The sequence below is a fragment of the Desulfopila sp. IMCC35006 genome, assembly GCF_005116645.1.
Classification (GTDB): domain Bacteria; phylum Desulfobacterota; class Desulfobulbia; order Desulfobulbales; family Desulfocapsaceae; genus Desulforhopalus_A.
Map to the genome: position 1 here is coordinate 1 of NZ_SWCM01000002.1, position 115,343 is coordinate 115,343.

At 48.6% G+C, this 115,343-nt stretch carries 100 protein-coding genes, 1 tRNA gene and 1 rRNA gene (1 of these 102 running past the window's edge); 56 read left to right on the forward strand and 46 right to left on the reverse strand.

The genetic code is table 11. The features are described from left to right. Positions 1-118 (reverse strand): 16S ribosomal RNA (locus FCL47_RS03930); the annotation flags it as partial. Between the two features lie 696 nt (positions 119-814). On the opposite strand from FCL47_RS03930, the gene FCL47_RS03935 reads away from it, so the two are divergent. Genes FCL47_RS03935 through FCL47_RS03945 form a run of 3 tightly spaced genes read left to right on the forward strand, consistent with a single transcriptional unit; the run spans position 815 to position 4,394 of the window. Continuing rightward, the gene (locus tag FCL47_RS03935) at positions 815-2,158 is read left to right on the forward strand and encodes a UDP-glucose/GDP-mannose dehydrogenase family protein (protein WP_136812179.1); all 1,344 of its coding nucleotides are present in this window, start codon (positions 815-817) and stop codon (positions 2,156-2,158) included. 34 nt (positions 2,159-2,192) lie between these two features. After that, positions 2,193-3,314 carry a GDP-mannose 4,6-dehydratase gene (gene gmd, locus FCL47_RS03940; protein ID WP_136812180.1) on the forward strand — a complete coding sequence of 374 codons (1,122 nt, stop codon included), beginning with the start codon at positions 2,193-2,195 and terminating at the stop codon, positions 3,312-3,314. A 12-nt stretch (positions 3,315-3,326) separates the two neighbouring features. Next, positions 3,327-4,394, forward strand: coding sequence for a GDP-L-fucose synthase (locus FCL47_RS03945; RefSeq protein WP_136812181.1), 1,068 nt, complete (start codon positions 3,327-3,329; stop codon positions 4,392-4,394). Positions 4,395-4,440: 46 nt separating this feature from the next. Here the strand turns inward: FCL47_RS03945 and FCL47_RS03950 are convergent, their stop codons facing one another. Further along, a complete protein-coding gene (locus FCL47_RS03950) occupies positions 4,441-5,751 on the reverse strand; it encodes a hypothetical protein (protein ID WP_136812182.1) in 1,311 nt (436 codons plus the stop codon). Positions 5,752-6,070: 319 nt separating this feature from the next. On the opposite strand from FCL47_RS03950, the gene FCL47_RS03955 reads away from it, so the two are divergent. Genes FCL47_RS03955 through mutY form a run of 4 tightly spaced genes read left to right on the forward strand, consistent with a single transcriptional unit; the run spans position 6,071 to position 9,269 of the window. After that, a complete protein-coding gene (locus FCL47_RS03955; RefSeq protein ID WP_136812183.1) occupies positions 6,071-7,138 on the forward strand; it encodes an iron-containing alcohol dehydrogenase family protein in 1,068 nt (355 codons plus the stop codon). Next, entirely contained in the window at positions 7,138-7,830 is a 693-nt protein-coding gene (locus FCL47_RS03960; protein WP_136812184.1) for an AzlC family ABC transporter permease, read from the forward strand. Before FCL47_RS03955 ends, FCL47_RS03960 begins: the two co-directional genes overlap by 1 nt. Continuing rightward, complete coding sequence (locus FCL47_RS03965) at positions 7,815-8,147, forward strand: AzlD domain-containing protein (RefSeq protein WP_205747220.1); 333 nt, start codon at positions 7,815-7,817, stop codon at positions 8,145-8,147. Before FCL47_RS03960 ends, FCL47_RS03965 begins: the two co-directional genes overlap by 16 nt. A gap of 6 nt (positions 8,148-8,153) precedes the next feature. Further along, positions 8,154-9,269 carry an A/G-specific adenine glycosylase gene (gene mutY, locus FCL47_RS03970; protein WP_136812186.1) on the forward strand — a complete coding sequence of 372 codons (1,116 nt, stop codon included), beginning with the start codon at positions 8,154-8,156 and terminating at the stop codon, positions 9,267-9,269. Between the two features lie 34 nt (positions 9,270-9,303). On the opposite strand, the gene FCL47_RS03975 is transcribed toward mutY, so the two are convergent. From FCL47_RS03975 to FCL47_RS03985, 3 genes are read right to left on the reverse strand one after another with little or no spacing between them, the layout of a single operon-like run. Then, positions 9,304-10,749 carry an exodeoxyribonuclease III gene (locus tag FCL47_RS03975; RefSeq protein WP_136812187.1) on the reverse strand — a complete coding sequence of 482 codons (1,446 nt, stop codon included), beginning with the start codon at positions 10,747-10,749 and terminating at the stop codon, positions 9,304-9,306. Next, a complete protein-coding gene (locus tag FCL47_RS03980) occupies positions 10,746-12,011 on the reverse strand; it encodes a diaminopimelate decarboxylase (RefSeq protein ID WP_136812188.1) in 1,266 nt (421 codons plus the stop codon). Before FCL47_RS03980 ends, FCL47_RS03975 begins: the two co-directional genes overlap by 4 nt. Positions 12,012-12,030: 19 nt before the next feature. Then, positions 12,031-12,489 carry an Lrp/AsnC family transcriptional regulator gene (locus tag FCL47_RS03985; RefSeq protein WP_136812189.1) on the reverse strand — a complete coding sequence of 153 codons (459 nt, stop codon included), beginning with the start codon at positions 12,487-12,489 and terminating at the stop codon, positions 12,031-12,033. A gap of 358 nt (positions 12,490-12,847) precedes the next feature. Here FCL47_RS03985 and FCL47_RS03990 point away from each other — a divergent pair, with 358 nt between their 5' ends. Continuing rightward, positions 12,848-13,558 carry a polyprenol monophosphomannose synthase gene (locus tag FCL47_RS03990; RefSeq protein WP_167496354.1) on the forward strand — a complete coding sequence of 237 codons (711 nt, stop codon included), beginning with the start codon at positions 12,848-12,850 and terminating at the stop codon, positions 13,556-13,558. A gap of 26 nt (positions 13,559-13,584) precedes the next feature. Here FCL47_RS03990 and FCL47_RS03995 read toward each other — a convergent pair whose 3' ends face one another. After that, positions 13,585-14,970 carry a lyase family protein gene (locus FCL47_RS03995; RefSeq protein ID WP_136812191.1) on the reverse strand — a complete coding sequence of 462 codons (1,386 nt, stop codon included), beginning with the start codon at positions 14,968-14,970 and terminating at the stop codon, positions 13,585-13,587. Positions 14,971-15,140: 170 nt separating this feature from the next. After that, positions 15,141-15,515: a desulfoferrodoxin gene (locus tag FCL47_RS04000; protein ID WP_136812192.1), complete on the reverse strand. Its 375-nt coding sequence runs from the start codon at positions 15,513-15,515 to the stop codon at positions 15,141-15,143. 470 nt (positions 15,516-15,985) lie between these two features. Between FCL47_RS04000 and FCL47_RS04005 the strand changes: the two genes are divergently transcribed. The 8 genes from FCL47_RS04005 to FCL47_RS04040 all read left to right on the forward strand — a co-directional run bounded on the left by FCL47_RS04005 (position 15,986) and on the right by FCL47_RS04040 (position 21,892). After that, positions 15,986-16,537, forward strand: coding sequence for a DOMON domain-containing protein (locus FCL47_RS04005; RefSeq protein ID WP_167496355.1), 552 nt, complete (start codon positions 15,986-15,988; stop codon positions 16,535-16,537). 4 nt (positions 16,538-16,541) lie between these two features. After that, positions 16,542-17,408 carry an SCO family protein gene (locus FCL47_RS04010; RefSeq protein WP_136812194.1) on the forward strand — a complete coding sequence of 289 codons (867 nt, stop codon included), beginning with the start codon at positions 16,542-16,544 and terminating at the stop codon, positions 17,406-17,408. 25 nt (positions 17,409-17,433) lie between these two features. After that, positions 17,434-19,080, forward strand: a complete 1,647-nt coding sequence (locus FCL47_RS04015) for a cbb3-type cytochrome c oxidase subunit I (protein ID WP_136812195.1) — start codon at positions 17,434-17,436, stop codon at positions 19,078-19,080. Continuing rightward, a complete protein-coding gene (locus FCL47_RS04020; protein ID WP_136812196.1) occupies positions 19,077-19,673 on the forward strand; it encodes a cytochrome c oxidase subunit 3 family protein in 597 nt (198 codons plus the stop codon). Before FCL47_RS04015 ends, FCL47_RS04020 begins: the two co-directional genes overlap by 4 nt. 30 nt (positions 19,674-19,703) lie before the next feature. Beyond that, positions 19,704-19,991 (forward strand): cytochrome C oxidase subunit IV family protein, encoded by a 288-nt coding sequence (locus tag FCL47_RS04025; RefSeq protein WP_136812197.1) that lies wholly within the window; start codon positions 19,704-19,706, stop codon positions 19,989-19,991. A 15-nt stretch (positions 19,992-20,006) separates the two neighbouring features. After that, positions 20,007-20,603, forward strand: coding sequence for a cytochrome c oxidase subunit II (gene coxB / locus FCL47_RS04030; RefSeq protein ID WP_136812198.1), 597 nt, complete (start codon positions 20,007-20,009; stop codon positions 20,601-20,603). An 8-nt stretch (positions 20,604-20,611) separates the two neighbouring features. Then, positions 20,612-21,511, forward strand: coding sequence for a UbiA family prenyltransferase (locus FCL47_RS04035; RefSeq protein ID WP_136812199.1), 900 nt, complete (start codon positions 20,612-20,614; stop codon positions 21,509-21,511). A 141-nt stretch (positions 21,512-21,652) separates the two neighbouring features. Further along, positions 21,653-21,892, forward strand: coding sequence for a hypothetical protein (locus FCL47_RS04040; RefSeq protein WP_136812200.1), 240 nt, complete (start codon positions 21,653-21,655; stop codon positions 21,890-21,892). Between the two features lie 87 nt (positions 21,893-21,979). Here the strand turns inward: FCL47_RS04040 and FCL47_RS04045 are convergent, their stop codons facing one another. The 7 genes from FCL47_RS04045 to mnmA all read right to left on the reverse strand — a co-directional run bounded on the left by FCL47_RS04045 (position 21,980) and on the right by mnmA (position 29,515). Then, entirely contained in the window at positions 21,980-22,570 is a 591-nt protein-coding gene (locus FCL47_RS04045) for a peroxiredoxin (RefSeq protein ID WP_205747221.1), read from the reverse strand. A 185-nt stretch (positions 22,571-22,755) separates the two neighbouring features. Beyond that, positions 22,756-22,914: a rubredoxin gene (locus FCL47_RS04050; protein ID WP_136812202.1), complete on the reverse strand. Its 159-nt coding sequence runs from the start codon at positions 22,912-22,914 to the stop codon at positions 22,756-22,758. 117 nt (positions 22,915-23,031) lie between these two features. After that, positions 23,032-24,438 carry an NAD(P)/FAD-dependent oxidoreductase gene (locus FCL47_RS04055; RefSeq protein ID WP_136812203.1) on the reverse strand — a complete coding sequence of 469 codons (1,407 nt, stop codon included), beginning with the start codon at positions 24,436-24,438 and terminating at the stop codon, positions 23,032-23,034. 222 nt (positions 24,439-24,660) lie between these two features. Then, positions 24,661-25,725 (reverse strand): recombinase RecA, encoded by a 1,065-nt coding sequence (gene recA / locus FCL47_RS04060; RefSeq protein ID WP_136812204.1) that lies wholly within the window; start codon positions 25,723-25,725, stop codon positions 24,661-24,663. Between the two features lie 177 nt (positions 25,726-25,902). Then, positions 25,903-27,150 (reverse strand): CinA family nicotinamide mononucleotide deamidase-related protein, encoded by a 1,248-nt coding sequence (locus FCL47_RS04065; RefSeq protein ID WP_136812205.1) that lies wholly within the window; start codon positions 27,148-27,150, stop codon positions 25,903-25,905. Further along, positions 27,140-28,465 carry a tRNA (N(6)-L-threonylcarbamoyladenosine(37)-C(2))-methylthiotransferase MtaB gene (gene mtaB, locus FCL47_RS04070; RefSeq protein ID WP_136812206.1) on the reverse strand — a complete coding sequence of 442 codons (1,326 nt, stop codon included), beginning with the start codon at positions 28,463-28,465 and terminating at the stop codon, positions 27,140-27,142. The genes FCL47_RS04065 and mtaB overlap by 11 nt, the downstream gene beginning before the upstream one ends. 12 nt (positions 28,466-28,477) lie before the next feature. Next, the gene (gene mnmA, locus FCL47_RS04075; protein ID WP_167496356.1) at positions 28,478-29,515 is read right to left on the reverse strand and encodes a tRNA 2-thiouridine(34) synthase MnmA; all 1,038 of its coding nucleotides are present in this window, start codon (positions 29,513-29,515) and stop codon (positions 28,478-28,480) included. A 182-nt stretch (positions 29,516-29,697) separates the two neighbouring features. Between mnmA and FCL47_RS04080 the strand changes: the two genes are divergently transcribed. Next, positions 29,698-30,993: a U32 family peptidase C-terminal domain-containing protein gene (locus FCL47_RS04080; RefSeq protein WP_136812208.1), complete on the forward strand. Its 1,296-nt coding sequence runs from the start codon at positions 29,698-29,700 to the stop codon at positions 30,991-30,993. Here FCL47_RS04080 and FCL47_RS04085 read toward each other — a convergent pair. From FCL47_RS04085 to FCL47_RS04095, 3 genes are all read right to left on the reverse strand, one after another. Next, the gene (locus tag FCL47_RS04085; RefSeq protein ID WP_136812209.1) at positions 30,986-31,339 is read right to left on the reverse strand and encodes a hypothetical protein; all 354 of its coding nucleotides are present in this window, start codon (positions 31,337-31,339) and stop codon (positions 30,986-30,988) included. The genes FCL47_RS04080 and FCL47_RS04085 overlap by 8 nt on opposite strands. 233 nt (positions 31,340-31,572) lie before the next feature. Further along, positions 31,573-31,860 carry a hypothetical protein gene (locus tag FCL47_RS04090; RefSeq protein WP_136812210.1) on the reverse strand — a complete coding sequence of 96 codons (288 nt, stop codon included), beginning with the start codon at positions 31,858-31,860 and terminating at the stop codon, positions 31,573-31,575. A 245-nt stretch (positions 31,861-32,105) separates the two neighbouring features. Beyond that, positions 32,106-32,309 (reverse strand): hypothetical protein, encoded by a 204-nt coding sequence (locus FCL47_RS04095; protein ID WP_136812211.1) that lies wholly within the window; start codon positions 32,307-32,309, stop codon positions 32,106-32,108. Positions 32,310-32,547: 238 nt separating this feature from the next. On the opposite strand from FCL47_RS04095, the gene coaBC reads away from it, so the two are divergent. After that, entirely contained in the window at positions 32,548-33,753 is a 1,206-nt protein-coding gene (gene coaBC, locus FCL47_RS04100; RefSeq protein ID WP_136812212.1) for a bifunctional phosphopantothenoylcysteine decarboxylase/phosphopantothenate--cysteine ligase CoaBC, read from the forward strand. Between the two features lie 6 nt (positions 33,754-33,759). Here coaBC and FCL47_RS04105 read toward each other — a convergent pair whose 3' ends face one another. Then, positions 33,760-34,230, reverse strand: a complete 471-nt coding sequence (locus tag FCL47_RS04105) for a YchJ family protein (RefSeq protein ID WP_136812213.1) — start codon at positions 34,228-34,230, stop codon at positions 33,760-33,762. A 134-nt stretch (positions 34,231-34,364) separates the two neighbouring features. On the opposite strand from FCL47_RS04105, the gene FCL47_RS04110 reads away from it, so the two are divergent. Beyond that, positions 34,365-35,450 (forward strand): DUF3524 domain-containing protein, encoded by a 1,086-nt coding sequence (locus tag FCL47_RS04110; RefSeq protein WP_136812214.1) that lies wholly within the window; start codon positions 34,365-34,367, stop codon positions 35,448-35,450. A gap of 18 nt (positions 35,451-35,468) precedes the next feature. Here the strand turns inward: FCL47_RS04110 and nadA are convergent, their stop codons facing one another. The 4 genes from nadA to tsaD all read right to left on the reverse strand — a co-directional run bounded on the left by nadA (position 35,469) and on the right by tsaD (position 39,074). Then, positions 35,469-36,527, reverse strand: a complete 1,059-nt coding sequence (gene nadA / locus FCL47_RS04115; protein WP_136812215.1) for a quinolinate synthase NadA — start codon at positions 36,525-36,527, stop codon at positions 35,469-35,471. Between the two features lie 98 nt (positions 36,528-36,625). Beyond that, the gene (rsmA, locus tag FCL47_RS04120; protein WP_136812216.1) at positions 36,626-37,525 is read right to left on the reverse strand and encodes a 16S rRNA (adenine(1518)-N(6)/adenine(1519)-N(6))-dimethyltransferase RsmA; all 900 of its coding nucleotides are present in this window, start codon (positions 37,523-37,525) and stop codon (positions 36,626-36,628) included. A 35-nt stretch (positions 37,526-37,560) separates the two neighbouring features. After that, entirely contained in the window at positions 37,561-38,070 is a 510-nt protein-coding gene (locus FCL47_RS04125; RefSeq protein ID WP_136812217.1) for a DUF2062 domain-containing protein, read from the reverse strand. A gap of 2 nt (positions 38,071-38,072) precedes the next feature. After that, entirely contained in the window at positions 38,073-39,074 is a 1,002-nt protein-coding gene (gene tsaD, locus FCL47_RS04130) for a tRNA (adenosine(37)-N6)-threonylcarbamoyltransferase complex transferase subunit TsaD (protein ID WP_136812218.1), read from the reverse strand. Positions 39,075-39,213: 139 nt separating this feature from the next. On the opposite strand from tsaD, the gene moaA reads away from it, so the two are divergent. Beyond that, the gene (gene moaA, locus FCL47_RS04135) at positions 39,214-40,278 is read left to right on the forward strand and encodes a GTP 3',8-cyclase MoaA (RefSeq protein WP_240744129.1); all 1,065 of its coding nucleotides are present in this window, start codon (positions 39,214-39,216) and stop codon (positions 40,276-40,278) included. Here moaA and pheA read toward each other — a convergent pair. After that, positions 40,261-41,361: a prephenate dehydratase gene (gene pheA, locus FCL47_RS04140; RefSeq protein ID WP_240744130.1), complete on the reverse strand. Its 1,101-nt coding sequence runs from the start codon at positions 41,359-41,361 to the stop codon at positions 40,261-40,263. The genes moaA and pheA overlap by 18 nt on opposite strands. Before the next feature lie 290 nt (positions 41,362-41,651). On the opposite strand from pheA, the gene FCL47_RS04145 reads away from it, so the two are divergent. The 10 genes from FCL47_RS04145 (at position 41,652) to ispH (ending at position 54,238) form a co-directional block, all read left to right on the forward strand. Continuing rightward, positions 41,652-42,827 carry a homocysteine biosynthesis protein gene (locus FCL47_RS04145; RefSeq protein ID WP_136812219.1) on the forward strand — a complete coding sequence of 392 codons (1,176 nt, stop codon included), beginning with the start codon at positions 41,652-41,654 and terminating at the stop codon, positions 42,825-42,827. 421 nt (positions 42,828-43,248) lie between these two features. Then, positions 43,249-43,560, forward strand: coding sequence for an HU family DNA-binding protein (locus FCL47_RS04150; protein WP_255580646.1), 312 nt, complete (start codon positions 43,249-43,251; stop codon positions 43,558-43,560). A gap of 464 nt (positions 43,561-44,024) precedes the next feature. Beyond that, complete coding sequence (locus FCL47_RS04155) at positions 44,025-44,612, forward strand: FmdE family protein (RefSeq protein WP_136812221.1); 588 nt, start codon at positions 44,025-44,027, stop codon at positions 44,610-44,612. 28 nt (positions 44,613-44,640) lie between these two features. Next, positions 44,641-46,236, forward strand: a complete 1,596-nt coding sequence (gene hisF, locus FCL47_RS04160) for an imidazole glycerol phosphate synthase subunit HisF (protein ID WP_136812222.1) — start codon at positions 44,641-44,643, stop codon at positions 46,234-46,236. 38 nt (positions 46,237-46,274) lie between these two features. Then, positions 46,275-48,140, forward strand: a complete 1,866-nt coding sequence (locus FCL47_RS04165) for an ATP-binding protein (protein ID WP_136812223.1) — start codon at positions 46,275-46,277, stop codon at positions 48,138-48,140. Next, the gene (locus FCL47_RS04170) at positions 48,137-49,492 is read left to right on the forward strand and encodes a sigma-54 dependent transcriptional regulator (RefSeq protein WP_136812224.1); all 1,356 of its coding nucleotides are present in this window, start codon (positions 48,137-48,139) and stop codon (positions 49,490-49,492) included. The genes FCL47_RS04165 and FCL47_RS04170 overlap by 4 nt, the downstream gene beginning before the upstream one ends. 617 nt (positions 49,493-50,109) lie before the next feature. Then, a complete protein-coding gene (locus FCL47_RS04175; protein ID WP_136812225.1) occupies positions 50,110-51,105 on the forward strand; it encodes a TRAP transporter substrate-binding protein in 996 nt (331 codons plus the stop codon). A gap of 65 nt (positions 51,106-51,170) precedes the next feature. Next, positions 51,171-51,713 (forward strand): TRAP transporter small permease, encoded by a 543-nt coding sequence (locus tag FCL47_RS04180; RefSeq protein ID WP_136812226.1) that lies wholly within the window; start codon positions 51,171-51,173, stop codon positions 51,711-51,713. Continuing rightward, positions 51,713-53,110, forward strand: coding sequence for a TRAP transporter large permease (locus tag FCL47_RS04185; protein ID WP_136812227.1), 1,398 nt, complete (start codon positions 51,713-51,715; stop codon positions 53,108-53,110). The genes FCL47_RS04180 and FCL47_RS04185 overlap by 1 nt, the downstream gene beginning before the upstream one ends. 171 nt (positions 53,111-53,281) lie before the next feature. Continuing rightward, positions 53,282-54,238, forward strand: a complete 957-nt coding sequence (gene ispH, locus FCL47_RS04190) for a 4-hydroxy-3-methylbut-2-enyl diphosphate reductase (RefSeq protein WP_240744131.1) — start codon at positions 53,282-53,284, stop codon at positions 54,236-54,238. Between the two features lie 100 nt (positions 54,239-54,338). Here the strand turns inward: ispH and FCL47_RS04195 are convergent, their stop codons facing one another. Further along, positions 54,339-55,565: an LL-diaminopimelate aminotransferase gene (locus FCL47_RS04195; RefSeq protein WP_136812228.1), complete on the reverse strand. Its 1,227-nt coding sequence runs from the start codon at positions 55,563-55,565 to the stop codon at positions 54,339-54,341. 302 nt (positions 55,566-55,867) lie between these two features. Between FCL47_RS04195 and pepN the strand changes: the two genes are divergently transcribed. Further along, positions 55,868-58,495, forward strand: coding sequence for an aminopeptidase N (gene pepN, locus FCL47_RS04200; protein WP_240744132.1), 2,628 nt, complete (start codon positions 55,868-55,870; stop codon positions 58,493-58,495). A gap of 333 nt (positions 58,496-58,828) precedes the next feature. Here pepN and FCL47_RS04210 read toward each other — a convergent pair whose 3' ends face one another. The 4 genes from FCL47_RS04210 to FCL47_RS04225 all read right to left on the reverse strand — a co-directional run bounded on the left by FCL47_RS04210 (position 58,829) and on the right by FCL47_RS04225 (position 63,575). Beyond that, positions 58,829-59,860, reverse strand: coding sequence for an NAD(P)/FAD-dependent oxidoreductase (locus FCL47_RS04210; protein WP_167496357.1), 1,032 nt, complete (start codon positions 59,858-59,860; stop codon positions 58,829-58,831). 239 nt (positions 59,861-60,099) lie between these two features. Beyond that, complete coding sequence (locus tag FCL47_RS04215) at positions 60,100-60,855, reverse strand: succinate dehydrogenase/fumarate reductase iron-sulfur subunit (RefSeq protein ID WP_136812231.1); 756 nt, start codon at positions 60,853-60,855, stop codon at positions 60,100-60,102. Between the two features lie 52 nt (positions 60,856-60,907). Beyond that, complete coding sequence (locus tag FCL47_RS04220) at positions 60,908-62,836, reverse strand: fumarate reductase/succinate dehydrogenase flavoprotein subunit (protein WP_136812232.1); 1,929 nt, start codon at positions 62,834-62,836, stop codon at positions 60,908-60,910. Positions 62,837-62,927: 91 nt separating this feature from the next. Beyond that, positions 62,928-63,575, reverse strand: coding sequence for a succinate dehydrogenase cytochrome b subunit (locus FCL47_RS04225; protein WP_136812233.1), 648 nt, complete (start codon positions 63,573-63,575; stop codon positions 62,928-62,930). Between the two features lie 189 nt (positions 63,576-63,764). On the opposite strand from FCL47_RS04225, the gene FCL47_RS04230 reads away from it, so the two are divergent. The 5 genes from FCL47_RS04230 to FCL47_RS04250 all read left to right on the forward strand — a co-directional run bounded on the left by FCL47_RS04230 (position 63,765) and on the right by FCL47_RS04250 (position 71,265). Beyond that, positions 63,765-64,424 (forward strand): HAD family hydrolase, encoded by a 660-nt coding sequence (locus tag FCL47_RS04230; protein WP_136812234.1) that lies wholly within the window; start codon positions 63,765-63,767, stop codon positions 64,422-64,424. After that, positions 64,405-66,018, forward strand: coding sequence for a DUF445 family protein (locus FCL47_RS04235; RefSeq protein ID WP_136812235.1), 1,614 nt, complete (start codon positions 64,405-64,407; stop codon positions 66,016-66,018). Before FCL47_RS04230 ends, FCL47_RS04235 begins: the two co-directional genes overlap by 20 nt. Positions 66,019-66,072: 54 nt before the next feature. Further along, positions 66,073-68,244, forward strand: a complete 2,172-nt coding sequence (locus tag FCL47_RS04240; protein ID WP_136812236.1) for a sigma-54-dependent Fis family transcriptional regulator — start codon at positions 66,073-66,075, stop codon at positions 68,242-68,244. A gap of 261 nt (positions 68,245-68,505) precedes the next feature. Continuing rightward, positions 68,506-70,164: a fatty acid--CoA ligase gene (locus tag FCL47_RS04245; protein ID WP_136812237.1), complete on the forward strand. Its 1,659-nt coding sequence runs from the start codon at positions 68,506-68,508 to the stop codon at positions 70,162-70,164. 150 nt (positions 70,165-70,314) lie between these two features. Further along, positions 70,315-71,265, forward strand: a complete 951-nt coding sequence (locus FCL47_RS04250) for an ABC transporter substrate-binding protein (RefSeq protein ID WP_136812238.1) — start codon at positions 70,315-70,317, stop codon at positions 71,263-71,265. A gap of 95 nt (positions 71,266-71,360) precedes the next feature. Here the strand turns inward: FCL47_RS04250 and FCL47_RS04255 are convergent, their stop codons facing one another. The 5 genes from FCL47_RS04255 to FCL47_RS04275 all read right to left on the reverse strand — a co-directional run bounded on the left by FCL47_RS04255 (position 71,361) and on the right by FCL47_RS04275 (position 76,668). Further along, positions 71,361-72,710, reverse strand: coding sequence for a sodium-dependent transporter (locus FCL47_RS04255; RefSeq protein ID WP_136812239.1), 1,350 nt, complete (start codon positions 72,708-72,710; stop codon positions 71,361-71,363). 240 nt (positions 72,711-72,950) lie between these two features. Beyond that, positions 72,951-74,015 carry a 23S rRNA (adenine(2503)-C(2))-methyltransferase RlmN gene (gene rlmN / locus FCL47_RS04260; RefSeq protein ID WP_136812240.1) on the reverse strand — a complete coding sequence of 355 codons (1,065 nt, stop codon included), beginning with the start codon at positions 74,013-74,015 and terminating at the stop codon, positions 72,951-72,953. Beyond that, positions 74,012-74,881: a radical SAM protein gene (locus FCL47_RS04265; protein ID WP_136812241.1), complete on the reverse strand. Its 870-nt coding sequence runs from the start codon at positions 74,879-74,881 to the stop codon at positions 74,012-74,014. Before FCL47_RS04265 ends, rlmN begins: the two co-directional genes overlap by 4 nt. A 22-nt stretch (positions 74,882-74,903) precedes the next feature. Further along, a complete protein-coding gene (gene serC, locus FCL47_RS04270) occupies positions 74,904-75,992 on the reverse strand; it encodes a 3-phosphoserine/phosphohydroxythreonine transaminase (RefSeq protein WP_136812242.1) in 1,089 nt (362 codons plus the stop codon). Between the two features lie 205 nt (positions 75,993-76,197). Continuing rightward, positions 76,198-76,668, reverse strand: a complete 471-nt coding sequence (locus FCL47_RS04275; RefSeq protein ID WP_136812243.1) for a tRNA (cytidine(34)-2'-O)-methyltransferase — start codon at positions 76,666-76,668, stop codon at positions 76,198-76,200. Positions 76,669-76,848: 180 nt separating this feature from the next. On the opposite strand from FCL47_RS04275, the gene FCL47_RS04280 reads away from it, so the two are divergent. From FCL47_RS04280 to miaB, 6 genes are all read left to right on the forward strand, one after another. Further along, positions 76,849-77,301: a helix-hairpin-helix domain-containing protein gene (locus FCL47_RS04280; protein WP_205747223.1), complete on the forward strand. Its 453-nt coding sequence runs from the start codon at positions 76,849-76,851 to the stop codon at positions 77,299-77,301. Beyond that, a complete protein-coding gene (miaA, locus tag FCL47_RS04285) occupies positions 77,298-78,242 on the forward strand; it encodes a tRNA (adenosine(37)-N6)-dimethylallyltransferase MiaA (protein WP_240744133.1) in 945 nt (314 codons plus the stop codon). Before FCL47_RS04280 ends, miaA begins: the two co-directional genes overlap by 4 nt. A 12-nt stretch (positions 78,243-78,254) precedes the next feature. Continuing rightward, positions 78,255-79,976, forward strand: a complete 1,722-nt coding sequence (gene recJ / locus FCL47_RS04290; protein ID WP_136812245.1) for a single-stranded-DNA-specific exonuclease RecJ — start codon at positions 78,255-78,257, stop codon at positions 79,974-79,976. Between the two features lie 509 nt (positions 79,977-80,485). Further along, the gene (purB, locus tag FCL47_RS04295; protein ID WP_136812246.1) at positions 80,486-81,931 is read left to right on the forward strand and encodes an adenylosuccinate lyase; all 1,446 of its coding nucleotides are present in this window, start codon (positions 80,486-80,488) and stop codon (positions 81,929-81,931) included. 129 nt (positions 81,932-82,060) lie between these two features. Continuing rightward, entirely contained in the window at positions 82,061-82,288 is a 228-nt protein-coding gene (locus FCL47_RS25560; protein WP_136812247.1) for a DUF4911 domain-containing protein, read from the forward strand. Positions 82,289-82,300: 12 nt separating this feature from the next. Next, positions 82,301-83,674: a tRNA (N6-isopentenyl adenosine(37)-C2)-methylthiotransferase MiaB gene (gene miaB, locus FCL47_RS04305; RefSeq protein WP_136812248.1), complete on the forward strand. Its 1,374-nt coding sequence runs from the start codon at positions 82,301-82,303 to the stop codon at positions 83,672-83,674. Positions 83,675-83,714: 40 nt separating this feature from the next. Here miaB and FCL47_RS04310 read toward each other — a convergent pair whose 3' ends face one another. The 3 genes from FCL47_RS04310 to cutA all read right to left on the reverse strand — a co-directional run bounded on the left by FCL47_RS04310 (position 83,715) and on the right by cutA (position 88,298). Next, positions 83,715-85,763: a DNA topoisomerase IV subunit A gene (locus tag FCL47_RS04310; RefSeq protein ID WP_136812249.1), complete on the reverse strand. Its 2,049-nt coding sequence runs from the start codon at positions 85,761-85,763 to the stop codon at positions 83,715-83,717. A 59-nt stretch (positions 85,764-85,822) separates the two neighbouring features. Beyond that, positions 85,823-87,658, reverse strand: a complete 1,836-nt coding sequence (locus tag FCL47_RS04315; RefSeq protein WP_136812250.1) for a DNA topoisomerase IV subunit B — start codon at positions 87,656-87,658, stop codon at positions 85,823-85,825. Between the two features lie 319 nt (positions 87,659-87,977). Beyond that, positions 87,978-88,298 carry a divalent-cation tolerance protein CutA gene (cutA, locus tag FCL47_RS04325; protein WP_167496358.1) on the reverse strand — a complete coding sequence of 107 codons (321 nt, stop codon included), beginning with the start codon at positions 88,296-88,298 and terminating at the stop codon, positions 87,978-87,980. A 274-nt stretch (positions 88,299-88,572) separates the two neighbouring features. On the opposite strand from cutA, the gene FCL47_RS04330 reads away from it, so the two are divergent. The 3 genes from FCL47_RS04330 to FCL47_RS04340 all read left to right on the forward strand — a co-directional run bounded on the left by FCL47_RS04330 (position 88,573) and on the right by FCL47_RS04340 (position 90,989). Then, positions 88,573-89,373, forward strand: a complete 801-nt coding sequence (locus tag FCL47_RS04330) for a type III pantothenate kinase (protein WP_136812253.1) — start codon at positions 88,573-88,575, stop codon at positions 89,371-89,373. Continuing rightward, positions 89,370-90,293: an LD-carboxypeptidase gene (locus FCL47_RS04335; protein WP_136812254.1), complete on the forward strand. Its 924-nt coding sequence runs from the start codon at positions 89,370-89,372 to the stop codon at positions 90,291-90,293. The genes FCL47_RS04330 and FCL47_RS04335 overlap by 4 nt, the downstream gene beginning before the upstream one ends. Positions 90,294-90,527: 234 nt before the next feature. Beyond that, the gene (locus FCL47_RS04340) at positions 90,528-90,989 is read left to right on the forward strand and encodes an SH3 domain-containing protein (protein ID WP_136812255.1); all 462 of its coding nucleotides are present in this window, start codon (positions 90,528-90,530) and stop codon (positions 90,987-90,989) included. 5 nt (positions 90,990-90,994) lie between these two features. On the opposite strand, the gene FCL47_RS04345 is transcribed toward FCL47_RS04340, so the two are convergent. Further along, complete coding sequence (locus tag FCL47_RS04345) at positions 90,995-93,976, reverse strand: DEAD/DEAH box helicase (RefSeq protein WP_136812256.1); 2,982 nt, start codon at positions 93,974-93,976, stop codon at positions 90,995-90,997. A 118-nt stretch (positions 93,977-94,094) separates the two neighbouring features. Here FCL47_RS04345 and FCL47_RS04350 point away from each other — a divergent pair, with 118 nt between their 5' ends. From FCL47_RS04350 to FCL47_RS04370, 5 genes are all read left to right on the forward strand, one after another. After that, positions 94,095-95,858 (forward strand): prephenate dehydratase domain-containing protein, encoded by a 1,764-nt coding sequence (locus FCL47_RS04350; protein WP_240744134.1) that lies wholly within the window; start codon positions 94,095-94,097, stop codon positions 95,856-95,858. Between the two features lie 121 nt (positions 95,859-95,979). Next, positions 95,980-96,627, forward strand: coding sequence for a zinc ribbon domain-containing protein (locus tag FCL47_RS04355; RefSeq protein ID WP_136812257.1), 648 nt, complete (start codon positions 95,980-95,982; stop codon positions 96,625-96,627). Positions 96,628-96,698: 71 nt separating this feature from the next. Continuing rightward, positions 96,699-96,775: transfer RNA gene (locus FCL47_RS04360), tRNA-His, on the forward strand. A 69-nt stretch (positions 96,776-96,844) separates the two neighbouring features. Further along, positions 96,845-97,672, forward strand: coding sequence for an alpha/beta hydrolase (locus FCL47_RS04365; protein WP_167496359.1), 828 nt, complete (start codon positions 96,845-96,847; stop codon positions 97,670-97,672). Positions 97,673-97,685: 13 nt separating this feature from the next. After that, complete coding sequence (locus FCL47_RS04370; protein WP_136812259.1) at positions 97,686-98,183, forward strand: dCMP deaminase family protein; 498 nt, start codon at positions 97,686-97,688, stop codon at positions 98,181-98,183. Positions 98,184-98,281: 98 nt separating this feature from the next. Here the strand turns inward: FCL47_RS04370 and FCL47_RS04375 are convergent, their stop codons facing one another. From FCL47_RS04375 to FCL47_RS04390, 4 genes are all read right to left on the reverse strand, one after another. Beyond that, the gene (locus FCL47_RS04375) at positions 98,282-98,650 is read right to left on the reverse strand and encodes a hypothetical protein (RefSeq protein ID WP_240744135.1); all 369 of its coding nucleotides are present in this window, start codon (positions 98,648-98,650) and stop codon (positions 98,282-98,284) included. Continuing rightward, a complete protein-coding gene (locus FCL47_RS04380) occupies positions 98,647-100,392 on the reverse strand; it encodes a DUF3352 domain-containing protein (protein WP_136812260.1) in 1,746 nt (581 codons plus the stop codon). The genes FCL47_RS04375 and FCL47_RS04380 overlap by 4 nt, the downstream gene beginning before the upstream one ends. A gap of 175 nt (positions 100,393-100,567) precedes the next feature. Beyond that, positions 100,568-102,100: a YifB family Mg chelatase-like AAA ATPase gene (locus tag FCL47_RS04385; protein ID WP_136812261.1), complete on the reverse strand. Its 1,533-nt coding sequence runs from the start codon at positions 102,098-102,100 to the stop codon at positions 100,568-100,570. Between the two features lie 15 nt (positions 102,101-102,115). Continuing rightward, complete coding sequence (locus FCL47_RS04390) at positions 102,116-102,910, reverse strand: tRNA1(Val) (adenine(37)-N6)-methyltransferase (protein WP_167496360.1); 795 nt, start codon at positions 102,908-102,910, stop codon at positions 102,116-102,118. Positions 102,911-103,352: 442 nt separating this feature from the next. Between FCL47_RS04390 and queD the strand changes: the two genes are divergently transcribed. The 4 genes from queD to FCL47_RS04410 all read left to right on the forward strand — a co-directional run bounded on the left by queD (position 103,353) and on the right by FCL47_RS04410 (position 106,716). Beyond that, entirely contained in the window at positions 103,353-103,748 is a 396-nt protein-coding gene (gene queD / locus FCL47_RS04395) for a 6-carboxytetrahydropterin synthase QueD (protein ID WP_136812263.1), read from the forward strand. Then, positions 103,748-105,025: a nucleotide sugar dehydrogenase gene (locus tag FCL47_RS04400; RefSeq protein WP_136812264.1), complete on the forward strand. Its 1,278-nt coding sequence runs from the start codon at positions 103,748-103,750 to the stop codon at positions 105,023-105,025. Before queD ends, FCL47_RS04400 begins: the two co-directional genes overlap by 1 nt. A 72-nt stretch (positions 105,026-105,097) precedes the next feature. Then, entirely contained in the window at positions 105,098-106,123 is a 1,026-nt protein-coding gene (locus FCL47_RS04405) for a molybdopterin-binding protein (protein ID WP_136812265.1), read from the forward strand. A gap of 140 nt (positions 106,124-106,263) precedes the next feature. Further along, positions 106,264-106,716 (forward strand): hypothetical protein, encoded by a 453-nt coding sequence (locus tag FCL47_RS04410; protein WP_205747224.1) that lies wholly within the window; start codon positions 106,264-106,266, stop codon positions 106,714-106,716. Between the two features lie 22 nt (positions 106,717-106,738). On the opposite strand, the gene FCL47_RS04415 is transcribed toward FCL47_RS04410, so the two are convergent. From FCL47_RS04415 to FCL47_RS04425, 3 genes are read right to left on the reverse strand one after another with little or no spacing between them, the layout of a single operon-like run. Beyond that, complete coding sequence (locus tag FCL47_RS04415; RefSeq protein ID WP_136812266.1) at positions 106,739-109,441, reverse strand: cation-transporting P-type ATPase; 2,703 nt, start codon at positions 109,439-109,441, stop codon at positions 106,739-106,741. Further along, complete coding sequence (locus tag FCL47_RS04420; protein WP_136812267.1) at positions 109,438-110,283, reverse strand: universal stress protein; 846 nt, start codon at positions 110,281-110,283, stop codon at positions 109,438-109,440. The genes FCL47_RS04415 and FCL47_RS04420 overlap by 4 nt, the downstream gene beginning before the upstream one ends. Positions 110,284-110,315: 32 nt before the next feature. Then, a complete protein-coding gene (locus FCL47_RS04425) occupies positions 110,316-111,095 on the reverse strand; it encodes a Mut7-C RNAse domain-containing protein (RefSeq protein WP_136812268.1) in 780 nt (259 codons plus the stop codon). 416 nt (positions 111,096-111,511) lie between these two features. On the opposite strand from FCL47_RS04425, the gene FCL47_RS04430 reads away from it, so the two are divergent. After that, entirely contained in the window at positions 111,512-112,192 is a 681-nt protein-coding gene (locus FCL47_RS04430) for a protein-L-isoaspartate(D-aspartate) O-methyltransferase (protein WP_136812269.1), read from the forward strand. A 106-nt stretch (positions 112,193-112,298) separates the two neighbouring features. Here FCL47_RS04430 and FCL47_RS04435 read toward each other — a convergent pair whose 3' ends face one another. Then, positions 112,299-113,399 carry a response regulator gene (locus FCL47_RS04435; protein WP_136812270.1) on the reverse strand — a complete coding sequence of 367 codons (1,101 nt, stop codon included), beginning with the start codon at positions 113,397-113,399 and terminating at the stop codon, positions 112,299-112,301. Positions 113,400-113,920: 521 nt separating this feature from the next. Here FCL47_RS04435 and amrS point away from each other — a divergent pair. Next, positions 113,921-114,934, forward strand: coding sequence for an AmmeMemoRadiSam system radical SAM enzyme (gene amrS / locus FCL47_RS04440; protein ID WP_136812271.1), 1,014 nt, complete (start codon positions 113,921-113,923; stop codon positions 114,932-114,934). 42 nt (positions 114,935-114,976) lie between these two features. Here the strand turns inward: amrS and FCL47_RS04445 are convergent, their stop codons facing one another. Continuing rightward, positions 114,977-115,343, reverse strand: the 3' portion of a protein-coding gene (locus FCL47_RS04445) for a zinc-dependent alcohol dehydrogenase family protein (RefSeq protein ID WP_136812272.1). The gene runs 662 nt beyond the window's last position; the window shows 367 of its 1,029 coding nt (coding positions 663-1,029); the start codon falls outside the window, past its right edge; the stop codon is at positions 114,977-114,979.

The following is a 115,343-nucleotide window of genomic DNA, read 5'->3' on the forward strand; positions in this document are numbered from 1 at the left end:
GCGTTACTCACCCGTGCGCCACTCTACTCGTCTTCCGAAGAAAACTTTCGCGTTCGACTTGCATGTGTTAAGCACGCCGCCAGCGTTCGTTCTGAGCCAGGATCAAACTCTCCAGTTTGATATCCTACACTACCCGAAGGTAGTTTCTTATATAATGCTATGTTACATAAGAGCTCAACTTTGAATTACAAAGTTTGCCCTGTGTCTCCCTTAGAAAGGGGTACACTTTGGGCCCGTTTGCATAATTGTTGTTATTCAGTTTTCAAGGATCGTGCTCAGGCTCTCCAGACAACAGAAACCCCCGCGGTACGAATGCCGCGATGAGCAGGCTAATGTAACATAACCGAAACTGCCGGTCAATGTTTTTCTTTACTCTTTTTTGTTTTTGTTTCCCGCTGCAATGCGGTGCTGACCGTTCAGGTCGATGCCGCATTCCCTGTTCCTCAAAGACCGCGGCAAACTACTTGATTGCCTGGGTGCCGTCAAGGGGAAAATGAGCGAAGTGTTTTTTTTCCCAGCGCGTGACATATATAATTAAAACTACGGGGCTGCATCACAATGTATTTGTGTACAAACGAAGGTCAAATTATAATTTGCTGCCTTTTCAGGCCGTAATGGTGTATCGAGTGAAACTCCATAGCAGATGGTCTGGAGTAAGTATTGGTTACTGTAATTTTACGGATGGCGACAGGAGTGATGGTTATTATTGTCCGATGACATAGAGGTCGGGGTTGATTAGTTTTGATTTCATGATAGTATGTTGACCGTTTATCAAAAGGATAAACGGTGGTTAATATAATAAGCTGAGGAAGGTATGAATGTAACCGTTTTTGGAGTCGGGTATGTCGGTTTGGTGCAGGCGGTGGTGCTGGCTGATGTAGGACATAATGTCTGTTGTGTGGATGTGGATGAAAAAAAAATCGAAGCTCTTAAAAGAGGCGAACTCCCTATTTTTGAGCCGGGTCTGTCAGAGCTGGTTCTCAGTAATCACGGGAGAAAAAGAATTGAATTCACCACAGATGCAGTACGGGGCACCAATCATGCTGAACTCCTTTTTATCGCCGTTGGAACTCCTCCCGATGATGATGGAAGCGCTGACCTGAAGTATGTACTGGCGGTTGCTGGAACGATTGCCAGTCATATGTCCGAAGAGAAAATTATCATTGATAAGTCGACTGTTCCGGTCGGCACCGCCGATAAGGTCAAGGCCCATATTTCGTCTATTCTCAAAAAAAGAAAGCTTGATATTCGCTTTCACGTGGCGTCTAATCCCGAATTTTTGAAAGAAGGATCCGCTCTAGAGGATTGTATGCGACCCGAGCGGATTATTGTCGGAACTGATAGCGATATCGTAGAAGAGAAAATGCGTGAACTGTATGAGCCGTTTAGCCGTAATCGCGATAAGATTATGATTATGGATGTGCGCAGTGCCGAGTTTACCAAATACGCGGCCAACTGCATGCTGGCAACGAAGATTTCCTTTATGAATGAGATGTCCAATCTGGCGGAAAGGCTGGGGGTGGACATTGAGCAGGTTAGACGGGGAATCGGTTCGGACTCCCGAATTGGGTATCAGTTTATTTATCCGGGGTGCGGGTATGGTGGTTCATGCTTTCCCAAGGATGTGCAGGCACTTGAACGTTCAGCCAGAGAAATAGGTTACGAGGCCCAGATTCTCCGGGCCGTTGAAAGTGTTAATTATAAACAGAAAGAAAAGCTTTTTGAACATCTTTCGTCCTTTTATGGCAATGATATCAGTGGCAAAACAATAGCAGTCTGGGGACTTTCCTTTAAACCGAATACCGATGATATGCGCGAAGCGTCCAGCCGGGTCCTCATTGAGGCATTGTGGCGGGCTGGCGCAAAAATCCAGGCATATGACCCGGAGGCGATGGAAGAAGCGCAGCGGATTTATGGCACCAGAGACGACTTTACGCTGATGGGCACGAAAGAAGCGGCTCTGCATGGCGCCGATGCCCTGGTTATAGTTACCGAATGGAAGAGCTTTCGGGTTCCCGATTTTCCCAAAATGCTCGAAGAACTGCGTGACAAGGTAATTTTCGATGGTCGGAATCTTTATGATCCTGTCCGAATCGAAGCCATGGGACTTGCCTATTACGGGATTGGTCGAGGTCGCTCAGTTAAAAAATTTGTTTAAGCTAATAATAGAGAAACGCAAAGTGTGGGAGAATATGACTAAAAAAGCATTAATTACCGGGATAACAGGGCAGGACGGAGCATATCTGGCCGAGTTTCTTCTTGAAAAAGGCTACGAAGTGCACGGCATTAAAAGACGCGCGTCACTTTTTAATACAGATCGTATCGATCATCTTTATCAGGATCCGCATGTTGGCGATCGAAAATTTATTCTCCATCATGGTGATCTGACCGATTCCTCAAGTTTGATCCATATCATTGGCAAGGTGATGCCGGATGAAATCTATAATCTCGCCGCCCAATCCCACGTTGCTGTCTCTTTTGAAGAACCGGAATACACCGCCAATTCGGATGCCCTGGGTACCCTCAGGGTGCTTGAGGCTATTCGGATCCTCGGGTTGACCGGGACGACCAGATTTTATCAGGCCTCAACCTCTGAGTTGTTTGGCAAGGTACAGGAAATTCCGCAAACTGAAACAACCCCATTCTATCCGCGCTCTCCCTATGCCGTGGCCAAGATGTATGCCTATTGGATTGTTGTCAACTACCGGGAAGCGTATAACATGTATGCCTGCAACGGGATCCTTTTCAACCACGAATCCCCGCTCAGAGGGGAGACCTTTGTTACCCGCAAGATAACCAGGGCGTTAGCCAGAATTTATCTGGGTTTGCAGGATTGTCTCCATCTCGGTAACCTTGATGCAAAACGTGACTGGGGGCATGCTCGGGACTATGTGCAGATGCAGTGGCTGATGCTGCAGCAGGCTGAACCTGAAGATTATGTTATTGCAACAGGAGAGCAGCACTCTGTACGGGATTTCGTCGATGCTGCGGCGAAAGAAATCGGTATAGGCTTACGCTGGGAGGGCAAGGGCATTGACGAGATCGGCATTATCGATCAGATCGCCGCAGCAACTGATATGCAGTCAATGAAGGTTGGTGATATCATCGTCCGGGTTGACCCGCGATATTTCCGGCCAACCGAGGTTGAAACGCTCCTTGGCGATCCGACAAAGGCCAGGGAAAAACTGGGCTGGGTACCCAAAACAACCTTCTCTTCGCTCGTCATTGAGATGATGCGTTCTGATCTCGTGGAAGCGAGAAGAGATGAACTCTGTAAGAGTGAAGGTTTTACCGTCCTCAACCATCACGAATAAATCTCAGAATACATGAATTCTCACGAGAAAATCTTTGTTGCCGGACATCGCGGCATGGTCGGTTCTGCCATTGTTCGGCGGTTGCATGGGATTGGCTGCGACAATATTGTCACCCGGTCCCATGCTGAACTTGATCTGACCGATCAAGCAGCAGTCCGTCTTTTTTTCCAGACGGAGAAGATTGACAGGGTGGTGCTGGCCGCGGCTAAAGTGGGAGGGATACACGCCAATAATGTGTATCGGGCCGAGTTTATCTATGTCAATCTGATGATTCAGGCCAATGTGATTCATCAGGCGTTTCAGGCCGGGGTGCAAAATCTGCTCTTTCTCGGCAGTTCCTGTATCTATCCGCAATTGGCGCCACAACCGATTCAAGAGGATTACCTGTTAACCGGGCCTCTGGAGCCAACCAACGAGCCCTACGCTATTGCCAAAATTGCCGGTATTAAGATGTGTGAATCCTACAACCGACAGTACGGCACCTGCTATCGCTCGGTCATGCCGACCAATCTCTTTGGGCCGGAGGATAATTATCATCTGGAAAACAGTCATGTTATCCCGGCTATGTTGCGCAAGTATCATCTGGCGAAGCTGGCTATGGACGGAAATGTTGCTGCGATCATTGCCGACGAAAAACATTACGGCCCCATTCCCCAGGATATCCGCCAGGCGCTTGGTTTTCGTTCCGACACAAAGTGTCTGGATAAAGATCATCAACCAAGGGTCATTCTCTGGGGAACGGGCTCTCCGCGTCGGGAATTTATGCATGTCGATGATATGGCTGCAGCCTGCCTCCATGTGATGAATCTGGACCAGGCGCATTTCACAGGTGATAATCCCTCTTTTCTCAATGTTGGTACCGGTGAAGATATTACGATTCGGCAGACGGCGGAACTCATTGCCGAGCTGGTCGGTTTCACCGGTAAAACCGAGTATAATGTCGCGCAGCCGGACGGGACACCCCGTAAGTTGCTTGATACTACAAGGATCAACACGCTTGGGTGGCAACCCCGCTTCACTCTGCGTGAAGGACTGGGTGATGCCTATGCGTCATACCTGCGGGCAACAGCCACGAGCTGATCCCTGCTGTTTGCTGTTTTTCCGAAAAGCCAGTGGTGGTTATATTTTATTCCTCGATGTTTCTCCGGAATCTCCGGAGCATATCGTTGCGGATGATCTGGTGGTCCAGTTTGAAAATATCCTTAGGGAATAGAAGTTCCATTACTCCCGAATCAAAAATCCGTTTCACCTCATATTCATCGTGCGCAACATCTCTCTTATACATGTAGTTAAGCCATGAACGGTTGGTGTGGATGATAAATTCCACCCGCATTCCGCCCAGCCGGGCAAAAAATTTCATCATCTCTGTTTTTGGACTGGAACCGGTTGCCGTGACTCTGTAGGCAGTGGAACCGGTCAAGGTGTCGGAGATATCCTCTAGTACCATGAAACTATCGGCTTTTGATGCGGATCGCGTCAGGTGGTTCTGGAATGTTTTGATGTCGGCCACGGAATCGAGAACGGCCATCAGGCCGAGCTCGTCATCGACGGCTACTGCAGGGTTTTTCTCATTTTTACGTAACAACTTGAGCACCTTGGCCTCCGGTGGTTTCTTGCGGATCGAGACATAGATGGGAATGTCTCGAGTTCCGGCGGTAAATCGACGACGCTTGAGTAGGGTGAGTTTTGAACCTTTGGCCGGTTGGACCTGTTGCCCCTGTTCGCTATTGAGAACCTTGACACTGGTACAGCAAAACGTATCTTCTGAGTGCTGCGAGTAAAGATAAACGATATCATGTTCACCTATCTTCAGATTTTTGCTCCATACGTAGTCGTTGAGAAAATGTAAAAAGGTGGAAAACTTTTCTTCAATTCCTGTTTCTCTTTCCCGCTGATCAATGCTGCCGGCCAGATTCATCAGTACCAGTTTGCGACGTGCTTCAAACCGGGCTTTCTTGTGATATCTATCATTGAACATGATAAGCAGCAGGGTAACCGGGTCGTTGGCTACTTCGATTTCGTTGGTCGTGTCGACAAAGGAGGCATAGGGCTTGAGTATCTTTGCCTTGAGTGAATTCACCACTGCATCGGCGGTGCGGGCATAATCACTTACCCTGGCTTCGATTTCTCTGGGCGACCCGTTCAGGCCAAACATATTACCGAGCAGTAAACAGGCACGTTTACTGCGGTGCGCCTGCTCTTCCGGATGTTTGAGAAGTTCATCGAGCTGAGAAAAACTGGAAATCTCCAGAAATTCGAAGACCTGGCTGCGCAGAGCTCGATATTTGGTGCTGTTGGTTCGGTCCCGGCAGAGATTTTTGACCCACTGTCGGGTGTGCGGGGAGAACGGTTTAGTCACATAGACACTGTCCTCAACCGCCAGCGGCCCATGCTGCTGCAGTGAGGTAAATACGCTGTCTTCACTTATAACGGACATGTAATCTTCCTGTTTGATTCATGATGGCATTGTCCCACTGTATGGAGTTTTTTTGCGCCATCTTGTACTTATGTTTTTAAAGGCTTTATTAACCTTGAAACTGTCGACTTTCTTCTTACAATTTGTCGGGCATTCTACCGGCTATTGAAAATATAAGCAGGTGAAAAATTGTCTGGAGCACGGAATTACCAGACAAAAAGGTGAAGACAAATCATACTTGAGTTATAATCGGTTTTTTGTTACGTGAAGGTAAGACATTTGTCCGCACTGCCAGGCAGCTGCGGTTTTTATTTTTTCAACTCTATAAGTGGAAAGAAGCATGTATAGAAATTTCAGTATTGTACCACATATAATGTTTGGCAGAGGTTCGTTCAGTCAGCTGGGCGATATTATCGCGCCGCACCGGTTGCATCCCGAATCGTATTTCGTGTTTGTTCTGGACGACGTTTTTAAGGGTAAGCCGCTGGAAGGCAGGTTGCCCGTACAGGGCGATGATTTGAAACTCTTGGTAAATGTCGATGATGAGCCGAAAACGAGTTATATCGACGCCCTTGTCCAGCAGATTCGAGATTACAAGGACAGTAAACCTGACGGTATTGTCGGTATCGGCGGCGGGGCGGCGATGGATATTGCCAAGGCTATTTCCCTCATGTTGAATAATCCAGGATCATCAGCAGATTACCAGGGGTGGGATTTGATTAAAAATCCGTCCGTCTACCATGTTGCCGTACCCACCCTGGCCGGAACCGGGGCGGAAATTTCCCGTACCGCTATTCTGACCGGACCGGTGAAAAAACTTGGCATTAATTCCGATTATACGGTCTACAACCAGATTGTTTTCGATCCCGAACTGCTTGCCGGAGTGCCCAAAGACCAGTGGTTTTATACCGGGATGGATTGTTATATTCACGACGTTGAATCTTTGCAGGGTACCTTTATCAATGAGTTCAGCAGGGCCTACGGCGAGAAGTCCATTGATCTGTGTCGTCAGGTGTTTCTTGAGGATCATCACGATAAAGATGATAAGCTGATGATGGCTTCCTATTTTGGCGGCATGAGCATTGCCTATTCCCAAGTTGGCGCCTGCCATGCTCTGTCATACGGGCTTTCCTATGTCCTTGGCATCCATCATGGTATCGGCTGCTGCATCGCCTTTGACTACCTCGATGAAATCTATCCTGAAGGGGTGCGGGAATTCAGGCAGATGATGGAAAAACACCAGATAACGCTGCCCCGAAATCTCACTGCCAATATGGACAGGGAAGCCCTCGACCTGATGGTGACAACCGCCCTTAACCTGGTGCCCTTGTGGGAAAACTGTCTGGGACCGGATTGGCAGAAGAAAATGACCCGTGAACGGTGTCTGGCGCTCTATAAGCGGATGTAATGTTGGCTGATTCATTAACTGCTTGCTGCCGAGGAGCCAGACGGGCCCTGCCGATTGTGCTCGGTTATGTGCCTATTGGGTTTGCCTACGGGGTGCTGGCCGGGAAAAGCGGTTTGTCCGAGGCCAATACCCTGTTGATGTCATTCATTGTTTTTGCCGGCTCCGCTCAATTCATCGCCGTCGGTCTGTTCGCGTCCGGAACCGGGCCTGCGGCGGTGATCCTCACCACCTTTGTCGTTAATCTGCGCCATATGTTGATGGCCGCGTCGCTTGCTCCCTACCTTTCCGGATGGAAAAAGCGTTATCTGGCCTTCTTTTCCTTTGAACTGACCGATGAAACGTTTGCCCTCCACTCATCGGCTGCTGGAAAATTAAACGAGTGCAGGCTGGAGGCGCTGTCGCTTAACGTGACCGCCCAGTTTTCCTGGGTGACTGGAACCGCGCTCGGCCTTATTGCTTCCGGCCTCATTGGCGATATTAAACCGCTCGGCCTGGATTATGCTTTGGCGGCAATGTTTATTGGACTTCTCGTTGGCCAGTGTCAATCGCCGGTACGGATTATTACGGCTATTTTATCCGGTATTATCGCCACTCTGTTGTATCTGGCCGGATGGCATCAGTTTCATATTATTGTTGCAACAATAGCCGGGGCTACTTTGGGGCTGGGGGTAGAGCTGTGGATCAAACGCTGATCTTCTGGACTGTCGTGGGGATGGCGGTTGTTACCTATCTGCCGAGGCTGCTGCCGACGCTCTTTTTAAGCGGCAGGAATTTGCAACCCCTTATCTCGTCCTGGTTGCGCCTGGTACCTCCTGCCGTTCTGGCGGCAATGCTGGTTCCTTCTCTTCTTGTCCGGGAAGAGAGTGTTACCCTTGGGTTTGATAATCTTTTTTTCTGGGCCGCACTCGTTGCTTTTCCTGTGGCGTGGAAATGGAACAGTCTTTTTGCGACAGTAATTGTCGGGATGGGACTGGTCGCTCTTGGCCGCTCCCTTGGGCTGGGCATGTAATTTGTCATGAACGGGGGATTTAGCAAATCGGAACAGCTGCGTATTGCCCAGCCATTGCTGGACTGGTTTCGCAGAACCAGGCGTGATCTTCCCTGGCGTCGCACCTATGATCCTTATCATGTCTGGATATCAGAGATTATGCTCCAGCAGACTCAGATGGATCGTGGCGTTGCCTATTTTTTGCGTTGGATCGAGCGGTTTGCCGATGTTCGGGCGGTGGCGGCAGCAGAAGAACAGGAGATCCTTAAATATTGGGAAGGGCTTGGTTATTATGCCAGGGCAAGAAATCTGCACAAAGCCGCCAAGGTCATGGTCCTTGAGTATGGCGGGAAGGTTCCCTGCGAGTATGAACAACTGCTGCGCTTGCCGGGAATTGGGCCCTACACCGCAGCTGCCGTCGCCAGTGTGGCCGGAAATTATGATGTGCCGGTGATCGACGCCAACGTTACCCGGGTCTATGCCCGGTTGTTTGATATTGGTGAGCCGGTCAAGGAACGCCCGGTGCAGAAGCGTCTTGCCGAGATTGCGGAAAACCTCCTGCCCCGTGGGCAGGCGAGGGCCTATAATCAGGCGCTGATGGATTTAGGCGGTCTGGTCTGTACGCCGAAAAACCCAAGCTGTTCGCAGTGCCCGATTGCCGCCGCGTGTGCCGCCCTCGCTCTAGGAACGGTTACAGAGCGACCGGTTATCGGACCTGGGAAAAGGAGTATCACTATCCATAAAGTGGCTGGAATCATCGGCTTTAACAAGAAAATCTACATTCAACAGCGTCAGGCAGATGATGTCTGGGGTGGACTTTGGGAATTTCCCGGCGGGCAGGTGGAAGAAGGTAAGGCGGATGACAGGCTTGCTGCTGCTATTTTACAGGATACCGGTCTGGTTGTGGTTCCGGTTGAGTTTATCACCAGGGTGATGCATCAATATACCCATCATAAAATAATTCTCGACTGTTTCTGGTGCAGGCTGACGGGGGATAATTGCCAGCCTGTACTCCATTCGGCCTGCGATTATCGGTGGATTGATCCACTTGAGCTTGGCCGGTTCGCCTTTCCGGCAGGCCCGCGAAAACTTCTTAAGTTCCTGACCACCAGGCAGCCTGCATTGTTTGATGGTCACTTCTAGGGCGTATTTATAGATCGATTACCAGGCCCAGTGCTTAACCTGGCTGATAGACAAGTTCAACAGGGCAATGGTCAGAGCCTAAAATGTCGTGGAGAATGGCGGCACTCTTGACTCTTTTTCTAGCCGCTTCATTGACACAAAAATAATCAATACGCCACCCGATATTTTTGGCCCGGGCACTGAAACGATAGGACCACCAGGTGTATTGTTCTGGTTCCTGGTTGAATATTCGAAACGTATCGACATAGCCTGCCGCGACAAAGCTGTCCATCCAGGCTCTTTCTTCCGGGGTGAAGCCGGCATTCTTCACGTTGTTTTTCGGATTTTTCAGGTCGATCTCTTTATGGGCAACATTGAAGTCTCCGCAGAGTATCACCGCCTTTTTCTTCTCCAGTTCCTGGGCAAATTGTATCATTTTTTCATTGAAACGGAGCTTGTAATCCAGGCGGACGAGTTTCTCGCCGCTATTGGGAAAATAGATATTGATCAGATAATAGCTCGCAAATTCCAGAGTCAGCACTCTGCCTTCGCAATCAAATTCAGGATCGCCAATGCCGTAATGTACCGTCACCGGCTCTATTCGAGTGTAAAAAGCAACGCCGGAATAGCCTTTTCGTTCAGCGCTGTGCCAATAGGATGTGTAACCGGGGATATTTCGCAGCTCTTCGGAAAGTTGATCCGGCTGTGCTTTGGTTTCCTGCAGGCAGACGACATCGGCATCAAAATCCGGCAGCATATTGATAAAACCTTTCTTTTCTACGGCACGGATGCCGTTGACATTCCAGGAAACGAATTTCAGCGTGCTGTTGTTATCCATTTGAACTCCGGGTCTTTTGCGGGGACGAACCCCTTGCTGGGGACATTTTTTCTCTAAAGGGCATATATCACAGTGGGGAGCAACTGGCCGGCAGATCGACTGACCGAAGGCTACCAGAATTGAATTTACCCCAATCCAGTGTTTGGCCGGCAGCTTGGCCCGCAGGGCCATTTCGGTTTTCAGCGGTGTGTCTGTTTCGACATACCGCCATATATTCATAATCCGGTGCACATGGGTGTCAACACAGATAGCAGGTTTCTGAAAGGCCACGCTGACCACCAGATTGGCAGTCTTTCTCCCGACACCCGGCAAAGTGATGAGTTCCTCGATTGTTTCCGGTACCCTGCCGCCGAACCGGTTGAGGCCTTCCGGCAATCTGGTCAGATGTTTCGCCTTGGTTTTGTAGAAGCCGACCGGATAAATAAGAGCAGCGATTTTTTCTTCTGACAGCAGTGCCAGTGAAGCAGCGTCCGGTGCGTGTCGAAAGAGCCGGGTTGATGCCTGGGCGGTGGTTTCATCTTTGGTCCTGGCTGACAGGATAGTGGCAACCAGAACTTTAAAGGGATCTCTGGTCTGCACTGCAATAAGATCGACAACCGGCACCTGTTTGTCGGCTATGGCCGATGCTACAGTGTTGAGAAAAAAATCAATGTCGATGGTCATGCCGCGGGTTCCAGCAGGTCCTGCTCGAAACAGAGGGTGGCAAAATAGTCCTCCACCTGTTCTGCCCGGCGGATGAGTTCAACTTTCCCGTCGGCGGTCAGCAGCAGTTCCTTGGGACGAAGGTTGCCGTTATAGTTGAACCCCATGGCACTCCCGTGGGCACCGGTGTCGTGGATAACGAGGATATCGCCGTCATCTATTTTCGGGAGTTCACGCTGAATGGCAAACTTATCATTATTTTCACAGAGCGAGCCGACCACATCGACAATTTCTTTGGCTGTTTTCCCGTCCTTGCCGAGGACATCAATATGATGATAGGCGCCATACATACCCGGCCGCATAAGGCAGCTCATTGAAGCATCAACGCCCACGTAGGTTCGATAGATATCTTTTCGATTGATCGCTTTCGTCACCAGGACACCGTGGGGACCGGTGATGAAGCGGCCGCTCTCCATGTACAAAGCAGGTTCGTATCCATGCTGCCGGTGAAAATTTTTAAAGAGCGCGGTGATATCCCGTCCCATGGCATCCAGGTCCAGGCCGGCAACACCGGGTTTGTAGGGAATGCCAAGGCCGCCGCCGATATTGATGAACTCAAAGGTGATCTCGAGCTGGGCGGAGATCTCGGCAATAAGTTCCAGGAGCATCACACTGGTCTGGACCATATATTCATAGTTCAGTTCATTGGAAGCGAGCATCGTATGAATACCGAACCGCTTGACGCCAAGGGATTTTGCCTGACGATAGGCCTCGATAATCTGATCGTCGCTCACCCCGTATTTCGCTTCAACCGGCGTGCCGATAATTTCGTTGCCGGTTCTTTTGGCGCCGGGATTATAACGAAAACAAATCAATTCCGGGAGACTTGGCACTTTGGCAAGCAGGTTGAGGTCATCGAGGTTGAGGACGGAACCGCCGTCTGCTGCCGCCTCGATAAAATCAGCCTCGCTGGTATTGTTGGAGGTGAACATGATATCCTCGCCTTGTCCTCCGGCCCCACGGCTGAGGCGGAGTTCGGCGATAGAACTGCAGTCAAAGCCGAAACCGATATCTTTCATGATCGCCAGAATTTTCGGATTAGGCAGGGCTTTTACGGCGTAGTATTCACGAAAACGATCGATTCCAGCAAAGGCTTTTTTCAATTGATTGCCCGTCTCTCTGATTCCAGCTTCGTCATAGATATGAAAAGGTGACCCATAATGATCGGTAATCTGCTCTAATACTGGAAATAGTCGATCTTTAAAGGCTTGTGACATTGGCATGAGCGTGCTTCCTTGTTTATTATACAGATTTTGGGATGAGTATTCGGCTGGTTTCTTTAATCGTCGATAAAACCGTCTCGGTGCTGGTAGAGAGTACTCCGTCTATTGTCGTAATTTTTTCCTGCAACAGCTGGCCAAGGGAGGTGGTATCAGCGCTGCGTATTTTTATAAGATAGCAGTCGCTGCCGGAGACGAAGTGTACTTCCTGGATCTCGGGAATGAGCGACAGCGCCGTGCCCACCTTGTCTGACAGGGCTGCGCTGGTCCTCACATGAACAAAAGCCACCTGGGCACTGTTAAAGCGTTCAGGGTTAAGCCGTACCTCATAACCATCTATGATCCCTTGTTTTTCCATTTTACGAATCCGTTCCAGAACAGCCGATGGTGCCAGACCGACCTGTCGGGAAACTTCAATATTGGGAATCCGGGCCTTTTCCTGCAGAATGTTTAAAATTTCAAGACTGATGGTATCCAACATATTTTCTCCTTGTTTATCCGAAAATATATTCTTATAACCAAAGATGTCAAGAATAATGTTCTGTTTTGGATAAAAATACGTGAATATATTCTGCTCTGAGGCTTTTTGACAGACAACAGTTCATTAGCTATTCTTATGGGGAAAATAAATCCTATAATATTCTTTCGTTGTAGAAAAAGATGGCTTGACTCGGATCAACAACTACACAAACAGGTGTCGGCGCTTGTTTTTTCAGGCGTTTACTGGATACTTTGGTTCATTCGTGTAGGAAAAAGTTGTGGATGGAGTATATTGATATACAACACAAGAATGAAAAAAGAGGCGGATCGGCCATATGTCATGAAGTGAGAGGATTCTATTGTCAACAATTACTATTATAGTGCCCACACTCAATGAGGCGGAGAATGTTGACCTGTTGCTCGAGAGAATTTTGCGCGTCAGGCAATCATCCAATCTCGATTTTGATATTCTTTTCGTTGATTCAGCCTCCGCCGATGCAACCTGCGACCGTGTTCTTGCCTGGCAGGATAAAGCCCCGGTTCGTCTTCTCCGGCAGGAATTCGATATAGGCCTTGCCGGTGCTGTTACAGCCGGTGCCCGCTATACCGATGCAGAGTATGTACTGGTTATGGATGCCGACCTCAGCCATCCTCCCGAGAGTATACCGAAGCTGCTGCAACCTCTTCTAGACGGGACGTTTGATATGGTGATAGGCAGCAGATATGTGGAAGGAGGATCTTTGCCTGACTGGCCTTTTTTGCGAAGACTCTCATCGCGAATTGCCACTCTCCCGGCGCTTTTGTTCTGCAGCGTGAAGGACCCTCTGGCCGGTTTCTTCGCCGTGCAACGCAGACGGCTGACCGATTTATCCGATTCTGTACCAGGCTTTAAGATTGGTCTGGCCATCTTGGCGGAATATGGCAGGGATATTCGAGTAACTGAAATCCCCATCGAATTCAGAGATCGCGATTACGGGTATTCAAAGATGAATCACCGAGTTGCCCTGGCTTATCTGAAGCAGCTCATCACACTCTGCTTTAAGTGTAAAGCAAAAGGCCTCACTCGATAGGTGATGTTCTCTTCCTCTTCGTCTGATTATAAATCCCTGCCGCCGTCGGCGAGCCTTTTAGGATCGAGCAGCCGCTCTAATTGCGGCCGGGGAATATCGGTGTGTTCCAGGGCCACGTCCAGAACCGTTCGACCTTCTCTTTGCGCAATCTTGCCGATTTCAGCCGCTTTCAGATACCCTACAACGGGGTTCAGCGAAGTAACCAGTATGGGGTTAAGCGACAGGGCGTGCGCAAAAACCTGACGATTGACGGTCATGTTTTCTATCGCCTTGCTGCCCAGCGAAGCGGCGCTTCCGGTTAATAGCTCAATGGAATAAAGGATGCTGTTTGCCGCAAGGGGCAGCATGGTATTTAATTGAAAATTCCCGCCCATCGCCGCGAGATTAATGGTGGTGTCGTTACCAATAACCTGCGCTGTTGCCATGCAGACAGCCTCGGGGATTACCGGATTGACCTTGGCAGGCATGATGCTCGAACCTGGCTGCAGGGCCGGCAGTTTTATTTCTCCAAGACCGGTGAGCGGGCCGGAGTTCATCCACCTGAGGTCGTTGGCAATCTTGTTGAGGGCAACTGCACAGGCTTTCAGATGGCCGGAGAACTCGACCACAGTGTCAAGACTGCTCATCCCTTTATAGCGTGAAGGGGTCTGGGTGAAAGCAAGATCCGTTATCCTGTTGATATGGGCTATTGCCTTGGCCGGGAAATCCGGATGGCAGTTGACCCCGCTGCCAACCGCGGTCCCGCCCAATGGAAGACGGCTCAGTCTTGGCAGCGCCGATTCGATGCGTTCTCTGCATTCATCGATTTGTGCTGCCCAGCCCTCCAGTTCTGCCTGCAGTCGAATGGGCAGCGCATCCATCAGATGGGTTCGGCCCGTTTTTATAATATCGCTGTGTTCTGCACCGAAAACACGGATGATTGCCGCGAGATCCTGCAATGCGGGCAAGAGTGAGTTCGTTGCACTGCAAACCGCCGACACCTGAAGAGCAGTGGGAATCACGTCGTTGCTGCTCTGGCTGAGATTTACCTGGTCGTTGGCCGATAATTCGACGCCTTTTCTGCGAACCATGCCGACAATGACTTCATTGACGTTCATGTTGGTGCTGGTCGCGGATCCGGTCTGGAAAATTGATATCGGGAACTGATCGATCGGTTTTACTCTCTCCAGTTCATTCACCGCATCACAGATGAGTTGAACTTCCTTTGCCGGCAGCAGGCCGAGTTCACCATTGGCAGCAGCAGCAGCCGATTTAATAAGGAGAACCGCTTTAATAAAACTCCAGGGGAGCGGCTGTGACGAAATGGTAAAATTTTCTACAGCTCGCTGGGTCTGGGCACCGTAAAGTGCAGTCAGAGGTACCTTGACATCCCCCATACTGTCCTTTTCGATTCGATATGTGGTTGTTTTCATGTGGATTCCTTTATTCGCATGGGCTGTGAGTCGTACAACAGCAAACTAGACGTGAAGTGGTCTGTTGTCAAGCTGAAGAAAAGACATGCGGGCAGGGAAAAGGGCAGGGCGGGGAGATACCTGGATCAGCCTGTTGACCGGATAATATCCGGTCAACAGAAAGGGGAGATTTACTTCTTCCAAAGTCCATGCAGGTTGCAGTAGGCACGGGCAGTTACAGCATCGGCTGCGCACGGGAAAAAAGCCGCAGGTTTATCGGACGGGTGAAGAAACTGACGGTATACGGCATCGCCGGCAGAGAGTTCGATCCATTCAATGAAATGGGCGTCGGTCATTGGATGATCGACAGAACCAACGTTGACCTGCCAGCCGCCATCACGTTTTTCCAGGGTGGGGACATGCTTTTCTACTGCTGCGTCGGTGGTGTTTTCGTTCTGCATGGTCATCTGCTGGCCACAGCACATCAGTTCTGCACCACCAGCGGTGAGAATCTCGGCGATGTTCCCGCAAATTTCACATTTGTATACTCCCAACTTTTTCGACATTCGTATTCCTCCTGTTTGAATGAATAGGTTCCGGTCAGTTCATTGTTCCTGAATGCGTAACATTTGCTAAGCGATAGTCGAAACAATTTCAATAGGATCAATGACGAGACCGACAGCTGTATTAACTACCGTCGCCTAGAATAATCACAGATTGCCGGATCTGCAATTATTTAAACGAATATGTATTAAAAAGAATCATTTCCATCTGCAAATATATCACGATATTTCGAAGAATCTTTTCTAACCATAAAGAATATGCTACTTTAATGCTTTGTGCGATAAACAAACAAACGTTGGAAAAGTAGATTCAACACCTCGTAATCTGAAAAAAACAGGCATAACAGCAGTATGTTAACCTGGCTCTGACATTGGTTTGCCTCGGCAAAGGCGCAGCAGGTCCCGGGAAACAATAGATGCATCAGATGTGGAAACTTTTGAGAGTCTTCTCAAGCAAAAATCAAGGAGAAATTATGAAAGTAAGAAACATTCAAAAAATGCTTATCGGAATCGTCGTGTTGCTGTGTATGTCGGTTATGAATACACAGGCTGCCGAATATACTCATGAAGTGAAATCTAAAAAAATTGCCTTCGCCTGGAAAATAGACGGCGATACGCTTGCCGTCAAGCTCACCGCTGAAACAGATGGATGGGTAGGTGTAGGATTCAATCCGGTAGAAGAAATGAAAGGGGCCAATTTTATCCTTGGGTATGTAAAAAATGGAGTGGCAGAGTTAAATGATGATTTCGGCACTGATGAAAATTCGCATCAATCTGACACCAAACTTGGTGGAACCAGCGATGTAACCCTGGTTGGTGGAACGGAAACCGGTGGCGTGACCACTATAGAATTTACCATTCCCTTAAACTCAAGCGATAAAAACGATACGAAAATCGATGTGAATGGCGACACCACCGTGCTTCTCGCCTACGGGGCCGGCCGTGACAGTTTTAAATCAAAACATAAGTATCGTACGGCTCTCAAAGTCAATCTGAGCACTGGTGCTTCGCAGAATCTGGAGTAGCCGGGTGGTATGGACTGACAAGTCATGCAAAATATTCGTCCTGGGACTGCTGTTGCTCCTGACAACAATTTTCAGCAGCGTGGCCGGGGCGAACAGCAATGGAGCGAAAAACGCATCCCTGCTGGAGCAAAGCAAGCAGGTAATAGCCGGAAAACAATCTTCTGATGGGCAGTGGATAGAGGAGAAAACGGGGCAATTCCTGCCGCTCGATCTCGAATTTATTGATGAAAAGGGGATGCCCATCCGCTTGCAGGAGATAATAGATCGACCGACTATTTTTCTGCCCATTTATTTTTATTGCCCGAATATCTGCAGTAAGAATCTTGCTAATCTGGCAATAGCTCTCAACAGTCTCAGTTTTGCCCCTGAGAAAGACTTTCGGGTTATAGCTCTTAGCTTCAACGAAGCAGAGAGCTACGAGGATGCCGCCCGGGCAAAAAAAAATTATCTGAAAATTGTCGGTGATTCTTTTCCAGCTCATGGCTGGCGTTTTCTTACCGGAAGTCGGGAAAACATCAACAAGGCAACGGAGGGGGTGGGCTTTCGATTTAAAAAAATTGACGATGAAACGTTTATTCATCCCGCTGCATTGATGGTTATAGCAGGAGACGGCAAGATCATCCGGTACGTCTACGGCTCCTTTCTCGCCGGCGATATAGATATGGGCCTGGCCGATGCCGCAAGCGGTCGTCCGTCAATGTCGGTGAAAAGGCTCCTTGCCTTCTGTTTTAATTATGATCCCGACAAGAACAAGTCAGTCTTTCAGCTGGTAAAAATTGGGGTGATGCTTTTTTTCGGCATAATTTTGGCGATTGTTTTCATTTATTTCAAGCGAAAGCGACCGAAGATGCACAACGACCTGCGACGATGACTGCATCAACAGACAGGATATCCATATGACTGCGACACAATCTTTTTATCACACCCCGGCCCCACCACATCTTACCGGAATGAAGGCATGGCTGTTAACCCATGATCATAAGCGGCTGGGCCTCATGTATCTGGGCGCGATTTTCTTCTGGTTTGTACTGGCGATGTTTCTCGGACTCCTGCTCAGAACCGAGTTGATGAGCCAGGGCAAAACGATTATGGATGCGGCGACATATAATGCCACCTTTACCCTGCACGGGGTAATAATGATTTTTCTTTTTGTTATTCCCGGGATTCCGGCTATTTTCGGCAATTTTTTCCTGCCAATCCAGCTTGGCACCGATGATGTTTTCTTCCCGCGCCTGAATCTTTTCAGCTGGTATCTCTTTATGTTTGGCGGTTTGTTCGCCATCATTTCTCTGTTTGTCGGAGATGGTTTCCCTGATACCGGCTGGACTTTCTATGTGCCGTTCAGTGTGCAGAATAGCGCCAATGTGGGATTGACGGTGACCGCGGCATTTATTCTCGGGATGTCGTCAATGCTTACCGGGCTCAACTTCGTCACGACCTTTCACCGGATGCGCGACAAGAGTATGGGCTTGATGCAGATACCGCTTTTTGCCTGGTCGCTCTATGCCACTGCCTGGGTGCAGATTCTGGCAACGCCGGTAATTTCAATTACTTTTGTTTTAATCGTGCTGGAGAGATTTTTCCATATCGGACTTTTTGACCCGGACAAGGGAGGCGATCCGTTACTGTACCAGCATTTATTCTGGATGTACTCGCATCCGGCCGTTTATGTGATGATTATTCCGGGCATGGGAGTGATTTCCGAGATCATTCCGATATTTTCCCGAAAGTCCATTTTCGGGTACAAAGCCATCGTCTGGTCATCCATGGCTATTGCCATAGCCGGGTCGCTTGTCTGGGCGCATCACATGTTTACCAGCGGCATGAGCGATGTCTCGGTTTTTGTCTTCTCTCTGCTGACCTATCTTGTTGCCATTCCGTCGGCGGTCAAGGTTTTTTCCTGGGTTTCAACCATGTATAAGGGTTCGATTGAGATGACGCCGCCTCTGTTGCTGGCGCTGATTTTCATCTTTCTCTTCAGTATAGGCGGCCTGACCGGGCTGGTGCTTGGCGCAGCGGGAACAAATATCCATGTGCACGATACCCAGTTTGTCGTGGCCCACTTTCACTTTGTCATGTTTGGCGGGACCGGGTTTGCTTTTTTTGCAGCCCTGCACTTCTGGTGGCCGAAGATGTTCGGCATTATGTATCGCTTCAAACCCGCCTATATCGGGGCGTCCCTGACCGGGATCGGCTTTATGTTTCACTATGTGCCGATGCTTATTCTCGGACTCGAAGGCATGCCGCGGCGCTATTACGACTATCTTCCGCAGTATGAGACCGGCAATTTTCTGGCGGGTTTTGGCGGGTATCTGCTCATTATCGGCATGGTGACAATGTTTGTGAATCTGCTGCTGAGCTTCAAACAGCGGATGCCGGCCCCAGTCGATCCCTGGGGAGGAACGACCCTGGAATGGACGGTGCCATCGCCGCCGCCGGTGCATAATTTTCTTCATAAACCACAGATTGCTGACTTTCCCTACGACTTTACCGGGGTAACCGAGCAATTGCTGCAAAGAGGCGGGGAAGGGCCATTACCATGAGTGCTCAGATAGACAGGACCGGCATTAAAATAGGCATGTGGCTGTTTCTCTATTCGGAGATTATTCTTTTTGGCGGGTTGTTTGTTTTGTATGCGGCATATCTGCACCGATATCCTGAGTTCTTTGCCGAGGGCGGCAAAGAACTCAATCGAATCATCGGAACCGTAAATACGGTAGTGTTGCTGATATCGAGTTTTACTGTCGCCGCCTCTATTACGGCAATACAGCGAAATAATAAAAAACAGACTGTTGGTCTGCTGCTTTTTTCAATTTTTTGCGGAGTTATCTTTCTGGTCAATAAGTACTTTGAATGGGGCGCAAAGATTCACCATGATATTTACCCCAACTCCGAGACTCTTGTATCAGGCGAACCCGGGTTGAATATTTTCTTTGGTCTCTATTATGTCATCACCGGACTGCATGGCCTGCATGTCATTATCGGGATGATCCTGCTCTCGGTCAGTCTTGTCTTTGTGCTGCAGGATAAGGTAAACGCCGAGAGGTTTTCCATGCTGGATAATTCGGGGCTCTACTGGCATTTGGTGGATCTCATCTGGATTTTTGTCTTTCCGCTTTTTTATCTGGTTCTGTAACAAAAAAATGCATTACCTGGGAGATTAAACATGGATAACACAGAAAAACCCCATGTACTCAGCTTCACGCAACTCGGAATGGTCCTCGGTATCCTGCTTGTGCTGACGGCAGTTACCGTTGGGGTCTCCTATGTTCATTTGGGATTTCTCAATATTCCTATTGCCCTGACCATTGCCTCTACCAAGGTAACTTTTGTCCTGCTCTTTTTCATGCACCTGAAATATGAAGGGCGAATTATCAATATATCGTTTCTCAGCACGGTAGGAGTGCTGGTTATTTTGATCGGTTTTACCTTCTGGGATGTGGCTTACCGATAACAGCTGGAGAATTTTATGACCCCGGTACAAGGCGTAGATCAGGCATTCTGGTACATTCTCGGCATATCCGTTGTTCTGCTGTTTGGTATCACGGTGGTGATGGTTTATTTCGTCGTGAAATACCGACGCAGCAAACACCCTGTTGCCTCCGATATTCGCGACAACTATAAACTGGAAATCATCTGGACAATTGTTCCGACCCTCATCGCTCTATCCATGTTTGTTATCGGCTGGTCTTCATACGTCGGTTTACGTACTGTTCCTAAGGATGCTATGGAGGTTGAAGTTCTGGCGCAGCAGTATTCATGGCTGTTCGTTTATAACAACGACAAGGAAACGGAAAATGAATTGGTGGTTCCTGTCGGCAGAGCTGTCAAACTGAACATCTCATCACTTGATGTCCTGCATAGTTTTTATCTGCCGGCGTTTCGAATCAAGGTTGATGCGGTGAAGGGAATGCCGACTTATGCCTGGTTTTTTGCCGATCAGTTAGGGGAGTACGATATCCAGTGTACCGAATACTGTGGCGTTGATCATTCGGCCATGGTCGCCAAACTGAAAATTATCCCGGAAAAAGAGTTTGCGGCCTGGCTCGAAAAAGAGAGCGATTGATCGTTCGCATGATGAATTTGGGCGTTTTTTTTAAGACTCTGCCAAAAAACATGCGGTGGCGACTCAAGTTGACCAAGGCGCCACTCTGCCTGCTCATTGGGTGTTCGGCCCTGTTTGGCACTATTTTAGCCGATCCGGTCATCGGGGTTGGCACACTGCTGGTTGGCAGTGGAGTCTTTGTGCTGGCAATGGGAGCGGCGACGCTGAACAGCCTCCAGGAATATCGCCTTGACAGTGAACTGTTAAGAACCCGCAACAGGCCTCTGCCCACCGGGATTCTATCCCTCCGACAGGCCGGCTGGCAAGCCGCGATTTTATGCGTTGCGGGATTGCTGCTGCTCTTTTGGGCAACCAGGACAGCTGTACCTTCGCTTACCGCCGTTTTTGCTGTTTTTGTATATAACGGAGTATATACCCCGCTCAAAAAAAGGACTGTTCTGGCTATTGTTCCCGGCGCAGTTTGCGGGGCTCTGCCACCCTATATCGGTTGGCTTGCCGGTGGTGGGGGACCTCTTGCCTACCCGGCTCTCCTGTTGTTTGCACTATTGGTTTTGTGGCAGATACCACATTTCTGGCTGGTGCTGTTAAATTTTAAAGATGAGTATGTAAAGAGCAGCTTACCGCATTTTCTACAGCTGTTTGGTGAAGACAGCCTTAAACGTTTTTTTATTACCTGGCTCGGCGCCCTGGTTCTGGTCATGTTTATGTTTCTTGGCCTCTCTTTTTCTCTCAGCTTCATCTGGCGGGCATTGATTATTGCCAACGGCTGCCTGTTGCTGGGAGCCTTTATTTACGTTCTGGTGTTCCGGCAAAAATCGGCGTACCGGGCTCTTTTTATTATTTTGAACGCGGCTCTTCTGGTGCATATGCTGGTTCTTGCCGCAGGCCGGATCATGGCGTACAGATAGGGGCGACAGGGACTGAAGAGTCGCAAAAAAACAAGGAGGACAATAATGGATATAGAGTGGGCCTATATGCGTAAAGGATGAGTTTCCTGTAAAAAAGCCTGGACGGTTTTTGCTGAAAAAAAGATCGCAATTACGAATGAAGTGAATGCGAAAAATCAAAGCCTCGCCGGCGACGACGTCTGGCGAATAGTTGCCGGTGCTGACAAGATATATGTCGCCAGCGGTAAAAACATAGTCGAATTCAATCCCGCCATTGCCGGTAAAGAAGAAGTGCTGCCGAAAATAACTGGCCGGACCGGTAATCTTCGGGCGCCTGCCTTCAAACGAGGCAATGTCTTTTATATCGGCTACAACACTGCCTTGTATGATCTCCTCGGGTAGTTTCCATAAAGTGAACAACTGCATAAAAAAGGGTGGAGAAGCTTTAAAAGCTTCTCCACGCTTTTGGTAGCTTAACGGCGGATATAATTAATGATGATTGGTCAGATATTCGGCCACGCCCTCTGCCGTCGGTTTCATTGCTTCTTCCCCTTTGTTCCAATTAGCCGGACAGACTTCGCCATGCTTTTCGGTAAACTGCAGGGCGTGGAGGATTCGTAGCGCTTCATTGACGTTTCTGCCGAGTGGCAGGTCGTTGACCACCTGATGACGAACTATGCCTTCTCTATCAATTAAGAAAAGTCCGCGAAGAGCGATACCTTGATCGAGAAGTACCTCGTAGGATTTTGATATGGATTTGTCCAGGTCGGAGACAAGGGGGTACTTGATTTTGCCAATACCGCCATCATGTACCTTGGTGTTCTTCCAGGCGAGATGCGAAAAAGCCGAATCGATAGAGATACCGATGAGTTGACAGTTGTGTTCGGTAAATTCAGCAACGGCCTTATCAAAGGCGAGAATCTCCGAAGGACAGACAAAGGTGAAGTTGAGAGGGTAAAAAAACAACAGGACATATTTTCCACGGAAATCGGCTAGGCTGAAATCATCTTTGAAAGAATTATCAGGCAGAACAGCCGTTGCAGTAAATGCAGGTGCTGGTTTAGTCACTAACAGGCTCATAATCAGTCTCCATACTGGAATTATTGTTTCAGGGTGTTCGAAAGAAATTAGGACTATCTAACTAGTATGACAAAAAAGAGCTGCAGTGCCGTCAATTACGAGATCTGGACACTGCAGCTTTATGGGGTGCCCTGTACCTTCAAGGGCATTGAAACTAATTTCGGTTAACCTGCAGCCTACCGGAATTAGTCCACTTTCCAGAAAGATTCTTGCTCCGCGCCGCACAAGGGGCAGACCCAATCTTCGGGAAGATCGTCCCACGCTGTTCCTGGAGCTACACCATTATCCTCATCACCGACTGCCGGATCATAAATGTAACCACAAGGACATTCCATTTTCTGCATTTGTTGTTCCTCCTAAAATTTAAAGACAATGATATTTATTACTAGTTTCACCCTAATGTAGCAAATGCTCTGTAAGTGTCAATAATAAACATGCCACCAAAACCATAAATGCCAATTTTACCTCTTCTGGGCAATGATTTTTTTACATGGTATCAAGGCAGTGGCTGTTGCGGACACTATATTGCCAGCGACTCCAGGGCCATCGCCGGCCATGAACAGGCCGGCGACAGCTGTCTCGAGGTTATTGTCGGTGGCCACCTGGGTGGCAAAAAACTTTATTTCCGGCGCATACAGCAGGGTTTCGTCATTGGCTACGCCGGGAATAACCTGGTTGAGCTGTTCAAGTCCGTCTATCAGATTGGTGAGGATTCTCTCCGGCAGGGCCATAGCTATGTCACCGCAGGTCACACTCTTTAGGGTAGGTTCAATATAGCTGTTTTTCACCCGGTTCCAGGTGGATCTCCGGCCACGTTTGAGATCGCCATAGCGTTGGAGAATCGGCTTGCCGCCGCCGATGAGGGTTGCCAATTTGCCGATTGATTCGCCATAGGCCTGATTGTCCTCCACTGGATCGGTGAGGACGACTTTGGATAAGAAGGCGAAATTGGTGTTATGCGATTTTTTATCCATGAACGCATGGCCGTTGACACAGACAAAGTTCTGATAATTCTCCAGGGCTACATAGCCGCCTAAATTCGTGCAGAAGGTTCTGGTCTGGTCGTCATATTTTGAAGTGCGCACAAAAAAAGTAGGGTCATAAATTATTTCGCAGAGATCCTGCATGATTTCATTGTGCACCTCGACCCGAACTCCTACCTCAATACCTCGCTGGGAAACCTCAATTCCATGGGCTCTTGCTACATTGGCAACCCATTCCGCGCCGACACGGCCGGGCGCCAGGATGACGTTTTTGGCCTTGTAAACTCCCCGGTTCGTTTTTACACCTTTGACTGCACCATTTTTAACCAGCACTTCTTTGGCCTCTTCGGAGTGGTGAAAAACAACGCCTTTTTCTGCCACATAATCAGCCATTTTCGATATATGATTGGGAAGATTGTCGCTGCCAAGGTGTTTTTGTTTGATGATCAAAAGATCGATGCCCTGCTTTCTGGCTTCTTTTCTGATGTTGTTTGCTTTTGCCATATCGGTTGGGAATACCTTTCCATCCATGTCGAACCGATTGAAAATAGCCTCTGTTTCGTCGATCAAGGCCATGGCGTCAGAAATATCCATGAACTGAGTAAGGTCAGTCTTACCAAGCTTATGGATAAAGTTGAGCTTGCCGTCGGAGAACAGTCCGGCACCGCCGATACCGCACAGGATGTTGCATGGTTTGCATTTAATGCACCCCCCGTCTTTTATCGGACATTTTCGTTTTAACGACGCTTTGCCTTTTTCGATAAGCAATACTTTGAGATTGGAATGTTCTACCAGGTAGTAACTCGCAAAAAGGCCAGCAGGACCACCGCCAACAATAATGACATCAAAATTTTCTTCTGCTTCGCTCTGCTTTTTAGGAGACAAGAGTAGATCCTCGCTTGGGGTGAATAAAAGATAACGGCAACCGACTAAAACGAATACCCCACCTCTTCTGACAGAGTCAAGGTAAATGTCTTGCTGTGCATGCCGTGCGGCATGAGGTGCGGGATGGGCTGGAGATTGTGAAAGCGTTGCTCTTCGTAGCCTGACATTGCTGGCGACCGGGTTCAGAAAGCAAGTGTCTGAACCCGGGTGAAGTCCAACGTATTATTCTGCCGGCAGCTCGGCTTTATCAACCGGAACTGCGGGCGCAGCGAGCGGGACGGTCGCTGGCGCCATGCCGTAAGCCATACGTACCTTATTTTCGATATCGAGGCACATCTCCGGCTGATCGGCGAGAAAACGCTTGGCATTTTCGCGGCCCTGGCCTATTCGCTCTTCATTGTAGGAATACCAGGAACCGCTTTTTTCAATTATTTCCAGATTCACCGCCAGGTCAAGCATATCGCCGATCTTGGAAATACCTTCGCCGTAGACAATGTCAAATTCTGCTTCCTTGAACGGAGGCGCGCATTTGTTCTTTACTACTTTCACTCTGGTCCGGTTACCAACCAGATCCTGCCCGTCTTTGAGCTGGCCTATTCGCCTAATATCAAGGCGAAGAGATGAGTAGAACTTCAGTGCGTTACCGCCTGTGGTGGTCTCCGGGTTGCCGAACATCACCCCGATCTTCATCCTGATCTGATTAATGAAGATCAAAATTGTATTACTTCGACTGAGAACCCCGGTAAACTTACGCATGGCCTGTGACATGAGACGAGCCTGGAGGCCAACATGGTGATCCCCGACATTACCGTCAATTTCCGCTTTGGGGGTGAGAGCTGCAACGGAGTCAATGACGATGACATCAATACCGCCTGAGCGGATAAGAATTTCAGCAATCTCCAGCGCCTGTTCCCCAAAATCGGGCTGGGAGACAAGCAGGTTGTCGATATCAACGCCCAGACGCTGGGCATATTTGGTATCAAGGGCATGTTCTGCGTCGATGAAGGCGGCTGAGCCACCTGTCTTCTGCGATTCGGCGATGACGTGCAGGGCGAGCGTTGTCTTCCCGGAAGATTCAGGGCCATAGATTTCGGTGATACGCCCCTTGGGGATGCCGCCGACACCCAGAGCGATATCAAGACTCAGGGCCCCCGTCGGGACAACGGGGACATTCTCGGTTTCCCTGGAGCCAAGACGCATGATCGACCCTTTGCCGAATTGCCGCTGGATCTGGCTGATAGCGTTCTCGACACTGCTGCTCTTATCTTTATTGGTGCTGACTGCCATATGATTCTCCACAATAAATGATGATGGCCTCGTGAAATAAGTGATGCAACTTTTCACGAGGTCCTTAATGTTAAATTTCGTGCCAGAAGGTGCATGCTTTCCAATACCATACAATGCATAATAAATAAAAATCTTACCGCCTGTGAAATTTAAAAGTTATCCGATTGGTAAATGTTGTTAATGCGTGAGTTTCTGCAACAGATATTTTCTTATCAGATCGAGTCCGCTTTGGGCGGTAATTTCCCTGATTTCGTTACGATCCCCCTGGAAATGAAATTTTGTGACCCAATTTTCCTCGGAGGTGGCGATAGCTATATACACCGTGCCAACCGGTTTCTCCACACTGCCGCCATCCGGTCCGGCAATGCCGGTTACAGCCAGGCCGATATCCGCGCCGCTTTTGGCTCGAACCCCGACCGCCATTTCTTCAGCAACTTCTCTACTGACGGCGCCATGTTGCTCCAGTGCCTCCGGAGAAACGGAAAGATAAATGACCTTGAGAGAATTGGAATAGGAGACGACGCCGCCGAGGAGATAGGCTGAACTGCCGGGCGAGTTGGTGATTTTCTGGCAGATCATCCCCCCGGTGCAGGATTCGGCCACAGCTAGTTTGAGGTTGTTTTCCAGCAGCAGTTTGCCGACAACTTTTTCCATGCTTTCCCGGTCACAGCCGTAAATTGAGTCGCCCAGTACCGTATTGATAGCTTTGCAGGAGGATTTAAAAAGACGTTTGGCATCATTGTTTTTTTTATCGCGTACGGTAAGGCTCAGGTGGACTTCGGGGAAAACCGGGTAGTAGCCGATATGCACATCGGGACTGAGATCCAGGGTTTCGATACGGCGATTAACTTCAGTTTCCGGCAGGTTAAAAATTCGAAAAATTCGCTGATAGGTGGTCAAACGATGGTTTTCATGCCAGGTAGAGAGTTTTGGCAGTACCTCTTCGATGAGCAGCTGCTGCATCTGGCTGGGGATTCCAGGCAGAAAGAAGATCGGTTTATCGTCATGGATAAGCATATATCCAGCCATCCTCGATCGAGGATTAAGGGCTTCCGCCCCGGATGGAAGCCAGGCCAGTTTTTCCAGTCTGCCTACCGGCGAGGCGGTGATCTCATCCAGATGTGTGCGGATATTGGCCAGTATTTCCAGATTGGGCATGGTCGGCCGATTAAGAGCCTTGGACACCGCTTCATTGGTGAGATCGTCATCGGTGGTGCCGAGACCGCCGGTGACCAGAACGGCATCCACCCGACCAAGCGCCTGCTTCAGTGCCTCGCCGATGAGGCTGGGGGTATCGCCAATGGTGTTCATGGCATAAATATCATAGCCGGCTTCATAGAGATTTCTGGCCGCAAAACTGCTGGTAGTATTGAGGATTCTTCCGGATGTGAGTTCGTCGCCTATGGCTATTATTTCAATTTTCATAGTGCTCTGCTCTTTCTCCAATCACACTGTGATCTTTAAGTAACCGGAGCCTGACGGCGGTAACGCTGTTTAACAAATGATCAGGGCCGGCAAAGTGAACGGCAATATAATTATCGGTATAACCTTTCAGCATCCCGTCGCTATCGCGCCTGCCTTCGACCAGAACCGGCCGAATCCGGCCAATCTGACTCTGATAAAAAACATTCCTTTTCTCATCGCTCAGCAGGCGCAGGCGGGCAACTCTTGTATCTTTTATTTTTTTCGGAACATGCTTCTTAAAGCCGGCGGCCACGGTCCCGGGACGAATTGAATAGGGGAAGACGTGCAGATAGCTAAAAGAAAGGGATCGAAGGAAATTCTCGGCCGCCGTAAACTGCGCATCGGTCTCGCCGGGAAATCCGGCAAGGATATCAATACCGAGCGCAGCGTCCGGCAGGTATTGCCGGCAGAGGCTAATAACCCGTTGAAATTGCTCGGTGGTGTAGCGACGGTTCATCCTGGTCAGGATCTCATCGCTGCCACTTTGCAGAGGGATATGCAGGTGGGGCTGGATATTTTTGCGTTCCTGCATGAGTGACAGCAGGGATTCATTTATTTCAAGAGGTTCCAGTGAACTGATCCGGTAAGAAGCCTCCGGGGTGGCCGCGGTCAACTGGTCGAGGAGGGAGACAAGATCAATGCTGCCCGTCAGGTCTTTGCCATAGTAACCGAGGTGAATGCCGGTCAGGACGATCTCCTTATGGCCCTCTTCAGCAAAAATTCTGGCCTGGTCGATCACTTCACCGACCGGCAGGCTCCGGCTGGGCCCCCTGGTATAGGGAACAATGCAGTAGGTGCAGAAACTTTCGCAGCCATCCTGGATGCGCAGATATGCCCTGGCGCGTTCACCAAAACGGCGTACCGGCAGGCGGCATATCTCTTTTGCTGCATCAATGGACCCCATGACTATCTGTTGACTCTCGGGATCATTTTTTAAGGCACCGGCAACCAGGGTATCCTTTTTGCTGTTGCCGACAAGCTGATATGTCCTGTCCTGGAGTTCTTTTGCCTCTGCCAGCTCTTTGGCGGCAATTTCGGCATAGCATCCGGTGATGATGATTTTTGCCGCAGGATTCTGGCGCAGGGCCTGCCTGATAGTCTGGCGCGATTGCGCTCCGGCTCCGGCTGTGACTGCACAGGTGTTAATGACAATCAGATCCGCCTTCTCGCCTGCCCCAACGACCTCCAGGCCTTGCTCAATAAAGCCGGTCTTAAAGGCGGCGGATTCGAACTGGTTCACTTTGCAACCCAGCGTTGCAATGAATACTTTTTTCATATTTATCAACTATTACTCAAGTATAATGCCGGAGCCGAGAAGCTCGGTATCATGATATATTACGGCAAATTGTCCCGGCGTAACCGCCCGCTGTGGTGCATCAAAGATAATATCGCCACACCCTTCGTCATCGACAACCAGCCTGGCGGTTGCCCCTCGGTGGCTGTACCGGATACGGACCTGGTAACTGCTTGTCAGATCAGGCTTTCTGTCGGCCAGCCAATGGAGGTTTTGCACCCGGATCCGTTTATTGAACAACTCTTCGTTGCTGCCGACAATGACCCTGTTTCCCGGGGCATCCAGGCCGATAACGTACAGTGGTGCTGCACTGGATATGCCCAGACCTTTTCGCTGACCGATAGTATAATGGAACAGGCCCTGATGATGGCCGAGCACTTTACCCGAGGTGGAGACTATGGCCCCCTCCGTGTCTTTGCTTCTCGCACGGTCTGCCAGGAAAGCAGTTATCTGCCTGTTTTCGAGAAAACATACATCCTGACTTTCCTGGCCGTGGAAATTATCAAAGCCATGTTCTTCGACGAAATGATAGGTGTTCTTTTTGGTTGTCTCGCCAAGTGGAAAAATAACCTTGGCCAGTTGCTGCTGGGTGAGACGCGAGAGAAAATAGGATTGATCTTTTTGGGGATCGTCACCGCAGTGCAGATGATACCTGTCTTCACTCTTAATTATTTTGGCATAATGACCAGTCGCCATTCTGTCCATTCCGGCGTGGAGAATGGCTTCCATAAATAAGCCGAATTTAATCTCTTTATTGCAGATGACACAAGGGTTGGGGGTGAGACCTCGATAGTAGCTGCCGGAAAAATAATTCAGCACTCTTTGTTCAAACTCCTGCTGCAGGTCGATAATCTGCAAAGGGATGCCAAGTTTATCGGCAACAGCCTGGACCCGGGTCTTTTGTGCCGCAAAATCCGGTTGCGCGAGCTGCATGAAAAATCCCTTTACCTCGTGGTGTTCACGCAGTAAAAGGGCGCATGCCGTAGAGTCAACACCACCGCTTAAGGCTATGCCTATTTTTCTTTTCGTCACTGGATGGCGTGTAATATTTGATAAGGTATATCCAAAAAGAGTTGAAAAAAGCACTCTCCATACATACCCATGTACTGGAAATAATTAATGGACAAAGTTCAATTATGACGAGTGATACACTGGTAATAATTCGAATCTCGAGATGGCTAAGGAAAAATAAAAAATTATAATACCCGACCAAGATGAAAAAGGAAAGTCGCAAAGAAGAAGCTCCTGTCATGCCTGAGTTGCTTGCCCCAGCTGGTAACTTTGAAAAATTGGTAACCGCTGTGCATTACGGAGCTGATGCCGTTTATTTTGGCGGGAAAAAATTCAGTCTTCGGGCCAAAGCCGGTAACTTTGATGAGCAGACGATGCACCAGGGGGTGCAGTTTGCCCATGATCACGGTGTTAAAGTTTATGTCACGGTGAATATTATTGCGCATAATCAGGATCTTGACGACCTTGAAAGATATCTTGCCGGGTTAAAGGACATGCAGGTGGATGGCATTATCCTCTCCGACCCAGGCATTCTCAGCTATGCCCGAAGAGTTGTGCCGAGTTTGCCCGTGCATCTGTCGACCCAGGCAAATGTCACCAACCATGCATCGGCTTCCTTCTGGCTGTCTCAGGGAGTTTGCCGACTGAACCTGGCCCGGGAGCTGTCGCTTGCAGAAATTCGGGAGATTCGTCGAAAAGTTGCCGGCGAACTGGAAGTTTTCGTTCACGGCGCGCTGTGCATCTCGTATTCCGGCAGGTGCATGCTCTCCAACTATATGACCGACAGAGACGCCAACCAGGGCAGTTGTTCCCATCCCTGTCGGTTTAGCTACACCCTGCTGGAAGAAAAACGCCCGGGCGAGTATTTCCCGGTCGAGGAAGATGAAAGAGGGACGTATATTTTCAATTCCAAGGATCTCTGCCTGGTGGAGATGCTGCCGCAGTTGGTGGCGGCTGGAGTTGATTCCTTGAAAATCGAAGGCCGGATGAAATCAATTTTCTATGTCGGCGGCGTCGTCCGGGTCTACCGTGCGGCTCTTGATTATCTGGCCCAGCTGCCAACGGATGCCTGGAATGATCCAGCCGGAATTCGCATGCCGGATCATTTTATGGAGGAGATCCTCAAGACCGGAACCAGAGGAACGACGGAAAATTTCATCAATCAGCGACCGGGGAGCAGTGAGATGATCTATACGTCTTCCAGGGCGGTTCAGAGCTATGAGCCGGTAGCGGTTGTTCGACAACCGGGAGAGGCCCCCCTGGTCGAGATACGCAATCAGCTGACGCCCGGGGAACATATTGAATATATGCAGCAGGGCATGGGCTTGACACCGGTTCGAATTGTCTCGATGCAGGATGAATCGGGTAATCCGGTGACAAAGGCTAATCCAGGCAATCTGATTCTCTTGAAAACCGAACCGCAACTCTCCGAAGCAGTTGCTCATGGCATTTTACGACGGCAGAAGGGAGCATCTGAGAGGAAGATCGAATCTATTTGACCGGAGAACGATTATTTTTGACGAGATGAAGGTTGTGCGTTTTCTTCACTTTTTTCCAGAGTTCTTTTATAATTACCATCGCCGGGTCCTCGTACACATCGTATTCCCGTCCCTGGTAGCTTGAACAAGAGTGCAGCAGTTCCGTATTGCCGTTATAGAGACCAAACTCCTTTCTTATCGTTTTAGCCAATACCAGATAAACCGATGCATCGAGTTCATATTCCGTAAGATGAGCCATTGTTACTTTATCTCTGAGTGAGATATCATCGTAGAGCAGCTCAACAACTTCATTTACTGTGCTGGGGGAGGAAATTGGGTGAAACTCATTTAAAGGTTGAAACATCATAACTTTTCTCCTGCTGTCCGCAACTGTTCGCTTTGCTTTTGGGGGTAGTCTTTTGGAATCTGTGGCCGGATGGAAATGTAGAGCACTATAGGTCACCAAAATTGACCCAGCGGTCTCAATCCTGCCGTTTTCCATCATGGTAAAATTATATACCAGTTCAGGTATCTGTCATCTCTCAGGTGTCTAAAAAATATTGATACATTTCATAAGACCCTGAATTTCAGAATAACGGATTAATGGATTGGGAAAAAATAATATGCTCCACATGCAGCGAGCCAGACCAGTAAAGTAATGAAATAGATGCGGAAACTAATGAACGAGAAGATCAGGGATTGAGCAAAGACATTAATTCGCTGCTCCAAAGTGGCGGTTCCCTGTTTTATGCGGAGCTGGCTGTGGGAGAGGCGACCAATAGATTGATTCTGGTAATATATCGCGGTGCAACTGGCGAGCAGACTGTTGCCCAGGGCGACAAGGAGAAAGGAATACAGCAGAAGCAGCAACCAATTTTCATGGATCATTCTGTAAGCCTCATTTAAGAAATGGGTGTCTTTTCCCCGAAGGCAGGATGGGCAAATATACCAGTATGAACCATCCCGGTATATTGAGGAAACCTTTTAAGATGTTACGAAGTTTTTCACAATTGTTCAACAACCACCTGGCAGAAAACACAGACATCTGCGGAAAATGTGACTGGAATGCCGTGAAAGCGTCGAGGAGCGAGGGTGAGGGAGTCGGCAGGAAGCTGAGGTTGAAACTGTGTATTTTAGAGAATACCCGCTTTTATCCAGTACCCGTCTATTTCAAGTTTTTTTCGTAAGAATTCGAGAAAATCGTCATAGGTAAAATCCTCCCGGTAATGTTTGTGAAATTCCTCCAGGATGGTTTTTTGTTGACTGGCGTCATAGAGGTTCCATTCTATTAATAAATCTTCTTTCTGCGCTGTGGTTAAATGTTTTGTTTCTTGCATAAATCCCGTCGCATATGTCGGGGCAATCCCCGAAGAGCTGTTCTGAAAAAGAGCAGTGACTACTGAAAAGGTTCGCGCATTATTTAATCAAGGCCATCTTACAGAAATCTTACAATGACATAAAAGCTGGAAAAGTGTTATTTGTAAACAGCAATAAAGCGGTATGTGGCAGTTGTCGGAAATTACCCCCGGTAAACGGGAAGAAAGCTAGGGTGTTAAAGGAAAAGAGAGGAATACCATGCAAAACGTTTTTGCTGGAAAAAAGGTGGTCATTGGCGTAACCGGCTCGATTGCGGCCTTCAAGGTAGCCGGGTGGGTGAGCGATCTGGCTAAAGAAGAAGCTCAGGTCTCGGTGGTGATGACACGCTCTGCAACAGAATTTGTCAGCCCACTGACCTTTGCCGCACTCTCCGGCAATGATGTCCATACCGACATGTTTTCCGCCGCAAAAGAGAATACGATGGCCCATATCAGCCTCGGCCGGGATGCCGATGTGGTGTTAATTGCGCCGGCAACCGCCAATACCATCGCCAAGCTCGCCGCCGGAATGGCCGATGACCTCCTCACCACGACGGTGCTTGCCACCAGAGCCAGGGTGTTGGTCTGCCCGGCCATGAATAGCCGCATGTATTCCCACTCTGCCACAGAACGGAATATTGCCAGGCTCAGAGAGCTTGGCTACACGGTTGTAGACCCGGATTGCGGCATGATGGCCTGCAAGGAGCATGGCGACGGCCGCCTCCCTGAATGGGACGAAGTGAAGGAGTATGTCGCCCAGGCCCTTACCCCGCAGGTTTTGCAGGGACAACGGATAATGATAACTGCCGGACCAACGAGAGAGCCCCTTGATCCTGCCCGTTTTTTAAGCAACCGTTCTTCCGGTAAGATGGGCTATGCCCTGGCGAAAAGCGCGTTTCGACGGGGGGGGGAGGTGACTCTGATCAGTGGACCCAGCAGCCTGCCAGCTCCTGCCGGAGTCACCATGCAGAGAGTGCAGACGGCCCTGGAAATGTATGATGCGGTACTTGAACATGCCGGGCAATGTTCAGTAATAATCAAAGCAGCAGCTGTTGCTGACTACCGGCCGGAAAAAAAATTTGCCCATAAAGTGAAAAAGGACCAGATCGATACCCGGTTGCACCTCGAGCGCAATCCGGACATTCTTTTGGAGCTGGGAAAAAGAAAGAAAGAAGGCCAGATATTGGTCGGATTTGCCGCTGAAAGTCAAAATCTCCGGGAGGAAGGGATGAAAAAACTACAGCGCAAAAACCTCGATTTCATCGCCGTCAATGATATCAGCGGCGATAGTACAGGGTTTGAAGTTGAGAGCAATCAGGTGTTGCTGCTTGGCAGATCGGGTGCGGAATTGCTGCCATACACCAGTAAAATGCACACTGCCGATCTTATCTGGGACAGAATTGTCGCTCAGCTGGCTGCCCTTTGAACTGAGCTATTTTGCCAGACAACAACGTTTGAATTTTTGGCCGGAACCACAGGGACAGCTGCTGTTTCTGACAATTTTTTCTTTGGTAACCTGGCACTCTCCCTGGAGATAATACCACAGACCATCTTCCTGCAAAAATTGACTGCGTTCGTGGAGTTTGCAGAATTGGCCTTGCTCGAGATAGCGGCAGGTGAAATCAACGGTTCCGTCATTGTCGCTTTCCTGACCCTTGCTGCAACTATGGATCTGCAGCCCAAGCCATACCACCGGATGGTCATCGAAGTTGAGATTTTTGGGACGGGTCCTGATATGCCAGCTCGATTGAATATGTTGGGCATGGCGCAGAACAAATGCCGTATACCGTGAGCGCATGAGCATTTCTGCGGTTACCGCCATACGGTGGTTGTCAAGTACCGGTTGACAGCAGACGGAAAAAGCTGCGCCACTGCCGCAGGGGCAGAGAGAGTCTTTGGTCATAGTTTATATTGCCGCCGAAGATCAGCAAAAATCTCGTGAAGGAACGTATGAATGATAAGAATTTCTAGTTGCAACTACGCCTTGTGCAACACGGGGAGACATACAATAAATGACCTGGCGGATCAATAAAAAAAATGAAGCGCGTCCTGGTTCTTGAACCGTATTTTGGCGGTTCTCATAAACAGTTTCTCGATGGCCTGCAAAAGTATGTGCCGGGGGAGTATGTTTTTTGTACGCTGCCGGCCAGGAGTTGGCAGATGCGCATGCAACTTTCCGCACCCTGGTTTATCGAAAAAATAAAAGACCTGCCGGTGGACAAGCGATGTTTTGACTGTGTCCTCTGTTCTACCTTTGTTGATGTCGCGGTATTTCGCGGTCTGCTCAATAACATAGACGGATGGAATCATCATGCCAGGATTCTTACCTATTTTCATGAAAACCAGTTTGTCTATCCATTCCGCTACAATGCACAGACACAGCATCAATATGCCTCCATTAATTTTCATTCAGCCCTGGCCTCCGATAGCATTGCTTTTAATTCCGAGTATAACCGGCAGACTTTTTTCCATGGGTGTCGCAAAGGACTGGGAGCTGCACCGGAAATGAAGCTCTCCGGCCTCGTCACGGACCTGGCTGCAAAAAGCATTGTTCTTTCTCCCGGTATTGAATTTTCTGCAATCGATACAATCAGGTGGAAAACGACAACAGATATTTCGGTCATTGTCTGGAACCACCGCTGGGAACATGATAAAAATCCGCAGAGCTTTTTCCTCGCATTGGAATGCCTGGTACAGCGTGGCTTTGATTTTCGTTTACTGGTACTTGGCCAATCGTTTGCAGGCGCTCCCGACTGTTTTTATGATGCCGAAATAAAATTTAAAGATAAAATCATTCACTTCGGTTTTGTTCCATCCCGTCAGCGATATGCAGAACTGCTCAGCCAGGGTGATATCGTCGTCTCGACTGCATTGCATGAATTTTATGGTATAGCCATAATCGAGGCAGTCAGGGCCGGTTGCCTGCCGGTATTACCGGACCAGCTGTCATATCCGGAACTCTTTGATCGGAAATTTCTCTATAGTGCGAATTGCCTGCAGGAGAAGCTGGAGCAGGCGGTGCGTAGTGCTTGCAGGCTCAGCCGGTCGACAGCAAAGGAGATGACCGATCACTTCAGCTGGCAGAGTCTGCAGGGGCGGTATGCCCAATGGCTGCAGGTTTGATCTGCAGCCGGCAGGATGTTATTTCTTCATATTCTTGGCAAAATCGAGCATCCTCTGGATAGGTATCCGGGCCTTGGCGGCAATTTCGGGGGATATGTGGATCTCGTTTTTTCCGGTTTCCAGCAGTTCTTCGAGGTTGTGCAATGAATTCATGCCCATCCAGGGACAGTTGGCACAGCTCTGACAGGTTGCACCTTCACCGACTGTGGGTGCTTCAAGAAAGACCTTGTCCGGCGCCAGCTGGCGCATTTTATTGAAAATACCGGCATCGGTTGCAACGATGAACTCTTTATTCGGTAAAGTGGTCACCGCCTTGATGAGAGCTGTTGTCGAACCAACCACATCGGCCTGGAGGACGACTGCCTCCGGCGATTCGGGATGGACCAGGATCGCCGCCTCCGGATGGAGTTTGCGCAGTCTTTCCAGAGCCACGGAACGAAATTCTTCGTGGACGACACAGGAACCGGGCCAGAAAATCATCTCGGCTCCGGTAAGTTTTTGCACGTAAGCCCCCAGATGTTTGTCCGGCGCCCAGAGGATTTTTTCTCCTTTTTCAGCGAGGTGCTTAATGATAGGCAGCGCTATGCCGGAGGTTACCACCCAGTCGGATCTGGCTTTTACCTGGGCACTGGTATTGGCATAGACGACGACGGTGTGTTGGGGATGGCGATCGCAGAATGCACTGAACATCTCATACGGGCAACCTTCATCAAGAGAGCAGGTGGCACAGAGATCGGGCATAAGGACTCTTTTTTCGATGTTGAGGATCTTTGACGTCTCGCCCATGAACCGAACCCCGGCCACAACCAAAGTCTGGGCCGGGTGTTCCGTGCCGAAACGAGCCATTTCCAGACTGTCCGCAACACAGCCTCCGGTTTCCTCAGCCAGATCCTGCAGTGCCCCGTCGGTATAATAGTGGGCGACAAGAACCGCATTCTGCTCTTTAAGAAGTCTTTTAATCCTCTCCTTTAAATGTGCAGTCTCCACTTTGGACAGGGATGGCCACTGAGGATGCGGAGGCACTATTACGCCGGGAATTTCAGGAAGGGAAACGATATGTTTTGGTTCAGTCGTCATGGTATTATGTGGGTTGATAAAAGTATTTAATGCACTGCGGGCCAATCAGCCTATCAAAATGGTTATGGTAAAAGAATATAAGACGAACTCGTAAAAACTCAAAGAGAACTTCTGTCGCGGGCTATCTCTATTGCCAGATTGATGAAGTCTATGCAGGTGAGCGTTTCCGGTCGGGAGTTGGGCTGGAGGTTGGCCCTTTCGATTGCCCGGCAGGTACGTTCTTTATTGGCGACTTTATCTTGTTTTATCGAATCACCAAATAAGCCCGCCCCGGTCAGGGTATTGAGAATGGTTTTTCGCCGTTGATTAAATGTCGTCCTGACCAGCTGGCGAAAAAGGGCGAAATCGTAGTGCCCAGCGTCCGATGGCCGTTTGACGCCTTGTCTGAAATCGAGGGTGACGACCACTGAATCGACTTTTGGTCGTGGGTGAAATTCGCCGGGCTTCAGGGTCATCAGCTTGTGGACAGTGGCGCAACTGGCAAGGAGCACCGTCGGGACTCCGTATTCCTTGGTATTGGGAGCTGCCATTAATCGGTCGGCAACTTCTTTCTGCAGCATGATTGTGGCAGTGCTGATGAGCGAGGCATTGTCGATAAGCTTGAAAATAAACGGGTTGGATATCGAATAGGGAAGATTTGCCAATATTTTCAAACTACCGCCGCATTGTCGGGCAACTTCCTGAAAATCAGCGCTGAGTATATCCTGATGCACCAGGGTTACGTTGTCTGGGAGATCTTTTTGTTCCTGGTGATAGCGGATAATACCGCTGTCTATTTCGTAGCCGAATACATGTTTTGCCGTCGCCGCAAGGGGCGAAGTCAAGGCGCCAAGCCCAACTCCGACCTCGAGAATAGTATCGTCGCTGCATACTTTCCCGGCACGAACGATGGCTTCAGCGGTCATTTTATGGACGAGAAAATTCTGTCCGAACCGTTTCTTGGGTGCCAGTTGATTGTTTTGCAGCGCTTCTCGCGTCTGGTGTCCGTATTTCGTCATAATTTTTCATTTTCAGAGCCCTTTTTCAGAGCCAATTAGTTGAGCACATGCTTTTTCATTCTTTTTTTCTTGATGTGCATAAAAAATATCAGGGCTGGATAGTAACTGGCTATGGCAACAGGCAGCGCGACACACAAACCGCCAACCCCCATCACGACCAGCGCTTCGTATCCCGATCGAAACAGGATGGGTAATGCACTTTCTATGCCGCCTCCGGCCACTGCGAGCTCGAGAGCACTCTGAAAATTTTTCAGATTCAAATCATAGGGAGTGAGATGGTTGCCAACCAGTGCTGACAGATAATAGATCGGTAGATAGGTTAATGGATTGCAGACTATCCAGCTGATAATAATGCCGGCAAGGGCGGATGTTCTTGTAATAATACTGAAAAAGATGATCAGTGCGGTATGAAATGGAATTGTCGGCGTAAGGCCGACAAACACGCCGATCGCAGTGCCTCCGGCCAGCGCCTGCGGGCTTCCCTGCAATCGTTTAAATTTGATGAAATAATATTTAATATAACGCAGAATGTTTATGGGATGCATTGTCAACCAAGTGCAGAGCGGGAATAGACATCTTCATCAAGGGAAACAGGGCCCGATTGGTTGTATGAATGATATCCGGCGAGTGCAATCATCGCTGCGTTATCGGTACAGAAAATCGGCTCCGGGGCGTAAAACAGGAGACCTTCGCTGGCACATCGAGCGGTGAAAAAATCGCGAATTCTGGTGTTTGATGATACGCCGCCTCCGACAACGATTGTGTTGATATGGTTTTGCCGGGCGGCAGAAATTGTTTTTTCAACAAGTACCTCGGCAACAGCCTCCTGGAAGGAGGCGCAGATGTCCCCGATGTTTGGCTGAATGCCTTGTTGCCGGCAGCTGTTAACATGATTGAGGACCGCCGTTTTTACGCCGCTGAAACTGAAGTCCAGAGAGTTTTCATCGAGCCAGGCTCTTGGAAAGTGAACCGCCTGCGGGTCGCCACCTGCAGCCATCCCGGCCACCTGGGGTCCGCCGGGGTAGGGAAGACCAAGGAGTTTTGCAACCTTGTCGAAGGCTTCTCCGGCCGCGTCATCTCGAGTCCTTCCCAGCAGTTGAAAATCGTTATAACTTGTGGCAAGGTAAATAGCCGATGTGCCGCCGGAGACAATAAGAGCAATATACGGGAACGATGGTTTTTCCTGGCCGAGAAAAACTGACAGGATGTGGCCGGCCATATGATCCACTCCGACAAGCGGAATATTGCTAACGTAAGAAAGTGCCTTAGAGTATGAATATCCAACGAGCAGCGAGCCGATCAGGCCTGGTCCGCGGGTTGCGGCAATGAGCTGTATCTCGGTGAGCTGTTTGCCGGCTCCTGAAAGCGCTGCTTCAACCACGGGATGGATGGCCTGCAGGTGCTTTCTGGATGCCAGTTCCGGAACTACCCCGCCAAATTTAGTGTGGATCTGGTCCTGGCTGGTGAGCACGTTGGAGAGAATGACATTATCTTCAAGAACCGCGGCGGCAGTGTCATCGCAGGAACTCTCTATACCTAAAATAAGCATGCGGGGGCTTCTTTTGTGGTTAAACGTAATTTTTGATTGTGTTACTACTGTTATTCAGAGTAAGAAACGGTCAGTTAAGCGGAAGTGATTGACGGACAATGGCTTCTCTATTTTGATAATAAACAGCAGACTGTATATCGTGAACGAAAAAATACCAGCAATTTCTCCTCTTGTCGACCAGTTTTCCCGGACCATATCCTATCTGAGACTCTCTCTGACCGATCGCTGCAATCTCCGCTGCTCATACTGTATGCCCGGGATCCCCGGGGAGACCGAAAGCGCAACCGGCACTGTAAAGACCGGTATATTTCTTGCTCATGGCGACCTGCTCAGTTACGAGGAATTGCTGCGCGTCGTGCGGCTGGCGGTTTCTATGGGGATGAATAAATTACGTCTGACCGGCGGAGAACCCTTGGTCAGGAAGGGCATCCTGACTTTTATTCACCAGCTTTCCCTGCTGGATGGTCTGGAACAGGTGCGGTTAACTACGAACGGGGTGCTGCTGGCTGACTATGCCGAAAGGCTTTATGCCGGTGGAATTCGCCATATTAATGTCTCGCTCGATACCATGCAGCCGGAAAAATTTAAAAAAATAACCGGATACGATTATTTTGCCAAGGTATGGCAGGGGCTCCAGGTGGCTAAAGAAATCGGTTTTCGGATAAAACTTAATGTTGTTGCCATGAAAGGTGTCAATGACGATGAATTTCAGGATTTCGGCAGATTGGCTCTAAATGAGCCGTTCCAGGTGAGATTTATCGAGTTTATGCCCGTTGGCTCGCAGAACAGCTGGCAGAAAAATCAGTTTATCAGAGCGGACGAGATTAAATCGCGTATCGCCGAACTGGGAGTGTTGACCCCTTTTCATAAAGAGCATGGGGAAGGGCCGGCTCGAATGTTTGATCTGCATTCTGTCGATAAAAGAAAGGGGGCGGTCGGTTTCATCAGTCCTATAAGTCACCATTTCTGTGACCAGTGCAACAGGCTCAGGCTCACCTCGGAAGGAAAGCTTCGTGCATGCCTGCTCAACGACAGTGAGACCGATCTCAAATCATTGCTGCGCGGGGGGGCTTCCGACCAGGATATTATTGACAGTATCCGGCAAACTATCCTCAATAAACCGCAAGGTCACACCTTACAGGACGACCTTACGGTAACAGAGCACCGGTCATGCGGTGGGCGGATGTCACGAATCGGTGGCTGATGGATCCCCCTGCGGATAGGAACCCAGCCATTCGAAGTACGAACACATTGCTTTAAGAATATCGCAGCCCCGCCGTATCTTGTCATCCTCGATATGGCCAAGCATATCCAGAAAAAACAGATACTTCCACTGCTTGCCTTTGATGGGTCGGGATTCTATCTTGGCCAGATTGATATCTTCTTCGGAGAGGGCGGAAAGGACGTCATTGAGCGCTCCCGGTCGATCCATCAGTCCAATCAGCAGCGACGTTCTGTCCTGTCCGCTTCGCGAAGGGGACTTTTTGCCGATCACGAGAAATCTGGTTGTATTGCCTCGATAGTCTTCAATACCCTGGACGACAACCTGAAGTTCGTAAGTTTTTATCGCAAGAGACGAAGCGATCGCCCCGATGTTGGGGTTGTTGGCTGCCATCTGCGCGGCGGCCCCGGTGGAAAAAACCGGCAGGGTGGGTGTTGCCGGCAGATGTTTTCGCAGCCACTCGCGGCACTGGGCAAGGGGTTGTGCATGGGAAGCAACGGTTTGGATGTCCTCCATGTTTCCTGATCGGCAGACCAGGTTATGGCTTATTTCGAGCTGTAATTCGCCACAAATCTGTACCTTGTATTTCATAAAACAATCAAGCGTTGAGAACACCGCACCTTCAATGGAGTTTTCCACCGGAACAATGCCATATCTGGTTCGGCCTTTCTCCACTTCGGCAAAAACATCTTCGATGGTTTCCATCGCTTTATAATCAGCCGAATGACCAAAGTATTTCACCCCGGCAAGATGGCTGAATGTTGCTTCCGGACCTAAAAAGGCAACTTCAGCTTTTTTCTGTGACAGTCTACAGGTAGTAATTATTTCATGAAAAATTGATTTGAGGGCGTCCGGCGGAAAGATGTCATTGTTATCTTTTAACAGCCTGTCGTAAATTTGTCGCTCCCGGAGAGGGTCCCATTTTGCCCTTTTTTCGCCATCTTTCAGACGTCCGATTTCTTTTGCACATGCGAGGCGTTCCTTAAGCAAAGCGAGGATTCTGTTATCAATTGAATCGATCGTGTCACGAACCGAACCTATCATTTTTTTTTGCTCAATTTCCATACAACTCCTTGCTTAGGCAATGGGAAAGAATTTTCTGCGGGTTTGCTCCATCCAGCGCAAATAAACTAGGCCAAAGAAATTACTATGTCAAGGCGCAAAAGAGAGCTATAGTAGACTTTTTAGTCAGGGCTATGGGACGTATCAGAGTATTTTATAAGCTGCCGGCATATTGAGTGTCCGGCAGCTTGCGTTCTGTGTTTGTTGGCAGCAATAAAAAAATCAAGAGAGTTATTTCCGCCTGTTTCGCTTTTTTAGGAGATTATATTTAAATCAAAAATAGCAGGAATCAAATGAGTGAAAAGAAAATACAGAAAACCTACGAGGAAATAAATGCCCGGATAAAGGCCGGGGAGGCGGTTGTTGTCACTGCCGAAGAAATGGTCGACATTGTCAAGAAAGACGGTCCGGAAGGGGCGGCCAGGAAAGTTGATATAGTCACCACAGGAACGTTCGCTCCCATGTGTTCTTCCGGCCTGTTTTTTAATTTCGGCCAGATGACCCCGACCATTAAAGCCTCACAGGTCTGGATAAACAAAGTTCCTGCGTATGCAGGACTTGCGGCGGTCGATGCATATCTTGGTGCTACTGAGCCGGCTGAAGACGATCCTTTGAATAAAATTTATCCCGGTGAGTTCAGGTATGGCGGCGGCCACGTCATAGAAGATCTGCTGCGTGGAAAAAGACTTTTGCTGGAAGCTAAAGCGTACGGGACCGACTGTTATGCGGCAAAAAAAATGAAGAAAGAGGTCGGCCTGGACGATCTCCCCTATGCGTTGCTCTGCAATCCTCGAAATGGCTACCAGAATTACAACTGTGCGGTCAATTTGTCGAACAAGGCTGTGTATACCTATATGGGTATGCTGAAGCCGAATTGCGGCAATGCTAATTTCTGCAGTGCCGGTGAATTAAGTCCTCTCCTCAACGATCCCTATTATAAAACCATTGGGGTTGGTACGCGGATTTTTCTTGGCGGCGCCTATGGTTATGTTACCTGGCAAGGTACCCAGCATAATCCTCATGCACCCCGGCACAGCAACGGCGTGCCCGTCAAGCCAGCCGGCACAATCATGGTGCAGGGTGATTTAAAACGGATGAGTGCTGAATGGTTGCGCGGGGTATCCATTCTTGGTTACGGCAATTCTCTGGCCGTGGGGCTCGGTATTCCCATTCCCGTTTTAAACAGTGAACTTGCTGCATATACCGGAGTCTCCGATGCTGAAATTTTTACCCAGATAGTCGATTACGGCCATGACTATACCAACGGCATCGGCAGAAGCTACGGTCAGGTCAGTTATGCCCAATTGAAATCGGGTGAAATTGAAGTAAATGGTAAAAAAGTAAAAACTGCGCCTTTGTCGAGTATGGTGAAGGCTCGGGCAATTGCTGAAATTCTTAAAAAAGATATATCCGAAGGAAGGTTTCAACTGAATAAACCGGCTGAGCTTTTACCGGATGGTCAGGGTTGAGATCCTTATAAAAAATGAAACGAAAACGAAGCAATGGGTGTTGGGAAGGGTTGCTGCACAAGGCGTAGTGTCTTGGTCGGTTCCTGACTAGATATATAGTATATAAAAAACCTGCCCAAGTATTGCCACGAATGAGGTTGTAATATTTACACCGCTCATCCACATTGATGCGCGGTGTAATGCATAATTATTGGCTCCGTGTGAAGTTGAAACTTATTCAGATGAGTGCGATTTATTGCTTGATTCTGATTTCCGATTCAATTATGGTGCCTTGTAATGAGCGTATCACCCTGAATACAAAGGGTTGCGCCAATTTATTTTTTTTTGTCAAGAAGAGTTTCAAAAAAATATTTTTTGACAACACAAGAGAGTTTAGGTAAATCGGCATTTTCAGGGAAAGAGGACAGTCGTTATAGTCTTCATTAGATTTGCAAAAGAAAGATCAAGCAGGGAGGAATTCATGAACAAGAAGGAATTAATTGAGAGCATCGCAGGTGCAGCCGACATCAGTAAAGCAGCTGCAGAAAAAGCATTGAACGGTACCCTCGCAGCGGTTGCTGAGAGCCTGAAAAAGGGTGACAAAGTGACTCTCGTCGGCTTTGGCACTTTCTCTGTTTCAAAACGTGATGCTCGTCAGGGCAGAAATCCGCAGACAGGGAAAACCATTGAGATTCCAGAGAAGAAAGTGGTCAAGTTCAAAGCTGGTAGCAAATTGTCTGAGACTGTCAATTAATCCTGAATATTCATGAATCATCGATACGGTAACTGTTAATATGCGTTCTGTACCTTTCAATTATTTTCTTTTCTCACTCCAGAAGGGAGTGCTTCAAAAATAAGAGAATTTTGTCAGGGTACTTCCTCCGTCAAGGGGACTGAAATGTCCTATAAGCTGGAGGATTGCACTAAGATCATACCCAAGGTTACAGTGTCTGAATGAGTACATCGCAAGGAAGCATAGCATAACACAGGTACTGCACTTTCAGGCAAAGTGACAGTGTTGCTAAGCATATTGATAGTAAGTGTCCCGCAAAAAGGCCGTTCCTCATCAGGAACGGCCTTTTTGTTTTTGCAGTTGATAACGGTTGACAGTCAAGTTTGATGGCAGGTATCTTGAGCTGGTCCGTGGAAATCGGCTGATTGATCGCTCCAACTGAAGAGTGTTAACAAGTGATTGAATTCAAAAAACAAGAAAATCCGATGAAATCTTTTGATGATCTGTTAGATGAAGCAACTCGTATACATGGACATGTCTGCGCCGGCCAGGTGATTGGCGTGCGTATGTGCATGCTGGCACTTTCGTACCTGAATATACATGATCCCAAGGGCACTGATCGGAAAAAACTCTATGTGTTTGTTGAAATTGACCGATGTGCGACAGATGCCATTCAGACCGTTACCGGCTGCACTCTCGGTAAACGATCGATGAAATGGGTCGATCACGGGGTTATGGCCGCAACGTTTGTCAATCTTGACTCAAGAGAGGCAGTGAGGGTGACCGCTCTGGAAGAGTCTCGAGAACTGTCTAAAAAATACTGTAGTGACGTCTTTGATAAATATGCCCGGCAGCTGGAAGCCTACAAGGTTATGCCGGAGGAGGAGCTGTTTCGGGTAGAGGCTGTTGAGGTTCAAATTCCTGAGGAAGATCTGCCGGGCAGACCGCTCAAAAGAGTCAGGTGCGAAAAGTGCCTTGACTGGGTGCAGGATAAAAGAGATGTTGAGGTTGAAGGTAAGATTCTTTGCCGAAGTTGCGCCTACGGGCGCTACTATACGGTACGTAACGAGTAGATTTTTCGACCGGGTGAGGTGAATTGCAATGGTTGTAACTCTTTTGGATTATGGAGCCGGTAATGTCCGCAGCGTAAGAAATGCTCTTGTCAAACTTGGCCATACTGTAGAAAATGTCAAAACCCCTGAGGATATTGTCACTGCCGAGAAATTGATTTTCCCCGGGGTGGGATCTTTTGGTCTTGTTATGCACCGATTGCAGGAAAAAGGCTATGTTGAGCCGCTGCAGCGAAGGATCAGGGAGAATAAACCGTTTCTCGGGATATGTGTTGCCCTGCAGGCCCTGTTTGAAGGGAGTGAAGAATCCCCCGGTGTTCCCGGTCTCGGAATCATAGCCGGGCAGGTAGTACGGTTTCCTGAAACGCAATTGTCTGTGCCGCAGATAGGCTGGAACGGCATAAAACTACAAAAAGAATCGAAGCTGTTCACGGGATATGACAACGAGAAGCTGTATTTTGTCCACTCTTTCCATGCCCCGGTCTGTCCGGCAACGAAAGACTGGAATCTCGCTCTCACCGATTATGGTTGTGAATTTGTCTCGGCGGTTGAAAAAGGCAATGTCAGTGCCTTTCAATTCCATCCGGAAAAAAGTGGTAAAGCCGGACTGAAAATATTGCATAATTTTTTAACATCCGAGAAAAACGCAAGTTCCGTTGTCGTCAATACAGTCAGACAAAACAGTAAGAAGACGCAGATAGCCAAGAGAATTATTGCCTGCCTCGATGTCCGAAGCAACGATGCCGGCGATCTTGTGGTCACCAAAGGCGACCAGTATGATGTGCGCAGCGACGGATTGGTAAGAAATCTTGGCAAACCGGTGGAGCTGGCCAGACGATATTATGAAGAGGGTGCGGACGAGATCACTTTTCTCAACATTACCGGTTTTCGAGATTTTCCCATGCAGGACCAGCCGATGATCGAAGTGCTGGAAAAAACCTCGGAGAATGTGTTCGTGCCTCTGACCATAGGCGGCGGGATCAGAGAATTTACCGCTTCCGACGGCACGTCCTATACCTCTCTGGATGTTGCTTCGGCATATTTTCGATCCGGTGCTGACAAGGTATCTATCGGCAGCGATGCTGTCTATGCCGTTCTCGAATATCTGCAGACCGGAAAAAAAACAGGCAAAAGTTCCATCGAGCAAATCTCCCAGGTCTATGGCGCCCAGGCCGTTGTCATCTCCGTTGATCCACGCCGAATCTACGTCAAAGATCCGGTTGACACCGGCCATGTCGTGATAGAAACCGCAACACCGGGCCCCGGGGGGGAAAAGTATTGCTGGTATCAGTGCACGGTAAAAGGCGGAAGAGAGGGGAGTGATCTCGATGTTGTGCAGCTGGTGAAAACGTGTCAGCTGCTGGGGGCCGGCGAGATTCTTTTGAACTGCATCGATAAAGATGGAACTAATAGTGGATTTGATTTGGAGCTTATCGCGATGGTCAAGAATAATGTCTCCATTCCGGTCATTGCGTCAAGCGGTGCGGGGAAGGCTGCACATTTTGTCGATGCGTTTCAACACACTGCAGCAGACGCAGCTCTTGCTGCCGGTATCTTTCACCGTGAAGAGGTTACCATCAAAGAAGTGAAAGAGGCTGTGCAGGCAGCAGGAGTTGAAATAAGGTAATTGCCGATGAATCTCTGCAAGCTGCACTACATAATGTAATGCCGATCAGGTTATCGAGGAAAAAAAAGGGATTCATCAGTTTCCTTTTCTTTATCATTATTCTGATTCAGATACTGAACGTTGTTTCGGTCTGGACCTACCGGCGAGGGCTGGTAGAACTGGCTCAGCAGGGCAACGTTCGTCTGGAGCTGTATATTAATTATCTGCAGGGAATTCTGGGCAAGTACGAAAGTCTGCCCGAGTTGCTGGCGATAGATAACAGTCTTGTCCGAGCCCTGTTGAATCCGCATGAAAAAAAGCGCATTGAAATTCTTAATCGATATCTCGAGACGATAAATAGAGTAAGCGATACTCTCGACACGTATCTGATGAATAAGGACGGCTTGACCATCGCCGCCTCCAACTGGAATGCGGAGCGTCCTTTCATCGGCAGAAACTTCAGTTATCGTCCGTATTTCAAGCAGGCAATGAAAGGCAAACTCGGACGTTATTTTGCTCTCGGGAGTGCCTCCTCAAAGCGAGGGTACTATTTTGCTTATCCGGTTCGTAAAGACGATGAAATACTTGGGGCCGTAGCCGTCAAGATTAATATTGATCTGGTCGAGCAGAAATGGGCGGACCGCGATGAAAATTTTCTGGTTTCTGATCCCGATGGAGTTATTTTTATTACCACAAACCCAGACTGGCGGTTTAAAAGTCTCAAACCTTTGGAGCAGGATGTTCTTGAACGAATTTCGGTAAGCAGGCGTTATCAGGATGCGGCGATTGTGCCCCTCGGCGATAATGTCAACACTCTCTGGGAGAAAGTAGAGATACTGAATATTGAAGACGGAGCAGGCAAAGATCGGCGAAGGGTGCTGAAGCAATCGCAGTTTATGCCCCAGGCCGGTTGGAATGTACATATTCTTACCGATACCAGAGTGCTGAGGAAGAAAGTCCTGATTGTCAATATCATGGTCGGGACCGGATTTAGTCTGGCCTACATTCTGGTAATTCTGCTTCTGCAGCGCAGTCATCGCCAGGCCCAGTTGCACCGGGTGGAAGAAGAATCGAAAAGAGCTCTGCAGGAGGCCAATGAACAACTGGAGACACGGGTCTCTGACCGGACGCAGAAACTTACTGAAGCAAACGAGCTGTTGCGAAAAGAGATTATAGATCGGAAACAGACGGAAATCAAATTGAAGCGTACCCGTAAAGAGCTGATCCATGCCGCCAAACTGGCGGTACTTGGGCAGATGTCTGCCGGTATAAACCACGAGCTTAATCAGCCACTGGCTGCAATAAGAAGCTACACGGACAACGGTAAGCAGTTTCTCCAGAAGGGTCAGCTTGAAAATGCCATGTGGAACCTGGAACAAATCGGCGAATTAACCGAACGTATGGCCCAAATTGGCAACCAGCTTAAATTGTTCTCACGGAAATCCAGTGGCATGATAGCGGTTGTGCCTTTGCACGGGGTTATTGATGGTGCTCTGGAAATTCTTAAGCCAAGTTTGCGTAAAGAGGCCGTTGCACTGACTATTGATATTCGACCGGATAATCTGGAGGTGCGGGCCAACCATGTGCTCCTGCAGCAGGTGCTGGTCAATCTTATTTCCAATGCAATGCAGGCCTTGGAAGGACAGAAGGTCAAGAAAATCCTGCTCGAATGTTATGCGATTGGTGAAAAAGTAGTGGTTGCAGTCCAGGATAATGGACCGGGGATTGCAAAAGAGGTACTGCATGAAATTTTCGAACCCTTTTTCACCACCAAAAAATCGGGTCAAGGCCTGGGCTTGGGCCTCACCATTAGCGACAGAATTGTTAGAGATTTCGGTGGAAAGATCACTGTGGTTCCATCAGCAGAAGGAGCCCGTTTTGAATTCACCCTCGATAAAATAGTGCAAGAGACACAAGAGCTATGACGGTACAGGCAAAAGTGCTTTTCATTGACGACGAAAAGCATATTCGACTAGCGAATAAACAAACTCTCGAACTTGCTGATCTCGATGTAATTATAGAGGATTGCGCAGAAAAAGGCCTGGAAATTCTTACCCGTGAATGGCCTGGGATTGTTGTCTGTGACATTCGCCTGCCGCAGATGGATGGCCTGCAGTTTCTCGTGGAGGTTCAGAAAATTGATCATGACCTGCCGGTCATCCTTATCACCGGCCATGGGGATGTCTCCACTGCGGTTAATGCCATGCGTGACGGGGCGTATGATTTCATTGAAAAGCCTTATTCTGCAGAAAGATTGGTGAAAACCGTGTTGCGTGGCCTGGAAAAACGCGCTTTAACCCTCGAAAACCGAAATTTGCGACGGGAACTGGAACTGCATAGCGCACTCGGGCCGAGGATAATCGGTCGTACTCCGGCTATGGAACAACTCCGGAGTACCATAGCCCAGGTTGCCGACACGGGAGCTGATGTCCTGGTATTAGGGGAGACGGGCACGGGCAAAGAACTTGTGGCCAGGGCACTGCATGAAAACAGTCGGAGAAGGGTCAAAAATTTTGTGGCCATAAATTGCGGTGCGGTCTCTGAATCCATAATGGAAAGTGAGCTTTTTGGTCATGAGGCCGGGGCATTTACCGATGCGAAATCGACTCGAATCGGTAAATTCGAACATGCCAATGGCGGGACGCTGCTCCTTGATGAAATCGAATCCATGCCTCTCAGGGTACAGATTAATCTTCTCCGGGTGCTGCAGGAGCGATGTATTGAAAGGCTCGGCTCCAACCGGCTTCTGCCGGTGGACCTCAGGGTTGTTGCCGCTTCAAAGGTTGACCTGCGGGAGGCCTCCGAACGGGGATCTTTCCGGGAAGACCTCTATTACCGGCTCAACGTGGTCTGCCTTGAGATTCCGCCGCTCAGAGAAAGGCGCGAAGATATTCCCCTGTTGTTTCATCATTTTCTGTTAGTTGCCGGCCATAGATATCAGCAGGAGGTGCCTACCCCCGGTAATGCTCAAATGAGTGCCTTGTTGTCCTATGCCTGGCCGGGTAATGTACGAGAACTGAGAAATTTTGCCGAGCGTTATGTGCTGCTTGGCCGACAGTTTGACTGGTCTTTGGAAAAGATGCTTTCCGGTGAGGAGAAAATACAAAGCCAGTCTTTTGCCAAACAGGTTGAATGTTTTGAGCGAGACCTTCTTGAGCATGCTCTGGTCGCTTCGAAAGGCAGTATTAAGGATGTAATGGCAAGTCTGGTGTTGCCGAGAAAGACATTGTATGACAAGATGCAAAAATACGGCTTGAATAAAAGTGATTACAAATAAGTTGTCTCCTCGATAAAATTTAGGTACCACTTCAGTTCGGACAGAAGGTCAAGAGGGCTATGAGGCAACCTTCGCCCGGGAGGCCGTAAACGAACATCCCACCCCTGCCATTTCGACGGGCTGAGCTTCTGAGGGAATCAGATTACATTATAACAAGTAACGCGTTACACACGCATGTTGCTATTGTACAGCATTTGTTGGTTATAAACGGTCCATGATTTTGCTTCAGCACGTATTTGAAGGGTTCCTTCCTTAGACCTTTTACAGTGCATCCTTAAAACGCAGAATGGGTGGATTTCCGCCTATTTTACTCTGCTCCAGTTCTCTTTTTATCTCCGTATTGCTTTGTTATCTTTGGATAAAAAAAAAATTATTGGCTGCACGATGCGAATGGGTGGATTTCCGCCTATATTTCCCAGTATTTTTAAGTTCAAACTCAATAACTGTAAAATATTCGGTAAGATAAGTGCATGATGGTGGTTCTGGTATAATGTTTGCATTAACGTTTGTGTCATATTTGTGGAAATCTTAGTTCTGTAAATATGGGCAGTTTCGGAACTGTCAGTCATTGTTACCGGTATTGCGGTAACTAAACATTCAAACTGGAGGGAGAAATTATGTTTGGAAAGATCACGACTCTTGTTGCAACAGCAGCTCTATCGGCAGCGCTCATTAGCGGTTCTGCATTGGCGAGTTCCCCGATTACCATTAAGTTTGCGCATGTTGTTGCCGAAAACACACCCAAGGGGAAGATGGCAATTAAACTGAAAGACCTGGTTGCTGAACGTCTCGGTGGAAAAGTTGTTGTTGAAGTATTCCCAAATTCACAGCTGTTTGGTGACGAAAACGTACTTGAAGCAATGCTTCTTGGCGATGTACAGATGGCCGCCCCTGCTCTTTCCAAGTTCGATCGATATACGACACAGCTGCAGATTTTCGATCTGCCTTTTCTTTTCAAAGATATGGCGGCTGTAGAAAAATTTCAGAAAAGTGAGAAGGGTCAAGCCCTGCTGAAGACCATTGAGCCAAAAGGCCTGGTTGGCCTTGGATACCTCCACAACGGTCTGAAGCAGCTTTCCGCCAGCACCCGGATGAAGGTTCCTGCCGATGCAGCAGGTCTCAAGTTCCGTATTATGAGCTCAGATGTTCTCGCAGCGCAATTCCAGGCTTTAAAAGCCGTTCCTTTGAAAAAGCCATTTTCTGAGGTTTTCACCTTGCTCCAGACCAAAGCAATTGACGGCCAGGAAAACACCTATTCCAATATTTATTCACAAAAATACTTTGAAATTCAGCCGTATATCACCGAGACCAACCACGGGCTTCTCGACTATATGGTTGTAACCTCTAAAGAATTCTGGATGAGTATTCCCGACGATATTCGTCCGCAACTCAAAGCTATTATTGATGAAGCGATTGCCTATGGCAATAAGATTTCGGCAGACAAGGACCTGGAAGATCGTCAGGCGATAATCGATTCCAAGCGAACCGAAATAATCATGATTAACGATGCCGAAAGAAGCCAGTGGGTAGAAGCTATGAAGCCTGTGTGGCAACAGTTTGAAAAGGAAATCGGCAAGGATATGATTGACGCAGCGTATCAATCCAATATGTAATTAGACCGGCGGTCGCCTTGCTGCAAGGCAACCGCCGTACTCTTCTTGTCTGTAAGGGGAAAAACATGTTTATGCGCTTGATGAATCGTGCTGAAGAGGCTGTTATCTGCATCCTGCTGCTAACGACGACCCTTTTGGTATTTCTAGACGTTGTCATGCGGTTTGGTTTTAACGCCGGGTTTTTATGGACCCAGGAACTCACGCTGCATATGTCCGCGTGGATGGTGCTCTTCGGTGCCTCCTATGGATTAAAAGTTGGGTCGCACATTGGCATGGATGCCTTTGTCAAACTCTTCCCTGCGCTAGGTCAGAGAATACTGTCAAGTATTGCAGCCATCCTGGCTCTGGTTTATTGTGGGCTTATTCTCTATGGCAGCTGGATCTATCTTGCGAAGATGAAAATGATAGGAATTGAATTGCAAGACATGCCAATTCCTGCCTGGCTTGCCCATGGAATGTTGTTGGTCGGATATGTGTTCCTGACCGTTCGTTTGCTGATTATCCTTTGGTCTCTGCTCACTGGAAAGGCTACGGGTTTTAAACATGCCGATGAAGCAAAAGAAAGCATGGCACTGGCCGAAGGTATCACGAAAGGGGAGGGAAGGTAATGACGACTGCAGCTCTGTTTATACTGCTCTTTGGATGTATGTTAATCGGGATGCCCGTAGCTCTGGCTCTTGGCTTCTCAAGTATTGCTACCATCCTGATGTTTTCACACGACTCTTTATCTTCTATTTCGTTGAAATTATTTTCGGCACTCTCACAGCATTACACCCTGCTTGCCATCCCGTTTTTTATTCTCTCATCGAGCTTTTTGTCGACCGGAGGGGTGGCTAAACGTATTATCAGATTTGCCCTCAGTATGGTTGGTCATATTCACGGTGGAATAGCCATGGCATCGGTTATTGCCTGTATGATTTTTGCCGCCGTGTCCGGCTCCTCGCCGGCAACTGTCGCCGCTATCGGCTCCATTGTCATTGTCGGTATGGTTAAATCCGGATATCCCGAAAGCTTTGCAGCTGGTGTTATCGGTAACGCCGGCACCCTGGGGATTCTTATTCCCCCTTCCATTGTCATGCTCGTTTATGCTGCTGCCACGGAAGTTTCAGCTGCCCGCATGTTTATGGCCGGGATCCTGCCGGGTTTACTCATGGGCGGGATGCTTATGGTGGTCATCTATTTTGTTGCCCGCATCAAAAAAATTCCCCGTCAGCCATGGGCCGGAATGAAGGAGATCTTTTCCTCCGGCTTCAGTGCCACCGGCGGGATCATGCTTATTTTTATCGTTCTGGGCGCTATTTATGGTGGTGTAGCCAGTCCTACCGAGGCGGCCGCGGTGTCTGCGGTGTATGCCTTTGGGGTGGCGGTCTGGGGGTATCGGGATATGGGGCCTCTGAAAAACATTCCCTGGCGGGAGAAAGGGGAAAATGTCGGGATAATGGTTGGACGCAACATCAAACATATTATTCTTACCCTTCCCAAACTTATTACCGACAAAGAGATAAATAAAGTCGTGCTTGATGCATCAAAGGTGAGCATCATGCTCCTTTTCATCGTTGCCAACGCCATGCTTTTTGCCCACGTGCTGACAACGGAGCGTATTCCGCATCATATCGCCGAAACAATAGTGCAGTGGGGGCTTGACCCCTGGCATTTTCTTCTCGTAGTGAACATCCTTCTGCTCATTGCCGGAAACTTTATGGAACCAACCGCCATTATTCTTATTATGGCACCGATTTTGTTTCCCATTGCGGTCAAACTTGGCATCGACCCAATCCATCTGGGTATTGTTATGGTCGTAAATATGGAAATAGGCATGTTGACTCCACCGGTCGGATTGAATCTGTTCGTCATTTCCGGGGTAACCGGGCGAAGCATGGGGTGGGCCATAAAAGCCTGTGTTCCATGGTTATTGGTCCTTCTGACTTTTCTCGTTATTATTACCTATGTTCCTCAAATTTCACTGTTCTTACCAGAACTCCTGGATAAAATGCAGGGATATTGAGCAGGTATCGATACTGTCGCTGAAACAGGTCATCTTTCGGTTTGAAGAGAATCGGAAGGTGGCCTTTTTTGTTTCTATTCCCGGGAAAATGATTATCTTTGACGCATCTTGGCAACGGAAAACCTTGTACTGCTTCCAATATTCCATGGTCTGTTTGGATCGGATATTCTCATGATAGATAAATCGGAAATGACCACACCAATCGAGGTATATCTCGCCGCGCCGCGTGGTTTCTGTGCTGGAGTTGAACGGGCAATAGAGACGGTAAAACTCAGTCTTGACCGCTACGGCAAGCCCGTCTATGTGCTGCATGAAATTGTCCACAACAAACATGTTATTGCCCAGCTAGAAGAATCCGGTGCCGTGTTTGTGGAAAACCTGCAGGACATTCCTCCCGGGGAGGTTTGTATTTTCAGTGCTCACGGAGTTTCCCGGGCAATCGAGGAGCGGGCCAGAGAACTTGGGCTGCAAACGGTTGACGCCACCTGTCCCCTGGTGAGCAGTGTCCATCGAATGGTCGAAAAATATCATGTATCGGGCTACGATGTCATCATAATCGGCCATCACGGGCATCCCGAAGTAGAAGGAACGGCCGGAAGAGTTACCGGTCGGGTACATATTGTCGCGAACGAAAGGGAGGCCACAGATGTTATGGTTGCTGACGTTGCAAAAATCGCCTATGTCACCCAGACAACGCTCTGTGAAAACGATGTCGTCGGTATTTTGACAATTTTGTCCAGACGATTTCCTGATATCAAAGGTCCCAAATCAAATATCTGTTTTGCAACGCAGAACCGTCAGAATGCCGTTAAGGAACTCGCCGAGAAAGCCGATCTGCTTTTTGTCGTAGGTTCAAAAAACAGTTCGAATTCCAATCGATTGAAAGAGGTCGCGCTGCAGTGTGGTGTTGAGGCACATCTTATCGATGATTACAGAGATCTTGATCCCGCATGGCTCATCGATAAAAAGAAAATAGGTATTACCGCCGGCGCCTCCGCCCCTGAAGAACTCGTCGAAGGAGTTGTCGGCTGGATGAAAGAGCATGGCGCCGAGACAATCGTTGAATTAAAGGGAATCAAGGAACGGATCCACTTTCGCCCCTCCGATTTAGCTTCTCAAGAAGACTGAGTTTTCTGATGGTTGCCTGACACGGGTGGGGTACTGTAAAAAAGTATAGCCCCGAGCTCCAAAAAAAATGCGGCCTTGAGCTCGGGGCTGATTGTTTAAATTAGGCAGAGAGTACCTTTGTCAGTCTTTGCATCGCCTCTTGCACCTTTTCATGGCTGTTAAAGGCTGAAATCCGGATATACCCGTTGCCGCATTTGCCAAATCCTGCCCCCGGAGTGCAGACGACACCGGCTTTGTTGAGCAGCATATCAAAAAACTGCCAGGAGTCCATCCTGCCATCTATCCAGATATAAGGGGAATTCTTGCCCCCGACGTAGTCATACCCCAGGGTGTCCATGGTATTGCACACCGCCATGCTGTTTTCCATGTAATAATCGATAAGGGCCTTGGCCTGAGCTTTTCCTTCCTCGCTGTACACTGCTTCCGCGGCGCGTTGAACCGGGTAGGAGACGCCGTTGAATTTAGTGCAGTGCCGCCGGTTCCAGAGACTGTGCAGAAAGTGTCTGTTGCCGGAGCTGTCATAGGCAGCGCATTGTTTGGGGACGACCGTGTAAGCGCAGCGAGTGCCGGTAAAACCTGCACTTTTGGAGAAGCTGCGGAATTCGATGGCAACTTCTTTTGCGCCTTCTATCTCGTAGATAGATTTAGGCAGGGATTCGTCACGAATAAAGGCCTCATAGGCGGCATCAAATAAAATGAGCGCTTTATGTTCCCTGGCGTAATCGACCCAGGTTTTCAGCTCAGCTTTGGAGATGGTCGATCCGGTAGGATTATTGGGAAAACAGAGGTAGATCAAATCAACGTCTTCCGCCGGAAGTGCCGGCACGAAGTTGTTTGCTCTGGTGCTGTCGAGGTAGACCAGCCCCTGATATCTGCCATCGGTAAAGGTTCCGGTACGGCCGGCCATAACATTGGTGTCGAGGTACACTGGATATACCGGATCGGGGATGGCTATTTTGATATCCTGGCTGAAGAGTTCCTGGATATTGCCGGTGTCGCATTTTGCCCCGTCACTGACAAATATTTCATCGGCAGCAATATCGGCCCCACGACTCTGGAAATCGTTTATGGCAATCGCCTGGCGCAGAAAATCATAGCCCTGCTCCGGACCATATCCTTTAAAAGTGGCATCGTTGGCCATTTCATCAACGGCATTATGAAAGGCTTTGATGGCAGCGGCAGGCAATCCCCTGGTAACGTCACCAATGCCGAGCTTGATTATGTCTTTATCTGGATTGTTTTTTTGAAAAGCAGCCACCCGCTTGGCAATGTCGGAAAAAAGATATGAGGCCTGAAGTTTTAGATAATGCTCATTGATTGTAATCATTTATATGTTTCTCAGTTGTTTTATGGATAAAAGGCGTTACGTTATGCAACTCAGCGATGACGTCATCAAATATAATTGAATGACGGGGACTGTCAACCGACAACTCTCTTTGCCGGTGAAATCGGGAAAAAGAGTAAACGATTTCCAGTACTCAATCTGCTTTGTCTGCGGACGTGCAAGGTAACCGGTACAATGCATCAATATCATCAGCGTATCGTCGGGGTCCGTTAATCGCTTTGCTGTCCAGAAATTACGCAGGCACTATTGGTACTCTGGGAACGATTTTTAAAAGGAACACGCATATGAATATGGAAACACCGACTAGTATCTACCGCAATGCCTATACGGTATTTGACTATGTCATCGAAAAGCTGGATCTGCGATTTCAACTGTACGAGGATCGAACCGTGGTCACAGCCAGTGGGAAATACCGGATAAATCCGGAGTCCGTGCAAGAAAATCCCCCGTTGCTGCTGTTTGGCGAGCAACTGGACCTGCAGTCGGTCAGTGTGAATGGAAAAGAACTTGAACAACATGAATATCACCGCGATGATACAACCCTGCAGCTTGATCAGCTTCCCGGCGCATTCACCCTTGAGATTACCACTGTTATTTATCCGGAAAAAAACACTTCGCTGGAAGGGCTCTACCGGTCAAGTGGCAATTACTGCAGTCAGTGTGAGGCCGAAGGATTCAGAAAGATCACCTATTATCCCGATCGCCCCGATGTGCTGACCCGATTCACCACCCGTATTGAAGCCGACAGACTGACTTGTCCGGTCATGTTGTCCAATGGAAATCTTATCGACAAGGGCGATCTGGCGGAAAATCGGCATTTTGCTCTCTTCGAAGATCCCTTCCCGAAACCCAGTTATCTTTTTGCCCTGGTTGCCGGCCAGCTGGTCAGTATCGAAGAGGAGTTCGTCACCGGGAGCGGCCGGATCATTGAACTGAAAATTTTTGTTGAAGAACGAAACAAAGAAAAATGTGGCCATGCCATGCGCTCCTTGAAAAAAGCGATGCGCTGGGACGAAGAGGTTTTCGGGCTCGAATATGATCTTGATACCTTCATGATCGTTGCCGTTGATGATTTTAATATGGGGGCGATGGAGAACAAGGGGTTGAATATTTTTAATTCCAAATATGTGCTGTCCACCCCGGAGAGTGCCACCGATCAGGATTATCTGGGGATCGAAGGCGTGATCGCCCATGAATATTTTCATAACTGGACGGGAAACCGGGTAACCTGCCGGGACTGGTTTCAACTCAGCCTGAAAGAGGGCTTGACCGTTTTCCGGGATCAGGAATTTTCTGCCGATATGAACTCCCGGAGCGTACAGAGAATCGACGATGTGCGCGTGTTGAAAAATTTTCAATTCAAGGAGGATGCGGGGCCAATGGCCCATTCCGTGCGTCCCGATTCCTACCAGGAAATCAACAATTTTTATACCGCGACCGTTTACAACAAAGGAGCGGAAGTCATCCGGATGATGCATACGCTCCTTGGGCCCCAGCTTTTTCGCAAGGGCATGGACCTCTATTTTGCCCGCCATGACGGACAGGCGGTAACCTGTGATGATTTTGCCGCCGCCATGTCCGATGCATCCGGAATCGATCTGGACCAATTTAAAAACTGGTATTCCCAGGCAGGCACGCCGGTTTTACAAGTGAAAGGGGAGTGGCTTGCAGAGGAAAAAGAATATAGACTGCTTATTCGACAAAGTTGCCCGGATACCCCGGGGCAAACGATGAAGAAACCGTTTCATATGCCGGTTACGGTGGGTCTGCTTGGCGCTGATGGCCGGGATCTGCTTGATGGCCCGCAAGGCTCAGTCGTTCTGCAGCTGCAGGAGCGGGAACAGCTCTTCACTTTGCAAAATATCGACGAGAAGCCTGTTGTTTCTTTTCTGCGGGATTTTTCTGCACCGGTCAGGGTGGAAAGCTTTCAGTCCCGTGAGGAACTCTCGCTGCTTATCCGAGCAGATTCCAACCTTTTTAATCGCTGGGACGCAGCAACCCGTCTCGCCAGTGAAGTGATTCTCGAAGTGGCGGAAAAACTGCAGAACAACCAGCCGCCAACAGTGGAAGAACTGTTTCTTGACTCTGTCTCTAGAGCACTCTCGGAAAAAATTGACGATACTGCTCTTCTTGCCCTTGCCCTGCAATTGCCGGCGGAAACAACGCTGGCGCAGGAGATGGCTGTTGTCGATCCGGACGCCCTGCATATGGCCAGACAGCTGGTTAAAAGAGAACTGGCCCAAAGAAATGTCGAGCAGTTCACGGCTCTTTATTATGATAATCAGCAGACCGGCACGTATACCTTAACACCTGAGGCCATGGGTGGAAGAAGTTTGAAAAACGTTTGTCTTTCCTATCTCATGTCGCTTGATCCGCTCCCCGATCACATTCAGAATCTTTGTTATGAACAGTACCGCCAGGCAAGTAATATGACTGATGCTATAGCGGCCCTGGCCAATCTGGTCAACTTGGACAATTCACTGCGGGATAATGGTCTGAACGATTTTTATAGCAAATGGAACCAGGACCCGTTGGTGCTTGATAAATGGTTTACCCTGCAGGCTACCTCCAGGCTCGAAACCACATTGGATAATGTTAAGCAACTTACCAATAATGTGTCGTTTTCTATTTCTAACCCTAATAAAGTCAGAGCCCTTATCGGTGCGTTCTGTTCCGGTAATCATGTTCGGTTTCATGACCGGACTGGTGCCGGCTATCGATTTCTCGCCGACAAAATAGAACAGTTGAATGCAATTAATCCGCAGATTGCCGCCCGACTGATCGCTCCATTAATCAACTGGCGACGCTACGATGAAAAGCGGCAGGGATTGATGCAGCAGGAACTCGATAGGATTTTGGCAATAAAGAATCTTTCCCGTGATGTTTATGAGATAGTCTCCAAAAGCAGATAAGCAGTAAACGGTTACGAGATGCTAAAGCTCTATTCAGAGGGTCGCTTGTGACAGAATAAACAGCGATATTTGGGAGGGTGATTCTCTGAAAGGGGAGCTTCTTTGCCCTGATCGTGACAATCGAGGCAGAATTTTTCTGCCTCTTTTTTATCCTTGATAGCATAAAAACGATTATGAATATCGTTGTGGGGAAGAGGGGTCGTCGTCTCCTTTGGGGCGCGGAGGAGAAAGATCAGGATACTTGCGCATAGAATTATAAAAAATATATTGCTGACAAGCATTTTTGCATTCTTTTTTCGTTTCATTGACTTTCAGATATGTAGAGAGTGCAGTTTAGCGGGCCATTTCTGCAGCACTAAAGTTTAGCCATCTTTTATTAAGACCAAAGGCAATACATTCGGCAAGAAAAGTTGCGATGAACCTGTTTTTGCCAAGAAGGGTAACCAATTTTCGGTGTCGGGTATGATTTTTGATCATACGGTGTAAGTCTTCAGGGATGTGGTCCGCGTCCGCGATACAACGAGCTACCGCCTCGCCGGAGACGATTGCCGGGTATATTCCTTCGCCCGTCAGGCCTGAAGCAAGGCCGGCGGCATCGCCTATGAGAAATATGTTGTTGAAACGATAGCCGCGATAATCAAAATTGATATATTCCGCTTTCCCCCGGTGAGCGGACAGATTATGCCCGACTGTTTCGCCCCATTTGAGCAGATTTGTCTGTAATTCTTTTGCTTTCATCACCCTGGCATCAACATATGCGCCGATGGAAACTGTCTGCTGATGGGGGAAAACCCAGGAATAGCCGCTGGCAAAGAAAAAACTGTTGAGGTGCCACTCCATATCCGGATACGTGCCGGGAAGCTGATAATTAATGCCAATGCCAATATCGCGTATCGGGATACCCAGATGTCGTCGCACCAGAGAAGACGATCCGTCGGCGCCGACCAGGTACGTAAAGTTGAGTTGCTCGGCTTTCCCGTTCGTCGTATCCACAAAAGTGACGGCGTTGTCAGTAATTGTGTTTACCTGGCAACCAAGACGGATATGGGCGCCGGCCTGTCGCGCTTTGTCGCCCATCAGTCTTCCGAGCTTTTCCCGGTTAACCGTGGCGATGATCGGCGTCGGCGCAGTGACGCTGATCTGTTGCGACCGGGTGAAAATATACTGCGTCGCACATTGCCGCTCCATGATATCGACCGGCACTTTCTTTACCAGGCCATTCCAGGTAACTCCTCCAGCGCAGACTTTTCGGCCCAGTATTGGTTTGCGTTCCAACACCAGGGTTTTGAGACCCATGCGGGCTGTGTTTTCGGCACATGCTAATCCTCCCGGACCGGCGCCGACAATAATGACATCGTAGGACATAGACAAAATCTCGTAAAAACCAAAATCTGAGATGACGGAGATGATACGCTTAGACTTTTGCGAAAAGCCGGGCATCGAGAAGTTTCATTTGCGCGGCAAACAGTAACGCAGATGAGGATGGCTCTGGTCTTTTCAGATATTTGTTGCGATGCCAGCAAGAGATATAATAAAAAAACCTGCCGAGTGCAATGAAGGCACCGGCAGGTTGCAGTTAAAAATCCGATTATGAATAGTTACCCTTATCCTTCCAGGAAAATACCCTTGAAATATTCTTTATTCAATCTGGCGATATTTCGAATCGAGATTCCTTTCGGGCAGACGGCTTCACATTCCTTGAAGTTGGTACAGTTGCCAAATCCTTCTTTATCCATTTGGGCAACCATAGCCAGAGCACGTTCTTTTCGTTCAACCTGCCCCTGGGGGAGCAGACAGAGCTGAGATATTTTGGCGCTGGTAAAGAGCATCGCTGCACCATTGGGGCAACTGGCGACACAGGCTCCACAACCGATGCACGCCGCCGCATCCATTGCCAGCTCCGCCTGGGGGGATGGAATGGGGATACTGTTGCCGTCCGGTGTTCCACCAGTGTTAACTGAGACATAGCCGCCGGATTGGATTATACGGTCCAGTGCAGATCGGTCTATGAGCAGATCTTTTTTAATGGGAAACGCTCTCGATCGAAACGGTTCGATAACTATGGTGTCGCCGCTGGCAAAATGACGCATATGCAGTTGACAGAGCGTGACCTCCTTTTCAGGTCCGTGGGCCACGCCGTCAACAATCGCGCCGCACATTCCGCAGATACCTTCACGGCAGTCATGGTCGAAGGCGACAGGATCTTTTCCTTCTTTGGTAAGTTTTTCATTCAGCACGTCGAGCATCTCGAGAAAGGACATATCCGTGCTTATGGAGTCGAGAGTATACGTCTCTAAATTGCCCAAAGCGTCACTATTGGGTTGTCGCCAGATCTTTAGCGTCAGGTTAATGCTGCTCATGATGTCTATACCTTAAGAGTTCAGTTTAAAGTCTCCGGTGCTTCCCGGAGCCTTACTTATAACTTCTCTGACTGGGAGTTACAAATTCGAAAGTGAGTGGTTCTTTGTGCATTGCCGGCTCTTTGTCGTCGCCGAGATGCTCCCAGACGGAAACGTGTGAGTAATTAGCATCATCCCGTTTTGCTTCATTTTCTTCGGTCTGGCTTTCTTCTCTCAGATGGCAGCCGCAGGATTCTTCCCTGGCCAGTGCATCCCTGATCATAATTTCGGCAAATTCCAGAAAATCAGCGACTCGGCCTGCCCTCTCCAATGACTGATTAATTTCTCTAGTGGTTCCAGGAATATATACGTAATCCCAGAATTTTTGTTTGATCGCCGGTAATTCGGTCAAAGCCTTCTCCAAATCCTGTTTGTTTCTGGCCATACCACAATTATCCCACATCAGTTTGCCCAGTTCTTTGTGAATTTCATCGACGGTAAACTTGCCGGCAGGGCCACCGACGCTGTTTTTGAGCAGTCTGGATATTCGGTCTTCAACCTCTCGCTTTGATTCGATAAAAGGATTCTCATGCTCACTGACCTTTTCGAGCTTATTGGTGCCGAGGTAGTGGGCAATAGAGGTGGCGATGACAAAATAGCCGTCGGCCAGTCCCTGCATGAGTGCACTGGCCCCCAGTCGGTTGGCGCCATGATCGGAGAAGTTGCACTCGCCAATGGCGAACAGGCCAGGAATAGTCGTCATCAGATCATAATCCACCCAGAGTCCACCCATGGTGTAATGCACCGCAGGGTAGATCATCATCGGTTCGACCATCGGGTTGCTGTCGGTAATTTTTTCGTACATCTGGAAAAGATTGCCGTATTTTTTCAAGATGGTTTCTCTGCCGTCGCGTTTGATGGCTTCGGCGAAGTCCAGGTAGACCGCGAGTCCGGTGCCGCCGACCCCTTTGCCGAGATCGCATTGTTCTTTGGCGTTCCTTGAAGCAACATCACGCGGGACAAGATTGCCGAAGCTGGGATATTTATTCTCCAGATAATAATCCCGTTCCGATTCCGGAATATCAGCAGGTTTACGGGTGTCGCCAATTTTTTTAGGAACCCAGACCCGACCGTCATTACGCAGACTTTCACTCATCAGGGTCAGTTTTGACTGGTAATCGCCGTGCACCGGAATGCAGGTGGGGTGGATCTGCACAAAGGAAGGATTGGCAAATCCTGCACCACGTTTATGTGCTCGCCAGGCTGCGGTAACGTTGGAGGCCATGGCATTGGTTGAAAGAAAATAGACATTGCCGTAGCCGCCGGTGGCCAATATAACCACATCGGCGGTAAAACTTTCGATCTCTCCGGTCATGATGTTGCGGGTAGTGATGCCGCGAGCCCGGCCGTCGACCAGAACAACGTCCATCATTTCCCGACGGGTAAACATCTCCACTCGTTTCGCATGGATCTGTCTCGACAGAGCACCATAGGCACCCAGAAGCAACTGCTGACCGGTCTGGCCCCGGGCGTAAAAAGTCCTTGAAACCTGTGCTCCGCCAAAAGACCTGTTGGCCAATGTTCCGCCATATTCCCGGGCGAAAGGCACACCCTGGGCGACGCATTGATCTATTATTTCCGTACTGACCTCAGCCAGCCTGTGGACGTTTGCTTCTCTGGCCCGAAAGTCTCCGCCTTTAATGGTATCATAAAATAAACGATGTACCGAGTCGCCGTCGTTCTGATAATTTTTGGCGGCGTTGATACCGCCCTGAGCAGCGATAGAGTGAGCCCGTCTGGGGCTGTCCTGAATGCAGAACGTTTTTACCTGGTATCCTTGTTCGGCAAGTGTCGCGGAGGCGGACGCGCCGGCAAGTCCGGTCCCGACCACTATAGCGCTGTATTTTCTTCTGTTGGCAGGATTGACAAGCTTATTGGAAAAACGGTGATTATTCCATTTTTCTTCAAGAGGGCCGGAAGGTACACGAGAATTGAGTTCCATATTTTCAAAACCTTGGCTAGTTTCTTTTGGTGAATTTCCTGTACAATATCGAGCGACAAGTAATTTTTCCACTCAGGAGAGTACCGCGCTGTTAAAACGAGGCACCGAGTCCAGACATGAAATAGAAAGCAATACCGCCGAAAATCAACAGGAAAAACAGTGGAAGAATAAGAGAAAGACGGGCAATAAGTGCGTTGTAGCGTGGATGGTTTACGCCAAATGTCTGCAGCATGCTCCAGAATCCATGACTGAGATGGATAGTCAAGGCAACAAAGGCGAGTATATAAAAGAGAGCATAAAAGAAATTACTTAACAGGTCTTTGACGGTAACCGAGATCAGCGAATCATGCGGGGCGAAGGTGAATCCAAAGATATGGACCACAAGAAATGCCAGGATGAATAAGCCAGTGTAAGGCATTGTTGACGAGGCGAATGAGTTTTTAACCACCCGTGTTGTCACTGCATATCTGGAATTGCTCACCTGTCGATTTTCATAGAACAGATAAAGACCAACCAGGATATGGGCCAGAAAAACCAGGAGCAATGAGAAGCTGAAAACAATAACAATGAGAGGATGGCTGTGAAGTTCATCGGCATAGCTCTGAAAAACTTCACTGCTCATAAAGATTGTAGCGTTGCCGGCCACATGGGTGCAGAGGAATAAAAAAAGCAGCAACCCGGTGGTTGCCATTAGAAATTTCTTGCCAATCGAGGAAGTTAGAAATCTGACAAACCACATAAGCACACCTTCGGTGAAAATTTATGAGTGGATGTAATTTTTTGATAGCCCTGATAATATAGAAAAAAATGAAAAAGAAAAGGAAAAAGTTGTATTTTTCCAACGGTGCAGGAAGGATTTTACTATCGACGATACGGTCTTGCCTGACCGACCCCACTAACCCCTTATAATTCTTAATTACTTCAAAATATGTCATTTTTATCAATAATATTTGACCTTGACGGCACTCTTCTTGATACCATTGTCGACCTTGCGGAAACCTGCAACGAAGTGCTTGCCCTGCAACATTTCCCTACCCATCCAACACCTGCGTATAAAACCTTTGTCGGCGACGGTCTGCAGAGTCTGATCCGAAGAATAACTCCGGTCGGTACGGATGACATTATCCTGCGTCAGTGCAGCACCTTGTTTGCCGAGCGGTATGCCCGTAACTGGAAGAGAAATAGTTGCCCATATGATGGCATTAGTGATATGTTATCGGCGCTCAACAAGCACGGCGTTCAGCTTGCCATCTTATCGAACAAACCGCATGAATTCACAAAGCTTTTTGTCGACGAATTTTTTCCGCACGGACTGTTTTCCATTGTTTATGGGCAGCGTGAAGGGGTTCCTAAGAAACCGGATCCGACTGTGGCGCTGGAAATTGCCGAAAGATTTGGCAGTCTGCCGCAGGAAACGATTTTTGTCGGTGATTCCGGGGTCGATATGAGGACCGGAAAAGCAGCCGGCATGATTGCGGCCGGGGTTTCCTGGGGGTTTCGGAGTGTGCAGGAGCTGACTGACAGTAACGCTGATATAATAATCCATAATCCATCGGAGTTAGAACAATATGTCTTATTTCCCACCTGAACTGGCACCTTATGTAAAGTATCTTGGTCCTCCGCTGGTTGGTGCCTTTATCGGTTATCTCACCAACAGAGTCGCCATAAGGATGCTGTTTCGTCCTTTAAAAGCCTGGAAAGTCGGCGGATTGCGGGTGCCGATGACGCCGGGGGTGATTCCTGCCAAGAGAGACGAGCTGGCGGTGAATATGGGGGAAGTGGTCGGTGATCACCTGCTGACCAGCAAAGAAATAGGAAAAGGGCTGCAGCAGGGGGTCTTTCAGAATCATCTTTACAATCTGATCCAGGAAAGGGTGGAAGGGGTCCTGCAAAAAGATCTGGAGACCATCGCTTCCACTATTCCGCATAAATTCAAGTTCTATTTTGACATAGGCACGAAAACGATACGGTATCAGCTCAAGGAACACATCCACACGGTTGTTGCTTCGGAGGAATTTGCCGAGACGGTTGAGAAGGCCGTGGACAACCGCCTGGATCTCTTTCTTGATCAGAATATCGGTACGATTATTGCCGGGGCCAATCGGGAAAAGAGTTATCAGTTTGTCGAAGAGAGTATCTCCAGAATGTTTGCCGGCGAGGCGATGGAGCAGTGGGTGGAAGATTTTGTGTATCAGAAGGTTTACGCCACCCTGCAGCAGGAAAAGGCACTCGTTGATATTTTGCCGCAATCCCTGCAGCAACTGTTTATGACAATGCTGGAAAATCAGATACCTGCCTTCTTGAGTAAAATGGCTCAGATGGTCAGTGAACCAGACGTTCGGGAAAAGATAATAACCGGCGCCCGCGGCGGAGTGGACAATTTTATCAATTCCCTGGGCTCGATGGCTGACATGGTACGGGGCTTCCTGCCTATGGAGACGGTGGAAGAAAAAATACGTGAATATCTTATCGAAAAAAACGATGCGATCGTTACCTGGCTTCAGTCCGAAGAGGTTCAACTTCGGGTTGTGACCATACTACGAGAGAGAAGCCGGCGTTTTTCCGAAAAACCCATTGTCAGCTTTATCAAGGCGGAAAATGAGAATGGTGTCGAAGAGTTTTGCAACCATTGTACGAAACAGATCCTGCTGTTGATCAGGGGTGAGGAAGTCAGCTCAACGCTTATCTCGATGTTCAAAACCAACATTGAAAATCATATTAATTCCGGGGAGGTGAGTTTGCGCCAGGCGCTTCTCATGTTACTCGGCGAGCAATCCATGACCACCGGCAAGCATTGGGTGAAACGGGAAATTCGGCAGCTGCTCCAGGCCCAGAAAACCCTGAATACCATTGATTCTCTGGTTGATTCCCTTATTGAAGCGCTGCTGCAGAAAAAAATTGGCAAACTCGCTAAATTTGTTCCAGCAGGAGTGCGGGAAGGCTGGTCAAGATCTCTGCAGAAAATGGCCTCGACAATGTTGGAAAACGAGGTGCCCGGCCTGGTGCACTCTTTGAATATTCGACAAATTGTCACGGAAAAGGTGAATTCTCTGGATATTTTAAAACTGGAAGGATTGTTGTTGTCGATTATGGAAGAACAGTTCAAATATATTAACCTGTTTGGGGCGCTGCTTGGCTTTTTGATAGGGTGCCTGAATGTTGTTATATTGTATGGGATGTAATGCACTCACCCCTGCACCATAGGGGGCATATTCATAAATGTGCTGGAGGAGTTGATGGACCAGTTCCTGGATAACGATATCGCCCCCGGTAGGGATGAGCTGCTGCAATACCGGGATCTTTTCAGGTTTGCACCCATCGGCATCGTACGCACCACCATCGATGGAGAGATACTCCTTGGTAACCAGGCCTTTGCCGCAATGCTTGGCTATGGGAGTTTTTCCGAGTTGGTGGAGCTCGCCGGAACGAAGATCTCCGGCCTCTATGAGGACCCCGAAGGCAGAAGACGTCTGCTCGACCATAGTCGGCAAAATGGCACGCCTTTTCATTTTGATACCCGGTGGCGAAAAAAGGATGGGCAGGACTGTCACTGTCGCCTTCATGTGCGTGGCTGCTTCGACAGCAACGGCGTGCTTCGATGTTTTGAGGGTTTTATCGAAGATATCAGCCGGCAAAAAAAAATCGAGGAAGCTCTGCAGGAAAGTGCCGAGAACTACCGGAGTGTCTTTGAAAATACCGGTACTGCCACAATAATTATCGAAAACGACACGACCGTGTCGCTTGCCAACGAAAGATTTACCGCCCTCACCGGATACAGCAAAGAGGATATTGAAGGGAAATTGCGCTGGCCGGTCCTGATTGCAAACAGCGCCGATCGAACACGGATGCTGCATTACCATGCGGCTCGACGAATATGTCCTGACGATATCCCTATCGAATATGAATTCACGCTTCGCGACAAAAACGGCAATTTGAAGGATGTATTTCTTCGGGTCGACATGATTTCCGGCTCACAATCCAGTGTTGCCTCCCTGCTGGATATAACCTCCCTGAAAAATGTTCGGCGCAGTTTTCGGGAGAGTGAATCGCGCTTGCATGGAATTCTGGAAGCGTTTGATGGCTATATCTATATCTGCTCAGAGGATTACCAACTGGTTTTTATGAACCGTAAATTGAAGGAATCCCTTGTCCCGGCAGTGACAACAGAGCCATGTTACAAGCGCCTCTATAATCTTGATCAGCCGTGCGAGTGGTGTGATGGAAAGAAGGTTTTTGGCGGGGCAACGGTGAAGTTTGAATTCAACAATCCCAATGATGGTCGCTGGTATTATGCCGTCAGTTCACCGGTCTACGAAGAGGAAAACCGCATTTCCCAGAAACAGACGGTTATTATCGACATCCATGAGCGACGGGTGAAGGAAGATGCCCTGAGAGAACGGGAGCTGTATCTGGCCAGGGAAAATCTGCGGCTGCGGGAAAATATCCGTGATCGGTATAAATTCGGCGCTATTGTCGGTAAGAGCAAGGCCATGCAAAAGGTGTACGAGCTTATTCTTCGCGCTGCAGGTACCAGTGCCAATGTTATCATTTATGGAGAATCGGGAACGGGAAAAGAGCTTGTGGCCAGGGCTATCCATGACCTGGGGGATCGCGCAGAATTTCCTTTTGTGGCGGTGAATTGTGGCGCCATTCCTGCCGGGTTGATGGAAAGTGAATATTTTGGATATCGAAAAGGCGCCTTCACGGGGGCCGACAAGGACAAGCCGGGATTGTTCGAAAGAGCCAATGGTGGAACCCTCTTTCTTGATGAGCTCGGTGAAATTGACGAAGCAATGCAGGTTAAGCTGCTCCGCGTTCTCGAGGGCTATGGGTATACTCCGTTGGGTGGCTCTCAATCCGGCAAAACCGATGTGCGTATTATTACAGCAACAAATCGGAACATTCGTAACCTGCTCGATAAGGGCAGGATGAGAGAAGATTTTTTTTATCGAATTCATGTCATTCCGATTTCCCTGCCGCCGCTGCGCGAGCGTCAGGAGGATATTCCGCTGTTGGTGGAACATTTTCTGAAAAAATACACCACCGAGTCGGGATCGTTTCAACCTCTTCAAGGCCGTGATCTCGACAGACTTGTGCGCCATCATTGGCCGGGCAATGTCAGAGAACTTGAAAACACTATCCAGCGATATATTAATCTGAAAGTTCTTGAATTTGCCGGTGAAGAAACCGGACTCCGGGCAAGCAGCCTCCTGCCAGGCGGATTCACCGATGCTGCCGCCTTGCCCCTGCGCGAGTCGACAAAAAAATTCGAACGGGCACTCATTCTGGAGCATCTCCATGCCTGCCGCTGGAATCGAACTCAAGTTGCGCGCCGACTTGGCATACAACGCAAAACTCTTTATTTGAAGATGCAGCAGTATCAGCTGGAGGATAGACAAAGTGAGTAATTTTATACTCACTTTGAGGCATATCGGGAAAAGCTGTATGCAGATTGTGATTGTTGAAACATATCGGTATGATATAAAATAAAAATGAGGGGGTGAGTTATTTTGACGCACCTGGAGAAGAAGGTGCTGTAACGGCATACAATAAAAAATCCGTATAATTCAGCGGTATAACAAGTTAAACGAGTTGTGGCATAAGGTTTGCTATCCGTTTTGTGGTCAGTGTTTTGTTTGCCCATAAATCTTCAACCCAAAGGAGTATCCATGAAGACGAAACTCATCGATCCGACCCCCGAGGCCTATTCCTATCCACTGCTTATTAAAAATCTCCTTGTTACCCCGCTGAGCAATCATCCAGATCAGAAAATCATCTACCGGGATCAGCGGGAGTTCACCTACAGCCAGTTTGGCAAGAGGGTGGCGCAACTAGCCCATGCCCTTGCCGCCCTTGGTGTTAAAGCGGGTGACACGGTGGCGGTAATGGACTGGGATTCACACCGTTACCTTGAGTGCTATTTTGCCGTGCCGATGATCGGTGCAGTTCTGCATACGGTCAATGTCCGGCTGTCGAGCGAACAACTGCTCTATACCATCAACCACGCCGAAGACGATATCCTGCTGGTCAACAGTGAGTTCGTGCCGATGCTTGAGGCCATTAAGGATAAACTGCTGTCGGTGAAGAAAATTGTACTCCTGTCCGATTCTGGAGAAAAACCAGCAACTAGCCTGGTTCTTGATGACGAGTACGAGGCTATGTTGCAGAATCAACCGGAGGCATACGATTTTCAAAATTTTGATGAAAACACTATCGCCACAACATTTTATACCACCGGCACAACCGGTCTGCCCAAAGGTGTGTTCTTCAGTCATCGCCAGCTGGTTCTGCACACTTATGGCGTACTTTCTGCTGTCTCCAGTTTTGAATCCCGGTCGCGGTTGAGCTCTGAGGATGTCTATATGCCAATTACGCCAATGTTTCATGTCCACGCCTGGGGAATGCCGTATCTCATGACTCTTCTTGGTGCAAAACAGATCTATCCGGGGAAATATGATCCCGCCTCTCTGTTGGATTTTGTTTCTGAATATAAAGTGACTTTCTCCCATTGCGTCCCAACGATTCTTCATATGCTGCTTTCCCATCCGGCCGCAGCCGGCTGCGATCTTGCAGGCTGGAAGGTCATTATCGGTGGTTCCGCACTGTCAAAAGGTTTATGCAAACAGGCCTTGGGCCATGGCATCAATGTTTTTACCGGGTACGGGATGTCGGAAACCTGTCCGATTCTCACCCTCGCGAACTTCAAACCGCATATGCTGCAGTGGTCGGAGGACGAACAGATAACAGTCCGTTGCCGGACAGGACTGCCTATCAGCAATGTTGAACTTAAACTGATCGATCCGGATGGACAGCCGGTCCTCCATGATGGCAAATCGACTGGCGAAGTGGTGGTTCGATCCCCGTGGCTGACCCAGGGCTATTTCAAAGATGAAGAGAAGAGCCGGGAGCTTTGGGAAGGGGGGTGGCTGCACACAGGAGATATTGGCTACATCGACCAGGACGGCTATCTGCAGATCACCGATCGGTTAAAGGACGTGATCAAGACTGGCGGGGAGTGGATCTCCTCGCTGGAGCTCGAAGATATCATCAGCCAGCACCCTGGGGTCAGCGAGGTAGCGGTGATCGGCGTAAAAGACCGGAAATGGGGAGAGAGGCCGATGGCCCTGGTTGTACCGAAAGAAGTGACGGAAAAACCGCTGACGGAAGATGATATCAGAGCTGCAGTCCAGGTTGCCATCGATAAAGGTATCCTGCCTAAATATGCCATGCCGGAAACGATCAACCTGGTGGAACAGATAGCCAAAACCAGTGTCGGTAAATTGAACAAGAAGCAGATGCGACACGATTTCGGGGGCAAAATAATGTAACGCAAGCCCGGTAAATGGCAAATAAGCGGGAGTGCTGTTACTTTGCAAGGCCCCTCGAGAGTATTTTTTATGCTTCTTGAGGGGCAATAGTTTTCGTGGCACGAGAAGGCCAGAAATACAGGACTTACCCTCGAACTTATTTCCATATACGTGACAAAAGAGTTAAACTGCGTAGAGCAGACATTAAAATCGCCAGATGTTCCTTTTGTTAACGGACGGGCTTGCCTTAAACAGATCTTCAGGCTCTTTCTCTATGCGGTAATCCCATTGAAAACTGGCATATTGCGTATTTTCAAATTAACAGACAGCATGAAATATTTTATTGTTTTTTGTTTTATACTGGTACTGGCAACGCCTTGTCATGCTGAAACCATTACAATTGTGGCAGATGAATGGCCACCTTTCAATGGAAAGGCGAACAGCCAGTTTGAAGGCTATATGGTAGATATCGCCCGAATCATCTTTGAGGCCAGGGGAATCGAGGTGAAGTATATAACAATGCCATGGAAACGGGCCATTGCCGGAACTGAGCAGGGGATCTATACCGCTGCAATCGGTGCATCAAAGACTGATGCCGTAGGCTTTGTTTTTCCTGAAGAAGAAATGGCTCGCAACAAATTAGCTTTTTATGTGAAAAAAGGAAATAGCTGGAAATTTAACGGTGTTGAATCGATTCAACAGATTACCCTGGGGGTCATTGCCGGCTATGATTATCGGCGGTGGCTCAACGATTACATAAAAGAAAACAGCAATAATGCCGATAAAGTCCAGATTCTCACTGGAGATGTTCCGTTACAGAGAAGTCTGCAGCGACTCGTGTTAAATAGAATTGATGTTATTGTTGATACCGAGGCCGCCATTCTTTGGGAGGCGAAACGTTTAGGCTTTGCCGATGACATTGAATGTGCCGGTTATGGCAATGAACCCTCATTTTGTTATATTGCCTTTTCACCAAAGACAACCAACTCTCCAGTCTATGCAAAAATACTATCCGATGGCATAGCCCAATTGAGGGCGGATGGGAAATTGCAGCATATTTTAGAGAAATATGGATTGACCGACTGGAGACAACCGCAAGCGACAGCGGCAGAAAGCCGCTGAACGAAGACGGAAAAGCCCCCAAAAAAGGCACTGACCTTAGCGCAATGCGACAAAGCATAGTGCCTTTTTTAGATGAGTCCTGCAAAGCGCGGTACTTACAGCTTGAGCAAACCAATTTTGGTCAGAAAGACGACAAAAACGGCGATTGGTGCGATATAACGGATGGTAAAGTACCAGATGTTAAAAATAGCAAGGAAGCCTGTGCCATCTTCGGTGATCTCTGCTTTACAGATTTTTTTATCCAGAATATGGCCGGTGTAGATGGCGATCAGCAAGCCGCCGATGGGCAGCATAAAGTTGCTTGCTACGTAATCGAGAGAATCGAGTATTTCCATTCCCTTGAGCAGTTTGACATTGCTCAGGGTAGAGTAGGAAAGTGCTGACGGAATCCCGGCTACGTAAACCGCAACAGTCATGCAGATGGTTGCTTTCTTCCTGTCATATTTCTTCTCATCGATCATATAGGCGGTAAGTACCTCCAGCAGGGAAACTGCAGAAGAAAGTGCGGCAAACGCCAGCAACAGAAAGAACAATGTGGAAAGAACAGCTCCCAATGGAACGGTGGCGAATACCTGTGGCAGGGTCTTGAAGATCAAACCCGGTCCGCTGCTGGGTTCCATGCCCACAGAGAAGACGATCGGGAAGATCGCAATACCTGCAATAATAGCAACCAGAGTGTCGAGAAAGGCGATACGGATGGAGACCGGGTAAATGGCTTCCTTCTTATCCATATAGCTGGCGTACGTAATCATGGCTCCCATGGCGAGACTGAGGGTGAAAAAAGAGTGACCTATGGCTTCCAGTATCCCGTTAATGGTCAGCTTGGAGAAATCAGGGTACAGCATGAACTTCAGACCTTCTGCCGCACCGCTGGTGGTCATGGCATAGGCGGCCATCAGGACCAGGATGGCAAACAGGGCAGGCATCAAAACCTTGTTCCAACGTTCTATACCTTCTTTAATCCCGCTGATAACGACAAGCAGGCACAGAGCCATGAAGGCCGTCAGGCATATAATCTGCCGGACCGGATCGGTAACAAGCGCTCCGAACATGCCGGCAATGACCTCAGGGTCCTGACTGGAAAAGGAATCTGCGATCGACTTTACCAGATAGTCAAGCGTCCAGCCGGCAACAACACCATAGTAGGATAAAATGATGAATGCTGCGGCCAGGTTCAGCCAGCCGATGGTTTTCCAGAATGTTGATTTTGGGGTCAGCTCTCTGAAGGAACCGACAACATCTTTTTGGGAATGGCGACCGATAAGAAATTCGGCCATCAAAATTGGCAGGCCACAGCTCAAGATGGCGATGAGGTACACCAGCACAAAGGCCCCGCCGCCGTTCATTCCCGTAATGAAGGGGAATTTCCAGATATTACCAAGCCCTACGGCTGAACCGACAGCCGCCAGGATAAAACCAAACCGGCTACTCCAATGGTTACGCATAATACAATCTCCTCTTTTGTTCATTGAAAACGAAAGGGGACCAATGTAGAGCATAAGCGAAGCATGTCAACGATTTTCTAGCTTAAAAGAGGAGATCTCTTCCGTTGCTGCAGAGCAGGCTGGTGTCTGGTGAATATTGCCGAGGCGTTTCGCCCATCAGTCTAAGAGAGGGGGGATCACCTGAGAATGGTAAAAAGGACCGATCGGCAAAGAAAAAGAGAAAGCGATGTCACCTTCAGGTCAATGTTCACCTGTTGCAAGCTGACCACAGGCAGCGGAGATATCCGTGCCACGGCTGTTTCTGATAAAGACCGTGTAATGGGCATTGATGAGAATGTTTTGAAATCTGACCAGCCTCTCTCTCGTTGGGCTTTTAAAGGGAAGTGCCGGAGATTCGTTATAGGGGAGCAGGTTTATTTTGCAGGGGATTCCTTTGAGTTTCCGGGCTAATTCGTAGGCGTCTTTGTCCGCATCATTGATGCCTTGAAGGATAATATACTCAAACATGATTCGTTTTCTTTTCGGCATGGGAAAATCACGGCAGGCAGCGAGCAGTTCTTCCACCGGGTAACGGTTATTGACGGGCATGAGCTGGCTTCGCACTGCATCGTTTACGGCGTGCAGCGAGATAGCTAGATTGACTGGAGATCTTTCCCCGAACTCTCTGATTTTGGGAACTATTCCACATGTGGAAACGGTTATTTTTCTGGCGGAGACATCCAGACCCTTTTGTTCCATGAGAATGGACAGGGAGGCCAGCACATTTTCGAGATTGTTGAGTGGTTCCCCCATGCCCATATACACCACATTGGTCACCCGGTCGGGGCCTATCAGGCTCTCTTTCGGCTGGACGAGCAGATAATCGCGGACACTGCAAACCTGATTGACGATTTCTGCAGGCGTCAGATTCCTGATAAACCCCATGGTTCCCGTGAGGCAGAACGTGCACCCCATGGCGCAACCTACCTGGGAGGAAATGCAGAGCGTGTTTCTGTCCGGTTCAGGGATGAGAACCGACTCAATTATATGGCCATCATCGAGTCGAAAGCCAAATTTAACGCAACCATCGCTGGCCTTTTCAATAATCGGATCTGAAAATCTTGAAATACAGGCGTTGTCCTCCAGTAATTTCTGAAACACCTTCGCCAGATCAGTCATCTGTGTAAATTCAGTGATTCCAGGTCGATATAGCCATCCCATTATCTGCTTGCCACGAAAAGTCGATTGGCCAAGGCTCTCAGCATATTTAATTAAACCTTCCTGAGTGAGGTTCTTCAGGTCTGTTTTGGTGGCGACAGGATTCATAGCGCCCTCCTGTAGTCAGGGACGAGAGGGGTGGAGCCATGCAAAGCCGTTGCGATGGATGCAAGAAATGCATCTTTATCTCGTGGCAATCGCCCCGAAAGCGGCAGATAACTCGATGCATGATTGGCGTGGAATTGGCATCTGACATTCTGCAAGTGTGAAATAAGCAATTGGAGTTCCTGTAAAATTTCGAAAGGGGAGGGCAGGGTAAAGGTTCCTGCTGCCACCTCTCTGCCAAGTTTGGTGTTTTCAAGCGGCATCAGAGTGAGGACGGCTATCTGATGCGGTGCCATTTTATTTAATACTTCAGCGGTATCGATTGCATGCTGCGCGGATAATGCGGTGCCGCCAAGGCCGAGAAGGGTGGTGACCGACAGAAAAAGTCCGGCTGCCGTTATCTTTCGGCCCGCTGCCGTCATGGATTCTCCGGTTTCACCTTTTCTGACCGAGTGTAAAACTGCATCGCAGCCACTTTCCAATCCCATGTATACCCGGTCAAGACCCATCGATTTTAATGTTGCCAGCTGTTCGGCACTTTTATTTCGCACAGCCCGCGCATTGCCATACAGGGATATCCTGGTAATCCACGGAAGTTGTTGGCGAATTTTATCAAAAAGCGCGATGAGTTTTTTCTGTGACAATATCAGTACGTCACCGTCGGCCAGGAAAATCCGTTTTTGCCCGCGACAATATTTTTGCGCGAACCGGAGGTCCGCATTGATCGTCTCTGGTGCCTTCAGTTGAAAAGGCGTGTCTTTATAGACCCCGCAGAAGGTGCATTTATTATAGGAGCATCCGACCGTCACCTGGAGGATGATTGAGTTTGCCTCGCTGGGCGGTCGGATGATATTGCCTGAGTAATTCATCGATACTTCATTGGTAATCGTCTCAGGCCACCGGGTTTTTCGCCGCAAAATCCTTCATAAATTCAACCAGCTTGACAACACCTTCCACGGGAAAGGCATTGTAGATGGAGGCGCGGCAGCCGCCGATTGACCGATGTCCCTTCAGGCCGTTGAGACCGATTGCCGCAGCTCCGGCAATAAATTTTGCCTCAAGCTCCGGGGTGGCAAGATTGAAGGTGACGTTCATCAGGGAGCGGGAATCTTTTTCGGCATGGCCACGGTAATAGTCGCTGCTGTCAATTGCCCCATAAAGAAGAGCCGCTTTCTCCCGGTTTATTTTTTCCATTGCCGCAACGCCGCCCATTTTTTTCAACCACTTTAACACCTCACCGACAACATATACAGCAAAGCAGGGCGGGGTATTAAACATCGAGCCTTTATCTGCATGTGTTTTGTAGCTGAGCATGGTTGGGGTGTTGGCCGGTGTCCTGTCGAGGAGGTCATCGCGAATGATAACGATGGTTACCCCTGCAGGACCGAGGTTTTTCTGGGCACCGGCAAAAATAAGACCGAACCTGGACACATCGACCGGCCGCGACAGGATATCCGAGCTCATATCACTGATGAGCATTTTGTCTGTTTGCGGCACTTCGGCAAACTCGGTGCCGTAAATGGTATTATTGGAGACGTAATAAAGATACTCGGAATCATCCGCAACTGTATATTCACCCTGTTTGGGCACTCTATTAAAATTTGCTTTTTCACTGGAATAGGCGACTTCGACCTCGCCAAACAATTGAGCTTCTTTAATAGCTTTCTTGGCCCAGGTGCCGGTATTGAGATAGGTCGCTTTTTTGCCCTTGCCCAATAAATTCATGGGAACCATGAAAAACTGGCTTGAAGCACCGCCCTGTAAGAATAACACCTTGTAATTGTCCGGGATCTGCATCAGGTCGCGCAGATTTTTTTCGGCCTCTTCTGCCACGGCCATAAATTCTTTGGAACGGTGACTGATTTCAATAAGGCCAATTCCGGTTTCCTTGAAATTAACGACATCCCGGCCTGCTTTTTCGAGAACTTCATACGGAAGGGTTGCAGGTCCGGGACTAAAATTAAATACACGATCAGCCATTGCTCATTTCTCCTGTGGTTGGTTTTAAAGTTAGACGATATCGCGAAAATCTATTGTATAATGCATTACAGTCAGCAAACGCATATGAGAGCCTTTTTCGCAAAAGAATGGCATAGAAATATTATACTCGGTACGTTATATGAAACTGGCAGCTTAAATTTATCATCAGGGCACTAGTACCGCCTTACTCTACCGCTTGCCATTGTTATTGTTCTGCACATTGGCGGATGGCTTCATATAAGACTATCCCGGCAGTCATGGCAAGGTTCAAACTCCGGATATTCGGGTTTGGCATCGGCAAGGTGTAGCATCTGTCCTGATACAAGTGCAGTATGTCTTCGGGTAAGCCTTTTGTCTCCTTACCAAAAATCATAAAACAACCCGGTTTGAACTGCGCAGAGCTGTACACTGTAGTCACTTTGGTGGTAAAGAAAAAGAGATCGAGTTCATTTTGGGCCGCCAGAAACGTCTCGAAACTCTCCCAATGTTGAATGTTGACATGCTGCCAGTAATCGAGCCCGGCCCGTTTAAGATGTTTGTCGTCGGTTGAAAAACCAAGGGGATGCACCAGGTGCAGCACTGTATTGGTAGCGCCGCACAGCCTGGCTATCGAACCGGTGTTCGGGGGAATTTCAGGTTCCACCAGCACTATATTAAAAGGGAGAGATGTCTGCATGTCTGAAAGTGAACTGAGTGATTAAAAGAATAACGTTTATACTCATTGCGCTGCATGAAAACAACGAAAAACAAGCAGAAAATTCGTGGATAGACCATAATATTTGCATTTTGCGCATAACCGCATACATTCCTTATCTTGCTGCGGTTAAAAGCGTCGGCGCAGGACAGGGGATTCACGGTGAATGATTCAGACATCAGCGTATCACGTGACGGCCGGTTAATGGTCATACTTTTGTTCCTGTTTGGCCTGTTGTTGTGTGACCTTGTGGCAGGTACCACTTTTTTCTCTTTGAGAGAAAATAACGAGGGTGCCTCCTGTCAACAATTGCACTTCGTCGAGCCGGATCATCTTGTTGTGGATAATTGTTTGGAAACAGGAAAAGAACATGAAGATAAGATCTCCGCACGATTCAGCCCATTTTTATTTGCTGCTGTGCCAATTAACAGTGCCGACAAAGACATGCTGATGACGGTCGATGGCATCGGCCCGGCTCTGGCCGAAGACATTATTGCCTATCGGCGTCAATTCGGCCAATTTTCCCGCAGCAGTGACCTGCTTAATATTCCGGGAATAGGTCCCAAACGCGCAGACAGGTTTGCCAGCGCATTTATATTTGCCGAGGAACCGTGACATCCGAACGAATTGAACAGCCGTGTCTGGTACTGGTTGGGCCAACGGCTATCGGTAAAACCGATCTTTCGCTGACTGTTGCCCGTCGCTATGGGTGCGAAATTGTCAGTGTCGACTCCATGCAGGTGTACCGGTATATGGACATTGGCACGGCAAAAGCTTCTTGTGACGAGCGGGCAGAGGTCCCGCACCATTTGATTGATATTGTCGATCCGGATGAACCGTATGATTCGGCCAGATTTGCCGAAGATGGATTGCAGGCGATACGAAGAATTCACTCCCGTGGCAAAGTACCGTTACTGACCGGAGGAACCGGACTCTATCTCAAAGCTCTGCTCGAAGGCATTTTTCCCGGTGTTCCTGTGGATGAAGAAGTAAGGCAGATGCTGCGGGTGAGATTGGTGGCTGAAGGTGCACTGAAACTACATGAAGAATTATCTTTATGTGACCGAGTTAGCGCAACAAGAATCCACATGAACGATACCCAGCGCCTGTTGCGGGCATTAGAAGTTTTTTATGTTACCGGCATTCCCTGGTCGGAGCATATACGTCGTCATAAAAAAGAGACCGAAGGTCTGCTTCTTGCCAATACCCTGCAAGTGGGGTTAACCACAGATCGCGCCGAACTCTACCAGAGAATTAACAGTCGATGCGATATGATGCTCGAAGCTGGACTGGAAGAAGAAGTGCGAAAGTTGTTGGCCATGGGCTATGACCGAACGCTTAACGCTCTTGGTTCAATAGGATATCGTCATATGATCAATTATATAGACGGACAGTGGACCTTGGAAGAGACCGTCCGTCTTCTTGCCAGAGACACCAGGAGGTACGCTAAAAGGCAGTACACATGGTTTTCTAACATGCCGGATTTGCAGTGGTTTGATGTCAATGAACAACAGAATGTTCTGCATGCTGTCGATGCCTGGTTCGCCAAATTATGACAACAACGATAAATGAACAGTAAAATTCCGAACTCCAGCACTGATAGTCTATCGACAGTCCCGCCAGTTTTTATCGAATACCTCAAAACAAGAGGGATAACAGGGGGCGAAGCGGCGCATAGATTTCTCTACCCGTCTCTGGCCGATCTTCCGAAACCGGACCAAATGCTCAATCTTTCAGCGGCTGCGCGACTGGCTGTTGACTATATGATTGCCGGAAAACAAATTATCATCTGGGGCGATTACGATGTGGATGGTACCACGGGAACGGCCCTTCTGGTGAATTTCTTCAAAGAACTTGGAACGGCGGTTCGGTGGCATATTCCCGATCGGATGCATGAAGGGTACGGATTAAATGCTGAGTGGTTCACGAACAGGGGGAATATCAGTCTGGCGGAGGAGTTTCTACTCATCACTGTAGACTGTGGCATATCGAACGCTCAGCAAGTTGAGATTATTGCAAAACTGGGTGGGAAAATCATCATCACTGATCATCACAGCATGCCGGAGCAAAATGTTCCGGATTGTCTGGTGCTTAATCCGTCGCAGCCCTCATGCGGGTTTAATGGTCAGCACCTTGCCGGGGTCGGGGTGGCCTTTTATCTGGCTGCCGGAATCAGAGCCGAGCTCGCAAAGAGGCCTACCACAAAAAAAATAGCAGATAGTGCTGGTCGACTCAACCTGAAAAAGTATCTCGCTTTTGTTGCGCTTGGGACCATTGCGGATGTTGTGAACCTTACGCCAACCAATAGAATTTTAGTCAGAGCAGGCCTGGAAGCGCTCGCCGATCCACAATTTACAGGTCTTAATGAACTGCTGACTTCCTGTGAAATTACAGGGGGATATGTAACTTCTGAAGATATTGGCTACCTTATTGGTCCGAAAATAAATGCAGCCGGCAGGCTGGGGGAGAGTACAGTCGTCGTGGAACTTCTTACCGAAGCTGATCGCAAAAGAGCCAAGCATTTGGCCCAGGTGTTGACAGATCTCAATGAGCAGAGAAAAAGAATAAGCAGCGAGAATCTAGAAACAGCTTTAAGTATAACCAGCGCCGGTCAGATAGAACAGGATAAATGCGTGATAGTAAAAGGGGACTTACATCAAGGTGTTGCAGGTATTGTCGCATCAAGGCTCGTTGATATGTTCCGGGTTCCAGCTATTGTGTTTGCCCAAAAAAGACATTCTGACGGCCAGGTATCTTTTGTCGGTTCCGCAAGATCTGTTGACGGTGTCAATATTGTTGCCTTACTGGCGAAATGTTCGCAATGGATTGAACGCTTTGGTGGTCATGAAATGGCAGCCGGGTTAACCGTCAGTGCTGACAGCATGACGCAATTTTCATCACATTTTACAGTTCTGGCTGGAAAAGCAGTGAGAGAAAGGAAAATTATAATAAAAAAACAGTATGATATTAACTGTCCTTCGGAATTGATGATGGATCAGGACCATCTGCGTTGTCTCCAGTTACTCGAACCTTTTGGGCCAGGTAATCCGCAGCCGGTTTTTCAGGATGCCGCGGCCACAATACTCGATTCGCGGGCTGTTGGCCGGAATTCCGAACACTTACAGGTAACGATTCGCGGCAAATTTGCAAATCTTAAGGGAATAGGCTTTCGACTCGGTGAAGTCCTGGAGGACGTCCAGCGGCAACCTAGAAGGAAGATGATCTATACACCGACCATGAACAGGTTTCGCGGCAACGTGAGTTGGCAGGTACGCGTCATCGACATTTAAACCCATTCAGAATTGAAAAAAGACAATTAAAATACATTTTGCAGTCAATTAAGCTACTGACAAAAGGCTTACGGTTAAGTGCCAAAACCTCAGATTCTTCCTTAGGTTTTATGTCGAGTGTATCCGACCGTTGGCTGTTCGCTTCAATCTATAATCCTGGAAGTATTCTCTGAAGTTTTGCCGTAAGGCAGCAGGGTTAAAAATAAATGCCTGTTGCGATAGAATAAGGCAGAAAAATTCATATAATAGGGTTGTATCAATCTGTTATTTCTAGCTATTAATTTAACTATACATAATATACATTATGCGACATTAATTATATTTGAGGAACTAGTCGATTTTCTGACCAGAAAGGAATGTATCTTTGGTTTGTTTATTAAGGCAAAAATGCTATAGATATGCCTGATCGGAGCTAATTTTTAAAATCTGCGAAGTTCTTTATCTAACCTTCTTTTTTCACACAATTAATTTTAATCGTCTGTTATTCAAAAAGTCATACGGAGAGTTCTATGTCCCGCGAAATATATCAGGAGCCCCTTGTCAGCCGTTACACCAGTCTTGAAATTCAAAAGCTTTTTTCAGAAAAGACTAAATTCACCACCTGGCGTAAATGCTGGCTTGCCCTCGCCGAGGCAGAATTTGAACTTGGGCTGACTGATATAATCAGTGAGGAAATGTTACAGGAGATGCGGGCAAATATCTCCAACATCGATTTCGATCTGGCTGCCCGGAAAGAAAAAGAAATACGTCACGATGTCATGGCGCATGTTTATGAGTTCGGCTGCAAATGCCCCAAAGCCGCCGGCATTATCCATCTCGGGGCGACGTCCCAGTTTGTTGTATGCAATACGGATCTGATTATCCAGAGAGCGGCTATGCATTTCCTCCGCTCATCTGTGTTGCAGGTTATTGCGAATCTTGCTGCGTTTTGTCAGCAATATAAAGCACTGCCGACACTTGGGTTCACGCACTACCAGCCGGCTCAACCGACAACTGTCGGCAAGCGCAACACCTTGTATCTTCAGGATCTTATTATGGATCTTGAATACATAGACATGTATCTTCAGCAAATTAAGGCCCGGGGCGCCAAGGGTACCGTGGGGACGCAGGCCACCTTTCTGGAGTTGTTTAAAGGCGATCACGAAAAAGTGCGCCAACTCGACAGGCTGGTTGCGCAAAAACTTGGATTCAGTGAGGTATTTGCGGTCACAGGGCAAACATATACGCGAAAGCTGGATATGAAACTGGCAGAAACACTGGCCGGCATTGGTGCGACCTCGCATAAATTCGCGGTTGATCTCCGTCTGTTGTCAAACCTCAAGGTGCAGGAAGAGCCATTCGAGAAGAATCAAACCGGCTCCTCCGCCATGGCCTATAAGCGAAATCCAATGCGCTCTGAAAGGCTGACCGGGCTCGCTCGCAAGTTAATGACGCTGCCGCAAAATTTTGCTGCCACCTATAGTAATCAGTGGTTTGAGCGAACACTCGATGACTCAGCCATCAGGAGAATGGATATTCCGCAGTGTTTCCTGCTTGCTGACGCTATATTGAAGCTCTTTATAAATATTACTTCCGATATGGTTGTATTTCCGGCGCAAATTAAAAGGCACCTCATGACAGAACTGCCTTTTATGGCCACCGAAAAAATTCTTATGGAGGCTGTTAAAAAAGGGGAAAGCCGCCAGGAAATGCATGAAATTGTCAAGGAGCATTCTCTGGCCGCCGGCAAGGTTGTCAAAGAGCTTGGCAGAGAAAACGATCTGTTTGTACGATTGGCCGAGGATGATCGAATCCCCTTCTCCCTGCCGGAACTTGAGGAAATGGTGAGTGATTATTCGCAATTTACCGGTCGTGCTCAGGAACAAACCGAAGAGTTCTTGACGGAGGTTGTCAACCCTCTCCTGCAAAGAAATGCCGCACATATGAAAAAAATTGACGCATCCTTGACAGTTTAAAGCACTACTTTAGTTGCTCTGTCAAAAAAAGAAGAAATTGAGATGTATCCTGGCCGGTATTGCTTGCATGTACTGTCAGGCCAATCACCTTGGGTTGCTTATCGTATATCTTGAGTTACAGTTAGCCTAATGAACACATTGAACGAAGTTTATTTAAGGATATCGCCGGACCGATTTCATTATTTGAAATTTATCCTCGAAGGATATGATAACCTTGCAATATTATCAAGTTATCACAGTTCTGATGGGATTGTCGTCCTCCGCTATCCGCAAGAAATGACCCACGATCTTTTTGGGCTTCTGGGCAGTCTTGCGGCATCTTTAGTACAATCAAACAGTATTCCGGTTGAGGATTAAGAGTAAAGAAGGATGGAACAAAAAACATTTTTTATAAAGACATTTGGCTGTCAGATGAACGAAAGGGATTCTGAAATAATGGCCCAATCCCTTGCCGGATATGGTTTCATTGAAGGCATGGACATGTACGCCGCCGATCTGGTTATCCTCAACACATGTTCTATTCGTGCCAAGGCCGAGCAGAAGGTCATGTCGCTGCTTGGGTATCTTCGTAAATTTAAAGAAAAAAGACCGGATATGCAAATATGCGTAGCCGGCTGTGTTGCCCAGCAGGAAGGCGCTCGCATCATTGAGAGGATGCCTCATGTCAATCTGGTTATTGGAACCCAGAATATCTATGACCTCGGTGCGCTGCTGGAAAAAAGCGTATCGCAAGGGAGTCAAGTAGTTACGGGGTTGAAGAATGACTACGATATTCCCAGATTCCTGCCGGAAATAGCTTTGCCGGAGAACTCTTTTTCGGCCACCTCCCCTGCTCTGTCTTCACGATTCAGAAAATTTGTCACCATTATGCAGGGGTGCAATAATTATTGTACCTATTGCGTTGTCCCGTACACCAGAGGTCGAGAAGTTTCACGTAAAGTTAAGGATATAGTAGACGAAGTTAAAGTTTTAGTGAACTCTGGCATCAAAGAGATTACCCTGCTTGGGCAGAATGTTAATTCATACGGGAAAACCAATCAGGTGGATCCGAGTAACGCAAAGTATGCTTTTGCTGATTTACTCAAGGATGTTTCTGAAATTAGCGGACTCGCGCGTTTGCGATTTACCACCTCAAACCCGAAAGATTTAACTGATGAACTTATGCGATGTTTCCGGGACATTAAAAATCTTTGCGCGCAATTTCATTTGCCGGTTCAGGCTGGCTCTGATCGTACATTGCAGCGGATGAATCGTAAATATACCGTTGCTCAGTACTTGGAGAAAGTTGATAAACTACATGAGTATTGCCCTGAAATTGCCCTTACTACCGACGTTATTGTTGGTTTTCCTGGGGAGACTGATGAGGATTTTGCCGAAACCATGAACCTGCTGGAAACTGTACGATTCCACGGTTCATTTTCCTTTAAGTATTCCGATAGACCCGGGACCAGAGCCAGTCAATTTGAGGATAAAGTTGCGGAACATGTGAAATCCGAAAGGTTAGCCCTTTTTCAGAAAAGGCAGGATGAAATCAGTATCGAGAGAAACAGAGAGTATCTTGGCAAGGTAAAAAAGGTGATGATCGAAGAAAATGATACGACGGGGGCAAAGGGACGAACGGAGACGAATCATATTGTCCATTTCACCGAACCACTCTCCTCTGCTCCGGGAGATATTGTCAATGCCCGGATATTTTTTGCCGGACAACATTCACTGCAGGGGAAAATAGAGAATCAACATTAACTCTATCTGTCATTCATTTGTTATATTGAGGTTCGCTTCTCTATTCGTTCGTTTCTTCCTTGTCCTCTGGCAGGCCTGGCTCACCCGCAGGCTCATTTTTTTTAAGGACGCTATCAAGCCCTGGCAGGGGGAGGTTCTGTTTTACCGGCTCGATATTTATGCCTGAAGATTGAGAAACTCTCCGGACCACACGCGTGGATACCCTCTTCCCTTTGGCTGCCGCATTTTTAATGAGATAGTCATCGAAGGCAATTTCCAGACTGTTGATTCGAGCCCTTGATGAAGGCATCAGGTTGATTTTGGCAAAATTACCTTTGCCGAATGTCAAGAGCAGAATTCTTGATCTTTTATGTTCGGGAAAAAGTCGGTACTCTTTTTCCAGGATGAAGCTTGGTGTTTCAAAACGTTTGACGTACGCGAAATTTTCTGCCCCATCCCGGTAGATAAGGTTGAAAATAGTCTTTTCCTCTAAAATGCCAAACCACTCGAGTTCTTGTCCGACATACAATTTTTCCGTGACCGGAATAATTTTATAGAGCCCGTTGCTGAAAATGAGAAAAAGTCGGTCGTATTCCGAGCAGGTTACGCTCAGATCTTCTTTGGGGTCCTCCTCTTCTTTTATCTGGGTGCCCATGAAACCAGATTGACGATGATACAGGACGTGGAGATTGGAAAGAGCGACTTTGCGGAAGCTCACCTCTGAGAAACTGGTAATTTCAGTCAGTCTCGGATATTCGTGACCATATTTTTCGAGGAGTTTGTCGAGAAACGAAATAGTAAAGCCAACCATATCTTTTAACGAATTACGAATGTCCTTCATGTTCTTTCGTATTTCGTTGATTTCTTTCTGCTGCTTATTGATATCAAAGCGGGAAATTCGCTTAATCCTGATCTCCAGCAGTCTTTCGATATCTTCTCGAGTGACCGGTCGGATAAGCTTGTCTTTATAGGCAAGAAGCGATGTTTCTACACTCTGCAGGACAGCTTTATAGCTTGTTTCCTCTTCGATATTTTTATACAGCCGTTCCTCAATAAAAATTTGTTCGAGCAGCTTGGCGTGCAGTTTATCTTCATTTCTGGCAAGGTCAATTTCCAATTCTCGCTGCAGATCGGCCTTTAATTTCACCGTGTTCGATCTGATAACCTCGGTGACTGTCGTAGTTTCCGGGGTTGTGCCGTTGATCAGCGTCAGATTCGGGGTAATCGGGACTTCACAGTCGGTAAAGGCGTACAGCGCTTTTATCGTTTCACTGGCATACACTCCCCTGGCCAGCTTTATTTCTATCTCGACGTTTTCCGCTGTGTAGTCGTTAATGGAGATAATTTTTATTTTGCCGGCTTTGGCGGCTTTCTCAATCGAATCGGTGAGGGATTGAGTGGTCGTGGTATAAGGGATTTCCTTTATAACGATAGTTTTCTCGTTGAGTTCGTCTATTCTGGCGCGACATCGAATTTTTCCGTTGCCGTCGTCGTAATTACTGACGTCGACCAACCCTTTTTGCGGAAAATCGGGGTAGAGAACAAACTCCTCCCCGCGGAGAATTTTCTTCTGCGCCTCGAGAAGTTCGCAGAAGTTATGGGGCAGGATTTTTGTCGCCATGCCCACTGCGATACCCTCTGCGCCCATGAGCAGCAACAGGGGGAGTTTTGCCGGCAGGGTTACCGGTTCCTGCATTCTTCCGTCGTAGGACTCGACAAATTCGGTAAGATCTTTGTTGAAAAGAATTTCCTTGGCGAGCGGTGAAAGCCTGCATTCGATATATCGAGCAGCCGATGCCCGGTCTCCGGTGTAAATATTTCCGAAATTCCCCTGCCTTTCGATCAGAAATCCCTTGTTGGCGAGATTGACAAGAGCGGCAAATATCGATTGATCGCCATGGGGGTGCAGCTTCATCGTCTCCCCCACCAGGTTGGCCACCTTGTGAAAGCGGCCATCTTCCATATTAAACAGCGTCTGCAGGATGCGCCTTTGTACCGGCTTCAGGCCGTCTTCAACGGAAGGGATAGCTCTTTCGCGAATGACATATGAGGTGTATTCAAGAAAATTCTTGTCGAACAGCTGATGAAGTTTACCGAGATTTGTGTCCATGTTTGTTACGGGATAAATGAGACTCTGTTTTATCGGAGAGGGATATCGACACGTTGAGGCTAGTTTTCAATGACCAGGTTTTCCATAATGTACTGACGGCGCATCGGCGTGTTTTTGCCCATATAAAACGAAAGGACCTTGGCGACTTCACTTAACGAGTCCAGGGTAACGCTCTTTAAGCGAATATCGGGGCCGATAAATTGCTTGAATTCTTTGGGGGAGATCTCCCCCAATCCTTTGAAACGGGTGGTTTCTACCACGGATCCTTTATTGCCTGGTCCGCTGAGCTTTTTTGTGGCAGCTATCTTTTCCTGTTCAGAATAGCAGTAGATTGTTTCCTGCTTGTTTCTGACTCGAAAGATGGGAGTTTCCAGAATAAAGATATGGCCGAGTTTAACGAGGGGCTCAAAGTAGTGCAGGAAAAAAGTGAGCAGCAAGTTTCTGATGTGTAAACCATCAACATCCGCATCTGTTGCCAGTATGACCTTGTCGAACCTGAGATCGGAGATAGAGTCTTCGATGTTGAGGGCCCGCATCAGGGCATACATTTCTTCATTTTTATAAAGCGTGGTCATTTTTTGGCCAAAGACGTTCAGGGGTTTCCCTTTTAAAGAAAATACCGCCTGGGTAAACGGGTCTCTGGAGGAGATTATGGAACCGGCTGCTGATTGCCCCTCGGTGATAAACACCATGTTTTCCTGGTCTTCCGCTGAGGGCTTTGTTCTTGAAGGGTGATGTTTGCAGTCTTTTAACTGATCAATTTTAAAAGCAATTTTTTTTGCATTGGCACGAGCTTCGGTGCGGACACTCTGTAGTTCCTTCCGCACCTTTTCATTGCGAAGGATTTTATCGATCAACATCTGTGCCGAGTCAGTGTCTTTGTACAGGGCGCTGGAAACGGCGTCTTTGACCCGGTTGACAATCCACGACCGCACCTCTGTGTTGCCAAGCTTATTTTTGGTTTGTGACTCGAAAACAGGATCTTTTATTTTAATGGCCAGGGTGCCGACGATACCATCGCGAACATCAGTATTGACGAATTTTTTACCGGAAAACTCATTGATCCCCTTCAGAATCCCCTCTCTGAACGCCGAAAGATGGGTGCCGCCTTCATTGGTATACGTTCCGTTGACGAAGGTGTAATAGCAATCGCTAAACGAATCTGTATGGGAAAAGGCAAATTCGAGTGTCGGGTCCTGGTAGTAAATTGGCGGGTACAATTCCGCTCCGTCGAGTTCTTTGTCGAGCAGGTCGAGTAAACCTCGGGATGAGAAAAAGATTTTTTTATCGAGATATATTTTCAGTCCGGCATTGAGGTAGGCGTAGCGCCATAACCGGTTCTCGACAAAAGACAAATCAAACTTGAAATTGGGAAACATTTCACTGGATGGTGAAAAATCAATCTGAGTGCCATTTTTTTCTTCTGTGTCACCCTCATTTTGCTCAATGAGTTTTCCACTGTTAAAGATAGCAGAGGCAAATTTCCCATCACGATAGGAAGTTACAGTAAAAACATCAGAAAGTGCATTGACTGCCTTGGTGCCTACTCCGTTGAGGCCAACTGAGAATTGAAAGACATCGGTATTGTATTTAGCACCGGTGTTGATAGTCGACACACAATCGACTATTTTGCCCAGTGGAATCCCCCTGCCGAAGTCTCTTACCTGTACCGAGCCGTCTTCATGAATGGTGATGTTGATCCTCTTTCCTGCCCCCATTATGAATTCGTCAACAGCATTATCCACCACCTCTTTGAGAAGGATATAGATGCCGTCGCTTGGATTCGAGCCATCCCCCAGTCGACCGATATACATACCAGGGCGCTTCCTGATATGCTCCAGAGAGCTGAGTGTTTTTATTTTGCTTTCATCGTAAGTGTGTGTAGATACATTCATTCTCGGGCAACCCATGACCTTGAAAAGATTAATAATAACAAGGTATAATATTGTATTTCGGGGGAATACGCAACAGTGATATACGGCTGTTTCGGGTGGGTGTTGTCCAGAAACGGCTACATCATGCGGATACGTTCACAGTCCGGACATATCCAGGTTGGGCCATTACTGATGCCCCATTTACTTTCTTCAAAACAGTCTTTGCAAATCATAAAACCACAGGGACAACTATAGCAGAATTCCTGTTTTTTTTTGCAGCAATGACAAACATATTCGCCTATTTTCCGTCTTCTGTATCCCCCTGCTTTGTGTTGTCCGGTCATGGTTGCACTTCCTCATGAACCCATTGGGAATATTCCGGGCTGGAATGATCTATTTCCTGGACAATTATTTCCGGCAGCTCATAGGGGTGTTCCTGGTATAAAAGATCTTTGACCTTTTCGGTGCATGATGCTGTCGTTTTGAGGCTTAAGGAAAATTCGGTCGCAGAGGTTGTCACTTTTTTCCACCGGTACAGACTGGTAATTGGCCCTGATATCTGGGCGCAGGCAATCAGTTGACGGTCAAGGAGCAACTCGGCAATGCGCTCTGCATCTGCTTTATTTTCAAGGGTTGTGGAGATGATAATTATTTTCTTCATAGTCATTCAAGAGATATAATATATTGATAATATACAATTATATTAGCTGTAGCCGTCGGCCCGTCGCAGCGGCCGCCGGCAACAAGTGCAAAGAGAATTCTGCGTATCGTCTGAGAACTCTTTTCTTTTACTGCCTATTATAATATCTTGTCCGGCAATGCAAAATTATTTCAAGGGAAGCCTGAGATCAGGAACTGCAAGGGGCATTACGAAAAATTCCTGTTTCCTCCCGTTTACCGGGAGCTGCTGCATAATTTTTATCAAAAGGTGCATTATGTATCTGGTGGTTGATATTGGCAACTCGCATACCGTGACAGGCATGTACGAAGACAATGAACTCATCGGTCAGTGGCGTTTGAACTCGAACGCCAAGAGTACCGCGGATGAACTGGCTATTCGATATCAGACCCTGTTTGCCATGGCTGGCATAAAAAAAGAAAAAATCAAAGGTATAATTATTGCGAGTGTTGTGCCAATATTACAGTCCGCATGGGTCAGTTGCTGCAAAAAACATTTTTCCGACCACCTGAAACATGAAATATTTGTCGTTAAAGTCGATAAAATTAAAGATCTTATTACGGTATTGCTCAACAATCCTGCCGAAGTTGGCGCAGATCGGCTGGTGAACGCTATTGCTGCCTGGAATCTCAATAAATGTAAACAGGTGGTCATAGATTTCGGCACAGCCATCACCTTTGATTGTGTGACGGAAAGATGCGAATATCTGGGGGGGGCGATCCTTCCCGGCATTGCAATTTCACTGGAAGCCCTTGCCAATAAAACAGCCAATCTGCCTCATATTGACGTTTCGGATCCGCCACCCTCCATCATAGGGAAATCGACTGTCCAGGCAATGAAAAGCGGTATTCTTTATGGCTATGGCGGGATGATTGACGGGCTGGTGCAAGGCATTAAAAAAGAGATGATTTCAACGCCAAAAGAAGAATTCAAAGTTGTTGCCACCGGGGGTATGGCGCAGTTAATTGCTCCTTATGCAACCTCAATCGATCTTATAGAACCGATGTTGACGCTTCAGGGGCTGCAGATCATCTACAATCGGGTTGTACAACGATGAGGGCTCCGCTTTACCCGCCACCTTTGAAAAAAGGTGATACCGTCGGCATTATCGCCCCTGCCGGGCAACTGCAGGACAAGAGTCGATTTATGCAAGGGGTGGCGATTCTTCAGGAAATGGGCTTTGCGGTGAAATACCCTCCGCAATTATGGCCGGGGCCTGGATATCTGGCCGACAGCGACGATAAGCGTGGTTTTGAATTTAATCACCTGGTGGAAGATCCAGAAATCAATGGACTTATTTGCCTGCGGGGTGGGTATGGCTGTCTGCGTATGCTGGAGAAGATCGATCTTGACCTGCTTACCCGCAACCCGAAAATAGTGGCAGGCTTTTCCGATATCACTCTCCTGCAGAATTTTTTGCATCAGCAGATCGGTCTCGTCTCTTTACACGGGCCCGTTGTTACCTCCCTTGCCGGCGCCACAGAAGACAGTCTGGCAGTTTTTTATGATTGTCTGACCAGTATCAAGCCGCCGAGGATGGTGTACAATCAGGTTGAAGTGTTGCGTCACGGAGCGACTGTTACCGCACCGCTGATAGGCGGTAATCTCGCAAGCCTGGTAACACTTCTTGGAACCCCTTATGATTTTTCATGGGATGATAAAATTGTTTTTCTGGAAGATATCAACGAACCGGCATACAAGGTCGATCGGATGCTTACGCAGTTATACCTGGCTCGGAAACTGGAAAAAATCGCCGGGTTGATTCTGGGAGATTTTTCAACCTCGGCATGTTGTAATGAGATAGAAAAAATCCGCTATCGCAACGCGATATGGGACCGTATTCTCGAACTCTGTCCTGTTCATTCTATACCAGTCTGGGGGGATTTTCCGTCAGGACATTGTGCCCGCAACCTGACTTTTCCTCTTGGCGCGATGGCAGAGATGGACAGCGGGGTACGCAGTCTGTTCTTCCAGTAATGATGGCGTCCTAAAAAGCCAATATTGGTGATGGGGCAGCAAAGGCACTTCTGCCTGGCGCATGCCGGCGCAGGTACAGAGGTTTTGCACCGGCATCAAGAATCAAAGAGCAAAACTGTCCAGCTTGGCAGGATATGTTGTTTGACTTGAGCGGCTATTAATGCTATAAAAAAAGGGCTGGTCCTTCAATCATGTAACATCCTCATTCATTTAGATAAAAAAAGAAAAAATCATATGTTTGTCGAAAAGAAAAAACTATTGAAAATATTCTTAACTCTTGGCTGTACCTGTTTACTGACCACCTCTCCGGTTTTTGCTGCAGATTATCTGTCTATCACAACCGACAATGCTAATGTCAGAACTGGTCCAGGTACGGATTATCCCGCCTCGATGGAACTTTTTCAGGGGTACCCTCTCAAGGTGACGGAAAAAAAAGGCGACTGGTATAAGGTCACTGATTTTGAAAATGATACCGGCTGGGTACATGACAGTATTGTCAAAAAAGCCGATACCGTGATAGTCAACGCCAAAGAGAGCATCAATATGCGCTCCGGTCCATCGACCAAGGATGCGGTCGTTGCCGACGTTGAGCGGGGTGTCGTGCTGACCAAATTAGCGGAAGAAGGCCAATGGACCAAAGTGCGCCATAGCAGTGGGACAACTGGTTACGTCTATACGCCTTTACTGTGGCCGTAAGCAGGCTATAAATTCGGTGTGGTGGGGTTTGCCTGTCCGCTGAGCTGCAAAATTTTTTCTATCGCCGTATCAAGAGCAAGGGGCAGACGCACAATCTGCTTCGCTTTATTGGCAAAGAGCAGAAACCCTTGTTCTAATGCGTAGTAGAGAATATCTCTGGTTATTTCGACATCCTTTTTGCAATAGTGCTGGATCAGGTCTATCCTCCCCTCTTTGTACCATGCAAGGGCCTGGAGGCCGTCCGCCGTTTTTTGCGTACCGAGGGTCTGTTCGGCGAGGCGGTTGAGGCTGAGTCTATATCCAAGATAATTGTGGATTTCTTCGAGGATATCGAGGGTAGGCAGTCGAGCAAGATTAACACTGGTGTAGGCTGACAACACCTGGTTGTCAAAGCGTTTATTGTTAAACCCAATAACCAGTTCAAAGCTCAGGAGATGGTCAATCAGTTTATCGACTTCGTGTTCGAGGTAGCTGACAAAATCGTTTATGGCCGAATCGTAAACTACCGCGACAGAAACGCCCATTTTATGACTATTGCCCCACCCACCGACCTCATCCGCGGAACGAATAGTTTCCAGGTCAAAAACGCCAAATTTTAGCGGTAATGCATCAAGCCCCTTGCGTTGTGACGTTGTCTTCTGCAGGAGATGATCAAAATTCATTGGCAAGGGAGTACTGCCTGGTAGCGTTTTGATGCTTTGATTTCTTTTTTCTGTTGCCTGTGCGCTCAAAATCTGGGCTAGCAGAAAAAGACAGGCCTTTTTGTCGATCGGTCGATTACCCGAGCCGCATTTTGGCGAATGCACGCAGGAAGGACAGCCGGTATTGCAGGCGCAGGAGGTAATCGTCTGTTCGGTCTGAGTGAGCAGGCTGTCGATTTTCCGAAATGCCTCCCTGGCCAGCCCCACCCCACCCGGATAACCGTCATAAACAAACACCGAGGCCATTTCGGTCTGGTCGTGCAGGGGACATGAGATCCCGCCGATATCGTTTCGGTCGCAGAGGACCAGTAAAGGAAAAAGAGCGATCATTGCATGTTCCATGGCATGAATGGCGCCCATGAAATGGTATTTTTCCTGCTCGAGCACGCCGACTATGCGCTGGGGGATGTCGACCCATATGCTTTCGGTTTCAATGATTTGTTCCGGTAAATCGAGCGTTGTCGTCGAGATCAATTTCTGGGTCACGCTATGGCGTTTCTGGTAACCGGTCACTTTTTCCGTTACCCGCACCCGGCCAAAAGATACCTGAACGCCAAAACTATTTTTACGTTCAAGTACTTCAAGGATTTCTGTGCGTTTCTCGGTCATCGGTCTGGTGAAAAATTTTGGGGTCTCTTTCTGGACGATGACTTCATGTGCGAGAAGATCGAAAGTGTTGACCAGCCAGGTCGTGGCCCGATGAAGATACACCGCGCCCGGATGACACTCCTTCATACCCCGCACGGTATCAATCTCCCCTACTATTTCACCGTTTTCCATGTCGATTATCGACATTTGCTTTCCGCCACCACGTAGGCTGATGTGTCTCTGGGGGTATTTCCTGGCAGAAATCCATCGCCCGCCTGTGGCCGTCTCCAGCAGGGACCCAATTCTGGATAATACATCAACTCTTGATTGTATGATGTTGTTATTAAGTAATAATTCATCTTTCAGTAAAGGCTCTTCTGCCGCGCAACAGAGAAGATGCTGATCCATGATGGAGGGGTTTTCCGGATTCAATACGGCCGACTCCGGAGACCTGGCAAAAAAGTCCTCCGGCTGCCGCATGAAGTATTGGTCCAGGGCATCTTCTTGAGCGATCAGAATAATCGCCGACTTGCGTAGACTTCTGCCGACCCGGCCTCCACGCTGCCAGGTGGCCATAATCGAGCCGGGATATCCGACCAGTATGCAGAGATCCAGATCGCCGATGTCAATGCCCAGTTCCAGGGCAGAGGTGGTAATCACCCCGAGCAGTTCGCCGGAAAAAAGCTGCTGCTCTATTTCCCGTCGCTCCTCCGGTAAAAAACCGGCCCGATAGGCGCTGAGCTTTGTCGAGAGGTTGCCGAGGCGGGGAGCTGTCCAGAGATTGATCAGCTCGGTCATTTTTCTTGACTGGGTATAGACTATGGTTCGAAGACCGCGCTTCACCGCGGCCTCCAGCAACTGGCTTGCCGTATAGGCGGCACTGTCCCAGGGGTTGAGGAAAAGCATGTTCTTTTCTGCCTGAGGAGCGCCTGACTCGCTGATGACATCCACCGGCTTATTGATCAGCAACTCCCCCAATTCCTTCGGATTACCGATGGTTGCCGAAAGAAGAATAAAGGTGGGGGTTGCACCATACAAGGCGGCAGTCCGCTGCAGACGGCGAAGCACCCAGGCCATATGGCTGCCGAGCACGCCGCGATAGCTGTGCACTTCATCTATCACAATATAGCGAAGCCTGCTGAAAAACTCAGCCCAGCTTTGATGATAGGGCAACATCGACAGGTGAATCATTTCCGGATTGGTCAGCAGAACTCGCGGCGGCTTATCACGGATTTTTCGTCGAGTGTAACTGCTGGTATCGCCGTCGAAGAGACCGGATGCAAAGGGATATCGCTGTTGTATTGCTGCAGGTAGCTTCTGGAATAATGCTTCCAGTACATTCTGCTGGTCGCGGGCCAGCGCTTTTAAGGGAAATATGTAAAGGGAGTGTCCGGGATCATCCTGCAGCAGGTCGTGTAATACCGGCAAATTGTACACCATGCTTTTCCCGGAGGCGGTGGGCGTTGCTACAAGGACATCGTTGCCGGCCAGGATAGAACAGATGGCCTGGTGCTGGTGGCTGTACAGCCTGGTGATTCCAGCCTGTTCGAGGCTCTTTCGAAGAACCGGAGCCAGTGGAGGGAAATCAGCAGCATATTGGGCAGCTGATGCAGCAAAGGCTCGATGACAGACGACCTGCGGCCCAAACTTCGGTGAACTTTTTAAAGACGATAGGTATTCAGTAACGTCGGAAATCATAGAGAACCCAAGGCGGGTGTACCCCCAATTGGGTAGTTATATATGTTGCGTAAAGAGCCTAGAATGTATAATTTGCACATCGCGTCAAGTTTTTTGCAGTATCAGGTGGGCTCTTTGGTTGCAGAATACCATAATTCCACCCGAACAACCGTCAATAAGTAAACAGACATCGATACGAATAGTTATGCCTTCCATTGCCACCTTAGGTCCCTTTGGTTCAGACAGTTACCAGGCTTCCTGTCAATATGCACCCAATGCTGAGTTGATCCTTTTTAATCGGATTGCCGATATTTTCAACGCATTCCGCGAAGGCAGAGTGCAGTATGCGTTGATTCCGGTTTATAACACGCGAGAGGGTGAGGTTAAAGAATATTTCCGGCTGATGGCCAAGATGGATGAGGGATATTGGATCGATAATGTGGTGTTGCCCATTCATCTCTCCCTGGCAGTCCTGCCCGTGAGCCCAAGAGATGGCCTGGCCATAACCACCATCGTCGGCAGAAGTTCTGTTTTCAGGCAGTGCGATGAATTCATTGAACAACATTACCCGGATGCCACCTTGATGGCGGTGCCTGATATTGAAGCGGCGATGACGGCCATCGGTCTTGAAAAAAAACGGGGATACGCCGTTATCGAATCGGAGGAGCTGGTTAAAAAACATGGTCTTCAGCTTGTGGCCCGGGAGGTTGTGTCGCACAATCGGACCAGATTTGCAATTATCGGCAGAACGCCAGCGCCTGTTTCCGGCTATGATGCAACCGCTATCATTACTCGTCCGCTGCGGGATAGAGTGGGAATGCTTGCCGATATTTTAGGAGAATTCACCCGGCGAGGGATTAATATTCTCGATCTGCAGTCGGAAAACGATGTCCAGACACAAAAATTGCGCATATATGTCGAGGTTGAGGGGCATATTGACAATCCTCTTTTGAAAAATGCCCTCGACACCATTGAGTCGACGGTTATTCAGGAGGAAGACGCCCTCAAGGTTCTTGGCTCTTTTCCCCGGGTCGACATGCGGGTGAAAAAGATTAAAGCGTTTGGTTTTATCGGTAGCGGCGATATGAGTAAGTGGTTTGCCGGTCGGTTAGAGAACGAGGGGTATAAGGCACTTGTTACCGGACGCAATACTCCTCTAAAACCGGAAACAATGATAGATGCAGTGGATGTCGTTTTAGTGTGCGTACCTATCTCGGTCACTGTTTCAGTCATCAAAACCTATGGTCCTCTTCTGAAAGACGGTCAGGCGTTGATTATTCTCGCCGGGGAATCGGAGAATACCCTCGCTGCGGCTCTGGAATCGACGACACAGGGGGTGGAGGTCATGTTTGTCCACAATCTCTGGGGACCTCAGGCACTCACCATGAAAGACAAAAATGCCACGGTTGTCCGGACCCACAGGAGCGGAAGTTTTTGCAGTGAGTTCGAAGCATTTTTATATAAACACGGCGCAGATATCAACCATGACAGTGCTAAAAAGCACGACTTGCTCATGGGAGTCAGCCAGAAGCTTCCAACGACGGTATCGGTGGCCCTGGCGATGACCTTGAGAGAACATCGGATTGATTGTAACGATATTAACAGTCATTCCACTTTAACCTCTTTGTACGGTATCCTGGCTATGGCCCGGATTCACAATCAGAATCCGCGTACTTATGCCGAAATAATGGCAACCGCAGGCGATGGTAGAAAAATCGTGCGCAGTTTTGCCGACAACATCATTCATCTGATCGATCTGGCGGAACAAGGCGAAATTGACGAGCTTTCGGCAATAATGGCCGCCAATAAAGCGATCATGCCGCAGACTTTTTTGCAGTCCCGCATGAAACAGGCAAAGGCCGTAGATGAGGTGATGAGTCAGCCAAGTATGAAATACGCCTGAAATAATTTTCACTTTTTAGTATCGTACCAGATGTGTTGTTAATGTAACTGCAAGACTGTCGGGACAGTGTCCCCTTCGAACTGCCGCCTGAGACGGTTTCAATCTCTAAAGGAGAAGTTGTATGTTTCAAGATTTGAGTTTTCTGGACGAGGTGAAAATCTGTCCGCATTGCCAACAAACCATGTCCCTATGTGAAGCGCCGCCCATCCATGTCGGTGATGGGCTTGGTTGGGGTTCAGATGTTCTGTTTATCTGTTTAAATGATAGCTGCCCGTTGTTTCTGAAAGGATGGCAGCAGATTGAAAATCAATATGGCCACCATGCGTCGTACAGATACATGGAGGTTCCCGGCAGCCCGGAGGGGAACTGCATGATGGTCGGTAATGCCGATGCCTTTAAGGCATGCATTGTTGATAGAGAAGAACTGAAGAATCAAAATGCGCGCTACCGTCAGGAAAAAGAAGCTACTCAAAAATTGAAAAGCTGCATCGCCGATCACAACCTTGAGCCGGTCATGGCCCTTTTGCTCAACGAAGGGGCAACAAGAAGCGTCCGCGATACGGCGGCAGGATACCTGGTAGAACTTAACGACCTGGCCTGTATCGATCCGTTGCGGAACCATACCTTCAGGGATACTGCTCTTGAGCAGAAAGTGAATATGGCAATAACTGAGTTGCTGAAAATCAATTTCAAGAAAGAGTGCCCGCATTGCCTGGAAATTATCAAAGCCCAGGCCAAGAAATGTATGCACTGCAAAGAAGATCTGTGATGATTTTACTCTTGCAAATCTTACTCTGAGTGAGTATATAACACAGGCTTTTTAGCACAACGCACTTTGTGGTGGGCGTAGCTCAATTGGTCAGAGCACCTGGTTGTGACCCAGGAGGCTGGGGGTTCAAGTCCCCTCGCTCACCCCATAGATAATAAAACGGGTTTCAGGATCATTCTGACACCCGTTTTTTTCTTTCAACTCCTGCTCTATGCCAATGGTTGCTTATAGTAAAATAGATCAACCGGAAATTCTTGCCCTGTTGTTCCCGCCGTTGAACAGTGCCCCCACTCCCTGCCCTGCCGGTGCTGAAGATATCAGTTTTGCCATAGGGAAGGATAATGAGGTAACCTGCAGATTTTATTGTACTGATCTGCAGGCGCCGGTACTCTTTTATTATCCTGCCGCAAACGAGTCAAACGAGTCGTTTGATATCATTGCCGAACGATACGGCAAGCGGGGAATAAATGTCTTTCGTGCACAATATCGCGTTTGTGGCGAAAATAACGGCTCCCCTTCTGTCGCCGCAATGTATGCCACTGCAGAAAAACTGTTCCCTCTTGCCGTTGACTGGATGCGGAGCAAAGGATATACCGGCGCTCTTTTTGTCATGGGTGAGTCACTTGGGTCCATCTGTGCCATAGACACTGTTGCGAGAAATGGCGAGGCTGTCAAAGGGATGATCATCGAGAGCGGCATATGCGGGACCTCATCCTTTCTGCAATCGATTGGCGTAAGTGAAAAACAGGCTGATATCGCAGAAGATGAAGGGTTTGACAATGTACAGAAAATAGAAAAAATAAAAGTACCAACCCTAATCTTTCACGGCGCAAAAGACAGCCTGGTGGCGGTTGCCGAGGCGGAAAATCTCCAGGCCGCAAGCGGGGCGAGAAACAAGCAGTTCTTTGTCATTCCCGGAGCGGAGCATCACAATGTAGGGAAGACGGGGGGGGACTTATTCATCCAGGCTATCAAGCAGTTTACCGATACGGTGTGCGGGGTGAACACCTGGCGGCAGAAGAGAAAATCCTATAAGCGCACGTAAAAGGCAACTTTGCATGAAAAGACTCAATTACCTCTCCTGGGATGAATATTTTATGGCAGTCGCCCTTCTTTCCGCCCAGAGAAGCAAAGATCCAAACACTCAGGTCGGCGCATGTGTTGCCAACGCGCAAAATAAAATTGTTGGCGTCGGTTACAATGGATTTCCTCTGGGATGCTCCGATGATGAATTGCCGTGGGATAGACAGGGCCACTACCTCGACACCAAATATCCCTACGTTTGTCATGCGGAACTGAATGCAGTCTTAAACTCAATTTCCACCGACCTTAGAAACTGCCGGATCTATGTCGGGCTCTTTCCCTGTAATGAATGCACCAAAGTGATTATTCAGGCTGGCATCGGAGAAATTATTTATCTTTCGGATAAATATAAAGATTCCGACCAGGTTAAGGCGTCAAAGAGAATGCTGGATTTGTCGCCGCATATCAGCTACAGGCAACTCACGACAAAACTTGACAGTCTGCTTATCAGTTTTGTCACTCCCGAGCTTTAATACCTTGCCCCGGAAAATCCTTATACCGCTTTTTTAGTATCCTCATGGGGCATTAAAAAGAAGCCCAGCTTGTTCCCGTCTGCTCCCTCATTGATTTCTCACTTAATCCTCTTGAGAGTGGTTACCTTGCTTTTCAGCGTGCTGGTATCAGGCTGTTTAGCCGTTTTTTGCCGGCCAAAATCGACCGCTTTGACAAAGCGTTCCTCCCCGCCCATCGTGAAAATTTCTTTGCCGGTGAGTTGATCAGTTCGCAGGGTCCATGTCATTTTCTGTAATGGTATCGAGAGCATGGTCAGATGTATATGCCACCATTCATCCCTTCGGCTTGTGTCTCTTTCTATATCATCGACGTGTGCATAGGCGAGGATTTGCGGTTTTTTGGCTGCAATAAGGATAATATCACCGGTATCTGTGGTATCTTTAAAGGGAATCAACTGCTTGAGTTCCTCGACAAATTTTTGCATCATTTGGTCCTTTGGCTTACGGGTCCGGTGGTTTTAGTCGTTATCGAATCGATGATAACCATGTCAGGGGTAAAGTAACTCCGGGTACAGCTTTTGCCATACATTCTTGTTCCCTCAAGGAGAGGGTTTATTATCTCATCGATAACGGCCCTGACTTTGAAGGCGGTCTCCCTGTCTTCAAGTGTCATGGTCATAGCTACAAGATTCAAGCCTTTCTGAAGAACAGTAATGAGTTCATCGTTATTCATAAAGGTAATGGAATTATTTTTTTCAGAAAGACCCGGATTAATTGCTTTTACGGCGGCACTATCCAGCAGCGATAGATCGTCTATTTTTCTTTGAACGATCGAATGTAATAAATTGGAACTGTTACCGAAAAAAAGCAAATCGCCCCAAAAACCGTAGAGTGGTTTCAGCCCATCCTGGGGCGAAGCTGTCCAGTACACGTAGCGAACAGGTCCATATGTTGCCTCACTTATGGGAATATGGAATGCATCGGTAATTTTTTCCAGTACAGCTTTCAGTTCCGGAGCATTCTTGACCCGCACAAAAGCCATGCCCAGCGGAAAAGAAAAGAAGGTATTTTTGGGCCCCGGCTCCAGGATTATACTCGCCTCTTCGCCAAGTAGTGCAACGAACTCACTGGCATCTTTCCCGGTGATGTCCTGCATGACGGACCAAAATTTTTCAAGCTGCGGATCGGTCTTTCTGCTCTTGGCAAAATAATCGAAAAAATATTTAAACTCGATAGTGTTCGACCAGTAATAAGCCATTGGATTTGCAGTGCTCAGAGACAACATGGAGCTCCGGACCGGTATTGCGTCGATATGATTCCTAACCACCTTGTTTACTTCACTGCTTTTATATTGCACCAGCACTTTGCCAACGATTTTCTTTTTTTTATTCCAGCTGCCATACCCCAAATTGGCGAATCCAACGGTGGTTTTCAATTCTTTCAGCAAGATATCCTTGCCGGGAAAAGCAAGATCGGTCGTTTGCCTGATAATGTACTTTCGCACATCTTCAATCGGCAGATAAAAAAACCGTTCGGGCATGACAAATTTTTTTCTGATTTTTATAAAATCCGCCTTTTTCCCCAAGGCCGGGACATCCCCATCATAAGTGTCTATACAGCGTCGCAGCAGTTTTTCATTCGCACTCATCACGAATATTCCATCGATAATGACGATTGACAGAATGTTTTCATGCATCTGCAGTCGCTGAATGTGGTGTCTGCCATATTGCGCACTGGATATTGAATATGTCTGCACGTACCGGGCATAGCTTTCGGTAAAAAATTGCAGTGTTTCTGCACTATGGTTTGGTTTGGCGACAAATACAGCGTTATTTTTTATATAGTCCGTGAAATCGGCAGACTGTTGCCGATCTGTGGTAGGAAGAAAAGCAAGAGCGAATTTTTTTCCAAAAACTTCATGGAGTAATTTGTTGTTTCTGGCTCCTGCGGATAAGGCGAGCAGGTCAGTCAGGGCAGAGCGGACGGGCTCGGTCAGGCCAATTTTTTTGCTGGTCTGCAGCAAGTCAATGGAGTCCAGTTTTTTCCCGATCGGAGATTTGATGAAATCTTTCAGGACCCTTGAACCATTACGCTGTTCAACATACAGGAGGGCGTTATCGGGTATAAATCGGGCCATATCTCTGAAACTATCGGTTTGAATGCCATTGACCAGTGGATATAAAACCACTAGAACCATAGCCAGAAACCCTGCAATTGCATTGCTTTTCATAGAGGTGTCGCAGATCTAAAGGGACATGATCCCGTTAAGCGGTCAATAATCCGGGATTCTTTGTAATACTCGATTGAGGAGTGCCCTTTCTTATGTGCTCTTTTTTGGGGGGTAAGTACCTTGTAGAGATGGGTATGCGACGGCAGCGTAAAAGTTGACATGGCGAGAACGAACATTAACATTGATGGGAATTTCTGCAGAATTGCACCGCTTCGGCCACATGTGGCTGCAGCACAGCATCTGAATCGGCCATGTCGGCGATGGTCCGGGCCATCTTGAGGATTCGGTGATAGGCCCTGGCCGATAGACCCAGTCGGCTGACACTTTTCTCGAGAAGATCCGATGACTTCCGGTCGAGCAGACAATATTTGGCAATGGCGGTGCTGTTCATCTGACTGTTACAATAGACCCCCGATTCCCTGGCAAATCTGCGCTCCTGGATTGCCCGGGTCCGATCGACCCGTTCCTTGATCATATGTGAGCTTTCTCCGCGGCTGGTGTCGCTCATTTCCTGGAAGTTGAGAGCTGCTACTTCAAGATGTAGATCTATTCTGTCCAGCAGCGGTCCGGATATTTTGCCGGTGTATCGTCTGATGTCTCTTTCGGTACATGTACAGCGGTTGCGGCTGTCGCCAAGAAAACCGCAGGGGCAAGGATTCATTGCCGTAATCAGCATGAAACGCGCGGGAAAGGTCAGGGTCATATTGGCTCTGGCGATGGTTACTTCGCCATCTTCGATCGGCTGTCGCAGGACCTCGAGGACATGTTTTTTAAATTCAGGCAACTCATCCAGAAAAAGAACCCCGTTATGGGCCAGAGAAACCTCCCCCGGCTGAGGAACACTGCCGCCTCCAATCAGCCCGGCATCGGATATGGTGTGATGCGGGGCACGAAAGGGTCGGGTCGTCAGCAGAAGATTTTTTTCGGAAACTTTTCCTGCAACACTGTATATTTTTGTCGTCTCCAGCACTTCCTCAAGACTCATTTCCGGCAGGATCGTCGGAAAACGCCTGGCGAGCATGGTTTTTCCGGAGCCTGGCGGCCCGGTCAATAGAATGTTGTGTCCGCCTGATGCGGCTATCTCCAGTGCTCTCTTGACGTGTTGCTGCCCTTTAATATCGGAAAAATCTATTCCGCCTGGAGCCGGGGCGGAGATTTCCGGTAAGGCGGTCACGATCATGGGGGTTGCCACCTCCATGCCAGCCAGAAACTCAACTGCCTGCTGCAGGGAGGCAACGGGGATTATATCGATTCCATCAGGGACGATCCGGGCCTCGTCGCTGTTTTCACTGGGGATGATTATGCCGCTGAGCCCCTGTGCTCTGGCTGCCAGGATCATTGGCAGCAGGCCGTTTACCCTGTGTACGCCACCGTCTAATGAGAGTTCGCCGATGACACAGTACTTGCCCACCCTTTTTCGCGCGAAAATCTCAGTCGCTTCCAGAATGCCAATGGCAATAGGCAGATCAAAGCCGGCGCCTTCCTTGCGGATATCGGCCGGGGCGAGATTCACGGTGATTTTTCGGGCGGGAAACTGGTAGCCACAATTTTTTATGGCAGCTTTAACCCTGTCCTTGCTTTCACGAACGGTACTGTCGGGAAGGCCGACGGTCGAAAACATCGGCAGGCCGGCAGCGACATCGACTTCAACCTGAATCAGCCAACCTTCAATACCAAGGACAGAACAGCTTATTATTTTCGCAAGCATGGGTCGTTGCAGCGGTTAATAATCATCTTTTAACGGTACCTCTTGGTTGGTCTGATAATACTTCTGCATTTCCGGGGTAAACTCGCCGTTTTTTTCACAATAGACATAGAGGGGCGGCAGGACCTCGGCTCCTCTCCCCCCATTTTTGCAGCACCGGAGCATTACCAGACGAGCCGGGTCGAGTGTCTGGGGATAGCTATAGATAAATTGTATCTTTTTGACCTCGAGCCGATACTTTTCAGCAAGAGTAATACATTCACCGACGCCCTCTGCCGGATATATAAAATAGACCTCTCCCCCATTTTTGACCGCAAACGCGGCGGCGCGCAGAAAATTCTGCAGACTCGCCAGAATCTGGTGCCGCGCCGTCTGGGCTTCTCGATTCTTGCTTAATCGTCCGGTAGTTGGCGCATAAAACGGAGGGTTACAGACAATCTTATCATAAGACTCGGCTAAAATGAAGGTATCGATTTCCTTAATATCGCCCTGGATGATCCTGCCAGATCCCTCAAATCTGTTGGCGCGTAGATTTTTTCCGGCAAGTTGAGCCAGTCCCTGCTGTACCTCTATTCCGGTAAGCTGCCGGATTCTGTCCTGCCATCGATATAACAGAATCATCCCGATGATACCGGACCCGGTCCCGAGATCGAGAATGGAATCCCCTCGCCTGATCTCGACAAAATGGGCGAGCAGTACCGAATCAATGGAAAAACGATAGCCTTTCTGATGCTGATAACAGATCAGCTCGCCACCAAAAAGCGTATCACGACTTAGATTGTCACATGGGAAAACATCTTGCAGTTCGATCAACAGGCCAATCCAGTTCTATACGGGGAGGGAAAGGAATTCATGATTTTTTTAGTTTCAAACCTCTGCACATTTTACCGATGCTCGGCAGATTTAGCAAATTAAATAGTTTCCCTCGTGAAACGAGTCATTTGGTTCTAAAGAGAGGTGTTCGATTATTCACTGCCGGTATATCATTGATATTACGTTGATTAAATTTTGAGAACAACGACGATTCAGGGAAAAATGGCCGTTCCAGGATGGCAACTCAATAGCTGACATATTTATCCGGACATTTTGGATAGTAATTCTGCAAACCTGAAAAACCTTATATTTGCACATAATCACGGTATATTTATAGATTTAAATAGTAGGTGATAAAACAACTGGAAAGTATTAAGTTTGCCGGAAAGTTTGCCGCCCAGCCGGATATTCATGTTTACAGTTATACAAAGAGGAGAGAGGTATGTTTGATATATTCATCGACACCCATTTTGCCGGAGCCCATCACTTGCGCGACTATCCAGGAGATTGCGAAAAGCCGCACGGACATAACTGGAAAGTCAAAGTAACAGCCCGGGCAACAGAGCTTGATCGATGTGGAATGGCAATCGACTTCAAAGTGTTAAAGAAAATAGTAAAAGAAGTAATCGACAAGCTGGACCACAATGACCTCAACACTCTGCCCTATTTCCAGGATAAAAACCCTTCATCCGAACATATCGCCAGGTTTATCTTCGATGAAGTAAGTGCCCTGCTGACCAACAAGAATCATTCTCTGCGTACCGTTACCGTACTGGAAACCGACACCCAGGGACTGACCTATTATGGCAATCAGGATCATGGAGGCGAGCTGCGATAATGCACGAACTGACCGATGTGAAACTGTGTATTATCGGGTTGGGATATGTCGGACTGCCTCTGGCTGTAGAGTTCAGTAAAAAATATCAGACCCTCGGCTTTGATTTGAAGACCAGTCGGGTCAACGAACTCCGCAGCGGTATCGACTCGACTCTGGAAGTCACCAGTGTGGAGCTGCAGGACGCGCAAAATCTTGACTATACCTCAGATGTCGCAGCAATTGCCGGCTGCAATGTGTTTATAGTTGCCGTTCCGACTCCGATTGATGCGGCAAAAAGACCTGATTTCAGGCCGCTGGAAGGGGCCTCGCGCACGGTTGCCCAGGTCCTGAAAGTCGGGGATGTCGTCATCTTCGAGTCGACGGTTTACCCCGGGGCCACCGAAGAGGTCTGCGTACCGCTTCTGGAACAGGGATCGGGCCTGAAATATAATAAGGACTTTTTCTGCGGCTATAGTCCGGAGAGGATCAATCCGGGGGACAAAAAACATCGATTGCCGTCAATCGTTAAAATAACCTCGGGCTCAACTCCGGTAGCCGCCGACTTTGTCAACAGCCTGTACAAATCTATCATCACCGCCGGCACCTTTCAGGCCAGTTCGATCAAGGTGGCGGAAGCGGCAAAGGTCATCGAAAATACCCAGCGAGACGTCAATATTGCCCTGATCAACGAACTGGCCTTAATATTTGATAAACTTGACATCAATACCCGCGAGGTGCTGGCCGCCGCCGGTACCAAATGGAACTTTCTGCCGTTTTCTCCCGGCCTTGTCGGTGGTCACTGCATTGGTGTTGATCCCTACTATCTGACGCATAAGGCCCAGGAAGTCGGCTACCATCCCAATATGATTCTCGCCGGCAGGCGCTTAAACGACAACATGGGCCACTATATTGCCTCAACCGTTATCAAGAAAATGGTCCAGAAAGGCATCGATACGGCCAACAGCCGGATCCTGGTCATGGGGCTTACCTTCAAAGAAAATTGCCCGGATCTGCGTAATACCAGAGTCACCGACATCATTTCCGAGTTTGCCGAATACGGCCTGGCAGTGGATGTATATGACCCGTGGGTAAGTGCTGACGAAGCGTTCCGTGAATATCAGATCAGGATGGTGGAGAAACTGCAGGAAAATACGTATAGCGGAATCGTTGTGGCTGTTGCCCACCACCAGTTTGCTGCGATGGATATCACCCAGTTGCGCAGTCTCTGCAGGGCTAAAGCCGTTATTTACGATGTGAAAAGCCTGTATCCAAGGGATCAGGTAGACGGCTGTCTCTAATTTGATCCCCGGTATACACGAAACAAAGAGTGGTTCGCAAGTCGCTCAATTGACAAATGAAGGTCATAGTACATGTTAAAATCAGTACCGGTTGAAGAATCCGTCGGCATGGTTCTTCCCCACGATATTACGGAAATTGTCAAGGATGTCAAAAAAGGCGCAGCCTTTAAAAAAGGACATATCATCCGTCCTGAAGACGTTGCGCATTTAAAACGTCTGGGAAAAGACAATATCTATGTTATTTCTCTCACCGCCGACGAAGTCCACGAGAACGAGGCAGCCGCCATACTTGCCCGTTGTCTTGCCGGCCGTGGGGTGGAATATGTCGATAATCCCCAGGAGGGGAAAATTGCCCTGACAGCCGCTTTGGACGGACTGCTGCGAATAAACAGACAGACCCTTTACCAGTTCAACATGCTGGGCGAAGTTATGTGTTCCACACTTCATGACAATACCCCGGTAAAAAAAGGTGAGACGGTGGCGGCGACCCGTCTTATCCCGCTTGTCAGCTCGCGTAAATTAATGGAACAAGCTGAGCAAATAGCACTTTCTTCTACCCGGATTGTTGAGGTCCTCCCCTTGAAAAAGGTCAAAATCGGATTGGTGATTACCGGTAACGAGGTCTTTTATGGTCGGATTGAGGATCGGTTTGAAGAGGTCCTGCAGGCGAAAGCCAAGGCCCTCGGTTCGGAAATCTTACTGGTGAGAAAGGCCCCGGACGATAAGATGGTTATTGCCCGTGAGATTGGCGATTGTATTGCCCAGGGCGCGGAGCTCATTGTCACAAGTGGCGGCATGTCGGTCGATCCCGACGATGTAACGCGCGAGGGTATACTGCAGGCCGGGGCGACAGAGGTCGCTTACGGCACCCCTGTATTGCCAGGGGCAATGTTCCTCAGCGGCATGATCGGGAAAATCCCTGTGCTTGGACTCCCGGCCTGTGGAATGTATCATAAGATCACGGTCTTTGATCTGGTGCTGCCAAGAATATTGACCGGGCAGAAAATCGGTCGAAAGGAGTTTGCCGAACTGGGGCATGGCGGTTTATGCCGGAATTGCAAAGTCTGCCAGTACCCGATTTGTAATTTCGGTAAATAGTCCGCAGTTCCTAGAGGGGGATAAGTACCTTGAGACAGAATATCTTCTTGCAATAAAAACGAGAAAATAATTTGTGAGGTACGCAAACATTGTCTCTGTCGTTAAAAAAAACATAACCAGTTCTTGTGTATCTGATCGTTATGAAGGATGCCACCACCGTCAAACCTCAGCCAGAAGATCAACCACCGAACCAACGACAAGAAGACGATGCGTTGGATTCAGGGAAATTGCACTGGTGGAAAAACTGGAAGGTCATGGTCCCCATCTGGGGGTTGATGACGGTTTTTATCTGGCTTGGGATACATTTCGGCATTGACGTCAAGGTTATTGCAGGCGGGGTATTTCTTTTCGGTCTCTTATCCAATGCGTTTGCCTGGTTACTTGGCATCATTGCAATTGTGCCGGTTATAGGCCCGCTGCTTGTTAAAGTCCTGTCTATTGGTTTTATCTGGCTGCTTAACGCCATAGGCTATTTTGTATCTTTTGTTGCTATTCGGCGGGGGTATTCCAAGGACGTATTGACCTATCGCGGCCTTACGGTGGCGCTCATCGTCGGTATCGTTATCGGCTATGTGCTGGGAAAATTGATTTGAAATTGTCAGCGAGCCCCGTCAGCTAGCATACCTGTCCCCTGGTGAATAACAGTTTCCGGAGATAATCGATTCCAAAAATGAGGACAACTCCCAGCCAGGCCAGGCCATAGACTGCAGGCTCCACCGGTCCGGTGCGCAGTATTTTTTGTAATGGCTGAAAGTAAAGGGTCGCCCAGGAAAAAAGAATCTGCACGAGGATACCCGCCAGCAGCAGTCGATTGGTCAAAAGACCTCTGTCCAGACCGGAGCGCTGCTCATATCTGCGCCCGACCAGATTGCCTATCTGCATCAGGATGATGGTTGCCAGGGTTATGCCGGTGGCGGATTGATAGAGTGGCGAAGATGCCGCCAATGGGGTCCCGTATTGCCAGCCGCCGCTGACCAGAACATAAAAAAACAAGAACAGCGACCAGATTGCTTCAATTATTCCTAAAAAACAATAACTTCGCATCACCAGTTTGGGGGTCAGCAACTGCTGGGAAAATTTGTCCGGCCGCTTTTTCATAACCTCCGAATCGGCAGGTTCCTGCCCCAATCCCATCGACGGGATAATATCTGTGCCCAGATCGATCAACAAAATCTGCATAATGTTCAGTGCGGGGGGAACGGGTAAGACGATATAGAGAAGATATGGCAAAATCTCCGGGACATTATGCACCAGGACATAGCTGGTGAACTTCTTCATGTTTTCGAAAACGGTTCTTCCTTCCTCGATACCGTCAACAATGGCGGCGAAATTGTCATCCAGCAGAATGAGATGCGCCGATTCCCGGGCGACGTCGGTCCCCTGTTTTCCCATGGCGATTCCGATGTCGGCTGCCCGGAGCGCCGGCGCGTCATTGACACCGTCACCGGTCATGGCGACAACCCGGTCCATGTATTTCAGGGCAGTGACGATCTTCATTTTCTGCTCAGGCGTTGTCCGGGCGAAGATGCGGACGCCTTGCTGCAACTGTTTGCTCAGATCGGCAATCGTCAGTTGATTCAGCGCCTCACCGGTGAGATGAGCCGTGTCGCCAGGCGCTACAATCCCGGCTTTGGCGGCGATTGCGAGAGCTGTGGCCGGATGATCGCCGGTGATCATTATTACGTCGATTCCAGCCCCGTGACATTTTGCCACCGCTTGCGGCACTTCTGGACGAATCGGGTCTTCTATGCCGATAAAACCGGCAAGAATGAGATCATGCTCCAGCGCGGCAGCTGATTCATCTGCCATCGCCTTATCCGGATCTTCATCCCCGGAAATCAAACGATAGGCAATGGTTATCACCCTGAGCCCCTGGGCTGCCAGCTGCTGCATGATTTGTTCACTTTCTGCTAACTGCCGGGGCAACGGGATATCATGCACTGCGCTCCCCCCGATCGGCTCGACTCCGCTGACCAGAGGCCGGATTGCCTCAAAGGCTCCTTTGACGACAAAGAACCTCGATCCTTTGCTCCTGGCAATCCCGGCGGATCGCCGTTTTTCCACGTCAAAGGCAAAGTGGCATATAATATCGCGCCGGGCGTCAGTAAGATCTCCCAAGCCGAGCCGCAGCAAATTTTCAGCCATCGCCACATCCAGAGGGTCGCCGAGCAGGCCATCTGCTGCCTGGCGGACATCCGAGGTACAAAAAGCGAGCGTGGCCAGCTCCAGCTCCTGCTCCTTCGTCAGCGTTTCACCGGAACGTGGGTTGATCATCCGGGTGACGGTCAATTTGTTTTCCGTCAGCGTCCCGGTTTTGTCCGTACAGACAACATGGACCGCCCCCAGGGAGGCCACCGCGTTCAGACTGGTGACCAGTACATTTTTTCTGGCCATCCGCAGACTTCCCATCGCAAGAGCCAGGGTCAGTGTCGGCAGGAGTCCCTCGGGAACATTGGCAACGATAATACCCATCATGAATACCAGATTCATCCATAATGGTTTGCCGGTCAGCATCCCGTAAAGAAAAAAACCGGTCCCCATGGTACAGGCAATGATTGTCAGTACCCGTACCATATGGGAAATCTCCCGCTCCAGGGGGGAACTGGAGGACCTTGTCGCCTGGGAAAGATTGGCAATGCGACCGAAAAAGGTACGCAAGCCCGTAGCGAACACTACTCCCCTGCCCGTTCCTTTGACCACGGTACATCCGGCAAAACCGATGTTCTGGCATTCTTCCAGAGGCCTGTCGGAGGCTTGCGATGAGAGCCGTATGGCCGCAGATTCACCGGTGAGTGGAGAATTGTTGACCATCAAGCTCTCTGATTCGACAATCCGGACATCGGCTGGTATCTTGCACCCTTCCATCAGAATAATCACATCTCCGGGAACGATCTCCGTCGCCGCTATTTTGTCGATTTTATTCTGGCGACAGACCTCCACTAAGTTGGGGAGAAACTGCTTGAGCGCCTCCATGGCTTTTTCTGCCCGGTATTCCTGAAAAAAACCGAACAGGGCATTGAAGATCGCTACCCCGAAAACCGCCCAGCCGAGAAGACCCATGTCCTCGGCCGGATTAATCCGATGAGCTATAAAGCATATGCCGGCCGAAAAGAATAACAGAACTGCAAAGAAATTGGTGAATTGACGTCCCAGCGACCGCATCAGTTTCCAGGGATCATTCAGTTCAAACTGGTTTTTCCCAACGTGGATCAGCCGTTCTGTCACTTCTGACAACGCAAGCCCTTCGGGACGTGTATGTAAATACGCGTGTACCTGTTCCGGTGGAATTTGACCGATATGGGCTGGCTGTTTGTTCATATGCTTTGATATATCCCCACATCGCATGAAGTGTCGCGGAGGATCTGCTCGAGCTTGTTGCCGTAGAAAAAACGCGATGTCAGATTCCGCTCCGTGGCCCCCAGAAGGATCATGGAGGCATTGATTTTGCCGGCCTGGATCAAAATTTCCTTTGCCCAGTCGTCAGAGAGAATCACTGAACTGTCAAGACGCCATGGCACGCCGGGCGTCTGCTTCCGAATTTCTCCCGCGACCCGGTTGAGGTATTCGTAGCCTTCGGCGATTTTTCTTTGGGCAGCTGTCGCGGAGATGTAGCGAAAGTGGATGGGGTTTGCCGTCATCACCCGCAGGAGATACAATTTTTTAACCGAGGCCGCGGTCATTTGCAGAAAAGGCATGGCCGTTCGAAACCCGCGTGGATGACCGGCGAGAGGAAAGAGTAAGGTACTGGGGCAGCCGAGCAGGCCGGGACTGACCACCCGGATGGCCATGACGTTGAATCGTTGGCAGCGAAAGAGCTTTTCCGAAACGGTGCCGGTGAGAAAACCCCGTCCCCTGGGGGCAATGCGTGCCCCGCACAGGCAGTAACTTTGCTCGCCCGAAGGGATGGTCTGGAGCAGGGTCGAATAAACATCGCCTGCTTGCTCGACAATCAGGTGTTGGCAGGAAACGCAGCGCTGTTCACCTTCTGTGACGATAGCGGCAATTTTTTCTTTGATCCTTCGGCGGGTGAAGGTGCCGTCCAGGACGTGAAGCAGCGTAAGCTGCCCGCCGGAGAAGGTGCCGGCACTTTGGATGGCGTACCGGGCCACCCAGTCCGCATTGATCGAACCATCATATGCCAGAATAATTCGCCGGTCCATCGCGGACCTCCCATTAAGGTTGATTCATGGCATCATATCGTTTTACCGAGAATTCTTTTGAGTTGTGCAGTCATGTTATCGCAATGGCTCCCATGCCAGTATATTTTGCCACAGCCGACACATCGTTTGAATCGATTGTAATATTTTCTGGTAAGCGGCTGAAGACGGTCGATGATTGTGTTTTTTTCCACTCCGTCCAGAAGACCGTTGCAGGCGATGCAGCGGGAAAAAGGGGTAAGCCTGTCCTGCAGGCTGTAAAGATCGAGGATCTCCTTCAATTGTTGTTCAGGGTCCTGGCTTCGAACGAGGCGACCGAAAATCAGCCGGCGGATTTTGAGGAGATCTCTGTTTCGGGTCAGCAGTATCCGCTGTTCCCGGATAGCTCTTTCAACGGTGGCGCTATTGGCACTGGCAGAGTCGACCAACTCTGCATCAAACCCGGCCATCCGCAACAGTCCTGCCAGTCTGCCGATATTGGTATCCACCAGAAATATACAGTTACGCAGAGGTTCAGGACGCAGGGTGGTGGCAATGGTCGGGAGAGTGTCGGGGAGGAGTGGATAAATAAGGAAATGTTCCCCTTTTCTGGCAATTTTGTCAAAGGTCTGCGCTTGTCCGTCAAGTACTATTTGGCCTATTTCAGTATGCGGTACACCAAGACTTTCGAGGATATCTTTGATCGAGGCCCGGCGCGACAGGGGGTAAACAATTGTTTTGTCGCCTCTAGGAACTCTGTGCAACAGATCTGCCGTGTCACCATGGAAGGTGAGCAAAACAGGAGGATCGCTACCGTTAGAGTAAATCGGTTTCATATTGATCTCGACATGTTACACTTCTTTAGCCGCAGGAGGTGTTACAGCAAAGATACCATCAGAGCATTGGCTGAATATGCATTGTACTCTGGATTTTCTTTCATTCAAGAAAATTGCGATGCAGCCCGACTGGCCGAGTTCTGATCGAGAGGCCTCAAGCTCATGTCTATTTCAACTGTACGTGGGAGCGCATCGTGTTTATTTTTTCGCTGTGAAGCTCAAAACGCCAGACTCTATCACAGTTTGGTCGAAAAACAGCAGGGGCGGATCGAAACCAACCTGACAGGTTTTGGCAGCTCTGTTGTCTGCCAGCGCTGATACAAGGTTGATTTGATACGGACGCTCAGAGGGTGCTCGCTTTAATGCAAACGAGACATCGCTAGTCAAAAAAAGACAATGGGATATTTTATATACTAATGGGCCAACCGCAAATCAATGCTCTTTTACGCAAGATTGAGGCAGATTGCCGAAATACCAGCAGATACACCGGCATTGAGGTTTTTCAAGCCAAGGTCATGCAGGCAATCGCATCGGTTCCACGGGAAGAATTTGTACCGGATCATCTGAAACCATATGCGTACGACAACAATCCCCTGCCTATCGGTGAAGGCCAGACAATTTCCCAACCTTATATTGTTGCGCTGATGACCGATCTGCTTTGCCCGAACAAGGACCAGATCATTCTGGAGGCAGGGACAGGATCGGGTTATCAGGCAGCGGTATTGTCACTCCTGGTGAAGAAGGTTTATTCCCTGGAAATTGTTCCATCTCTGGCACAGAAAGCGAAACAGCTGCTGTGGGATCTTGGTTACCATAATGTAGAAATACGCCAGGGTGATGCTTCTTTGGGGTGGCAACATCACGCCCCCTTTGACGGGATTATCGTCACGGCTGCCGCCGAGCAGATCCCCCCAGCTCTTATAGAGCAGCTCAGGCCCGGCGGCAGGCTTGTAATTCCGGTTGGCTATCCCCATATGACCCAGGAACTGCTGCTGGTTGAAAAAGATGCTGCAGGTGGAATTACCCAAAGGAATATTCTGCCAGTTGCGTTTGTCCCGTTTACCGGTGCATCGAATTGTGCGGGAAACCAGGAGTAACCCCCCATATATCGCGGAAGCTTATTCTCGTTTCTTTGTCCAGCTGCCCGTAAATTTCTCTTAGTGCAACAAGTTGCCCACCGGAGAGTTTGAGGTGACGGAAGTGCTAAATCAGCATCGTTTCGGTAAGTGCGCGTTTAACGCTCTCTTTGAGTTCTTTTAAATTGACTGGTTTAGCAATCGAATCGAAGAGTTCGCTTTTGATGTCCTGCGCGAGGTCGTCAAGCGTTTCCTTACGGCTCATCAATATTACCTGGGTGACCGGTGATAGCCTTTTGATATGATGCAGAAATTCAATCCCGGTCATTTCCTTCATCGCAAAATCGGTAATAACGATATCGAACTGGCCGGTTTCAAGCCGTTGACGGGCCACATAAGGACTGGTGAATGCTTCGACCACCCACTCACCTTTGCCGAGATAAATTTCCAGGCTGCTGCATACCGTGATGTCAGCGTCTACTACCATGATCCGTGGTTTACGATGCATCAGCTCTTCTTCCTTTTGACGGATAACATCAAGCAGGCGCACCTCGCTCCTGCGTGTCGGCAGATAATAATAAATACCGCTGGTAACCATGGCCAGTCCGAGCAACATGATAGAACCATCGGCTAAAGTCCACCAGCCAAGACCGAAATAACGTATGAGGCCGATGGCCAGGACCACCAGAGCAATACCCGTTCGCATGAAGGCCAGTTCGGTGCGAGCCTTGGCCAAAAAGGTCCGCTGCTGGGCCATAAGTGTTCTTTTTTCAGCGAGAAAAACCCGGCGCTGGGATAGCTGGGTACGCAACCGGGCGAGCCCGCTCCGGTTTTCCGACATTTCCGTGCGTTCTACGGCAGCCTGCGTTCGTTTTTCTCCCAGGAGAGCATTTTCTTCCGCCAGCAGTGTTCGTTCGAGGGACAGAAGATTACGTTCTATGGCATATCTGGTGGTCAGCATTGACGGGATATCCTTCAGGGATTCCGTCTTGATGATTTCCCCGGTGATTTCTTCCAGGTCGCGTTTCAGTTGATCAGTATAATCCTGCCGAAATTTCCTGCTTTTCTCAATCAACTGAGCGTGCCCGCCGGGACCCGGTCGCTGCGCCAGGGTCATCTCCAGGGGTTTGCAGACGGCATCCATCTTTTCGGACAGGGCCGCCCGCTGATCTTCCAGGTCCTTTCTGATCTCACTTTTGTCTTCCATGGTAATATGTCTATTATCCATAAATTTTAGCGGTACTGCCCCATGCAGACCGAACGATGTGGGTAGTATGCCTGTTTAAAGAAAGGTATCGGTCTTCATGTGCAACCATGATTGCAGGTGAAACATGGTTACTTCGACGGTAAAGCCAGAGAAAAACTGACCAGTGAAGCTTTTATCTGTGACGACTGTCTGACGTTTTGTGGAAACAGCTGAAATTGTTAGCCAGCTTGATAATTAATTAAAAGATTAAGTTTAACTGTCGGCCCGTCAAAAGTAAAGTCGCAAAAAAGTGTTAACAATTGTTTTTTCTAATCCTTCGGGGGAAAAAAAATCATTTATTAATTGGTGCGAAAATCATTTTTATCTATCTGGTATAAATGTATATTTTCACTAACTCTTGGCGTCAAGCAAGACAACTGATTACTGTTATCCGAAGGAGCTTCGAAAACGTGGCCAAAGCAGTTGAGAGAAAAAACAGAGGACAGATGATGTAACGCAAGCTCACTGTTGCGCAGGGGAAGATGAAATCAGGAGGCGAGCCCATGAAAGAAGCCTTGTTCTATAATGCCGGCAAAGAGCACGACGTAATGTGTTTTTTGTGCAACCATCATTGTCACATAAAAGATGGGAAACGCGGTATCTGCGGGGTGCGGGAAAATCGTGGTGGGAAATTATACAGCCTTGTCTACGGCCGGATGATTGCAGAGAGCATTGACCCCATCGAAAAAAAACCTCTGTTGCACTTTCTGCCGGGCAGCAAGGCCTATTCCATCGCTACTGTCGGCTGTAATTTTCACTGTCTCCATTGTCAAAACTACGATATCTCACAATATCCGCATATAAATAACGGTGAGATAGCCGGGAGGGAGCGTACTGCCCTGGCCATAGTCGATGAAGCCGAGCGCGCCGGATGCGCAAGTGTCTGCTACACCTATGTGGAACCGACAATTTTCTATGAATTTGCCTTTGATTGTTCTGTGTTGGCTCGAGAACGCCGGCTGAAAAACGTCTTTGTCAGCAACGGCTATATGACCCCGGAAGTGACCCGCCACCTGGCGCCGTTTCTGGATGCCATTAACATCGACGTCAAAGCGTTTACCGACGATTTTTATAAAAAAGTCTGCAAGGCCAGGTTGCAGCCTGTCCTGGATAATGTCAAACTCATGCACGAACTCGGAGTCTGGGTTGAAGTGACGACGCTTCTTATTCCGGGCCTCAATGATTCACCGGAAGAATTACGTGCTCTCGCCCGATTCGTGAAATCAGTGTCGCCCACCATTCCCTGGCATGTAACGGCATTTTATCCCACCTATAAAATGCTGGACCGGAAACCCACCCCGATCACCATTTTGCGCAAGGCTCGGGAAATTGGCCTTCAGGAAGGGTTGCATTATGTTTATGAAGGGAATATTCCGGGGGAAGGCGGGGAAAACACCTACTGCCCCGGGTGTGGCGCGGAGTTGATCAGTCGCTACGGTTTCAGCATTCGGCAGAATAAACTGTCCGACGGTTGTTGCGCAACCTGTGGGCAGCAAATTGCAGGCGTATGGAAATAATTCCTCCTGAATTTGCCGAGTCAGGGGGGCGTTTCGGCAGATTCAATCCATCCGCAATACTTTTGCCCCGCGAACCCTTCTCGTCCGGAGCTCAGTTAAGGCGCGGTTGGCCTCCGCCAGAGAAAATTCCTGCACCTCAGGCCTGATTGCCAGGCTCTGGGCCAGTTGGAGAAATTCGCTCACGTCCCTCCTGGTAATATTGGCGACGCTTTTGATTTCTTTTTCCAGCCACAGATCACGAGAATAGTCGAGCTCCAGAAGAGCCTTTTTGTCGGCGTACTCCTTGGCTATGGCGTTGATGACGAGTCTTCCTCCCGGGGTGAGGTTTTTTAAAGCCTCCACCACCGGCTGCCAGGCGGGAGTGGTGTCAATAATACAGTCTAGCTTTTCGGGTGGTTGCTCCGCTGTT

Bases quoted from the DNA above. Each gene is read 5' to 3' on its own strand.
- FCL47_RS04410 (WP_205747224.1), top strand. From the start codon at position 106,264: ATGAAGGATGCCACCACCGTCAAACCTCAGCCAGAAGATCAACCACCG.
- FCL47_RS03950 (WP_136812182.1), bottom strand. From the start codon at position 5,751: ATGTCCGTTATAAGTGAAGACAGCGTATTTACCTCACTGCAGCAGCAT.
- FCL47_RS04240 (WP_136812236.1), top strand. From the start codon at position 66,073: ATGGACCAGTTCCTGGATAACGATATCGCCCCCGGTAGGGATGAGCTG.
- FCL47_RS04080 (WP_136812208.1), top strand. From the start codon at position 29,698: ATGAAAAAGGAAAGTCGCAAAGAAGAAGCTCCTGTCATGCCTGAGTTG.
- FCL47_RS04065 (WP_136812205.1), bottom strand. From the start codon at position 27,150: ATGAAAATTGAAATAATAGCCATAGGCGACGAACTCACATCCGGAAGA.
- FCL47_RS04110 (WP_136812214.1), top strand. From the start codon at position 34,365: ATGAAGCGCGTCCTGGTTCTTGAACCGTATTTTGGCGGTTCTCATAAA.
- FCL47_RS04155 (WP_136812221.1), top strand. From the start codon at position 44,025: ATGAAATCTTTTGATGATCTGTTAGATGAAGCAACTCGTATACATGGA.
- FCL47_RS04035 (WP_136812199.1), top strand. From the start codon at position 20,612: ATGATGAATTTGGGCGTTTTTTTTAAGACTCTGCCAAAAAACATGCGG.
- FCL47_RS04400 (WP_136812264.1), top strand. From the start codon at position 103,748: ATGCACGAACTGACCGATGTGAAACTGTGTATTATCGGGTTGGGATAT.
- FCL47_RS03945 (WP_136812181.1), top strand. From the start codon at position 3,327: ATGAATTCTCACGAGAAAATCTTTGTTGCCGGACATCGCGGCATGGTC.
- FCL47_RS04275 (WP_136812243.1), bottom strand. From the start codon at position 76,668: ATGCAGACATCTCTCCCTTTTAATATAGTGCTGGTGGAACCTGAAATT.
- FCL47_RS04315 (WP_136812250.1), bottom strand. From the start codon at position 87,658: ATGAATGTATCTACACACACTTACGATGAAAGCAAAATAAAAACACTC.
- FCL47_RS25560 (WP_136812247.1), top strand. From the start codon at position 82,061: ATGAACACATTGAACGAAGTTTATTTAAGGATATCGCCGGACCGATTT.
- FCL47_RS04375 (WP_240744135.1), bottom strand. From the start codon at position 98,650: ATGATGCAAAAATTTGTCGAGGAACTCAAGCAGTTGATTCCCTTTAAA.
- FCL47_RS04365 (WP_167496359.1), top strand. From the start codon at position 96,845: ATGGTTGCTTATAGTAAAATAGATCAACCGGAAATTCTTGCCCTGTTG.
- queD (WP_136812263.1), top strand. From the start codon at position 103,353: ATGTTTGATATATTCATCGACACCCATTTTGCCGGAGCCCATCACTTG.
- ispH (WP_240744131.1), top strand. From the start codon at position 53,282: ATGATAGATAAATCGGAAATGACCACACCAATCGAGGTATATCTCGCC.
- rlmN (WP_136812240.1), bottom strand. From the start codon at position 74,015: ATGAATCCTGTCGCCACCAAAACAGACCTGAAGAACCTCACTCAGGAA.
- FCL47_RS04335 (WP_136812254.1), top strand. From the start codon at position 89,370: ATGAGGGCTCCGCTTTACCCGCCACCTTTGAAAAAAGGTGATACCGTC.
- serC (WP_136812242.1), bottom strand. From the start codon at position 75,992: ATGGCTGATCGTGTATTTAATTTTAGTCCCGGACCTGCAACCCTTCCG.
- FCL47_RS04415 (WP_136812266.1), bottom strand. From the start codon at position 109,441: ATGAACAAACAGCCAGCCCATATCGGTCAAATTCCACCGGAACAGGTA.
- FCL47_RS04195 (WP_136812228.1), bottom strand. From the start codon at position 55,565: ATGATTACAATCAATGAGCATTATCTAAAACTTCAGGCCTCATATCTT.
- FCL47_RS04215 (WP_136812231.1), bottom strand. From the start codon at position 60,855: ATGAGCAGCATTAACCTGACGCTAAAGATCTGGCGACAACCCAATAGT.
- FCL47_RS04005 (WP_167496355.1), top strand. From the start codon at position 15,986: ATGAAAGTAAGAAACATTCAAAAAATGCTTATCGGAATCGTCGTGTTG.
- recA (WP_136812204.1), bottom strand. From the start codon at position 25,725: ATGGCAGTCAGCACCAATAAAGATAAGAGCAGCAGTGTCGAGAACGCT.
- FCL47_RS04210 (WP_167496357.1), bottom strand. From the start codon at position 59,860: ATGTCCTACGATGTCATTATTGTCGGCGCCGGTCCGGGAGGATTAGCA.
- FCL47_RS04175 (WP_136812225.1), top strand. From the start codon at position 50,110: ATGTTTGGAAAGATCACGACTCTTGTTGCAACAGCAGCTCTATCGGCA.
- mtaB (WP_136812206.1), bottom strand. From the start codon at position 28,465: ATGAAAAAAGTATTCATTGCAACGCTGGGTTGCAAAGTGAACCAGTTC.
- FCL47_RS03985 (WP_136812189.1), bottom strand. From the start codon at position 12,489: ATGTTGGATACCATCAGTCTTGAAATTTTAAACATTCTGCAGGAAAAG.
- FCL47_RS04050 (WP_136812202.1), bottom strand. From the start codon at position 22,914: ATGCAGAAAATGGAATGTCCTTGTGGTTACATTTATGATCCGGCAGTC.
- FCL47_RS04025 (WP_136812197.1), top strand. From the start codon at position 19,704: ATGGATAACACAGAAAAACCCCATGTACTCAGCTTCACGCAACTCGGA.
- FCL47_RS04340 (WP_136812255.1), top strand. From the start codon at position 90,528: ATGTTTGTCGAAAAGAAAAAACTATTGAAAATATTCTTAACTCTTGGC.
- coaBC (WP_136812212.1), top strand. From the start codon at position 32,548: ATGCAAAACGTTTTTGCTGGAAAAAAGGTGGTCATTGGCGTAACCGGC.
- FCL47_RS04125 (WP_136812217.1), bottom strand. From the start codon at position 38,070: ATGCATCCCATAAACATTCTGCGTTATATTAAATATTATTTCATCAAA.
- nadA (WP_136812215.1), bottom strand. From the start codon at position 36,527: ATGACGACTGAACCAAAACATATCGTTTCCCTTCCTGAAATTCCCGGC.
- FCL47_RS04230 (WP_136812234.1), top strand. From the start codon at position 63,765: ATGTCATTTTTATCAATAATATTTGACCTTGACGGCACTCTTCTTGAT.
- FCL47_RS04425 (WP_136812268.1), bottom strand. From the start codon at position 111,095: ATGAAACCGATTTACTCTAACGGTAGCGATCCTCCTGTTTTGCTCACC.
- coxB (WP_136812198.1), top strand. From the start codon at position 20,007: ATGACCCCGGTACAAGGCGTAGATCAGGCATTCTGGTACATTCTCGGC.
- FCL47_RS04265 (WP_136812241.1), bottom strand. From the start codon at position 74,881: ATGAATTACTCAGGCAATATCATCCGACCGCCCAGCGAGGCAAACTCA.
- FCL47_RS04095 (WP_136812211.1), bottom strand. From the start codon at position 32,309: ATGCAAGAAACAAAACATTTAACCACAGCGCAGAAAGAAGATTTATTA.
- FCL47_RS04310 (WP_136812249.1), bottom strand. From the start codon at position 85,763: ATGGACACAAATCTCGGTAAACTTCATCAGCTGTTCGACAAGAATTTT.
- FCL47_RS03995 (WP_136812191.1), bottom strand. From the start codon at position 14,970: ATGAAAACAACCACATATCGAATCGAAAAGGACAGTATGGGGGATGTC.
- FCL47_RS04170 (WP_136812224.1), top strand. From the start codon at position 48,137: ATGACGGTACAGGCAAAAGTGCTTTTCATTGACGACGAAAAGCATATT.
- purB (WP_136812246.1), top strand. From the start codon at position 80,486: ATGTCCCGCGAAATATATCAGGAGCCCCTTGTCAGCCGTTACACCAGT.
- FCL47_RS04370 (WP_136812259.1), top strand. From the start codon at position 97,686: ATGAAAAGACTCAATTACCTCTCCTGGGATGAATATTTTATGGCAGTC.
- FCL47_RS04330 (WP_136812253.1), top strand. From the start codon at position 88,573: ATGTATCTGGTGGTTGATATTGGCAACTCGCATACCGTGACAGGCATG.
- FCL47_RS03975 (WP_136812187.1), bottom strand. From the start codon at position 10,749: ATGACCATCGACATTGATTTTTTTCTCAACACTGTAGCATCGGCCATA.
- FCL47_RS04380 (WP_136812260.1), bottom strand. From the start codon at position 100,392: ATGAAAAGCAATGCAATTGCAGGGTTTCTGGCTATGGTTCTAGTGGTT.
- FCL47_RS04435 (WP_136812270.1), bottom strand. From the start codon at position 113,399: ATGGATAATAGACATATTACCATGGAAGACAAAAGTGAGATCAGAAAG.
- gmd (WP_136812180.1), top strand. From the start codon at position 2,193: ATGACTAAAAAAGCATTAATTACCGGGATAACAGGGCAGGACGGAGCA.
- FCL47_RS04020 (WP_136812196.1), top strand. From the start codon at position 19,077: ATGAGTGCTCAGATAGACAGGACCGGCATTAAAATAGGCATGTGGCTG.
- FCL47_RS03955 (WP_136812183.1), top strand. From the start codon at position 6,071: ATGTATAGAAATTTCAGTATTGTACCACATATAATGTTTGGCAGAGGT.
- FCL47_RS04385 (WP_136812261.1), bottom strand. From the start codon at position 102,100: ATGCTTGCGAAAATAATAAGCTGTTCTGTCCTTGGTATTGAAGGTTGG.
- FCL47_RS04165 (WP_136812223.1), top strand. From the start codon at position 46,275: ATGCCGATCAGGTTATCGAGGAAAAAAAAGGGATTCATCAGTTTCCTT.
- FCL47_RS04105 (WP_136812213.1), bottom strand. From the start codon at position 34,230: ATGACCAAAGACTCTCTCTGCCCCTGCGGCAGTGGCGCAGCTTTTTCC.
- FCL47_RS03935 (WP_136812179.1), top strand. From the start codon at position 815: ATGAATGTAACCGTTTTTGGAGTCGGGTATGTCGGTTTGGTGCAGGCG.
- FCL47_RS03960 (WP_136812184.1), top strand. From the start codon at position 7,138: ATGTTGGCTGATTCATTAACTGCTTGCTGCCGAGGAGCCAGACGGGCC.
- FCL47_RS04345 (WP_136812256.1), bottom strand. From the start codon at position 93,976: ATGATTTCCGACGTTACTGAATACCTATCGTCTTTAAAAAGTTCACCG.
- amrS (WP_136812271.1), top strand. From the start codon at position 113,921: ATGAAAGAAGCCTTGTTCTATAATGCCGGCAAAGAGCACGACGTAATG.
- pepN (WP_240744132.1), top strand. From the start codon at position 55,868: ATGAATATGGAAACACCGACTAGTATCTACCGCAATGCCTATACGGTA.
- rsmA (WP_136812216.1), bottom strand. From the start codon at position 37,525: ATGACGAAATACGGACACCAGACGCGAGAAGCGCTGCAAAACAATCAA.
- FCL47_RS04085 (WP_136812209.1), bottom strand. From the start codon at position 31,339: ATGATGTTTCAACCTTTAAATGAGTTTCACCCAATTTCCTCCCCCAGC.
- FCL47_RS03980 (WP_136812188.1), bottom strand. From the start codon at position 12,011: ATGCCAATGTCACAAGCCTTTAAAGATCGACTATTTCCAGTATTAGAG.
- FCL47_RS04180 (WP_136812226.1), top strand. From the start codon at position 51,171: ATGTTTATGCGCTTGATGAATCGTGCTGAAGAGGCTGTTATCTGCATC.
- FCL47_RS04015 (WP_136812195.1), top strand. From the start codon at position 17,434: ATGACTGCGACACAATCTTTTTATCACACCCCGGCCCCACCACATCTT.
- FCL47_RS04245 (WP_136812237.1), top strand. From the start codon at position 68,506: ATGAAGACGAAACTCATCGATCCGACCCCCGAGGCCTATTCCTATCCA.
- mutY (WP_136812186.1), top strand. From the start codon at position 8,154: ATGAACGGGGGATTTAGCAAATCGGAACAGCTGCGTATTGCCCAGCCA.
- hisF (WP_136812222.1), top strand. From the start codon at position 44,641: ATGGTTGTAACTCTTTTGGATTATGGAGCCGGTAATGTCCGCAGCGTA.
- recJ (WP_136812245.1), top strand. From the start codon at position 78,255: ATGAACAGTAAAATTCCGAACTCCAGCACTGATAGTCTATCGACAGTC.
- miaB (WP_136812248.1), top strand. From the start codon at position 82,301: ATGGAACAAAAAACATTTTTTATAAAGACATTTGGCTGTCAGATGAAC.
- FCL47_RS04045 (WP_205747221.1), bottom strand. From the start codon at position 22,570: ATGAGCCTGTTAGTGACTAAACCAGCACCTGCATTTACTGCAACGGCT.
- FCL47_RS04185 (WP_136812227.1), top strand. From the start codon at position 51,713: ATGACGACTGCAGCTCTGTTTATACTGCTCTTTGGATGTATGTTAATC.
- FCL47_RS04220 (WP_136812232.1), bottom strand. From the start codon at position 62,836: ATGGAACTCAATTCTCGTGTACCTTCCGGCCCTCTTGAAGAAAAATGG.
- FCL47_RS04430 (WP_136812269.1), top strand. From the start codon at position 111,512: ATGGGCCAACCGCAAATCAATGCTCTTTTACGCAAGATTGAGGCAGAT.
- FCL47_RS04225 (WP_136812233.1), bottom strand. From the start codon at position 63,575: ATGTGGTTTGTCAGATTTCTAACTTCCTCGATTGGCAAGAAATTTCTA.
- FCL47_RS04405 (WP_136812265.1), top strand. From the start codon at position 105,098: ATGTTAAAATCAGTACCGGTTGAAGAATCCGTCGGCATGGTTCTTCCC.
- FCL47_RS04235 (WP_136812235.1), top strand. From the start codon at position 64,405: ATGTCTTATTTCCCACCTGAACTGGCACCTTATGTAAAGTATCTTGGT.
- FCL47_RS04420 (WP_136812267.1), bottom strand. From the start codon at position 110,283: ATGGACCGGCGAATTATTCTGGCATATGATGGTTCGATCAATGCGGAC.
- pheA (WP_240744130.1), bottom strand. From the start codon at position 41,361: ATGGAAATTGAGCAAAAAAAAATGATAGGTTCGGTTCGTGACACGATC.
- FCL47_RS04090 (WP_136812210.1), bottom strand. From the start codon at position 31,860: ATGATCCATGAAAATTGGTTGCTGCTTCTGCTGTATTCCTTTCTCCTT.
- cutA (WP_167496358.1), bottom strand. From the start codon at position 88,298: ATGAAGAAAATAATTATCATCTCCACAACCCTTGAAAATAAAGCAGAT.
- FCL47_RS04000 (WP_136812192.1), bottom strand. From the start codon at position 15,515: ATGTCGAAAAAGTTGGGAGTATACAAATGTGAAATTTGCGGGAACATC.
- FCL47_RS04355 (WP_136812257.1), top strand. From the start codon at position 95,980: ATGTTTCAAGATTTGAGTTTTCTGGACGAGGTGAAAATCTGTCCGCAT.
- FCL47_RS04255 (WP_136812239.1), bottom strand. From the start codon at position 72,710: ATGCGTAACCATTGGAGTAGCCGGTTTGGTTTTATCCTGGCGGCTGTC.
- tsaD (WP_136812218.1), bottom strand. From the start codon at position 39,074: ATGCTTATTTTAGGTATAGAGAGTTCCTGCGATGACACTGCCGCCGCG.
- FCL47_RS04145 (WP_136812219.1), top strand. From the start codon at position 41,652: ATGAGTGAAAAGAAAATACAGAAAACCTACGAGGAAATAAATGCCCGG.